The organism is Candidatus Paracaedibacteraceae bacterium (genome assembly GCA_019636055.1).
Taxonomy (GTDB): Bacteria; Pseudomonadota; Alphaproteobacteria; order Paracaedibacterales; family Paracaedibacteraceae; genus Paracaedibacter.
In genome coordinates, this window is the sequence record JAHBYH010000001.1 from 230,686 (window position 1) to 346,028 (window position 115,343).

The window sequence follows — 115,343 nt, forward strand, 5'->3', positions numbered from 1 at the left end:
AACTCTTGTCGCCTATTGATCGCAAAAGTCGATGGTCAATCCTTTCGGGTTATTGACTCCTTTTCACGGGTCGTCCGTCTTGGTGAAGGACTCCATACAACCAATAACCTAACAGAAGCCGCCATCGATCGCACGATCGAAGCGCTACGCATTTGCCAAGAAAAGATCGAATCAAACAAAGTATCACACCTGCGCGCCGTCACAACCGAAGCATGTCGCCGCGCGGAAAACAGTGATATTCTGATTAAACGCGCCTTAAATGAGCTAGGCCTTTCAATCTCAATCATCTCAGCAGAAGAAGAAGCACGCTTAGCCTTATCCGGATGCGCCGGAGTCTTAAACAGCCGTATTCCCTTTGCCCTTGCTTTTGATATTGGCGGCGGGAGTACCGAAGTTATGTGGCTTCGCATTAATGAACCCCGCCGTCTTCATCGTAGACGATTTCCTGTCATCGAAGTTATTGATTGCATGTCCATTCCCTATGGGGTTGTCACCTTATGCGATCAATATCAGAACCAGTCCTATGATTCTCAGATATACAAGGAAATTCGAAATAATGTTTTTGAACTCCTCACGGGTTTTTCAAACAAAAACGATATTCATCAAGCCATGGAACGCAACAAAGTTCAGATGATCGGAACATCAGGAACAGTGACAACACTTGCAGCTATTAGCTTAAATTTAGAACGCTATGACCGTCGCATGATTGACGGTGTATTTCTAAATATCCCTGATATCCACCGTATGAGTTCGGAAATCTTTGAGATGAATCAAGAAGAAAGAGCCAACCACCCTTGTATCGGCGCAGGAAGAACAGATCTGGTCGTTATGGGGACAGGTATCTTAGAGGGCATCTGCGACCTGTGGCCTGTTGACCGATTACGTGTCGCAGACAGAGGTGTACGTGAGGGGTTATTAATGGAATTAATTAAAGATCTTCATCCGTCTAAGGGGCAACACACACGATTCCTTAAGAGATAATGATGTCTAAACCAATCACAATTGAGCAATTACGCCCCCATTATCAGACTGAAGATAGAAACACAGCCTACGATGATAAAAATACAGCGTACTACGATAATGTATTCACCAAGATTCTAGCAGGCAACATTTGGCAAGCGAATTTTGTCAGTGCGTTTTTTCCAGTGCCTTGGATGCTCTATCGGCGCATGTACACTATCGCATTTACCTATAACATAGCTTTATCCATAATATTGAGTGTCCTCCCAAATAATTATGCTCTTGTCATTATTCCGATTAACATCTTGATTATGTTATTTGCAGGTAATCTATTTTATTTCCGCACATTAACCAAAAAAATCAGTCACCCCCCATCAAATCCAACAGATTCACAGACTTGTATTGCCTATTTACTAGCCTCTATTGCAATGATTATCTTTGCACAATACCAAAGTATACTCGTCTATGCTGTCGAAATTGTCTTTTGGACTTGGGTTTACCTATACAGAAGAAAACCAGAGTAACTGTTGTAATTGTAGGCTTGATTTCCTATATTCAAGTTAACGAAACATTTGAACATATTCACCATGACGAATCGATTAAAAGTAAAACTCAAAAGCAACAAGAAGCGCACCAATTCACAACGTGCGTGGTTAGAACGTCAATTAAATGACCCTTATGTTCATCAAGCAAAGGCGGATGGCTATCGCTCTCGCGCAGCTTATAAACTTGTTGAGATTGATCAAAAATATCGAATTCTAAAACCTAGCCAAAAAATTATAGACTTAGGCGCGTGCCCTGGTGGATGGACACAAGTTGCCGTCAACCGATCAAAATCGCAAACCAATGAAAAATCTCGAGTAATCGGCGTTGATTTAACTGAAATGGATGATATCCCCGGAGCCACTGTTTTCCAAGGTGACTTTACCGAAGATGCAATCCAAAACCGGCTGATTGAACTACTTGATGGTAAAGCCAATGTAATCCTGAGTGATATGGCAGCACCTGCCTGTGGCATGACGGATGTAGACCACATTCGGATCATGATGCTGGTGGAGGAAGCCTTTAATTTTGCAGAAAATGTTCTTGCTCCTGGCGGCGCCTTTGTTGCTAAGGTTTTGCGCGGCGGCACAGAAACTCAACTCCTCAACCGCCTAAAAGCAGCCTTTCAAAAAGTGACTCACTTTAAACCACCTGCCAGCCGTAAAGATTCAGCAGAGATGTATGTTGTGGGCATTGGATTTAAAGGATAAGAGCACAACTGTTCCATCAAGTTTATTGTTATGTAGCTAAAAATAACTATACATTGATTATATTTTCTATTGATTTTTACTTAATTTATTAGCAATTATTGGTAAATATAAACGGAGGAAAAATATGGTAAAATTAACGTTAGTTGTTTTAAATTTAACTACAGCCGCATTCAGCCTAGACTCGGATTCAGATGGATCATGTTTCTCTTTACCAGCAGGATATAGAACGCCATTATCTAATGAGGCAACGATAGGGTCCTCTACCAAACAACCTTGCCAAAATATATCTGCACCGACAACGCATAAACGGTCGGCTTCGACGGGGACACCCGTAGCGATTCAACCCAATGATACTCAATTAGAAATAGGCTCAAAGCGCACAGGCAGCATGACCTCAGAACAATTTCAAGCTATGCTTAATAATACTGTCCCACTTAGCAGTAGCACCCATTAATAGGCAACTTATTTACGAGAAGCCTCTTTCTTGTAAAACGAATGAGGCTTTTTTATTATTTCTGGCGGAGTTTCATCACCATATCACGAACACGAGCAGGCACAGCGTTATCAGAACCATGGCCAACAAACACGGCTGTTACTGGAAAAAGACGCATTCCATCAACACCAAACTTCTCAGCAATAAACTCATCCCGCATAGATCCGGACAACCACGTTTTCAAGCCTAGACTTGTTGCTGATAATAAGGCTGTTTGTGAGATATGACCAGCCTCAAGAAAGACATATCCGTAGGCACGAGCAAACGGTGTTTTGTACCAAACCCGATTCATATCAACGGTTATAAAGATTCCGCAGGCAGCCCCTTTGACCCAGAATTGATCAACCATAATATGGGAAATTGCCGCATCGTCACATCCTTGTGATAATAACCCCAGTTTATGCCCCTTAGCGTCATAAAAGTAATATCCTGATTCAATCCCTTTGACATTAACAATCGCCAAAAACGCATCACAAGACTGAACACCACTACCCGAGGGTGAAGATTTACGTTCTGCAACCGTATTCAGGTCATCTTCAGCTAATTCTGCCCACTTTTGACCATGGATATAGCCAAAACTTGTAAACAGAATATCAGATAACTCCTGAGCTGTTATTGCTGTACCATCAAAATCCCTTGATGTTTTACGGTTTTTCAGACTCGAGTAGAGGCTATCCTGTTTAATCTTGGTCAGATCAGCTTCAGGCAAATCAACCCAAGAAATAATTTCAGGCTGAAACCGAGCTAACCCTGCAGGCTTTTCACGGGACATTTCAACAAATTGACGAGCACTTTCTTCTTCGGACAGAGACGGAATCATTGAGGTACGCATTGCAAAATGGCAAATCTCTGATAATTTATCCCCACCCCAAACTGAATCATCGGCAGGCTCCTCTAAAACTAATCCGCCTTCCAGCAAATCTCGATCAATATCATTTAACTTATCGCTGCATTGTCCATTCCAAAATTTAAGACGTGAAAAATAGGCATCTGTTAAATCAAATTCATCTTTGGTAAAAGCATTAATCGCAACAATTCCATCTTCTGATAGATGAAAAACGATACTGGGATTAGGATAAAGTTTGTGTTTCATTATTGAAGGTTCCTGAGTTAGATGTTTTTAACGCTTTCTCTCCCACAAGGGGAGAAGTAGGGGTTTCCCAGAATTCGCCGTAGGACTGTTTCTGATGAACAGCATGACTATACATTGAAGCGGAAATGAAACACATCCCCATCCTTTGCAACATAGTCACGCCCTTCAAGGCGCATTTTACCGGCTGCTTTTGCTCCGGATTCACCGGTACATGTAATATAATCATCGTAAGAAATTGTTTCTGCACAAATGAATCCACGCTCAAAGTCTGTATGGATTTCACCGGCAGCTTGCGGTGCTTTGGCACCTTGATGTGTTGTCCAAGCCCGTGCTTCTTTGGGGCCAATTGTAAAGAATGTCAACAATCCCAACAGATTATAACCTTCGCGAATAACTTGCTTAAGCCCTGTTTCCTTGAGACCCAACGATTGCAAGAACTCTAATTGTTCCTCTTCGGATTCCAAAGATGAAACTTCTGCTTCAATAGCAGCACTAATGACAACCGATTTTGCGCCGTTTGCCTTAGCATACTCTGCAACCTTTGCTGTATGCGTATTACCGGTCGCGGCTTCTTCTTCACTGACGTTACAGACATATAAAATTGGTTTAGACGTCAATAATTGCAATTGGTCAAACAAAGCTTTTTCATCCTTGCTGATCTCAAATTTATTGGCCATCTTCCCTTCTTCAAGGTGTTTTAAAACTTTTTGCATCAACGGCAATAACGCCTTAGCTTCTGCATCACCGCCCTTAATTTTCTTCTCGAGAGCCGGGATACGACGCTCGAGACTTTCCATATCAGACAGCATCAATTCTGTTTCGATGGTAGTCAAGTCGCGCAATGGGTCGACACTACCATCAACGTGCGTAATGTCATCATCTTCAAAGCAACGCAACACATGAATAATCGCGTCAACACTGCGAATATGGCCCAAGAACTGATTACCCAATCCTTCGCCCTTAGATGCCCCGCGGACCAACCCTGCAATATCGACAAACTCTAATTGTGTCGGAATAATTTTTTGGGATTGAGCGATTTTTGCCAACTCAAACAACCGTGGGTCAGGCACACCAACACGCCCCGTGTTCGGCTCGATAGTACAGAATGGATAATTCGCAGCCTCAGCCGCAGCTGTCGCTGTTAGTGCATTAAAAAGAGTTGATTTACCGACATTCGGCAAACCAACGATCCCACAGTTAAATCCCATTGAGTATCCTTTGATTTTATTAAGTTATGGATCTAATATAGCGACATTGTTTTAATTTTGCTACAGGAACGAAGGCGCTCTTTGGCTTCGCTCCTCATCCCCCTGTATAATCAAGGTACAACTGGCTCATTTTCTTAGCCATTTCTCCGGTCGTCCCCTGCCCTACAGGTTGATGATCAAGCATAATAATCGGCGTAACAGCTGAAGTGGATGCTGTCAAAATTATTTCCTGCGCTTGGCGCAACTCGTCTAGCGTAATGAGTGACTCTTCAACTGTAATACCTGCGCTACCAAGCAATTGAATTAATCTCTGACGTGTAATCCCTGCCAAAATATTACCTAAAAGTGGTGACGTCCTTAGTATTCCTTTATCATCAACAATCCAAACGTTTGCTGAGTTTGCTTCTGTCACAACTTTGTCTTTATTATAGAGAATAGATTCATAAGCCCCTGCCTCCACAGCCTGTTGTTTTCCTAATACATTCGGTAACAATGAAATAGATTTTATATCTGGTCGGGCCCAACGGTTATCAGGCATTGTAATAGCAGCAACGCCTTCCCCCCCCTTCTTCACAGCTTGGCCTTGATTAAAATACCGAGCTGTCACAACAATAGATGGCTCTATATGTTTTGGAAAAGCATGATATCGTGGCGCCACACCCCGTGTAATTTGAATATACAACATACCATCTTTAAGTCGATTTAAGCGGATAACTTCACGACAAATGTGCTCTAAAGCAGATCGTTCGAAAACTGCGGGTATCTGCAATTCTGACAACGAATAGTCTAATCGATCCAGATGCTCAAAAAAGTCAATCAATCGTCCTTTTACCAAACAAACCACTTCATAGACACCATCGGCAAACTGATATCCCCGATCTTCGATATGAACCGCTGCCTGCGCATGCGGTACATACGCCCCATTTACATATGCTATACGCATTTATTATCTTTCCGGAAAAATTATATCTTTAAAATACACCACAAACTTTCCTCTTTCAATGTCTGTCTATTTTTCGTTAGAATCAGGATAAGTCATATCACAGACAAGTAATCATTATGCCAATATTAAAATCAAAATTAGCCCCAACCTCTGAAAATCGCCAGACAATGTCAGCCCTAGTCAAAGAACTTCAGGATACTTTAGTCAAAATCTGCCATGGTGGCGGTGAAGTTGCTCGCAAACGCCACACAGATCGCGGAAAACTCTTAGCCCGTGACCGCATTGACTTATTAATTGATGAAGGCAGCCCCTTCCTTGAATTCGGAGCCTTAGCCGGACTCAATACCTATGACGATGAAATCCCTGCAGCAGGCATCATCACGGGTATTGGCCGCATTCACGGCCGCGAGTGTGTCATCGTCGCCAATGATGCCACAGTAAAAGGCGGAACATACTATCCGTTGACAGTTAAAAAGCATCTCCGCGCCCAAGAAATTGCCTTAGAAAACAATCTTCCATGCATTTATATGGTCGATTCCGGCGGCGCATTCTTACCGATGCAAGATCAAGTTTTCCCGGATCGCGATCATTTTGGTCGGATTTTCTATAACCAAGCCCAGCTGTCTTCAAAAGGTATTCCGCAAATCGCTGTAGTCATGGGATCGTGCACAGCCGGTGGCGCCTATGTTCCGGCTATGTGCGACCAATCCATCATCGTCAAGGGGACAGGCACAATCTTTTTGGGTGGCCCCCCCCTTGTCAAAGCAGCGACAGGCGAAGAAGTTACAGCAGAACAACTGGGTGGTGGTGATCTACATGCTAAAACATCTGGTGTTGTTGACCATCTGGCGAATAATGATGAACACGCGATTCAAATCGCCCGTGAGATTGTCGATACATTGCCTCGCTCAACCCCGTGGATGGCTCAGGAAACACCCGAAGAACCATTATATGATGCCGATGAAATCTATGACATTATTCCAACCGATGTACGCCAACCTTATGATGTCCGTGAAATTATCGCCCGTATCGTTGATGGTAGCCGCTTAGACGAATTTAAACCTCTATATGGCACAACCCTTGTCTGCGGCTTTGCCAAAATTTACGGTTATCGTGTTGGAATCATTGCGAACAATGGTATCTTATTCTCTGAGAGCGCTCTTAAAGGAGCTCACTTCATAGAACTCTGTTGCCAGCGTAAAATTCCATTGGTCTTTTTGCAAAATATCAGTGGATTCATGGTCGGCAGCAAATACGAAGCAGGAGGAATTGCCCGCGACGGCGCCAAACTCGTTCACGCAGTCGCCTGTGCCAATGTCCCAAAATTCACAGTCACAATTGGGGGCAGCTTTGGTGCAGGAAACTATGCTATGTGTGGTCGCGCCTATAGCCCACGATTCATGTGGACATGGCCAAACTCACGTATTTCAGTGATGGGTGGCGAACAAGCGGCAACCGTCCTGACTCTGATTCGCCAAGAGGCTCAATCTGCCAAAGGAACAACTTGGCCTGAAAAAGAGGTTGAGGCCTTCAAAGATACGATCCGTACTAAGTATGAAGCTGAAGGATCACCGTACTACGCATCAGCTCGCCTGTGGGATGACGGGATTATAGATCCCAGAGATACTCGGCGTGTTCTAGGGCTATCGATTGCTGCATCGTTAAATAAGCCAATCGATGATATGAAGTTTGGCGTCTTTAGGATGTAGTGATCCTGCTTATTTTTTACAAATCCACCAATTTTTCTTTGACGTGATAGATCAAATACGTTATAACTTATGCAAGAATAGATTTTTTATAGTTATTAAAGGATAAATAATGGCTAACCATCGTAATGCTGAAAAAGCTGCACGCCAAGCAGAAAAGCGCACAATTATTAACCGCGACCGCGTCAGCCGTATTCGCACATTCATTCGCAAAGCAGAAGAAGCAATTGCTGCCGGTTCAAAAGATTCCGCTTTGGAAGCTGTTCGCGTTGCTGAAGGTGAAATCATGCGTGGTGCATCAAAGGGTGCATTGAAAGCAAATACAGCTTCACGCAAAGTCTCTCGCTTGACAAAGCGCGCAAAAGCTATTGCATAAGTCTTTTGCAATACTTACTTATAAAGTAAGCCTTACCGTCAGGTGAGGCTTTTTTTATGAACTCTTTATCTTTATTTGAGGTTCACTATGTCCCATACCACTGATGTTGTTATTATCGGATCCGGCCCTGTCGGTTTGTTTGCTATTTTTGAATGTGGAATGCTGAAATTAGATTGTCACGTCATTGATGCACTTGATGCTATTGGCGGTCAATGTGCAGCTCTTTACCCAGAAAAGCCTATTTACGATATTCCAGCCCATCCACAAGTTACAGGGGCAGAACTAATCCACAACTTAGAACAACAAATCCTTCCCTTCAAACCAACATTCCATCTTGGACAACAAGTAACAACGATTGAGCAGTTGGATGATGAAGGAAAATCTTGGAAAATTATCACATCAAAAGGTACTGAGATACAGTGTAAGAGCATTATCATCGCTGCCGGTGTCGGAGCATTTGGTCCGAATCGCCCACCACTTGATGGTATCGAGACATACGAAGGGACAACTGTTCAATATTACATCAAAAATCGTGAAGCCTATCGCAACAAAAACATCGTTATCGCTGGTGGCGGTGATTCAGCAGTAGATTGGGCAATATCATTAAGTGAAATCGCCAATCGCGTCAGCGTTGTTCACCGACGCCCTAAATTCCGCGCAGCCCCTGAAAGCGAAGCTCGCCTGAATGATTTAGCTCAACAAGGGGTCATTGATCTGATAACGCCGTACCAACTTGATTCATTAAAAGGTGATAGCCGTAACCTTCATGCAGTAACTGTTAAGTCTATGGATGGTGAAGTCAAAGATATCGAAGCCGATTACTTATTGCCGTTCTTTGGTTTGTCTATGAACTTGGGGCCAATTGCTGAATGGGGACTCGGCATGGATAAAAGTCACATTCAGGTTGACCACTTAACCTCAGCGACAAGTCGCCCTGGCATCTATGCTATCGGTGACGTGGCTACCTATCCCCATAAACTTAAGTTAATTCTGACAGGATTTGCCGAAGGTGCACAAGCAGCTCATTCAATCCGTCGTTTCCTCTATCCGGAAGAAGTTATGCACTTTGAATACTCAACCACAAAAGGCGTCCCATCAAAAGCTGCTTAGTCAGCCTTGACGGGATAATCCTTAGGAAAAGAAGCCTTGATTCGACGCTCAACATCGCCTTTCTTCTCTTTCTTCAAAGCCACTCGTCCTGTTAGTGATTTTAGTTCGGCCCCCAATGAATCAATCTGAGATTGTAATTGCGCTATTCTAGTTTCAAGTTGCTTAATCTCAGATTTCATTGCTACGTGCTGGCGCTCAAACATATAAGCAATGATCTTGCCTAAAGATGACGTCGGATCATTAAGCATTGAACGCATACGAGGAGAAATACTTCCATCCGCCTCCATATGATTTAGGGCCTCACTAAGTGCCCCACGAATATTGCGTTCCAAAACATCCATCCTTTGACGCAAGTCAGCTATTTCTTTTGTTTGGTCTTGTGTTATTTTTTTCTCAGGGGCATGGAATGGCATGTTAAACTGCGTGTCAGCAGGAACGTTCGCCCACGAAATATTAATGAGCAAATAGCTGATAAGTGTATTCATAACATCGTTCCTTTCTCAATTCAGAAAATAGTTTAGCATTTTTAGGGGTAATAGCAACTCTAGCAATCTCAAATCATTATCGCATAAATTATATTAAAATAGTGTAAATTGTAATAAAATTATTTATAAATTTAGTAATATTTGCTATTAATTAATTACAACAGCTAGGGAGGGATCATGATTAGAGTATTAGCAACCTTGTGGGGACTAACCGTGTTTTGTCTTGCTCAAGATACCTCATCAAGGTTCGAAGCCTTAGAGCTTCAAATAAAAGAACTTAGCGAAAAAACTCAACTCCAAGCTGCAACAATACAGCGATTAGAAACCCTGCTGACGCACGATCATCGCTCAGCACCCATATACAGAAAAGTATTGCCTGCCGATAAAATCTTAGGGACATCCATTATTTTTGCTCTTATGTGCGCCTACACTGTATTTATGGACACAGGAAGCATCGTCCTGACTTTTGGAACGTTTGCGTCTTATTTATATACATTTTATGGGTTTTTAAAGATTGTTCGAAATAGTGCAACCGTTGCCGGCAATTCATCGATCATAACAAAAGCCACGCGAGATTAATATGGCTGAACCATCAACAGCTCTAACTCTTTTGACCGGTGCAATTCAAAGTTTTAGCATTGCAACAACAGCACTCAAACCACCCCCACCTGGTTTTCGCCCTGAGCCTCTGGTTGTTTATTTAGAAGACTTAAAATTAAACACCCCCGAACTAGAAACTATACCAACAGAAGTTCAAGAAAATTGGCGTGATCATATCTACCATACACGCAATGGTTTGGCTCGAATGATTTCTCCTTCTTCGCTAGCAGGACAGGCAATTTCTTACGCCACTCCTCATGTGCGCCAATTAGAAGAACGGGCCAAAAGCAAAGCTCTTGATTTTTACCAGCAAGGAGTTGATGACACAGATCGAGAAACACTCTCTCAAGTGTGGCGCGTTTCAACATGGGCATGGAGAAGAATTGGGAGTTATATTACCCATAACCTTATGGAGGGGGCATTTCTCGGTTACAATGACCAAATGCGCTTTGATTTAGCGACTCGTTTTTCTTACCTCCGCATGATGCACCATGCAACCAAAGCGGATGCTTATCGTGAACTGGCTTTTCACAAGGACACTCTTTTTTTCGTAAGAAACCGCATTCCTCAGATTACCCAAGCAACGCAACTACAATCATCAAAACAACAGTTATGGCGATACCGATGGTTAACCGCAGAAAAAGTTAGCATCCTTGATGTCAGCCTCACGATGCAACTTAACCTTTATGGTCAAATATTGCAAAATCAGGATGATACAACACCAACAGAATATCGATACCAAGCTATTCTCAATTATCATCGCATCAATATGATGCTGGCTGAAATCCGTGCGTCTTATTTCAATCATATGATTGAAATTAAACCAAAATCGTGGTGGTCGCCCTATATTCAACGAAGCGTTGATTTCTTGACAGACAGCATTTCCCGATTAGACTCTACTGAAACAAAGGAACCAAGACATTTCCTCGATGTCTATAAAGATGCACTTAACTTGAATTGGGAAGTGTACGACCAACTTTTCCCCCACTGCAAAACAACGAAACAACCCGAAAAAACGCTGGAAGATTTTGTAGCAGCCATTTCAGAAGATAATTTTATTCTCGCAAAGTGGATTACCTTAAGCATAGAAACACCCGGCTCTAATTTTAATTGGATGCGTGAAGCCAGTGAATTCGAAAACTACAAACGCGCTGTTGATCGATTAATCCATATTCAAAACCAAATCGACGATATCATCACACACTTGTACAGCATTAATGACGTCCTGTTCAGGCAGTTTTTGAATGAAGACAAAATTAAGTTTGATTACCGTGGGATCAGCCAGCATATCTATCGCCTGTGGGACTTAAGAAATAGGGTCGACGAGCTTAGAATTTATTACAGGACTGCTTATATAAAATCCCTAAAAACGACGGTTAACGAAACCGATAAATCATATTGGGATAGAATTACGCAATCCGCTAAGAACAAAGCTCTTAGAAAAATACTGGAAGGTCAATTCTTTGACGCCTCTGAAACACGAGAGCAAGTCCTTACCCGACTCGAGCAATTCAAACATGAATATGCCGAGGCTCTAAAAGCTATCCAATCATTTTCTCTACCAAAAGGTATATCTTCCATACCAGCATCCCTTCTTAGCCTCGTTGATCGCGGCACAGAATTTTATCCGGTCATTTATACATTTGAAGAATATTATCAAATTTTTGAAAGCAAGCAAACTGTCTCTTCTCTGGATATTCAGTATGCTGTCTATAACTTAAATCGTATTGTTAGAATATCCCCTAATTCATTTTGGAAAGCCCAACAAGACGAAATCACTAAACTTGCTTATGTCGCAAAAGAATTAAAAAAAGCAAGTATGCTTGCTGACATTTATGAGCAACATACGGGCAACACCATATTTAAAAATATTCGAACTGAAATAACTAAAGCAGCACAAACACTAGGACCAAGTTACCTTAAATATATTCGGTCTGAATGGCATAGATTGCATCAACTGAATGTATCACGAGTATTCACAAGTGCTGGCAACAAATTGGGTCGACTCATCACTCAAGGCCATATTACGGATACAACAAAAGAATTCCGAGAAGTATATCCAGAGTTAATTAAGTTTATTGATGACACAACACAGCTTTTACTAAAAAATGCAGGAACGATTGACGCTCCGCAAACGGAAATTAAAATCGGTAATATTACCGTAAAAATCCCTGAGAAAAAACCGTCATCAAGCCAAAAGTCAGCCCGAGATCAAAGAAAAGAGAACCGATCAGCAAGCCTGTTAATCTTAGAATCATCCATCAAAGACGATTATAATCCTGAATCGACAACTTAGCTCTAATCGCATAAAAAATAAAAAATCTGAAAGCTAGCAAAAATTAGTTATGTTCACTTGACTCTACTTAAAAAGGAATTGACGACCACCCTTATATTTGATATAAAAGACTAAAATTGTAACTGTGCTGAATAGGCACTTGATGGAGAATTAACATGGCAAAAGCCGCAACAATCGCAATTAAGATGCTCAGCACAGCTGACACAGGCTATTTTTACGTAGCGAAAAAAAATCCACGTAAAAAGCCGGAAAAATTTGAATTCCGTAAATACGATCCAGTCGTTCGTAAACATGTTTTGTTCAAAGAAACAAAAATTAAATAAAAATTACCCCCGCTTTCGGGGGTTTTTAATATAACCTATTCGAATTAGACTAGGATGATAAAGGACGTCAGATTAAAATGGTCTAGAATTCTCACACTTAGCGAATTTAACCACATCTTCCACATGAGAGAAAAATCAGAGCAATTTTTTTCTCATTCTCAGAAAGTCATGACGCAGCAGAACCATCGCTGCCCCCCCCAACAATAATCCTAGTGTGATTTGTATGGCCGTAATTCCCAATCTAAATGAATCCGGCTCTTATTCAATTTCCTGCCTCAGGACAATAAATATGAATATAGCCCCAAAGTTTTTATGTCCCTATTAATATTTTGTTATCTTTTCTAAAATATATTTTTATATGATAACAATATGAATTATATGAGGTTAGTCATGAAATATATTGCCACATCTCTTCTTTTTTCTATAGCGGCTATTAATGTTAACGCTACAAATCCCTCTTCTCCTATTGAGATAACAGGTTCAGGGATGCAACTTAAGAAAAATATAAACTTAGGCATTAAGGCTCTTAAACAAAAGGCTACCCAAATGGATCAGAATGCTATAGATGCCATTGCTAATTACGGCGAAACAAGAGAGGCAATAGAAGCCTACAATCGAGGCATAGCAGGTCCGCCTCCTCAACAATTCCAACCTCAATCAGGCTCATCTGGTGGCACCTACGGAGAGCCTTTTGCTCGGCCACAAACTTCTTCTTCCGCAGGAGAGTCACTAGGGGATCAATTTAGATTAGCCGAACAATATCTGACTCAACTCAGAGATAAGATGCAAAGAGGAGATCTTCTAAACGAGAATGAGCAAAGGTTCTTAGACCGTTGGGAAGAATTGCAACGACTTAAACAGCACGAAGGGCGTTATCAATATAAGAGAACAAATGAGGATGACATGCCACCGCCTCCGCAGGCTAATGATGTGCCACCGCCTCCGCAGGCTAATGATGTGCCACCGCCTCCGCCACCACCGCAGTCTAATGATGTGCCGCCGCCTCCGCCACCACCGCAGGCTAATGATGTGCCGCCGCCTCCGCCACCACCGCGGGCTAATGATGTGCCGCCGCCTCCGCCACCACCGCGGGCTAATGATGTGCCGCCGCCTCCGCCGCCTCCGCAGGCTAATGATGTGCCGCCCTCTCAGCAGAATAAAGGACCACTACCTTTTTCAGAAGATAATCTGCGAAACCAAAGAGGCAATTTAAAACCACCTTCTAAAAAAACTCAACATGAGAAACCGCAGGACACAGGAAATCCACTGTTTGATACACTTCGAGAAAAATTTAAGAACGCTTATGACGCTGATAGTGACTCAGAAGGAAGCGATTCAGACTCAGATTGGGATTAACATATAGTCACGCCATTTAGATGATTATAATTTGGTGATCATAAGAACAAATATGCCCATGAGCTCTTGATGATAAAGAGTTCATGGGGCTTTATGAGAAAAGCAAGAGAATGCGCTGTAGTCACAAGGTTTAGCAGGGAATTAATTTAGGAAGATTAGGAGCTTAGCAAAATAATAGAAAAAAGGATCTGCAATATATAGTCAAAACAAAATAAAAAGGCTGTAATTTTAGAAAAAGATTTGATAATTTTTCTAAATGACGTATTCAATAGATTTGTGTATAAAAGTATTTGAGGTAAAAGCAAGAGAAGGTTTTACCTACGAGGAAACAGTAAAATATTTTGGGATAGGAAAAACGACATTAGTAAGATAGCATCGAATGCTATCCCCTTTACTGAGTCGTAATAAACCTGCCACAGCTATTAACATGGATCTCTTGAAACAAGATGTGGAGAAGTAACCGGATTCGTACCAATATGAGCGAGCAGAACGATTCAAGGTTAGTCAAATGTGCATTCACTATACCCTTAAACGATTAGGTGTTTCCTATAAAAAAACTCTAAACCACCCAAGGATGAATCCCGAAAAGCAGTCTATGTTTTGCCAAACAATTGAGGAGTTAAGAAAGGATGAACTTCCTTTAGTCTTCATAGATGAAAGCGGTTTTACCCATGATGTGCCTCGTACACATGGCCATTCATCGAAAGGACAGAAATGTTTTTGCCGCCCTATTCCCCAGATCCCAATCCTATCAAGAAAAAATGGGCTCAAGCAAAAAATTAAGACGTACAACAGGACTTTCACTAGAACAACTCTTTTTAACGACTGATTTATAAATGGTTTATTTTTTTTGACTACAAATCAATAAATACAGAGGGCTGAGTAAAAATGAAGTTTACTCATTTTGCTGGGCTCCGGGTCATACCTAGATAAAGTTCCTTGATTCCATGACCTCAAATCAAGGCTGCCAAGCACTCTCCTTTAAAATAAAAATTACAATTATTGTTTTTTCGACTATATTTGAGACATAAGAATGGAGGGACTTATGTCAAAAATTATCGTTGCTAACTGGAAAATGAATGGATCATTTGATTTTATTGATTCTTTTTTCTCAAACTTTACAGCTCCAAGTAAAAATCAACTGATCGTTTGCCCACCCTTTCCATATTTACCTCTTATCAAGAAAAAAAACGTCACTGTCGGTGCCCAAAACTGCAGCCAACATCTATCAGGAGCCTTTACAGGTGAGGTTGCACCCACAATGCTCAAAGATATTGGATGCGACTATGTTATCTTAGGTCATTCTGAACGTCGTCAATATCACCATGAATCAAATGAATTAATCCGCGCAAAATCAAATACAGCACTAGACGCTGGCATTATCCCAATTATTTGTGTTGGTGAATCAAAAGAAATCCGCGAATCCGGTCATCATATTGAGACCGTCCTAAATCAGGCAAAAGAATCTATCCCAACTCAGTCAGAGAATTTTATGCTTGCCTACGAACCTGTCTGGGCAATTGGCACAGGACTCACTGCATCAGAAGACAACATCGCAGAAATGCACACCGCGTTACGTCAACTCTTACCGACCATACCCCTTCTCTACGGAGGATCCGTCAATAAGGAAAACTCACAGTCTATCATGTCAATCCTAAATGTAGATGGTGTCCTGGTTGGCGGAGCAAGCCTAAAACCAGATGATTTGATGGCAATCGCAAATTTCTAATATGATTCTGAAGTTACGCCAAGAGAACAAATATCATTTCGTTTGCGCCTCAGGTAAAGATATGGTATATCTGATTCTATGTATTAATTTCAGAGGTCGAACTATGACTATCTTATTGTTTATTCACGTTGTAATCACGGTCGCATTGATCGGTGTAATTCTGCTACAAAAAAGCGATGGTAGTGGTATGGGCCTTGGTGGCAATCCAACAAGCAGCATGTTTTCTGCTCGTGGCGCAGCAAACCTTTTAACACGTGCAACAGCTGTTCTTGCAACCCTGTTTTTCATAAACGCAATTTTGATGGCTGCAATTTCAAAGCACCAATCACATTCTGTTGATAAAATCTTAGGGGAGGCACCTGCCCAACCTTCGATTCCGACAGACAACTCAAACTAACAAATCAAAGGGGGCAATAGCCCCCTAAAAAATTGGTATCAGAGATTTAAGTATGGCTAAATTTATATTTGTAACGGGTGGCGTCGTCTCGTCATTAGGAAAAGGTCTTGCCGCATCTGCCTTGGCTGCAGTTCTTCAGGCACGTGGGTTTAAAACCCGTCTTCGCAAACTTGACCCCTACCTTAACGTTGACCCAGGAACCATGAGCCCCTATCAGCACGGTGAAGTTTTTGTCACGGATGATGGTACTGAATCCGACTTGGATCTTGGTCATTATGAACGCTTCACAGGCGTTAGCGCTAAAAGAACAGACAGTATTACCACAGGAAAAATTTATTCAGCCGTCTTGGCCAAAGAACGTCGTGGTGACTATCTAGGTGCCACCGTCCAAGTTGTCCCCCACATTATCGACGAGATAAAAACATTCGTCACAAGCGACATTACGGATGAAGATTTTGTAATCTGTGAAATTGGTGGCACTGTTGGGGATATCGAAAGCCTTCCCTTTCTCGAGACAATCCGACAATTAGGAAATGACTTGGGACGCGAGAACTGCATGTACATCCATGTAACGCTACTTCCCTATATTGCTGCAGCTGGTGAAATCAAGACAAAGCCAACACAACATTCCGTGAAAGAATTGTTAAGCGTGGGAATTCAACCAGATTTGCTTCTCTGCCGATCGGACCGCGAAATTCCAGAAGATGCCCGTCGCAAACTAGGCCTATTCTGCAATGTTAAAGCTGAACGCGTCATCGAAGCAAGCGACCTTAAGTCTATTTACGAAGCACCACTTGTCTACCATGCGAATGGTTTAGACACCGAAGTTTGTAAATACTTCAAGATTGACGCAAAAGAACCGGACCTTTCCATCTGGAAAGAGATCGTCCGACGTATCCATAACCCTGAAGGCATGGTGACGATCGCTATCGTTGGAAAATATGTCCAATTACTGGACGCCTATAAATCTCTGATTCAATCATTAACCCACGCCGGAATTGCACACAACGTCAAAGTAAACCTCAAATGGGTTGATTCTGAACTAACGGATCAAGTCTCAGAACAACTCAAAGGCGTACAAGCCATTCTGGTTCCCGGTGGCTTTGGAAACCGTGGTGTAGAAGGTAAACTCGAAGCAGTTCGTTTTGCTCGTGAAAACAAAATCCCTTATTTTGGCATCTGTTTTGGCATGCAACTCGCTGTGCTTGAAACGGTGCGAAACGTCTTGGGCATCAAGACGGCAAACTCAACAGAACTGGATGCAACCACACCAGAACCCGTGATTGGTCTCATGACAGAATGGATGGATGGTGAAACTTTGCAAAAACGTCAAAAAAATAGCAATATGGGCGGAACTATGCGCCTTGGTGCTTATGACTGCACCCTATCACCGACGTCAAGAATAGCTGAACTTTATGGATCCCATAAAATTTCTGAACGCCATCGCCATCGTTATGAAGTCAATACAGCCTACAAGGATCGCATTGAAGCAACAGGACTGAAGTTTGTTGGCATGTCCCCCGAGGGAGACCTTCCTGAAGTTGTGGAACTCCAAGATCACCCGTGGTTCATTGGCGTTCAGTTCCACCCTGAATTTAAATCCAGACCGTTTGCACCTCACCCCCTATTTATGGGGTTTGTGGGTGCAGCTATGAATAATCTAAAACTAAACCTCAACGCATAGAAAGAAAATAAATGACACACCATGTAAAAATTGGAAATATCACATTTGGCAATGATTTGCCGTTTGTTTTGCTCGCAGGACCTTGTGTTTTAGAAAGCCGAGAACATGCGTTAATGATGGCAGGCACCCTTAAGGAAATCACGGATCGCGTCGGAATTCCTTTTATCTATAAGACGTCATTTGATAAAGCAAATCGTACTTCCATCAATGGGATCCGCGGTATGGGATTAGAAGCTGCTCTACCGATTTTCAAAGAAATCAAAGAAACTTTTGGCTGTCCTGTTATAACAGACGTGCACTCTCCTGAACAATGTGCTGCTGTTGCAGAGGCCGTTGATATCTTGCAAATCCCGGCATTCTTATGCCGTCAAACAGACTTACTTCAAGCCGCAGCAGAAACCGGAAAAGTGATCAACGTTAAAAAAGGACAATTCCTTGCCCCATGGGATATGGTCAACGTTGTGAAAAAGATCGAAGGATTTGGCAACACCAATATTCTACAATGTGAACGCGGTGTTTCCTTTGGATATAACACTCTTGTCTCTGACATGCGTTCCCTTGCCATTATGGCGCAGAATAACTATCCCGTTGTTTATGATGCAACTCACTCTGTTCAGCAACCGGGCGGCGCAGGTGCATCATCAGGCGGTGATCGTCAATTCGTTCCTGTCTTAGCCAAGGCAGCTGTTTCTGTTGGCGTGGCTGCTGTCTTCATGGAAACGCACCAAGATCCGGATAACGCACCAAGTGATGGGCCAAACATGGTAAAACTCCATGACATGGAAGCTTTATTGACCAAGCTCAAGAAGTTTGATCAACTCGCAAAGGCAAACTAATAACACCTTCTCCCCTTGAGGAAAGGGTTAAAATCACCTTCATTCAAAAGAGTATTTCAAGCATGGATACAACTCTTGTTGCATCACTCGTAACTTATCTGCAAGGGACAAGCGTTGAGCTTGTCTCTGTTTATTTATTTATTACCAGCATCCTGATCATCTTAGGGTTATTCCGATACCTCGGTCTTCATGGATTGTATGCGTACAACGTGATTGCAACAATTCTTGCCAACATCCAAGTCTTAAAAATATCACAATTTAAACTCTCGCCGGAACCCGTTGCTTTGGGTACCATAACCTTTGCAACCATCTTCTTGGTCAGTGATATGATTACTGAACATTACGGTAAAGAAGCCGCTAAACGTAGCATTTGGCTGAGTTTTTCCGCCCAAATCATCGTCACAGTCTTGATGATCTTAACCCTTGGTCACACGCCTGTTGCGGGAGATGCAGGGCATATTGCCATGGAAACCTTGTTTATGCCGTCTCCGCGACTCGTGATTGCAAGCCTTGTCTCTTTTGTTATCAGTCTGATGATTGACATCCAACTGTACAACGCCATTAACCGATGGACACAACACCGCTTTTTATGGCTAAGAACAAGCGCTTCAACTATTGTCGGCGCCCTTGCCGATAACATCATCTTCAGCACTTTGGCTTGGGTTATTTTATCTCCGACACCTGTATCTATTCAAACTCTTATTTATACTTACATCTTAGGAACCTATATCGCTCGGGTCCTTATCGCTATTGCCTCAACCCCTGTTATGTATCTAAGTTATTGGGTAAAACAAAAATAAATCTTATGACCAAGTTTTGTTCTACTAATGAGACGAATAACTTTTCATTTCCCATCTTAACAAAGGTATGAGATACTCTCACTGACAATTAATTAATATATTACAAATAAATGACTCAGTTTAAATTTACATTTCGCCGCCCTAATCCAAACTCACGTGCGCGTCTTGGGATTCTTGAAACACCACATGGTACTGTTGAAACACCGGCCTTTATTTTCTGCGCGACAAAAGCTGCTATTAAGGGAGTCACGCCAGAGCAAATGAAGGCCGAGGGTACTCAGTTCATTTTGTCGAACACCTATCACCTGATGTTACAACCTGGATCTGAAGTTGTGCAAAAGGCAGGCGGTCTCCATAAATTCATGGGCTGGAATGGCCCCATGTTGACGGACTCTGGCGGATTTCAGATTTTCAGTCTCGGTCATGGTTCTGTTGCCGAAGAAATCAAAGGACGACGCAATTCATCGCGCCCAAAAACAATGCTTAAGATTACTGAAGAGGGCGCAAAATTTAAGTCCTATATTAACGGTCAAACTTATATGCTGACCCCGGAAAAATCCGTCCAAGTTCAACGAGAACTAGGCCCTGACTTTGTTGTAGTTTTAGATGAATGTACCCCCTACCACGTTGACAAGCGCTATACAGCACGCTCTATGCACATGAGTCATCGTTGGGCCGTTCGCAGCATGCAAGAGTTCAATCGTCACGATGATGGCAGTCAAAAACTTTATGGCATTCTGCAAGGTGGTGTTTATGAAGACTTACGCAAGGAAGCTTGCGATTTTGTGAACAGCCACAATTTCTTTGGCCATGCCGTTGGGGGATCCCTTGGCGCCAGTAAAGATCAAATGTATGATGTTGTGGCCATGACCATGGAAAACCTAAGGGATGATCGCCCAGTTCACTTACTTGGAATTGGCGGTGTTCAGGATATTTTCAATGGCGTTCGCCATGGGATCGATACCTTTGATTGTGTTCACCCGACTCGGCTTGCCCGTCATGGCGGTGCTTTGGTACGCCCTGAAAACAACCCCAAGCCAACCCGTGAACATATTGTCTTATCCAATAGTCAATATCGAGAAGACTATACCCCGATTGAACCGGATTGTGCCTGCAATACCTGCCAGAACTACTCAAAAGCCTATATCCACCATTTAATGAAAGCTGGTGAACTCTTAGCTTACCCGTTGATTACCGTTCATAATGTCAACTTTATGAATCGCCTGCTTGCGGCAGTACGTCACGGAATCGAGACAGGAACTTTAGATCAAATTGAAAAAGACTGGGTACCGGTAAAAAAATCTTTCTAATCTTCAAGATTTAAGATTGTTTGAGGCACTCAGCTATATAACGACATATACTAAAAGCATGAAAATTATTATTTCCGAAATCTAGACTATCAATATAATTTTTTAATTTAGCTATAATTGCGCTGGCTTGCTCTGCAGTAATATTATACCTTGCATCATTGACATTGTAATTGGTATTATGACTGAGTGTGAGAGCTTCAAGAATATGCTTAAGCGAAATGCTGTCCCCTAGGGAAACTGGTATTTTTTTAACAATATATAATACCCTCTCGTCAGCGAATCTTTCATGAGGGTAGTTCATCAAGATAGACATTACATCAAACCGATCATATTTCCAAGCAATCGTCTTCATTACCTCGACGAGCAATGAAATGGCGACGGCACTGTTCCCGGTATCAAGCGGTAATCTTCCTAGGATCTTAATCGCATCATGCTTATATTTGGGATCGCTTAGTTCTTGCGGGAGGTTTTGCACGACAAGGCCAAATCGATCATCAAACAATACTTCAGACTTAGCTCTTGAAAAAGCATCTACTTGAACCGCGTGATAAATCTCATGTACATCTTCCGGAATCAGTAAACTCATTCTATTGACAAATTGCCTCCATTGCCGCGGTGATATACGCACTAAAGCCTTAGTTAGTACCCCGACACTCTTTCCCGATGAATTCCTCCTGACTAATGAATTAACAGTAGATTGGAATTCATCCCATTGCTCTGGCTCTATATCATTCAAAGCTTCGATTGCCGAAATTATGCGTGCCGTTAATTGATCATCGTCATAATAGTCGGTACCATTTCGCAACAGGTTATATGAGCGATAAGACTGCTGGAGAAGTAATTTTAGTGTTGGTACAAATCTTGGATCAAATAACTTATTTGGATCCATTTTTGCAAGAACAGAAAATATATGAAATATGCCTAAATACGCAAACCTGAGCGAAAAAACCCCATTAAGTACACCTATTAACCGCGTATCATATAAAATTTTAGGGGAGAAGTTGATCAGATATTTTATAAGATCTACCTTGCTAAACATATTGTTGTAGCAATCGGCTGAAAAACGATTGAGCACATCTCTTTCAAAACGATCATATCCATCAAGAGTAATCTCTGCTATACTCTGAATGGCAGAGCTAGCGTCAAGGACACCCATACACATCCCCATTCTTGGTTCATTTAGTTTTTGCAAAATAGACAAGAATCTTGGATCACAAAGAGTATCAAGACCAATAGAGTTGAATATCTCAGTCCAATTTACGTAATACTCATTACTACCTCTAAGACCGAACAGAAAACTCGCTATTTTTTGAAAAGGTTCCCATTGTTCACGCTGTAGTACCTTTAGTATATTAAAAACAAAAATTCTCTGGCTTTGGCAAGATGTTACATCGAGCAGCGATTGAATAATAGAGATGTATCTGTCATCAGATAAGACCTCAGAATCCAGTTTAATAAGACCGTCAAGTATAATCAGGTTATGCCCCGGTTTGTCGGGTGAGCAAATTCGCGTTGCTGCTAACATAAAATCCGTTACCTTATCGAACGGCAAGGCCCTGAACCTATTAAGAACGTCGGAATACACCTGCGAATTACGGCTTAATGGATCCGTAAACATCCCTGTTAAAAAGTTTTCGGCGCTAACAACGTCATCAGTCGCATGTGCCCCTGTTAGTGAAATAGCCCCTATCAACAATAAATGTTTAAGGCGTAACTTATTTCTCATTTTTACTTCCTAGTTAGGTATTCGATTTGATGTTTAAACAAAATAGTCACAATCGCATGCAATTTCAATGTTTATTATTCACAGTATTACGGCATCCATATATACTCAATCAAAATGAAAATTTGGTATTCTCCCTGCGCAATTTCATTCTGATTAAGTATAGGCTGAATAGTTACGAAAATTCTAACTACACCTGGATAATATGAATCTCAGTCGGCGCCTTTTTACCTATCCAATTATTGGTCACACGACGAATATGAACGCGGATTTCTTCTTTTAGTGTTTCTAAATCTCGATATCCGTTATGGATGCAGTTGCGGACAGCTCTCACAATATCGCGCTCTAGATGCTCTTGTTCTTCCCCCCCAACAGTTATTCCAATCAAGGACAGGCGCGGCTCACACTCTAGATCTCCGGATCGGTCAAGAACAACCGAGACAAACACAGCTCCGTTTGTTGCTAATTTAGCGCGCTCACCCATCATAGGACCAAACAAGGGCACCATCCGAGAACCGTCATACCCTAAACGCCCCGTAGGAACATAATCCATAATCGCAGGGTTTTCAATATCCAAGCGAATCAATGAGCCGTTCTCTGGGATAACAGCCTTTGGAATTCCACAACTCAGGCCCAGTTCAGCTTGTTCTGTCATATGACGCAATTCACCATGGACAGGGATCAAAACTTGGGGTTTCACCCACTCATACATTTGCATCAACTCATCGCGAGCCGGATGGCCTGAAACGTGGATTCCTTCGTCATCATGAGATGTAATAATATGAACCCCTTTTCGCACGAGGTTATTCTGCAGTAAATTAATGGAACGCTCATTCCCCGGAATAACGCGGGATGAAAAGAAAACAACATCCCGATGATCCAGTTTGATAAATGGATGAGAATCACTAGCCATTCGTGCTAAAGCAGCACGGGGTTCACCCTGAGATCCAGTACTTAAGATCAGAACATCATCCGGCGGTAATTTCATCGCTGTTTCTTCATCAATAAATGGAGGGATATCTTTTAAATACCCGGATTTTTGAGCTGCATCGACCATTTTATGCAAAGAGCGCCCAACCAAACAAACTTTGCGTCCACAGGCCTGAGCTGCTAAGATGGCCGTTTCAACACGCGCTAAGTTCGAGGCAAAACAGGCAACAATAACACGCTTACCTTTTTGGGCTGCAACCTGAGCAAAAATCTCAGTTCGAACAGTTTCTTCAGAGCCCGCAACGCCTTTATTAAAGACATTAGTTGAGTCACAAACAAGCGCTAAAATTCCTTGCTCTCCCCAATCCTTTAACCGTTCTGAGTCTGTCACCTCACCGACCATAGGGGCTGGGTCAATCTTCCAATCCCCGGTATGCATTACCGTCCCCAAAGAAGTCGCAATAGCCAAGGCATTCGGTTCGGGAATTGAATGGGTTAATGTAATGTACTCCACCAAGAACTTTCCAACCTTAAGTTCTCCTGACAAGGGAACCTCAATAATTTTGACATCCTTGCCCCATGGAAATTCTTTAACTTTTTGACGAACAATCTCAGCTGTAAACTTAGTTGCGTAAATTGGGCACCGCAACATAGGCCACAGGTAAGGAATTGCTCCGACATGATCCTCATGGGCATGGGTTAACACCAAACCAACCAGACGATCCTTGTTTTGAACGATGAATTCCGGATCAGGCGTAATCACATCAACCCCAAGGCGATCGCCAAAAGTAACCCCCAAATCCACCATCAGCCACTGACCATCATGGCCATATAAGTTCAGGTTCATCCCAATTTCACCAGATCCACCCAGTGGCAAAAACCAAAAATCATTCTTTCCGGGAATATGATTTGTCATAATTTTTTCCATTTCTTTTCTAATAGCAACCCCTCAGGATATGAACCGAATGCTGTATACAGTAGATGGCCATAGACTGAATAGTTGCCTCTAATCAAACTTAAAATAAGGCCAACTACGGCATCATATTAAGATTGATTATGTTATACTAAATCCCATTTTTAACTGATCGAAACGGTTTCATCGGTTCTCGGTCTGCTCACCTATTCATATAGGCTCCGCGGGCCTTGCCCCCCCAAAACCATTTATCTAAGTTAATTCGGGTCTTGATACCATAGTCGTTTAGATTAGGTGTTGAACAAACAATCAAGAGCGAAGTGTACACTAAAGCGTGATGTCCAATAGCGCTAATATGAACGACTATAGATAATATAGACCAATCCGCCATCCAAGGAAAGGGGCGATTATTTTAGATTCGTACATTAATAACCAAGGTTTACAAAGAGCATTCAAGATTTTGTGCAGGATATTGATGGGGGTAACCGTTGTCTTCAACCGGTTCTAACGGGCCTTTACGACCACAAGATGACAAGGCAATCACAAGCGTCAACAAAACGATCAGCACCAAAGAATATCTTGGAAATAAAGCGTACATTGTTGAACTACTCACGTTACACAAAAGGGTAAAATAAAAATGTATTAGGGGAAAATTCTCAGAATATGGTGGGTGATGAAGGGATTGAACCTCCGACCCTCTCGGTGTAAACGAGACGCTCTACCGCTGAGCTAATCACCCATAAACCTTATAAAAGAACCCTAATACATTTCATCGATTCTTTGCAACAAGAATTTTGCTAAATAGCAAAATTATTTTGCAACAGCGTCTTTCAATTGCTTACCAGCACGGAACTTTGGAAGACGTGTAGCAGCGATCTTCAAAGGTTGACCTGTACGTGGGTTGCGACCTGTTGTAGCAGCGCGGTTTGCTACGGCAAATGTACCGAAACCGATCAAGCGCACTTCTTCACCTGTCTTTAGAGAATGGGTGATTGAAGAAAATGTTGCGTCGATTGCGCGTTCTGCATCAGCCTTTGTCAAACCGGAGGCTGTAGCAACTTTGGAAACTAACTCTGATTTATTCACTGTCGTAAATCCTATGTTAAAGTTGAACTATGTCTACACTTAAAATTCTAAGACTCATTTTGAACCGCGGTCAATTCCCTTTATTAAAAAATATTAACTTTTTAGCGGTTTTTTTGACCTTTTTTAACAACAGAAGTAACAAAATGGCAGAAAAGCTTAGTTTTCAGCAATAATCAAAAATATGGATTTTAAATAGATACGTTTAAAAATCGAGACGTTGATGAGAAAAAATTCCCAACCCCAAGCCAATTTTAAAGCCCTGACGCCGCCACCAGCGACAATTCAAAGCACGTTCAACATCCTGAAACCCATTTAAAGTCCGACTGGATGGATAGGTATCAACATAAGGTAAAATTATGCTTAACAACCAATCTCGACGACAAAGAACCGACTGATTTGTCCAAGGCAAAACAGCAGAATCAATAATATAATCTCCCTCGATCTGTCGCTGAACATATCGAAGGTAGTGCGCTTGGGATACATCGTCAAAAACATAAGGCGCAGTCCCAATCAAACGTCGCCGCTTAAAAGGCCTCAATTTTGATTTAACTTTAGCCCAAAATGACCGGGGCAAATGATAATCCCTAAATTTACGAAGCGTATCAAACTTTTCCCCGGGCTGCCATCGATGGCGGAGACGATAGAGATCGACCTCTCCCAAGCGCAAACGATTCAAGGAACGATTCAGCTCAACACTAACCACAGAATGCGGTTCGACTAAAATACAGTCGTTCTCCAACAATAAAACATAGTCGTTCACAGCCGTTTCAGCTAAAAGTTTTATCCCCCCATATATACCAATATTTTGGTCTGTTGATATATATTTCAAGCCGTATTTATCAGCTAAGAGTCGATCCTCAGCGGAAATTTCTTGAAACAGAATAATAACCTCGTCAAAGAAATCAAATAAACTCTCTTTGATATAAGTCTGCAAAGTAGCCTCAAGCGTCTTTGGACTCTTCCAACTCATGATACAACACGTGATGGGCAAGCGATAAGACGATTCAGCGGGTATCAGATGTAAAGACGGCATGATCATAGTTAATTTATAATAAATTATTCAGATGAAAATATCTATCGCAACTTTCAATCAGATCACTTATATGTAAATAAACATAATGACACGATAAAATGACGATAAAATGACTACGCAAAATATAATTGGCCTTTCCCGTGAAGATTTAGAACGCGACTTTACCGATGCTAGTATCCCGAAATTCCGCGTTAAACAAATATGGCATTGGATTTACCACCACGGCGTTCGATCCTTTGATGATATGCCTAACGTTCCTAAAGACCTTCGTTCAAAATTACAAGAACTTTACGGGATTCAACGCCCTGAAATCACAAAGGCCATGACATCAACTGATGGTACCCAAAAGTGGTTGTTAAAGTTTGCCGACGGTGAAGAAGCCGAATGCGTCCATATTCCGGAATCAGTCCGCGGAACATTGTGTATCTCATCACAGGTAGGGTGCACCTTAACCTGTAAATTCTGCCACACAGGAACGCAAAAACTCGTTCGCAATCTAGGTGCAGCCGAGATTGTCGGGCAGATGATGTTGGCTCGAGATGCCTTTAATGAATGGCCAACTCCATTTAGCAACCGCTTGGTGTCGAACATCGTCATGATGGGCATGGGCGAACCTTTGTATAATTTTGACAATGTTGCAAAAGCGTTAAAGATTCTTATGGATCCGGAAGGAATCGCATTATCCCGCAGAAAGATTACTCTATCAACCAGCGGTGTCGTTCCGATGATGGATCGCTGTGGCGAAGAAATTGGCGTTAACCTTGCAGTATCTTTACACGCCGTGCGCGATGATTTACGTAATGTTCTCGTTCCGCTCAATAAAAAATATCCAATTAAAGATCTAATTGACGCCTGCCGTCGTTATCCGGGCGTTAATAATGCGAATAGAATCACATTTGAATATGTCATGCTCAAGGGTGTTAATGACACAAATGCAGATGCAAAAGAATTGGTTCAGTTAATTCGCGGGATACCCGCCAAGATTAACCTCATTCCTTTTAATCCATGGCCAGGAAGTGATTTTGAATGCTCAACCCCCGATCGAATCGAGGCCTTTTCACAAATTGTTCAACGTGCAGGCTATTCATCCCCTGTACGGACCCCCCGTGGCCGTGATATCCTAGCAGCATGTGGCCAGCTTAAATCAGAAAGCGTGCGTCAGTCCAAGAGTCTACTAAAGGCAAGTTAAGTTATGATTAACCCTATCCATTGTCAACGCGAGTTTCAAACAGAAGTTGACTTTGGTCGGTTTAATTGTGATACATATCCGCCAGACTCATTGATTATTGCAGATGCTATTTTGAATCTTGATATCTCTCATCTTGCTATTCATTCCCCAGAATCAATAAAATCATGGCAAGGTGTGGACATCATCATCAACCATTTAATAAATAACCACGCTAATCGAACAACACATCTTATCGCCATTGGTGGCGGCGCACTTCTCGATCTCGTCGGTTTTGTCGCCAGCATCTATATGCGAGGCATTACTTGGTATGCTGTACCAACAACGCTTTTAGCCATGGTGGATGCCAGCATCGGCGGCAAAACAGCAATTAATTATAATAACACCAAAAATCTTTTAGGGAGTTTTTATCCCCCCAAAAGTGTCCTGATCGACACAACGTACATTCAGGATCAAGATCTTGCTAGCGGCAAAGCAGAGGTTATTAAAATGCTATGGACATCATCACCTGAAGTAATGTTACCCGATAAGATCGATGACCTTGTTAAACGAGCAATCAACCTAAAACTTCAAATCATTAATAATGATTGGTTTGAGGCAACAGGAAATCGCACCATCTTAAATGCCGGTCATACCTTTGGGCATGCCTTTGAACGTATTGACTTATCGCTATCCCACGGTCAGGCAGTTGCTTACGGCTTGTTAGCAGAACAAGATCTTGCTGAATTCCTAAGCGGGCAAGATCATCAACGTAACATCCTTACAGACATCCTTTTGCAACAAGGGCTCAAAACAAATTATCACTATTTGTTAACCGATGTTGAATCCCTTATTATCCTGATGACAAAGGACAAAAAATCAACAAATACCCTATTTAAATCCACAGTTGCATGGTCTCCGGGTGATTCCTACACTCTATCGTATACACCGGACGATGTGAGAAGGTTTGTCATGTCCAAAAGTCTGTGATAGAATAATATCAATTATGATAAATAAGTCCTAAGGCAAATTTTACGAAATATCAGCTTTGCGCAGGTAGTAATCTACGCTTACGCAGCCTCATTCGAAAATTCATCCATATTACTTATTTCTGATAATGGTTATAGTTTCAATTGTTAATTGGATTTAAAAATTCATGGAAAGTCGATCGTATATCGTCATCGGTCTTATAGCGTGGGCAAGTATATTCCCATGTAGTGCAAAACACTCTTTACAAGAAAAACAAGACGTCGCTCTTGAACAAGTCATCAAAGCTGATGATGCGAACTTCGTTCATCAGCTTAAAAAAGCAATGCGACTCAATTCAAAGTATATCAAGAAACTAAAAAAACGCCAAAACGCTGATGTCAGCATTCTCTTAGAAAAAGCAATCGCTTATGATGAACAAATCCATAGTAAAAACGCTAGCCGAGACGCTATTATTTCCAGTCTTAAAGAGCAAAATGCAGTACTACGGGTTATCGATCAACGCATAAGACTAGAACCTGTTGAAAAATTCCCGAGTGACGGTACAGATTTAAGTCCAAGTCCTATTTCCGGGAAATTATCCGTGGGACAAACTGATCACAGTCCGGCGAAACAACTAAAACAAACAGATTACTTCGAACCAACGCTGACTATCCCTATGGATGTTGGCAACAGAGTTGGTATTGACAAATTAATTGAGGAAAAATAAATCGTGTTAGCTATCGTATTTCTAGTGCTCTTATGCCTTGTTGTTTTGGCGTCCCTTTTATCCTCTGCGGAAACATCCGTAACAGCTGTCTCTAAAGCAAAATTACACAGCATGGCTAAAAAAGGTGACTCAAAGGCTAAACTCGTTCTTGAATTACAAAAAAATGTTGGCTTGTCTCTTTCAACAATTTTGCTGTTCAATACCCTATGCTTAACAATCGTCAATAACAATATTGGTGATATTACTGCTGATATTTTTGGTAAAGAGGCGATCATTTTTGTTTCAATCATTATGACAGCAATTATAACAGTGTACGCAGAAACTCTCCCTAAAATTATAGCGGTTAATTCTCCTGAAAAAGTCCTAATGCTTTTAATTCGCCCACTATGGCTTGTCTACAGCATATTCCGCCCAGTTACCCTTGCCATTAATAATTTCGCCCGTGCTCACTTGAAACTATTTGGGGTAAAATCCAATGCAGATGATGAATATGCAGCCTTAGAAGAGTTGCGTGGTGCCATCGACATGCACTTTGCCGAGACAACCCACGATGCCGACAACGAACGCGCCATGTTAAAAAGCATCCTTGATTTGCGAGAAGTTAGTGTTGAAGAAATCATGACCCACCGTAAAAACGTGACCATGATTAATATAGATGACAAACCGTCGGAAATTGTTAAGCAAGTTCTAGAAAGCCCGTTTACCCGTGTCCCGCTTTATAAAGATAACCACGACAATATTGTTGGTGTTATCCATGCAAAAGCTCTCCTTCGTGCTGTTAACTCTCATAAAGGTAGCCTTGATAAACTCGATATAAAATCAATTGCCACAGCACCTTGGTTCATTCCAGAAACAGCAGATCTTATTGACCAGCTTCAAGCTTTTAAATCCCGCCGTGAACACTTTGCTGTTGTCGTTGACGAATATGGTGTTTTCAATGGAATCGTAACACTCGAAGACATTTTAGAAGAGATCGTTGGCGATATCACCGACGAACATGATATTGCTGTTAAGGGAATCCGCCCGCAAGACGACGGCTCATATGTAATCGACGGCACTGTCACCATTCGCGACGTCAACCGCCAATTAGACTGGGAACTACCTGATGAAGAAGCAGCAACTATTGCAGGTCTTGTTTTATATGAAGTACGCCTCATCCCGGAAGTCGGTCAGTCTTTTAATATCCATGGCTATCACTTCGAAATTATGCGTCGCCATAGGAACCAAATTACCTTATTAAAAGTAAAAGCAATTTAGTCATAGCTGTAGATGCTATGCGGCAATAGATTCTTCCACAACTTCCCTTCGTAAGAAAGGAGCGGTTGTTTTAAAGCAGATTAATGAGTCTTATTTTTAATTAACGTCAGTTCGCCATAAGAACCATCAGAACGCACACCATCTCCGACGAGCAAAGCTAGGGTTTCGCTAGAAAACCTTAGCTTTGATTGATTCGAGATCTATGTTTGTTTTATGGTTGTCTGGATTTCCGATCAAGAAATTCTTAACGGTTTTCCTTGAAAACCGAGAATTTCTAGCAGGGAATGACGGATTCTATTGCTTGATAGACCTTCTTATATCGAACTCACGTTAATTAGAGTCATCCCGTTTCGCGTCCCGTCGACGCACATAGAGCAGTTTATCTACCTCAGCGATAACAGTCCCATCTTTATCAACAACATTGACGGTAAAAGTTGGTTCGACCTTATAAGAACTATTCGCGGCATCACGAATTTTTTGTAATTTTTCAGCCGGTATTTCAAAATGCGCATAGACTGCCCCTAGACCTGGCTTTTTAAAGCGAATCGTTGCAGCCTTGTCCCAAACAATATAGTCTTTGCCTAAATGTTGCATCAGAATCAACATAAAAAATGGATCTGTCATGGCATACAAAGAACCACCAAATTGCGTTTTAACATAATTACGATTCCACCGTCTGAGTTTCATCTCCACATGAATAGAGGTAATATCGTCAGATATATGTTTAATCCGAATCCCAGCCCCCAAATAGGGCGGCCAAAAATTAATCAATTTCAGCAATGTCGATTTTTTAAACATGACGTTCTTTAACTTGGTGGTGAATAAGTAAAACTTGAATAACAGCAGTCGCGATAAGATACATCAGAATTGGATTAACCTCGCGGTAGCTTAGGCTTGATGTTAGCCCGATAATAACAATCATAAATAAATTCCGCATTAACGAGATATACGACATTGTCAAACCTTTATTTCCAGGATTACCATCAAGGATCATGGTCGATGCTGACGAGATCATAAATGTCGAACCCAATGAAAATATTGAGACAACAGCGATAATTAAATATGGATCATCCGGAATAAAATCAAAAGCCATCAAACCAGCAACAAGAACAAAAAAGATACTTGTCACCATCCCAAACTTTAAACTTTTTATAAGACCAATGCGCTCAACAATAGACTTATAGATATAAGCACCAATAAACTGAGTGGCAACCGGCATGGCTTGAAGATATGAGAATTCGCGCGGTGTCATCATAAAAACATCAATATAGATAAAGGGGCTATTGACGGTGAAAATACCATTGAAACTGATCGGTAAAGAATGGATGGAAACTAATAAGAATATAGGTAAGCTTGTCAACAAGGTTCGCATTCCCGCAACCCCACTTTTATCTGTTTGTTTTTTTTCATGAACCGAGTTGGTTTCAGGAACCCATATATAGAACAAGACAGAGATAAATATCATTCCAAAAGTGATCAATGCAAAAATATAGCGCCAACCGAGTCTTTCCAAAATCTCAGCCCCAATAATCGGCGCCAAAGCAAAAACAACTGGGTAAATACTTGCAAAAATTCCCATATAGCGAGCCAATGTTGCCCCTGTAAAAATATCAGCAAGAATAGCCCCACTTAAAACAGATAAGCCCCCTGTGCCTAACGATTGGATACACCGACCAATAAAAAACATCTCAATACCATTTGCCACCATACATAATCCCGACCCAACGATGTATAGCATCATACCGACAAACAGAAAACGCCGACGCCCAAATCGATCGGAAAAACGACCAAAAGGTATCCCCCCAAAAGACGAAAAAAACGGGCTTGCCAGAAAAGTTAATTTCATAGCAGAATCCGAAACATCAAATACATGGCCTAAATACGGCGCTGCAGGAATATAGATATCAATTGATGAAATCACGACAAGATTCATCAAAAAAATAAGCCAGGCAATGTGTTTAGGAGATATCATTATAAACTCTTCAAAACATCAACAACGTGGTTTGTCACTTTAACCTTTCGCCAGATTTTTTGAACAATCCCATTCTCGTCAATCAGAAAAGTTGAGCGATCAATACCCATATATTTGCGACCATACATTGATTTTTCAACCCAAACGCCATATTTTTCACAAACCTCCCCAGATTCATCAGACAACAGGGGAAAATTCAAATCTTGTTTCGTGCGGAAATTCGCGTGGGATTTTATTGGATCCTTTGAAACGCCTAAAATAACAACATCTTTCTGGTTAAAACTGGTTAGATTATCCCTAAACTCACAAGCTTGTTTAGTACAACCGCTGGTATTGTCTTTGGGATAAAAATAAAGAACAATTTTCTTCCCTTTTAATTTGGACAAAGTAACAATACCATCTGCATCTGAACTTAACGTAAAGTCAGGAGCCTGAGAGCCAACATTAATCATTCTGATATTCCTTTCCTTGATTTTTCATACTAGTATATAAGAAGAAATTTGAAATAACTACGGTTTTACGTTGAAATTTTTGATCGTCCTTTTGTCCGTTGCTAATTTAGCACCATCTCAAGAACAAAATAGCATTATTCCTTGGTGGTATATGGCAGCCCGCCCCGTTGCTATAGCATCAATTCGAACACCAATTGATGCAGTAACACAAAACCAACAGGTTTATAATACATCGCTCTTTCAAACAGTAAAGCAACTATCAAAAAGCGGTTTATCCACCTTTTATCGAGGACTTCTACCACGTTTGATCTCAGAGAGCACAAGAAGTATCTATATGCTTCCCGCTTGGACCTATTCCCAATCCCTATTTCATAATTTTGATCCCGAACTGTCCAAAGAGTTTCCCTATCTACGAAAATTATTTGCCGGTTGTGTTTTTGGTGCTTGCGAAGCTATTATCGTAACGCCCATGAGCCGTGTGTCTGTTCTATTGAACACTCAAAGCAACTCATTTTCTTGGTCAACTCTAAAATATTTTGAGAAAAAAGATTTCTATCGTGGCGCAGGGCTCTCCTTTTTTAATAGTTCCTTTGGTTGCACAGTCTATTTAATGTCTGACCGGATGATTCGTCAAACAATCAAAAACTACCGAGATAATACCCCGTTAAATAGCTACGATTACGTTCTTGCAGGAATATCAACTTCGTTTATATACTCTGGGATAACAGGCCCCCTAGTGACATTAATGACAAGAGTCCAACATACGCTCCCGTCTCAATCACAAAGCACGTGGACTGTTTTTAAAGCAATGATCCGCCAGAACAAAATATCTGTTTTATTTGCCGGATGGCCTTTACGGTTTTTACAATTAACGCTGTTTACAACCATTGAATCTGTTTTTCTAGATCGTATTGATCAAAATTTAGATTAGCCCTCTTGTGTTATGCAACATCTTTGTCCTAATCTAAATATATAGCTATCCCATTTGAACTTGGAAGTTCGTCACATCGTCGCTCGGCCACTCATTGCTTCTTGTCCTTGCTTCCAAACTCAACCTGAACAATTATATGAACTGTTTATGAGGGCTAAACAATGATCACAGCACCGACTTTGAGCTCAATCCCTTTAGATCAATTGCACCGCGATCTTGGCGCAAGAATGGTGCCTTTTGCAGGCTATGACATGCCCGTTCAGTATCCAACAGGGATCATCCAAGAACACCGCCATGTTCGCCAAGCCGCAGGACTATTTGATGTGTCTCATATGGGGGCTATTTTTGTCCCGAACAATCCGGCAATAGAACTTGAAAAGATTTTTCCCACAGACCTGCAAGAATTAGAAATTGGCCATATAAAATATAGTCTTTTACTCAATAATCAGGGGGGAATCGAAGATGACCTCTTGATCTCAAGATTAGAAGACGGTTTTCTTTTAGTCGTCAATGCAGGAAGAAAACACCATAACCTTGACTTTCTAAGGAATGCTCTCCCATCGGTCGATTTTGTCCCTCTGTTTGATAAAGCCATGGTTGCCTTCCAAGGCCCAAAAGCAAGGACGATCCTGTCCACCTTATGCACCGAGGCATCTTCTATGGCTTTTATGACAACGAAAAAGACAACCATTCTGGACTATAACGTTATTCTAAGTTGTAGCGGTTATACCGGTGAAGATGGTTTTGAGTTTATTTGTGGTTCAGACCATGCTTTTCATATTGTCAAAACGCTTCTTGATCACGAGGATGTAAAGCCGATTGGTCTTGGCGCTCGTGATTCCCTAAGACTGGAAGCCGGTTTATGCCTATATGGCCATGAACTTGATTCCAAAACCTCGCCCATTGAAGCTAGTCTTGCCTGGGCCATAGGCAAACGACGTCGTCTTGAGGGAAAGTTTGCCGGTGCACCACGCGTCCTGACTGAACTCAAAGATACGCCCCAACGCAAACGGATTGGCTTGATTCCAGAATCGCGATCCATCCCCCGAGAAGGATGCAGCATTCATGATGCTGCTGGCAACCCTGTTGGCGTTGTGACCAGTGGCGGACAAAGCCCTGTTCTAGGACATCCGATCGCCATGGGGTATATCACGAATAACACGTCGACAAAAGGATTAACGGTCAATATTCGCGATACCCACTACCCTGTTAAAATAGCAAAACTACCCTTTGTACCAACACAGTATAAGAAATAGAGGATTGAATGAAAAAATATAGCGATCAACACGAATGGATTTTAATCGATGGTACCACAGGGACTGTTGGTATTTCGGATTATGCTCAATCCCAACTCGGCGACATTGTCTTCACTGAACTGCCTGCCGTTGGAAAAGATATAAGCAAAGGAGCAGAAGCAGCCGTTGTGGAATCAGTTAAGGCAGCAAGTGAGGTCTATGCCCCCGTATCAGGCAAAATTATCGAGATCAACCCAGATCTGGAAGCAACACCTGATCTCGTGAACAGCTCCCCTGAAACTAAGGGCTGGTTCTTTAAAGTTGAGCTTTCAAATCCTTCTGAACTGGATACGCTTATGGATGAAGCTGCTTACAAAACTTTTATCGGGGCTTAAAACATGCGTTACCTCCCTCATACCGATGCAATTCGTCAAGATATGCTCAAAGCTATTGGCGTGACATCACCTGATGATTTATTTCAAGATATCCCAGAAAATTTGCTCAACCCAGAATTTCCATCGTTAACAAAGCACCAGTCTGAGCTTGAGGTCGATCGTTTCTTTAAAAGGCATGCAGCAAATACAACACAAGCCGGAGATGCTCCATTCTTCCTCGGGGCTGGCTGTTATCGACATCACATTCCTACAGCAGTTGATCATTTGATTCAACGGGGAGAATTCTTAACATCCTATACCCCCTATCAACCGGAAATCTCACAAGGAACTCTTCAATATTTGTTTGAATTTCAAACGCAAGTTTGTTTACTAACAGGCATGGATGTGGCTAATGCGTCCATGTATGACGGTGCCACAGCAACGGCCGAAGCTGTTATGATGGCACAGCGTATCACCAAACGCCGTCAGGCTATTTTATCGAGTAATATCCATCCTCATTATTCGGATGTTATCAAAACATATGGCCATCATTGTGAGTTTGATGTTGACCAAAACCTCCCTATGCCAACGGGTGAATCTGAGCATTTTAATATTACGGAAGATACAGCTTGTATTGTTGTCCAATATCCTGATTTCTTTGGGCACGTGCATGATTTTACTCAGCTTGCTGATACCTGTCATAAAACAGGAACTTTATTGATTGTTTGTTTTAATGAAGTTGTCTCTCTCGGCCTGTTAAAAGCACCAGGCGACATGGGGGCAGATATAGTGTGTGGCGAAGGACAAGCCCTTGGTGTTGGTCTTAACTTCGGGGGCCCCACTGTTGGGTTGTTTGCCACACGGCAAACTTATTTACGACAAATGCCCGGTAGAATTTGTGGGGAAACAGTAGATGCAGATGGGAAAAGAGGTTACACATTAACTTTATCCACCCGTGAACAACATATTCGCCGAGAAAAAGCGACCAGTAATATTTGCACAAACTCGGGGTTATGTGCCTTGGCTTTTACAATTCACCTGACCTTATTAGGCGAGGTTGGCCTACAACGTCTAGCAAAAACGAATCATGCCAAAGCTATCCAACTCAAGGAAAAATTAGACAAAACTGAGCGAATCTCTGTTTTGAATACTTCCTTTTTTAATGAATTTGTTGTGCGCGTTCCCTTTAGCAGCCAAAAATTTATTGATGATGCCGCCAATCAGGGGCTATTGGCAGGCGTTTCTGTCTCAAGACTTCTGGGGAAAGATTATGATAATCTACTGTTGCTATGTTGTACAGAAATGACAACAGATTATGATATAGACAAGCTTTTAACTTTTATCAACGCCTATTAGGACGAATCCATGGCCGGAACACAAATCCCAACAAAAATGAAATTTAATCTTGGTTATTTACGCCGACTATGGCCGCATCTGTGGGCGACTAAATCATCGGTAAAGATTCGTTTCATTTTAGCTTTTGCCCTTCTGTTAATTAGCAAAATATTATTGCTTTATTCCCCCCTCTTTTACAAAAGTGCTGTTGATATTCTAAGTGCAAAATATGGAGAACTTGTTGTCGTTCCGATTTTTATGATTATTGCTTATGGGAGCGCTCGCCTTTTTGGACAGCTCTTTGCTGAACTGAGGGATGCAATTTTTGCGGAAGTCACCCAGTCTGCTATTCAGCAAATTGGACTACTCGTCTTTAAACATATCCACAATCTATCTTTAAAGTTTCATCTCGAACGACAAACGGGTGGCCTAAGCCGCGTGATTGAACGCGGGACAAAAGCCATCGAAACCTTATTAATTTTTTTAACCATCAATATTATCCCCACCATAATTGAAATTATCCTTGTTGCAGGGATTTTTGCTTACTTATATGGACTAAGTTTTTCATTAGTCATCCTCACAACAATTATTGCTTACATTATTTTTACCCTCGCAATCACTGAATGGCGAATTAGCTATGTCCGTAGGATGAATGAAACAGATAACAAAGCAACATCTCGTGCTGTTGACAGTTTACTCAATTACGAAACGGTCAAATACTTTAACAATGAACACCATGAATTGGCTCGTTATGGGAACGCCCTCGAATCCTATAAAATAGCAGCTGTCATCAATCGATTGGGACTCAGTCTCTTAAATTCCGGACAAACTGTAATCATTACGATTGGCCTTGTTTTAATCATGATCATGGCCGGATCTCATGTCCGAGATAACATCCTGACGATCGGCGATTTTGTCGCCTTAAATGCCTTTGTTCTACAAGTTTACATCCCCTTGAATTTTCTTGGTTTTGCTTACCGAGAAATTAAAATAGCTCTTGTCAACATGGAACATATGTTCGAACTCTTGGATGTTCCACAAGACATTCAGGATATTGACAATGCACCAGATATTGAATTCAGATCAGGTCATATTCAATTTGATGATATATCTTTTGCCTATGAAGAACGACGACCGATCCTCAAAGGCGTTTCGTTCACCGTCCCAGCAGGGAAAACAATTGCGATTGTTGGATCAAGTGGGGCCGGTAAATCAACAATCAGTCGCTTATTATTCCGTTTTTATGACCCAACATCTGGGGCTATAAAAATTGACGAGCAAGATATTAAACTGGTAAGACAAGATTCTGTTCGTCAATTGATTGGTATTGTCCCTCAGGATACAGTCTTATTTAACGATACAATTAAGTATAACATTGGTTACGGCAATCCTAGTGCCCATGACGATGAACTCATTGAGGCCGCAAAAGCCGCGCAAATTCATGACTTTATCATATCCCTTCCCGACGGATACAACTCTCTTGTTGGTGAACGCGGATTAAAACTATCCGGCGGAGAAAAACAACGCGTAGCGATTGCACGGACCTTGCTTAAAAAGCCCAAAATATTTTTGTTTGACGAAGCAACATCTGCTTTGGATACACGGACTGAAAAGCAAATCCAAAAGAGCCTAGAGAGCATTTCTAAAAAACATTCAACGATTATTATTGCTCACCGGTTATCAACCATAACCCATGCGGATGAGATTTTAGTCTTAGATAGCGGCACAATTGTTGAGCGTGGATCCCACAAAGTTCTGTTAGCCCAAGACGGGTTATACAAATCCATGTGGGAGCGTCAAAGTTCTAAGGAGCACTAGAAAATTTTAGTGGCGAGAACCAATTTCCTTGTCTTCCTTTGCCCCTTTGATCAAATGAGTTAGCTCATCACACGAGATTATTTTACCATTTTTAAATCCAAAAATAGCAACAACCAAGACCTCGACCACATCCCCATTTTTCTTTACGCCATAAGCTTTATGGCGTGTTGCGACTTTATCTCCCTCGCTCACAATATCGAGGAATTCTATTTTTAATGAGTTCAAGGTTTTATGCAAATCATCCAAATGAGCAACAAATTGCTCGTAGTTTAGTGTTTTCCCATCAACGTTTTGCCTATAGTCTGGTGAATACAAATGCTCAAAGTCACATCGACCTGCCTTCATATTGGTTAGCCCTTTAGCGAACATTTCTTTTAACAGATCAACATTACTTTTTTGTTGGACTGAAACATCTGAGGTTATAATATCTTGTCTGGCTGACTGTATCGAGTGATCTGACGCACATACAGCACCAGCTAACCCGAGCATACCAGTCAATGAATAGACTTTTTTTATATAATTAAAATTCATTTTTCTTCCCTTCAACTTGTCGAACGTTCATTCAATATTCAACAAACTACCTCTAAAATCCAAGCATGTCAATAAAAAAATTGACCGATCGTTCAGTATGTTGTATTTATTATATAAGGAGAGTTAAGATGAGCAACACAAAAAAAAGTAATCCGACACGGCAAAAAATCTTAGAATCTGCAATTCAGATCTTTATCGACAAGGGGTTTGAAGGAACATCCATAAGTGATATCGCAAAACAAGCTGAAACCAATAAAAGTTTGATATACCACCACTTCGAGGACAAGCAGGATCTCTGGAAAAAAGCAAAATCTTACTTACTTGAACAATATTACGATAAAACAATAAGCGATCTTGAAACTCAAAGTAACCGACCATTCCGAGAGTTCTTAGAGACTGTTATAACACAACGTTATATTTTCTATAGAGATAACCCTAAAATTGCAAAACTTATTGCTTGGCAAAATTTAGAAAAAACGGGTCCTTCCTTGAAGGGGGTTGATAACCCTGCTCTGTCTTCATTTTCTAGCCAAATTAGAGATTATCAGGTGAAAGGCGATGTCAGGACAGAGTTAAATCCAGATATGATTAGTTATATGATCATGATGTCTGCTTCGACGCCTTTTATCACCATACCGTCCTTTTTCTTAGATCCAAATCAAAAAGAGAAGAATCAAAAGGACTATCTAAATATGCTCATTGATACCCTTTATCGTTCTTTTTCAACAGAGATATAGTCCTTTAGGTTGATATGATCCGAACTACCAGACAAAAATCTTAAGATCGTAGTAAAAATCACCGCTCTCCTTTTGAGAAAGATAAGAAAACCCCAATAAGAAGATAGCTTAACGTGAGTTCGATATAAGAAAGATCAGACACGCTCGTCATCTCCGACTAGCAAAGCTAGGTTTTCGCTAGAAAACCTTAGCTTTGATTGATTGGAGATCTACGTTTTTTATGGTTATCTGGATCCCCGATCAAGAAATCCTTAGCGTTTTCTTGCGAAAACTTAGAATTTCTAGTCGAGGATGACGGATTCTATTGCTGGATAGACCTTCTTATGTCGAACTGTCGTTAACTTAGTGCTTTAATTAGATTCTCGATCGAGAAATTCTTACAGCTTTCTTCGAAAACCGAAACTTTCTAGCCCGAGAATGCCAGATTTTATAGACCCACAGGTTTTTACGTCAAACTCACGTTATAGTACGTGAGTGGCGCTGCTTTGCATAGCCGTTTTATAAAGAAATTAGCTAGAATTGACTCTGTGTAAACCGATTTCGTCTATTTGCCATCACTTGCATGTGATGGACATTCACAAGTCGTTTGATCGGCGCTTTGGTAAAGAACAAAGGCACCATCGTGTCCAGAAAACAGTCCGGGACCATCTTTCATTGCATTCGGTTCAGGCAGCGTCTCAGGCTTGTAATCACCACAAGCAGACAAGGACAGAGCTAAAAACCCAAAAAAAACCTTAGAATTTAACACGGGTACCCACCAAGATAACAAAAGCGTCTTTAAAGGATGAATACGGCTGTTCAAAATGATATTGACGGGCAACAAAATAAAGCTCAGTTGCGGCAACATCAAAGTTCTGGACAACAGTAAAGGCATAGCTTTTTGCCTTTTCACGATTAGCAAGAAGGAAATTGTTTTCTGCTAATGTATTGGCACGGTTATAGGTGAAATCTAATGCCATCGCTGTGTTACCACAAGCAATAAACTTAGTCTGATAACCAACTTTCACAAACCAGAATTTAGCGTCCTTACGTTTCTGTAACTGTAAGAAATTCTTTAATCGATAGTTTTCCATACCGTATGCAGCGCTAAAACTAAACCCTGCATTATAAATAGCAAAGGATCCATGATATGTATGGCGTCGGCGAGATTGTCCGCCACTGACAGCACGAGGTTGGAATGTATGCGCGATAGCAGCCCCAACTTTTGTCTTACCAAAACTTCCCGCGTACTTAATACTTTGGTCAGATTGTTCCTCATTGGTATGGGTCAAACCGATAACAAATCCTTTTAGAGCCGGCGAATCGTAGCGCAGCCTGTTGGCTCGTTGCAAACCATCCATATTACGAATAGCATCAGAAGCAATTCTCTGTCCAACAGAAGTCCTCGCTGTTTTGTTGTAAAAACGGAATCCACCTAAGTTATTGCCGCCTTCCGATGCGTTGCTTACAGCCGTTGTTCCTGAAAAATCCACTTCAGAAACACCATCGCTGGATGTAGAGCCTTTACCAAGGTAAACTGTTCCGAATTTATCATGCTTAAAGACAGCCTCTAACCGTCGATTTCGTAAAATTGGACTTGCATCACTAAAAGAAGAACCAGCAGGAGCTGAGCCAATATCAGCATCCGATGAAAAGGATTGAACGCCATCTGTTAGTTCTGTTTCGATAACACCTTGAACTTGCAATTTAGGATTAATATTGGTTGTACCTGTTATATTAAACCGCGTTGAACTCGCGGTAGAATCCAAATATTCAATCTGACTGCGTTTTCCGTTATCCCGATGCGCAACCATTCTATTGATCTGACCACCCAACTTAATCGAACTTTTTGGATTAGCAGATGACGCAATCGGTTTAGGGACTTTACCCTCTGCTAAATCTTTTTGCGTTACTTTTAACGTTGTTCCTTCTAGCTTTGACAGCCTTGCCTCTAGCAATGAAACACGCATGGTTGTATCTGGCAACCCCTTATCTTTGACGACAGTTGTTTTTTTATTTTGGGCTCCATGATTCTTTTTTTTATGCTTTCCAGAGGCTGCATTCCCATCAAAAGGCAAACAGATCGCAACAGTTATCATTAAGAAGTGTATAAATTTATTCATTAAACTAAATCACACAGATAGAACTCTATGTCTATAATTTTATTAAAAAACCCTTAATCATGCAAACTTAATTAAAAATTAGTTAATTTAGCCATTCTCTTAAATAATTATACACAGCCAATATGCCCATTGCCTCACCACCTTCGGGACGCCCAGGCATACTCGCTAAATTCCAAGCCATAAGATCAATATGAACCCAAGGACAGTCTTTACCAATAAAATGCTCAAGAAACAAAGCTGCCGTAATTGCGCCTCCATAAGGTGATTTCCCAATATTATTTAAATCTGCAATCTGTGACCTCAAGTGTTTATTATATGGTTTATACAAAGGCATTCGCCATAATTCGTCTTCACAGTCTCGACCATTCCGCAAGATTCTATTAGCCACATCATCATTGTTAGAAAACAGGGCTGGGAGTTCAGTTCCCATAGCAATACGCGCAGCCCCTGTTAAAGTTGCAAAATCAATAATTAAGTCAGGAGCACTTTGACTTGCTTCAAATAAGGCGTCAGATAAAATTAACCGCCCTTCGGCATCTGTATTACCAATCTCAACAGTCGTCCCCTTTCGCGTTTTAATCACATCCATCGGGCGCATTGCATTGCCTGAAATAGCATTCTCAACCGCCGGGATCAGAACACGCAAATCAACAGGTAAGTTCATAGACATAATCATAGAAGCAAGCCCCAGAACATGAGCAGCCCCACCCATATCCTTTTTCATTGTCAGCATCCCTGAGGATGGTTTAATATCAAGCCCACCCGAGTCAAAGCAAACGCCCTTACCAACAAGAACCAATGTCTTTATTGGCCGAGAATGACTCCACTTAAAGTCAATTAACACGGGCTCAGATACCGCAGCCCGCCCAACTCGGTGAATTGCCGGATATTCACGTTCCAGTTCCTCTCCTGATATAATAGTGAGCTTAGCCTGAAATTTTTCTACCAAACCACGCGTAAATTCCGCTAGTTCCGCAGGCCCCAAGTCTTCGGCAGGTGTATTAATCAAATCACGAATCGTCTTAATAGCATCATAAGCAGCAGCGACCCATTCTAGGTTTACATTTTCTGGAACTACGAGTTTGGGGCATGTTTGCGTTGATGTTATTTTATATCGATCAAACCGGTATTGAGATAAGGCCCATGCTAAACATCCTAGTTCCGGATTAACCCCAGACCAATCGTCAATATAATAAACGCCAACCGGTAATTTAGAAGCCAAAGCAGCCATCTGCCATTTAGAATCACCAATCCCCCATAAAACTGTCCCTATCTTCCCTTCTTCATTTGGCAGTAATGCCAACGTTTCCTGTTTTGCCTCAAAATTAAGAGAATCCAACCAACAACAAGAAGAGTCGGACAACCCCTCTTTTAAGCCAGCCAATGAATCTTGTGTACAAAAAATAATTTTTACGGCATCGGCTGATTTATTAACAAACATTGGCAACATGGTTTTAATCCTCTATATAATCCAACATAACATCATACAACGGGTGCTCTAACGGCATCTGAGGGTACCTTGTTGATGAACTAAGCTCACCGTCATACAAAATAATGGGTTCTTCCTCCCCTTGATTCAGGAGAATTTTGACTAAGACAAAGTCAATATTGCCAATAAATGGGTCTTTTTCTCGACGTTCTTGTTGGACATGCACAATAAGATCATGAATAGAAGCAATTTTTTTATCTCGAAGAACTAAGGGGGTTTTCTTTGCTGATATTTTATTCAGAACAGATAAATGAATAACAGATGCATAACCATAAGAACAGAAAAGAAAACAAATAAGACACCGAATAATCATTAGACACGCCCTCTCTCCTATTAGGATAATCCTGTCTAAACAACAACGCAATTTGAAATCTGACTGAATTGAAATAATCTTGCCTTATCAGGACAAAGTTAACCCTAATTTAATAGTCAAAGCCATAAAATAAAGTATCTTAGACGATAGGAACAACCATGGCTGATAAATTTATTCCACAAAACCACCACCTTGCATCACGCGCTATCGCTATGCCTCGCGATGCCAATCCTGATGGCGATATTTTTGGGGGATGGCTTGTTTCACAAATGGACCTTGCTGCCGGCACTGTTGCTGCACTTAAAGCAAACGGCAGGGTTGTTACCGTTGCAATAGATGGTTTTACCTTTCACAAACCGGTCTTTGTTGGCGATGAAGTTTCATGCTATGCAGAACTTGTTAAGGTGGGCAGGACATCCATGACAATTCGCGTTGAAGCTTGGGTTCGTCGCAGACGATCAAATGAAACCCTCAAGGTAACAGAAGGTGTATTTACTTTTGTGGCCATCGATAACCAACATAATCCCAGACCTGTTGAGGATCATTTATGAAAGAAATCCCAACAAAGAAAATATATCTATTATTGGGATTAGCTCTGTTAACTCTAGGTTCAATGGTAGTACTCGGGTGGGTTATTAATAGCAAACACCTCATAACCCTATTTACGAATACTGCCCCACTGGGTTTTTTTAGTGTTTGGTCAATTGTTTTCTCAGCCCTTCTCTTCTTAGCAAAAAGCAGAGAAAGAACCCCGCGCATGGCCAAGATTAAATTAATACTGGCTATACTGATCATCATAAATTCCCTTTTGATTGTCGGGTTTTGTATGACGGGCTTTTCACCCTATATTTACTTATTCCCTACAGGCGAATTTTTTGATTATTTCTCCAAAGCAAGAAATATTTTCCCACACCTAGCTTGGGCCATGGCTGGTTTTCTGATGTGTCACACAACATATAACCCTAATACTAAGTATCTTTCATATCTAGAAACAATCAACTTCATACTTCTCTTCATTGCCATTCAAGGAATAGTCCAATCTTTCCATAAATTTGAGCTTGTTTATACCTGGCTTAATAATTTTGCAATGCCTCTTCCGTATGCGATCGCTCTGACCTTGGTAAACATCGGCATGATTATTATCTGGGGCGATATTCGTTCTTCTTGCAAAATGCACGGCAATGAAGAAGATCGGCAAATCAAGTTCTTCTCAACCTCAATGCTTACTCAAGCAATTATGTCCTCTGTATTCTTTGGCGCTATGATGCTAGCCTCACAAAATGAGCTATTTCTCAGAACATCCCTTGAAAAATACGTTGAACTAAAATCTTTGGTTCTAAATGAAACGATTAATCATGAAGTTTTCGAAGTTCGACGAGCTGTTTCAGCAATTCAAAGTCACATTTCACCTAAGAACAAAGAACTTAAAAAGAAAGATATACCTGATTTATCCATACTCCTCATCTCTCAAGACTATACAGCAGCAAAAATTACATCCAAGAATGGAACTGTTCTGTATAATTCAGGAACTTTTATAATCCACCCCAAAAAAACCCTACCTCTTGAACCCAATCAACTCATTCAACTTATTCGCGACAACGGATGGCATATATCGTTTAAACTCCCCTTAACAGTCAATCATAAAATCGTCGGATATATTGAGATTCAAAAAGCCCTCAGTGGGTTAACTGACATCATCAACAGCAATAACAAATTTTCCCCCAGTGAAATTAAGGTCATTTGCTCCCCATCAGATACGGATCTCAACCATTGTTTAGCGTCAAAAACATCAGAAGATATAACTTGGACTCATAATGCAATCGATACCTTTAATAGCATCACACCGATTGGCAAAGCTTTTACCAATTTTAATCACCCTAAAAATATTTTTGTCGTCGAGAACTTAAAAAATTTAAATCTCAAATTCGCCATTTTAGTTAATGCTGATGAACTTGAAAAAGATTTGCGACACCAAATGTACATTGCTCTTCCCATAATTGGTCTGTTTATCTTATTCTTCATAAAAATGCTAAATTGGCATATATTACCGATCTTTAGACGTTCAATAAATGCTGAAAAAGGGGCAATTGATTCAGCTAGAATGCTTAGTGATAGCGAATCGCGGATACAGGCAATCATTGATAACATCGGTGAATGCGTTATTGTATTTTCTGAAGACGGCAAGATAGATTCAATTAATCAAATAGCACTTTCCGCCTTTAACGTTCCGCCGAGCGCAATAAAAGATGTAAAGCTACACGAACTCTTCAGTGTTCATAAAGAGGAATTTCAAAATTTTTTATATACCTCCTATGGACAATGGCGAGAAAAAAAATGTCAACGACATGATGGGACAGAATTTGATGCCCAACTAAAGTTTAAGGATATTAATGCACGTCAAAAACGTCTTTTTATTGCTATTATTCGTGATATTACCGAACAAAAAATATATGAAAACAAGCTGACGCAAAGCGAAAAAGTATTTAGAAACTCTTTTGATCACGCCCCTATTGGGATGATGGTACTTAATATGAAAAATAAAATTATCAGAGTTAACCAAGCTCTATGTGCCATGCTTGGTTATAACGATACTGAAATCCTTGGTCTTAATATTAAGGCACTCTTACCTGAGCATTTAAGAGACCAAAACTCCCTGCCTTTTCAAAAATTAACAGAAATTGGTATCAAGAATTATACAATTGAAAGCCCTATGTTAACGAAATCAGGTAAAGTTATCTCTACAGTATCAACCATGACACTTTTCCTATCGACCAATGACGAAGATTCATTTTTTGTGGCACAAATCCAAGATGTAACAATGCGACAAAAATATGAAGCAGAACTAAGACAAACCAATGATGAATTGCAAAATAAATTTAAAGAACTTAAAAACCACACCCGCATAACCGAAGAACTCAATAGTATGAACGGCATACTTCAAGCCTGCCTAACAATTGCGGAAGCCCTTACCCCTATTGAAAAATTTGCAGAAAAGCTTTTTGATGATGTTCATGGGGCTGTGTACCTAAGTACTCCGGATACGGGGCACATGGAACTTGCATTACGATGGGGTGAAGCCAATGACAATGTTGACTTGATCAAAAAAGAAGATTGTTGGGCTCTTAGACGCAGTCAACCCTATACAGTAAAGGACCCAAAGGACCAAGTTTCTTGCTATCATTATGATAATGCTGTTATTGAAGGGCAAATCTGCATCCCCCTAACTGCCCAAGGAGAGTTAATCGGACTCATGACCCTCTATTCTGTTGACGGTACATTCAAAGATCATATTGCAGAAATATCTCGACTAGCTCTTAGTTTTGCAGACCATATTGCTCTGTCTTTATCAAACATCCGCTTGCGTGAAAGACTGCAACAACAGTCCATTATCGATTCGTTAACCGGTCTTTATAACCGACGTTATTTTGATGAGAGTATGAAAATTGAATTATCCCGCGCTGAACGAAAAAATCAAAATCTTAGCTTGCTAATTATTGATATCGATCACTTCAAAAAATTCAATGATACATACGGTCATGATGTTGGCGACATCGTCCTTCAAGAAGTCAGTGGCGTCTTAAAGAAAAATGTAAGAGCATCAGATATTGCCTGTCGTATGGGAGGAGAAGAATTCGCAATTATTATGCCCGGAACAACAACAAAAATCGCCCACGAACGCGCTGAAGTGCTCCGCAAGAAAATACAAAGAATCGTCTTGAAAAATGCAGGAAAACAACTCGACCCGATTACGTCATCCATTGGAATTGCAACTTATCCAGATCAAGCAAACACAGCAAAACAACTGATTGAGTCAACCGACATGGCGCTCTATGCCGCAAAAAATCAAGGACGCAACAGATCTATCACCGCTGATTCTTTGACGTCTCATGAGTCTTTAAAAGGGAAACCAGAACACCGCTACAAATCAAAATAAATGTAACACTCAGTGATAAAGCGGGGGCTATCTTTTCCTCTCCCATGCACCAAGCAACGAAAGGTTTCGCCCCGATAAAAATCAAAACCAACGCGAGCGAATACTTCAGATAATAAAAGCGGTGAATAATCGCTGCCATGGCAAAATATAAGGCTCTAAGCCCAAGAATCGCAAAAATGTTACTCGTATAAACAATAAAAGGGTCTCTTGTTATTGTGAAAATAGCAGGAATACTATCGACAGCAAAAACTAAATCAGCTAACTCAATAAGAATAAGAGCCAAAAACAAGGGCGTTGCATACAAACCACCTTCTTTCTTGACAAAAAAATGATGCCCCTCCAACTTTGGCGTAACTTTCAAATGAGATTTTAACCACCCAATCACAGGATTGTTTTCCAAATCTATTTCTTTATCTTGCATAACCAACATCTTAATCCCTGTCACAATCAAGAATCCCGCAAAGACAAAGGATACCCATTCAAATCGCTCGATCAAAGCAGCCCCTAAGGCAATCATTATCCCCCGCAACAGAATGACACCAAGAATCCCCCAAAATAAAACACGATGTTGGTATTTATGAGGAATGCCAAAATAATTAAAAATCAGAGACATAATGAAGATATTATCCAAAGACAAGGTCTTTTCAACAAGATACCCTGTCAGATATTCATTCGTCGCTTGTGGCCCCATATAAAACCAAATCCAAAGGCTATAGGACACGCCAAATACAATATAGAATAAGCTCAACCAAAGGCTTTCTTTGATCTTAATTTCTTGTTGCTTCTTATGAAGAACACCTAAATCAAAAGACATTAATGAGAGAATAATAATAATAAATGCTATCCAAACCCAAACTGGCTTGCCCATCCATATATAAAAAAACATATCCATACGATTAATAACCCAAAGAATAAAAACCTAATTTATCATAATATTTATTTAATTCCGTTGTCGAGGGGCTATAAGTCAAAATCGATAGTCTATCGTTATTTAAATTAACGACAAAACAAGCAAACAGAAGCACAGAGTAATTGTGCTGAAGCGACGAAATCGCGATGCCTGATAACTAAATCAAGCGGTTATATATTTCATCAAAACATATCGACAGTACTTTCTTAGCATTGTATACTGTCACTAAAACACAATTTTTGAAGGTTTATAATAAAATGACAAAAACAGGCTTAATGTCAGGTAAGCGCGGCGTTGTTATGGGCGTTGCAAACGATCATTCTTTGGCTTGGGGAATATCACAAGCTCTTGCTGCACACGGTGCAGAGCTTGCCTTTACCTATCAAGGTGAAGCTCTATTAAAACGTGTTATGCCTCTTGCTCAGGAATTAGGCTCTGATTTTATGGTAGAATGCGATGTTTCTAAAGATGGTGACATTGCCACAGCCTTTGAAACAATTAACAAAAAATGGGGAAAAATTGACTTTGTGGTTCATGCCATTGCTTTTGCTGATAAAAATGAACTCAAAGGTAACTACCGCGATACCAGCCGCAATAACTTTTTAAATTCTATGAACATTTCTTGCTACTCTTTCACAGAAACCTGTAAGGAAGCATCAAAATACATGTCTGAAGGCGGGTCGATTGTTACCCTAACCTATTACGGAGCAGAAAAAGTTGTTCCTCATTATAATGTTATGGGTGTGGCAAAAGCAGCTTTAGAAGCCAGTGTTCGCTACCTTGCGGTTGACCTTGGGGCTGATGGTATCCGTGTTAATGCAATTTCAGCAGGTCCGGTCAAAACCTTAGCTGCAGCCGGCATTGGCGACTTCCGTTACATCCTAAAATGGAACCAATTTAACTCCCCGCTTAAACGCAATACATCTTTGGATGATGTTGGTGGTGCCGGGGTCTATCTCCTCAGTGACTTAGCTTCTGGCGTAACAGGTGAAGTTCATTATGTCGACAGTGGATACAATGTTATTGGCATGAAGGCAATTGATGCTCCGGATATTACGCTAGATTAATATCATGTCAGGCAATAGTATTGGCCATCTTGTGAAACTGACCAGCTGGGGCGAAAGCCATGGAACAGCGATTGGTGGTGTCTTAGATGGCCTCCCTCCGAACATTCCTCTTGATATAAATAAAATTCAACACGCCCTAGATTTACGTCGTCCAGGCGCAGACAAAATTTTGACCTCACCACGCAATGAATCAGATCAGATACAAATTCTCTCTGGCCTATTCGAAGGCAAAACACTAGGCACCCCCCTATCCTTTATTATCCAAAATACAGATCACCGATCGACAGACTATGATCCGTATAAAAACCTGTACCGTCCAGGACATGCTGATTACACCTACCACAAAAAATATGGTCATGTTGATTATCGTGGTGGCGGAAGAGCATCAGCCCGAGAAACCGCAGTTAGAGTTGCTGCGGGCGATATTGCCAAACAAATTTTATCCCATTTTCTTCCTGATTATACGTGCCGAGCTGCGGTGACCCAAGTCGGCGATGAAAAACTGACAACGCCGTGGGATGGTAAGCCCTATCTCGCAAACAAATTATTTTGCCCGCACCCCCATTTAATTTCCAAATGGACAGATTATCTAACCTCAATAAAAGAACAAGGGCGATCCGTTGGCGCCCTTATTGAACTTCATGCCCAAGGCATCCCGGCAGGTCTAGGTGAGCCTGTATACGATAAACTCGACGCCGATATCGCTAAGGCACTTATGAGCATTAATGCAGCAAAAGCAGTCGAGATCGGCGATGGGTTTAGCACTGTCACAGCAAACACTGGCTTTGATGAAATGACAGCTAAGAACCATTTTACAAGCAATCGTGCAGGCGGCATTCTTGGTGGTATTTCATCGGGACAGCCAATTGTTTGTCGCGCAGCATTTAAACCAACCAGTTCAACGCAGCAACCACGCCAAACAATTGATAAAAATGGAAATAATCATACCATATCAATCACCGGACGTCATGATCCTTGCGTTGGAATTAGGGCTGTTCCGATTGTTGAGGCTATGATACATTTAACGTTGCTCGATCATTTATTACGTTGGCATGGCCAATGCGGAGGAACAAACTATGCTAAAGAAAATTCGTAAATTTTTTGGATCCCTTTTTGCTATTATCGGCTTTTTAGTTATTACCGGAGTCATCATCGGTTATTTCAAATTCACCTCCACCCTACAAGGAGACCCGGAATCAGATCCCATGTCAGATAATGTTGTTTTGCAACTTGATGTTGGCGGTTTGAAAATGGTTGACTTCAATCTTCCATCAAGTTTGCTTGCTCAGCTTGAAAAATATCGTCAGCAATCCTTGATTGAACTTATTGACTTGATTACCGAGGTAACTCAAGACAGCCGCGTCAAAGCAATTAACCTAACCCTATCCGGCACTAATTTCTCGACAGCACAAGCCGAAGAGTTACGCAGTGCCCTTGCAAAATTCAAAGAATCCGGAAAAAAAATCTATACTTTTGCTTATGGTTTTGGAGATGGGAGCAACGGAACAGCAGCTTATTATCTTGCATCAATATCCGATAAAATATTTATGCAACCCCATGGCACCGTTAGTATCCTTGGGGCCTCCTTGGAATCTTATTTTCTGAAAGATCTCCTTGACGACTTTAACATTACAGTTCAAGCTGCACGTCGCGAAAACTACAAGGGAGTTATTGATCAAATGACGCGCGCTGATTTTACACCCGAGGTTAAAGAAAATCTATCTCATCTTGTTCAGTCTGTCGTAGAAACAGTTCAGAAAAGTACTGCCAGTTCACGAAAAATAGAGTTAACAACGTTTGTTAGCTTGATGAATACCGCCCCCCACGGCGACCAATCAGCCGTCAAAGAAAAACTACTTGATGAGTTAATTTACCGCGACCAAATCCGAGAGAAAATCGGCGCAGAAATTGAAGGCAAGCCATCTTTTGTCACAGCAAAAGGCTATTCATCAAACATGAAACGCCCCATTGCAAAAAATAAGATTGGCGTCATCTTTCTTGATTCTGATGTTACAACATCAGGCGTTACAGCACTCAATATGAACGATCCCTACTCACCCGATGCACTGGATAAAGCTTTTGAATTTGCAACAAAAGAAGATGGGGTCAAAGTTGTTTTGTTCCGAGTCAATACACCTGGCGGTGCTGTTAGTGGCGCAGAAACAATCTATCGTGCTGTAAAAAGAACCATAGACAAAGGTATTCCTGTTATTATTTCCATGGGAACAGTGGCCGCATCTGCAGGATATTACATGTCAGCACCAGCCACGAAAATTTTTGCCAACAAAACAACGATTACAGGATCCATTGGCGTTGCAATGGCAAAACCAAGCATTGACAAAGCGACAGCCATGTACGGGATTACATGGGATCGGGTTACTGTCGGCGATAATGCCGGGATGTGGTCTATGACAAAGGAATTTAATGAAAATGAGCTAAAATTCATCGACGAAAACATTGACCAATTCTACCATCACTTTGTTTCTACTGTTGCAGATGGACGGAAAATGCCTGTTGATAAAGCCTTATCCATTGCCGGCGGTCGTGTATGGTCAGGACTAGACGCAAAACAAAATGGTTTAGTTGATGAAATTGGTGGTTTTTTCGAAGCTTTTGAAGAAGCTAAAAAAATTGCCGATGTCAAAGAGGGTGAAGACCCAAATGTTGTTATTTTCAACAAGGTTAACCCAGGTATTCCCTTGTTATTTTCACTTTTGGGTGATGAAGTTAAATTCCAACTGAATACCTTGTTCCTAAAACATTTACAAACAGGTTTACAGGCAAAGTTAAACTATAAAATTCAATGAGGACTATATCTTTAGTCTATCGAGCTCACTTATATAGAGAGGAAAACTACCTCTCTATTCCTTTTAGAGTCTGCGTCGTCCAAAGATAAATGAGACAATAAACAAAATAAGGAATACAAAGAAAAGTATTCGAGCAATCTCAATAGCAGCGCCAGAAATGCCAAAGAACCCAAAGAAACCCGCAATCAGTGCTATGATGAAAAAAACAACTGCATAATGTAACATCACTCCTCCTAATTCAAAGAAACAAAAGCCGAATCAGATAAACATCGGGATACCGACAGTCAATAAATTAGCGTACCAATAACAAAAGTAAATTCATCACCACCAAGCCCCCCAACCACTCGATGCTTTTTGTGCTTGAGGTGCAGTAACAACCACGGATAAACTCGATTGAGTTTCCTGTGGTGGATTAGGTGCCCCCCAACTCAAGAGACTTGTGACTGAACTAACACTACTTGCAAACTCTCGTTCAGTACTATCAAAGGATAGAAGCAATTCAGAACGGCGGTCATCAATACTTTTCTTTGTCAAAGAATTATCAAAAACAAATGGAAATAACGTACGAAATGACGTATCAAAACTATCAAATATCTTCTTAGTATTTGAATCCCTTGCCCCCAAAAGCTGTAAACCTTGAGACCACGTTGAACGTTTTGTTTTATACCAAGTTTCTAGGTAATCACATGAATCCAGATAATAGGCGCGCAAGACAGGACTGATGATCTGCTCAATATTTTCCCGCATTGCTTTATTTTTAGATTCATCGATACTCATCGCAACAAATAAACTATAAATGGAACTGATATTCCTTTGGAAGACATCATATTTCATTTGCCATTCTGTATGGGAATCTAGTGGATTAACTTTACACTTATCACCCAATATATGAGCAACACTTCTCACAAAAAAACGAAAACTCAGATTAAGCATATCCTCGCTTGATGAAATTGACAGCTTCAAAGTTTCCCTTATCATTGAAATTGCATCACCATAACGACGTTTAATAAGTTCCGGTTTTAATAAGCTAGGCTGGCTTAACCCGCTTTTTTCGCCGAAAACATGAGTTAAATCATCAATTAATGTTTTTAAATAAATATTAATGAGCCGTTCTAACAGATTAATTTGATCAATAATAGTGCCAGAACTGCGATCCAACTCAACTGGATTAATTTTTAATTCACTGATGATATAATTAACCAATCCCCCCTTATCAAAAGGACGTTGTTCAAGTTTTTCTCGCTGCATTTGTTCTTGCAGAACCAACATACTTTCTTCATAGTCATCCGGTTCAGGCGACTCTTTCCTATCTTGGACGACAAAATCAAGAAACGGACTCTTTTGTCCACCAGACGCATCGTGCAAGGCATACATACTGTGTGATTCAGCCAAATCACCCCCACCGAAAGAGTCTCGGGTTAAATCAGCAAACCGAGATGAAAACTTGTCTAAATCATTAGAGACTGATGATGATAGCACGATCTTAAAAACAAAAAAAGGTAACAATATTTTAAACATAGCCGTTTATCCTTTTCAATTATTCTTCTATCATACCCAGAATAGGTAAAAAAATAATTAAATGGAAGTTATATGTAATATTTTATTAAAAATCATTCTATAGAAATAAATCGTTATTTGTGGTAAGTTATAGTTATTCTATTTAACCTTGGAAGTTCGTCACATTGGTGCTCGTGTACTTAGTGTGTACGTTGCTTCTTATGTTCCTGCATCCAAACTCAACTTGAATAACTATACGATAGAAAACAAAGACACGACCATGCAAACCATTACCGATAAATGGATTCATCATCTATCAATCATAAAAAGGTTTTCCAACCACACAACAAATAGTTATAGCCATGATATTAGCCAGTTCCTATCTTTTATGGCGAACCACCTTAACATAAACATCACAACGGAACTCTTCTCTCAGTTATCCCCTCAAGATATTCGCGCTTGGCTCGCAGATCGTCATCAAAGAAATTATTCCTCGCGATCAACTGCCAGAGCCTTGTCAGCACTCAGAAGTTTCTGCAAGTTTTGCTCTAAATATCATGACATCAACTTAGAATCACTTTCAGCTATTAAGTCACCGCGTGTAAAAAAAACACTGCCACGCCCACTAACCATTGAACAGTCGATTCAACTGGTAAATAACATCGAACTAATGGCTGATGATACCTGGATCGGTCAACGCAACAAAGCTTTTTTCATGCTACTTTACGGAACAGGATTACGAATTAGTGAAGCTTTATCCTTAAAAGGCGATGTCTTACATAATTCAGGACAAATTAACGTTGTCGGCAAAGGGGGAAAAGCAAGAGTGGTCCCGATTCTGGACACCATTACCAAAGAAATTCAAGCATACGTTGAATCTTGCCCGTACAAAATAACCTCAAAAACCTATCTATTCCTAGGTAAACGAGGTGATGTTCTGAGCGCAACTGTTGCCCAGAAAGCCCTGAGAGATTACCGCCGGTCCATGGGTCTACCAGACTCTGTAACACCTCATGCCCTAAGACATACATGCGCGAGCCATCTCATGAATGAAAGCTCTGAATTAAGAGGCATCCAAGAATTATTAGGCCATGCATGCCTTTCATCAACCCAGATTTATACAAACCTTGACCAACAAAAAATCATCGAAACATTTAAAAATGCTCACCCTAGAGGCAAGTCTAATCATCTTTAGTTTAAGCATACTGATAGAATTTATACAAATAAGTCAGCGGCTTCTTCCGAAAAATGTCAATAGCCTATAGCCTTGGTCGTTGTTCCGTGATAGCATCTCGAATATGTAATGAAGAAATTATGTTGGGTTATGAAATCTCTTCGCATTGGCACTCGCGGCAGCCCCCTTGCCCTTAAACAGGCATCGCTAGCCTGCGAAGCCTTAGAAAAAATAGGCATTCATGTCTCTAAGACTATTATTATCTCGACAACAGGCGATCAAATCACTGATCGTTCGCTCTGTGATATTGGCGGAAAGGGGCTATTTGCAAAAGAGTTGCAAACTGCCCTTTTAAAAGGTGAGATTGACGTTGCCGTACATTCACTCAAAGACCTGGAATGGCACTTCCCCAAAGGGTTGCACCTTAAGGCTGTCCTAGAACGTGAAGACCCTCGAGATTGCTTTATCTCAACACGCTATAAACATATCGAAGAACTTCCGCCGAATGCTATGATTGGAACGTGCGCCCCTCGACGCACAGCACAATTGCGACATCGTAACCCATCAATTATTCCGATCCCTTTGCGTGGCAATATACAGACACGCCTTAACAAACTGGAAGAATTAGGTCTCGATGGTATTATCCTTGCCGCAGCAGGCCTCCATCGGCTGAATATGCACCATGTGATCACGCACTATTTGGATCCGGAATATATGATCCCAGCAGCAGGCCAAGGCGCGATTGCTCTTGAATGCCGCCTCAACGATCAAGAAACGAATCATATTCTCAATCTTGTTAATCACCAAGAAACATGGGATTGTATAACCGCAGAAAAAGCAGTTCTTGCCAAAATTAATGGAACCTGCCATACACCAATTGGTGTATATGCAATCAAAGACAATCGTGATATACTGACAGCAACAACATTCTTTGAAGATGATGGGATTGTAAAATATGCCTTAGTTGATGGGCACAACCCCATTGAAATAGCTGATGAAACCGTACGGAGACTCCTCGGATGACATATGTATTGCTAACCCGACCCGAAGAAGATTGCCAAGAAATTCAATCTAAAACAATTGTACCAACCCTAAGTTCGCCACTGCTTAAAGTTCAGCAATCTGTGGATACAGTCAATATTCCCAAGAAAACAACGGACCTTATTGTTACGTCAGCTCGCGTCTTTGAAATGGTCAAAAACCTCAAAGAAATGACTAAAATTCCGGTCTGGTGTGTGGGGGAAGCAACGGCTGTCGCGGCAAAAGAAAGCGGATTTGAAACCATATTCCAAGTCAATCGTTCCGCACAGGAAATTCTGGAACGGATTGTTAACGAATGCCCAAAAGAAACATCACATTTCGTCCATATCTGTGGCTCGGTTGTTCACGTTGATCTGGCAGATGCCTTAACAAAACTAGGATACCATGCTAGCCGAATCGTGATTTATACAACAGAAGCAGCCGACTCTTTAACGCCTGAAGCAGAAGCAATTATGTCAGCGGGACTGGTTCAACAGATGCCTTTTTTCTCTCTGAGAACTGCAGAAGTCTTTATTGATATTGCAAGAAAAAGTGAGTGGGCAGAAAACCTATCAAAAATAACAGCACTAGCCCACAGCGAGGCTATTGCTCGATCATTAAACCAACTCAGTTGGAAACGCGTTATTGTTGTACCGGATTTATCTGCGGAACGCATCCAAGAATACTATATTCGATCAGGGGACTCTACGATGAAAAAAGCGAATACACTCTTGACTTTAGTTTTTATAGCGGGCGTTGCAGGAATAACGTCCGTTGCCGTACAATTGGTTTGGCCAAGTCCCAATCAGAAACCTGACCCCGTAAACCTTGCCCCCCTCCTTGAAAAGATTGAAACCTTAAACGCCACAATTGTATCTGTAAAAACCAAACAAAACGAAATAGATAGCCTCCGAGACAAAATCGCAACGCTTGAGGAAAAAATAACAACTCCCCATCAACAACAAGATACACCAGCGGAAAACCCTCCTAAAGAACAATCTCCCCCCAAAGATCTTACTCAGAATTTAGAGCAACTTCGTCATCAAATTCTCCATGGTCTAGTCAGTCCTGAGACACTAGCAACAGCAAATCAGCTTTTACCCCATGATCAATTATTAGGCCAGTCAATCCTATCCATCCGTGACCTCAAAGATAAATTACAACACCTCCCGGACCTTATGGATGAAGTTGCTGTGGATGCAAAACCGTCCATTGGAGAAAAAGCAACCGAAATACTCGGGCTCAACATACGAAAGACGCAAGAATCCCCACTCAAAAAACAAGCATTAGACGATCTTAACCAAGGAAAATTTTCGTTTATTGTCGATTTAGAAAAGAAAACACTATCACCTGACTGGGTTCAGTGGCTAAATTCTTGTAAAGCAACAGAACAAGCCATCAATACCGTGTCATCCATCCTAGATCAAAAGGAGAATAATTAATGAAACGCGCATGGTTAAGTTTGTTATTCTTGATTTTAAAACTCGCTTTTGCTGCTATTCTTGTCGGAGTTGCCTATTATGCACCAGGGCAAAGCGATACACAGGTAAAATTTGTTGATTACATCGTTGACATAAAAACGGGTGCCCTTGCAGCAGGAGCTGTTGCAGCAATTCTATTGACAGTTTATATCCTTAGATTTTTTGCCTGGGTCAAAAAACTTCCCGCAAAACTAAAACAACAACTCACCGAACGTCGTATCCAACGGGCAAAAGATTGCCTACTGGAATCCTATACAGCCATGTCTTCAGGTGAACTCGATACAGCATTAAGCCAAGCTACCAAAGCAAAATCACTCGATAACACAGGTATCTTCCATGATATTTTTGAAGCACAGGCTCTCTTTATGGCCGGGGACTTAGATCGTGCTGAAATCAAGTTTGGCGCCCTGCGCAGCAAACCAGGCTCTCGTTTCCTGGGGATTCGCGGACTAATTTCTGTTCGAAAGAAACAAAATCGAACAGAAGACCTTCGAATCTTACTCATTGATGCCTTAAAAGATCGCCCTAATTCAAGCTGGGCTCTACAAGAGTTACTTGATTTCAATCTTAAAGCACTAGAATTTGATAAGGCTAAAACTGTTATCGAACAGCTCAGGATTACCGGAGCACTCACAAAAGGACAATCAAATCGTTACTTTGCCCTAACAGCCTATCTTCAAGCATTGCAAAGCAAACAATCTGGCGACAATCCGAGCTGTGAATCCTATCTGAGCCAGGCTCTCAAGTTTGATAAATCCCTCACCGCTGCATCAATTGAGCTGGCAAAACTATACCTAACAATGAATGCCCGATCAAAAGCACTCAAAACACTAGAGCGAGGATATGAATCTAATCCTGACTTTGCGTATATTCCGGTTCTATCTAAATTTCTGCAAGATGAATCTCCCGTGGATCAATATCGTTTAACAGAAGAAATAGTATCATCCCATCCGGATCATCGATGCACTCATATTATTCTCACGCGTTTAGCAATTCAGGCGAAACTATGGGGGCAAGCAAAACTTCACTTATCAATTATTAAAGACAGCCCAACCCAACTAACCCACGAGCTCTTAGCTGACCTTGAAAAGTCAGAACACCCTAATCATTCAAACGAGGTAGAGAAACATCTACACAATGCTGCACATGCAGCGCCAGAAGGCATCTGGTTGTGTCAGAATTGCCACACCCAACATATTTCTTGGTCTGTTTTTTGCCCAAGTTGCCAAGGTTTCGACAAAATAACTTGGGATAACTCAGCAAAACAAAGCCCTATAGCTTTACTGAAAGGCTAAATTATTTTCTCAGCATTAATAAAATTTTAGCAAAATTAACTCTATCCTGACCTTAAGAGTTAGTCGTATTAAGTCAATTAATCAGCATGAAAACCCTGTAATGGACTTAATATTGGATAACGATTTATTCGTAAAATCATTGAGGTCATCATGTCTGAAGAAAATGAAAATTTAACACCAAAAATCCCGACCGAAGCAAAAGACTCAGGGACAGGAAAAATTATAATCATCGGCGTGTTCGTGTTGCTTATTGTCATTGTTGCCGGAATTTTCTTTACACCTCTGGGAACAAGTCTACTGGGACATGGAAACAAAGAAGCAGGAAACCAGAGTGAACAAGCAATCAAAGAACCTCAACCAGAAACACCCGCTGACACTAAAATTAATATAGAAACCGTAAAATTTATTGATATCCCTGAAATATTATTAAACCTCAGGAATGCTTCTGGGAAATCCAGCTTTCTTAAAATATCCATTACCGTACAAGCTCCCAATGAAGAAGTCGGAAAAGTTGTCGAGAAACTCAAGCCGCTTTTAATCGACCAATTCCAAGAATATCTCAGGGGGCTCGATGTTGAAGATTTAGCCGGATCAGCGGGAATTGAACGCGTGAGATCTGAACTTCTTACACGCACAAACAACGTGATCAGCCCCGCAAAGGCATCAAATGTACTGATCCCATCTATGTTGATCCAATAACCGGAGCCCATCTATGTCAGATGAAGAAAAAACAGAACATGAATCAGCATTAGAAACAGTTGATCCCAATATGGACATGGATCCGACAAATGCGCTAACCCCCGGAACAGGTGTGTCATCCTTTGTTAGTGGCAGCGCGGTATACTATGAACGATTACCTATGTTGGAAGTTGTTTTTGACCGCCTTGTTCGACTAATGACAACTTCCATGCGTAACTTCACAGGCGAAAACGTCGAAATCTCTTTAGAGTCAATATCCTCTGTCCGTTTTGGCGACTACATGAATAGCATCCCGGTCCCGGCAATGGTCAATGTGTTCTTAGCCGAAGAATGGGACAACCACGGAATTGTTTTGGTTGACACGGACCTTATATATACCATGATTGATGTTTTGTTGGGTGGGCGTCGTGGTAATGCGCCCATGCGATTTGATAATCGTCAATTCACAACGATTGAAATGAACTTGATTGAACGCTTAGTCGTTGCCTTTTTAACAGATTTAAGTGCTGCTTTTGATCCCTTATGCCCCGTCACATTCCGTTTTGACCGCATGGAATCAAATCCAAAATTTGCATCGATTACACGCCCAACAAACGTTTCTGTCATGATCCGCCTTGGCATTCAAATTGATACACGTGGCGGGTGTATCGAACTCTTAGTTCCCTATGCAACCCTCGAGCCTATACGAGAACTCCTTTTGCAAAACTTTATGGGAGAAAAGTTTGGTCGAGATGCCATATGGGAAACTCACCTTATCAAAGAATTACTCCACACCGATCTTGAGATCGAAGCAATCCTAGGAGAAATCACCGGAACTCTTGACGAGGCTATGAATTGGACAGTTGGGAGTCAAGTTCTTCTAAACACAACCCCAGATACACCAGTAAAAATTAATAGTGGCGATATCCCCCTCTTTATAGGAAAAGTCGGAAAAAAAGCAGGGAACGTTGCCATAAAAATCGAAAATATTATACACGGAGAAGACTAAATGCCTATTCTTGTTGATCTTATTATGATTGGATTACTGATTGGGGTTATTCTCCACTCAGTTAGATTAACCCAATCGCTTAGCAACTTTAAAACGCTTCACGGGGAAATTGTTCCCCTGATGAAGGACTATGCTAAACAAATTATCGATACCCAATCACAACTCCAAGAGCTTAAAAAAGTGTCCTCTGAAGTTGATCACATTATTAACTCAAGGATTCCCCCTGCCCTCGTTGTTAAGAATGATCTTGATTTTATGGTCTCACGCGGGAATGAGTTAGCTGACCACCTAGAGCAACTCATCGCGACAGGACGTACACAAGAATTTGCGACATTAACAGATGACATCAATAAAAAAACTACAAAAACACAAAAACCCAAGAAAAAGAAAGAAGAAATACGAACAGATGATACTGAGATCGAACATACACCTAATGTTGAACGCCAACTTCCAACTAACAAAGTCACAATGGAATCATTCTTTCTGACAAAGACCGCAAAGAAAATTATGAATAAGGGCAAAGGAAATGTTGCATAGCTTAATCAAGTTCAGCCTTAGAATTATTGCTTGGCGTCCCGATTTAAACTTAATTGTGACATTAATGGCGGGTTTGTGTCTCCTCTATAAGGTAGAAGATTTATGGACACATCGAACTCTAATTAATTGGGAAGAGACGTCTCTGGTTTCCCAAGCAATGGCCGAAGCCCCTAAAAAGGAGGAACAAGCAAAAAATGTTCAAAAAGAAAGTGAATCAAAACAGCCTGAAGAAACCTCTTCCAAAAAAGAAGAATTTGATCCTTTAATGTTAGATGAAAATCAAATAAAAATTTTGCAAGCCATGTCTAAAAAAGAAGGCGACACAACGCTTGCAGATGACCGCGCAAAAGTAGTCCAACAAGAAGCCCTTGTTAATATTGCAAAAGAAAAACTAAACAAACAAATTGAGCATTTAGAAGCAATTCAAAAAGATATCAAATCCACAACAAATGATCTCACCAAAAAAGAACAAGAAAACGTTGAGAGAATGGTGAAGATTTATGAAGCCATGAAACCCCTCCAAGCCGCAGAAATCATGAATAAATTAGAATTAACAGCGCTGAGTGAAATCTTTAAAGCTATGACACCTAAAAAGGCTTCGATGATTATGTCATCTATGGATCACCAAAAAGTACGACTTGTAACCCTTGTCATGCTTAAGGATGAAAAAGCACAACTTGCCCTTAAAGCCAAAGAAGATGCAGAACAAAAAGCACAAGAAAAAGCCGGACAAGAAAATCAACAGAACTCATGATTTTTCGTTTGACATCTACCCCGCAAGACCATTAAATTAAAACTTATCCGGAGAGGTGGCCGAGTGGCTTAAGGCAACGGTTTGCTAAACCGTCATACGCCGTAAGGTGTATCGAGGGTTCGAATCCCTCTCTCTCCGCCAGATTTTTTGAAGAGAACTTTTCTCTCGTCTTTTTGTGCTAGCGTCAGCGCCCCTCAAAACCCCAGTATTTGTAAGCTTTATAGCGTTTTGATCTGTTGGAGGATGCGTACCTCACTTTCTCCATTTTTGCTATTTCACCCCCAAAATCTCCATTTTTATGCTCTCCATCTCCGATACATGCGAACACTCCGGTCGAAGGTACGCATGTCATCAAACCCTTGATTTGCCTAGATTTAAGAGGATTTCTGTTTTTTGCTCATGCATTTTTAGAGAACGAAAAGCGGAGTAGCAAGCGAAATTCGAAATAGAGAAAGCACCTTGTATGTTGGTTGACTTTTACAATCCTCGAAGCATAATTAAATTGAATAAGAACTAATAAAAAATTCAATCTGAAGGTATATGAGGGAATACTTTATGACTGCGTTCGAAGATTATTCAAAGGTGATTTTTTGGGACTATAAAAGAAGAGATAATGTTGATTATAATTTTAAAATTATAGAAGTTATGATTGCTAACATTCATGGGACATCTGAGCCTCAATATTATTACAAACCCATTATTTTGATTATAAGCAGTATCATTGAATGCCTCTTATATGACTTTCTTAAAAAGATTCACGAACATCGATATGAAAAGGTTCCAAATCTTGATAAGGACGATATAGAAGCGCTGCAAAACATTGACCTTCCAAATAAATTGACCAATTTTAGTGATATCTGTAAAAAGTATAGCTTATTAGGGAACAATCAAGAAATATACGATCGTATTCAAAACATCGCAAAAATCCGCAATAGAATTCATATCCAAAATCAGAAAAATTTTAGGCCATTGGACGAATCTGAACTTTGGACGAAGGATCAAGTTAAATTGTGTGGAGACTTACTAAAGAACATTTTCATTTTGATGTGTGAGCGATATCCAAGGCCAGAACAAACTACAAATCATTCTAATCCCCCATTGTCCAATTTCCCAGAACCCTGGGCTTTGTTATAGATTAATATCTGCTCCAAATAATTCGCCTTGCTTGTGCCATAGACTCGGGATGTTTTGCATAAGATCAGCAAGTTTCATATGGCGGGGTTGGTGCCCATTGATAATAGCTTCTTTGAGTTTTGGGGCAAGGAAATTAAGCCTTAGGATCAGCTGCACATATTTGGCTGTGACTTTATTGGCATCGCATAAATCCTGCATGGTTTGGTATTTGCCGGATTTCAGCTGGCGTTGCCATAAGTGGGCACGGACCAAGGCTTTGACTAATGTGGTATCAATGCCCGAATGCTGACTAGCCAATGGCGCCTTTCCCTCAGGTACCAGCACCATTTTTCTACCGCCTCGCTTTTTAAGGCGCATGGGCATAAATATTGATAATTCTCCCTTGCTCATAGGCATGCCTCATCTTTTTCCGCAACGGTTTCCATCCCCGCATGGAGCAGTAAACTCTGCAGACCATCCGCATGGATGCGCACATCAATGCCGTCCTCTCGCACCAAAACTGCTTTGATCAGCAAACAAATGATGCGGTATTGCTCAATGGGAAAGAGCGAATCCCAGATCACATCAATCTGCTGCAGCATGGCAAAGGCCTCATCCATTGCGATTTGCCCCTCCAGAGACTTCAGGGTTTTAGCGGTAATTTCAGGGCATTTAAGAATCTCACGCACTTGTTGTACAACAAAGCGTTCAACTTCATTGGATGCAATGGTTTTGTGGTGGGAAGTGCAGCTTTTCCCACGCAAATGATTGCTGCAGGCATAATAGCGATAGCGCTTGTCCTTCTTTTTGGTGTAGGTCGGCGTCATAGAAACATCACAAACCTGACAGCGAATGAGGTTTTTTAAAAGCGCTTGATCTTTAGCAGAAGATTCTCTGCCCCGAATATGCGGGCACTTTTCAAAGACGCTCTGCACTTCATCAAAAAATTCAGGCTCAAAGATACCTTCATGCTCCCCCTCGTAAACAGCATCTTTGTGGGCGACAAATCCTTTATAAATCGGATTAATCAGAGTCCTGCGAAGGTTGGCCTTTGTAAATAACTGCGCACCATATTCTTTGCCGGTTTTGCTGATGATACGTTTGGTGCGATGGCCTTGCTGATTGAGTTCCCGCGCTAGATTGGTAGTTGAACGCAAGATCAAGAAACGGCTAAAGATATGCCGAATCAGCTTTGCTTCTTGCACGTTGATCACTAATTTGCGATCACAAATGTCATAACCAAGTGGTGGGTTGCCACCCATCCACATGCCTTTTTTCTTGGAAGCAGCAAATTTATCGCGGATACGTTCGCCTGTTAGTTCGCGCTCATATTGGGCAAAACTCAAAAGCACATTAAGCATCAATCTGCCCATAGAGCTGGACGTATTGAATGATTGCGTAACAGCAACAAAGGTAACCTGGTGCTTATCAAACAGTTCTACAATCTTCGAAAAATCAATCAGCGACCTGGACAATCTGTCTATCTTATAAACCACAACGCAATCAACCAGGCCATTTTCAATATCTTGAAACAGCTCTTGTAAAGCAGGACGATTTAGGGTGCCACCAGAATAACCCCCATCGTCATAAGATTTGCTTAAAGCCACCCATCCTTCATGTTGTTGGCTGGCGATATAGCTTTCAGCGGCAAGGCGCTGAGCATCGAGGCTGTTAAAAGCTTGCTCTAATCCTTCTTCATGGGATTTGCGTGTATAAATGGCGCAGCGTATCTTTTTGTTCATCAAGCCTCCTTATTACCACGCAAACCAAAGAATGCCGGTCCATTCCATCTGGTGCCTGTGATTTTACGGGCAATAGCCGATAGGGATTTATAGCTTTGCCCTTGGTAGATGAAGCCATTTTCTGAGACCAGTACTTCATGCAAATTGCCTTGGAACTCACGAATGAGCTTGGTACCGGCTAAAAGTTTAGAAGCCATATAGTGATTAGTGAATTTTTTACCTTTTTCCATTTGATCCGCAAGGTTATCCAGTTGCTTTGCGGACTTTTCTGTCATAGGACCGTAAGCAAGCTCTTGTAGACGATAAGCCAGCCTTGGGATGAGATAGGTTTTGGAATGAGGTGGCGCATCCGCATCAAAAATATTGCGCCATAATTCTTTAAGTTCTGCTGTGTTTTTACTTTGTAAAGCTAGAACTTGCTTAATAACAGATTCTTTCATGATCTTGACCATAATGAGTTTTCTCTAACAAACCTGCTCTAGAAGCGCTTCCTTTGGAAGAGAAGTCAAGAGAAAGCTCCTCTGAATGCCTTGGTTTTCCCAGGTTTTTATTAGAGCGCGCACGTATGATTGCGGAAGATATAATATGTGCAACTTCTTTTAGGCGATCATAGTTTTGGGCTTTGGTGAGCGGCATATAGAACCTCATCTGATTGGCATGTGGTTTATGTACAGCTTCCGGAGAGATTTCGTTCACAAGAACTTCATATGTTACAAATAGCTCTTGACCAACCTAACATCTGTTAGGTATGATAAATTTAAGTTAAATTTTAGGATATGAGGTTCAATCACAAAGCAATGGATGCTCCCAAGAAAACCAAACCGGGGCCGGTGAAATCCATAGGACTCACCAAAGCTCAAGAAGATACGTTTGCTGTCATTTGCCGTCTTAAAGAGCAACATGGTGTTGCTCCGAGTGTTAGAGAAGTCGCATCTGAGCGTGGCGTTTCTGCCGTCTCAGCACTGGAAATTATTCAGCAGCTCGAGGCCAAAGGCTATTTGCGTCGGGAGCATGGGAAAGCTCGGGCCATTGAAATCTTGGATCAACCCCTAAAATCAGATCAAATTCCGCATATTGTGCCTATCCAAGTGGTCGGACGTGTGGCGGCAGGATATCCGATTTTGGCGATTCAAGATCATCTAGGTGAGTTTTGTGTAGATGCAAGTCTTGCACGCGGCGAGTGTTTTTCCCTTCAAATTTGCGGGGATAGCATGATCGGTATCGGCATTCATGACAAAGATTATGTCGTGGTTAGGTCTCAACCGACTGCGATGAATGGTGAAGTTGTGGTGGCCCTGATTGATGATGAAGCAACCTGCAAAACCTTTTATCAAACGTTAACTGGCGTGGAGCTTAGGCCTGAAAATCCTGAGCATGAGGTCATCCATGTCAAAAAGGGCCAAGAGTTAAGGATTCTTGGGAAAGTGATTGCAATTAGAAAAACAGTGGAGGTTAAAACGAATGCTGCAAATGGTGTTAAACAATGAAGTGCTGATGGCGAAGATCCATCCGAATCGTGAATTTTGGGAAAGTCATCTGGAAATGCCCCTTGATAGGCTGATTCAGGATTACCAAGATGCTAAGATCCGCAAGAACTGGCTCGATTCCCTATCAGGACGCCAGCTTGGCCTGTTGTTTGACCTATCCATGAAAAAGCCTCCCCATGAACTTTCCGTGCAGCAAATGCGTAAAACCTTAACCGACTTTCCTGAAGAATTGATCAATTATTTTCTGGTGCATCATTTTAATCACGCCAAACTTGAAGCGGCCATCACTGAAATTGCAAAGCCGGTACTTTGCGCTGAAACTATGGCCAAGCTATTGGTTAAAGATGATAAATACGACAAGAAAGGGTTACTGTTTGCGCTTTTTAAGGCTGATCCTGAGTTGCTCAAGCACGTATATCATTTTGATAAAGTGCAAAAGAAAGGGTTTGGCTCCTTTGTGCTGAAAAACCCGCCACGCCAGCCTTTGTCCTCTTTCAAAGAATTTGTGACTGAAGATGTGGTGCGAGCTGCTCTCAAATCTCATGATGAAGAGCAAAATGACAGCTTTGAAACCCATCTTCAGGGTTTGTTTTATCATGAAGATCGTCTGTATCTCTTTATCCGCAGAGCCAGTGATGAAGATTTGCTGTTAAGCTCTAACCGCATTGTCCATGGACATAAGCCGGATTGGATCATCTTGGATTTTGCTGCCAACGCTAATCAAGTGAATCTTTGTGCCAAATGTTCCAATCAAGGATTGAAGATTGCTGACCGTTTGGTGAGTGCTTATTTTGATAAGGATTGCTCCTTCATCAACATGCAAGATTACAACTTTACTGCTCAAGTGAAGACTTTTTTGCGGTCGTGCGCAAGTGAAATTGATAAGAAGCTCAAACTCTTTGAGCTTAAATTCAGATCTGCTCACCTTAAAAACAACACCCATTTGATTTTAACAACGCACCCGACCGACCCCATTGCAGAAGAACTTGAAGCACTGCACCAGGCCGTTGGCGATGTTTTGGATGATATCGCTATGATTGATTCGGTAAGAGTGGAGTTTCAGGGTAAAAAGGTCACCCTCTTTTTCAGAGTGGATGCGGCTGATCCGGGTCATGTGATGATTTGTTATTCAGAATATGTGTTGGATAAAAAGGGGCGCGCAGCTTTTAAAACATGGATGAAGGATTGCTATGGCCTTACGATCTTGCCTAAAGCAAAATGTTGCGCATGAAGATGCATTGCAAGCTTTGCTTGAGTCCAGCAATTCATGGATCAATCCGAATCAGGTTTATTTAGAAGCGGCATATCATCTGGGAGAGCTTGGCTTTATCCAGCTCAAAGAACATTATTTCATCAAGTGCGCAAACCCCTTAGATGCTTTGGATTTTGACAATCTGATTAATCCCGATTGTGAGAATAAAATTGTTATTGCTGATGATTTTGATGAATCCTGCGATGATCTCATGTGCGAGGAATGCGGACGTTACATTTTACCCATCACTCACCAAAAGCAACGTTTTCATGTTGTTTCTTTATCCTTACAAAAGCAGACTATAGTGCAGTGGCTTGAGGCTGAGCTCAAAGAATTTACCTTTAAAAATCAAAGCGCCGGCATTTATCACGTTTTGTTGGACTCTGGCTTTGTAACGATAATCTTGCCTGATTTCATCGATAATCCTTCATATTTAGCTGTAGATCGCCTCAAGGCACAGCCGACGTTGATCGTCACATTACGAAAAACCTTACCTCATTTGCCCCTTAATATAACGACCATCAGGTTATCAGATTTGATGAACGAACGACTGTCTTTACAGCAAGGTTTGTATATGGCGATGGAGCATGGCGTACCCAAAGAAATTCCCAATGTTTCAAGGCAAGTACTACCTTTTGTTTCTTTGCATCGACCAAATATGACGGAAAAACCAACAACCTACAGCATCGCCATTGGTAGTGAAGGTATTTTTGTAGGCGGCGTTCATGTGATCGGTAAACAAGCCCCAAGCCGTATTCAGATTTTCAGAATTTTACTAGAACAATACTGGCGCGATTTTGAAGAAGGCAAACCCAAAGAGATGCACACACCTCTCAATCTTCATCAAATTGCTGAGCGCCTGGAGCCGCATATGGGGTTGATTGATGATTTAGAGCAGCAAATCAGAAGACCGCTTAACAAGATGCAAAAAGCCATAGAAGAGACGCTTGCTAAAGAGCTGGGCGTTAACATCAAACGTGATGACATCATTCAAACCCTTGGCTGGCCGGGTTTTAAAAAGCAGGAATATGGTTATCGGCTAAACCCATTCAATCTGGTTTTCACAAAATAGCTAATCATGATAAAACCAAAGTGAAGGGTTTTCTAAAGGGATGATTGTGCCATCTTCAGCTGACTTGTAATGGGTGGGTAAAATAGGCTGAAAGTGGGTAGTTTCTTCGCCTGTTTCAGAGTCAACTTTTGTCTCCTTCAAATCCATAGCCTCCACACATAAAAAGCCATATTTTGATTTGCGGGCAGCTCTTTTACAGAATTTAATATAGCCTTTGGTAGCAAGCACATCAATGCGATCACGAATAGAATGCTGGCCGCCAAGGCCCGATCTATTTTCAAAGGCTCTACAAAATTGGCTCGCGGTATAAAGCTTGCCCTTGCGTGCTTCATCGTAAATCAGCTGCAGGATAATATCGTGCTTGCGCCGGCGCTCTGCATCCAACTTTTCACCGTAATGCTTATTCACTAGACGCTCTGATTCTTCTTCCAAGATAGACCATTTGCCGCCCATTTTATCGACCCACTTATTATCAATGCGCTCACCGTTACGCAGTTCAAAAATCAATTGCCTAGGCGTTTTGGTTTCATCGGGCCTAAAGAGAATCATGCCGGTGGTGTAGAAACCTCTGAGGGCGCCAGCACCGCTCAAGGACTGGAAAGGATCTTCTTCCAAAAGCTTTTTGGTAATCTTCTTGGTGTGATGGGCAACAATCATCCCGGCATTGGGATTTACCAAATGACGCAGCCGTTCCAGCCTTTCTTGCAAGAAGAACAGCATGGCATTGTTATCATTTTCCGTACCGTGATCACCAGCATCAAATATATTACGCAAAGGGTCAATGACAATGAGGTCCACGGTTTTTGGATCAAAAAAATCATTGATGGTCTGCACAATCTGGGCAATGCCTTCGTCATTCAATAGCATCCTGGTTTGCGGCGTTATCACTAGATTATTGCTCATTTGCTCTAACACATCAGGATCAAGCTCCAATTGCTTAAGACGCTCACGCAAATAATGATAGCCAATCTCTGTTTGCAGATAAAAAATCTTCAAGGGCTTTGCGGGCTTCATCTCTAAAAACGGAATGCCAGCTGCCATATGCACCAGCCAGCTTATAAGAAAATCACTTTTTCCGACTTTGGGCGCACCACCAAAAATCAACAATCCACCAGGCGTTACAATACGCGGGGCAATCACATCAGAGGGCATTGGTGAATCATCCTGAAGTAATTGCCCCAAGGTAAAAGCCGGGACCATCTTATTGATGCTGATTGTCTTTTTCGGGCAAAGTTCAATAAAATCTTCAAGATCAACACCTTCTGCATCACTATCCGCTGCATCATAGCCTTTGGGCTTATTTTCTGGGATCTGAAGGATTTGGATGGATGCCACGCCGAGATTTTTGAGTTTTAATGACACTTTATCGGCATATTGTTGGCCTGGCTCATCATGATCCGGCCAAATGATCACATGTTTGTTTTTCAGCGGCTCCCAATCCGTTTTATCAATGGGGGCATTGGCACCAAACATGGCAGTTGTTGCCGTAATGCCATGTCTCATGAGGCTATCTGCTGATTTTTCCCCTTCAACAAGCACAACCGTTTTGGCTTTTAAGATGCCCGGAATATTGTAAAGCGGCCTTGGATTGGGAGCACGATTGCGACAGGTTTTAACGTCCCATGGCCTATATTGCTTACCTGAATCTGTTTCATAGCGATAAACACAGGCAATCAATTTGTTTGCTTCATCAAAGTAATCCCATCTGGCTGTGGGGGCCCCGAGCAGCTCAGGTCCTTCTTCCTCTTGCGTAGCCTCGTGCTTTTTCTTAATTTCAGAAACCATGGCATACACGCTTTTGGTGCGCTCACCTGACCACTGAGCGATATCGGCTAAAATCTCAGGAAACTGCGAACGTGTGTCTTTACTGGTAACTGCTGCCCATAAACTGATAATGTCGCCCCCTTCACCGGTTGCAAAATCATGCCACATACCGATGCGATTCCCTTCAAGCTCAACCACCAAGCTTTGGCCTGGGTTGCCTTGTACATCACCCACATAAAACTTATTGCGCTGGAAAACACCGCCCGGTAACAAATAGGATAAACAGGATTTAAGGCTGTAGAGTAACCTGGCTTTTAGCTCCGATACTTGTTCTGACGGTTCCCAAGGTGCTGTGCTTTCAAAACAGTTCTGCGGGATTGCTGTGTTGAAGTTAAAGAAATCCTTCATATCAATGACATTGCTCATAAGCCCCCTCCAAAACAGGTTTTATGGTAAGGGCACCATTTGCACTCAAAGTAATTGGGATCTTGGCTTAAACGCGGCAGCAATTCAGAAGCCTCTAAAGCTTGTAAGATTTGTACAGCACGATCAGAGTATTTTTGGGCTATAGCACCATCAAAAGCCACTCTCTCAAAATAAAGCTCCGAGGTGTCTTTATTGAGCGCAACCAACAAGGCTGGTGCTTCTGTTAACTTCATATACGCCATATAAAGCTGGACCTGCACGTAGTAGCCGGGTTTGCTGACTGCAAGCGCGTGCTTTTCAAGATCTTTCCAGGATTTATTATTGAGCGTTTTACACTCAAAAAGAGCCGGATAAAGAAAACCGTCGGGACCTGCTACAATCACGCCGTCAATATGACCGGCGATGCGATCACCTGCGACCGAAAAGCTATATTGCTGGCCGTCTTTGTTGTGAGTCCTGATATCAAACCCGGCATCTTTCATCCATGAAATGACTAATGATTCCAGATGATGACCCATAGCAAACGTTCGCAGCTGCTTACCCGTAAATGGATGATCAGGTTCTGCGCCCATAAACTCATACTGTAATTTACGTGCGCAATTTTCCCCTAAACGAGAAGCACCAAGATAGGACCTTTTTGGTTTTTGCCGGTGTTCTTGTGCAATAGCCGCATCAAGCATGGTTACTAATTTATTTTCCATGATTGACCTCATCGATGATTTGGCACCATTTAATTAAATCAGCCACCGTAAGACTTCCGATAGGCGCTGCCAGATTCCCGTGTTTCGCCAGATAATTGAAAAGGATCTGGGCGTTTCGCATAATATGAATCGGGACGGACGTAACATTCCCTTTGTTCCGGTTGGAATCGTGGGAATCGCTTCCGCCAGCTGCTAAAGGCATCCTGGCACTTTTTGCTGCAAAACCACCAATGTTTTGAATAATGGTTGTGTGAATGAAACCATCCAAAACCGCCGGCTTTACCGTGACAGAATGCGCACCACGGTTCTTGTTGTTTTGACATATCATGACCATCTGATTACCTTTTGAATATGTTGAAAGTTCTTTGTCATGAGCGCTTTGAAGAAGTGATCGCGCACCGCATCGGGATCTAGTTCTGCAAGATCACAGACAAAGCAAAAAGACTGAGTTGATTTTTGAAAAAACCAGCGCAGGGCCTGGTGCCTATAGAGACTGGAATCGGTACATCCAAAAGCATCGCGCGCGGCTCTATCAATCACAGCCCGCCATAGCAGTATTTCTCCTGTGATAGTCATGGCTGCTCTCCTTGCATCACCATGAAGTCTGATTTTAAATAAAGGCTATCTGGCCCTTGTAAAACCAACTTCAGACATTGTTGCGGCGGTAACGGATGCACGGTAAATCCGGTGCGAAGAACATGGCGTTTTTGTACCCTTGGACCAGGGATTTTGCGCCCTACCCGAAGTGGGATATCTTTAAAATCACCATAGATGCAAAAGCGGTAATAGATTTGCCCTTCAACGGTTCTCTCTTTAGGCAGCGCCATCAAACCTAAGCTTCGGGCCACAAATGCAATATCTTGAGCGAGCTGTTTGCTTGAGGTGGTGTACTCAAAGGTTTTGTGAAGCATGTGACCATCCGTATCAAGCAACCCTGCCAAAATCTCTTGCCGTACTTTTTTAGAGGCACGCTTATAGATGTCCGGGATAAACTTTTCCGGCGAGCTTTTGTTGTATAAACCAAGATTCCGCAAAGCCTCAGTCAGTGGATTGGTTTTCCCGCTGATACTGCTAAAATAATAGCCATTGGCTTGATTACCCGGGATTTGATCGATACGTACCGAAAGCCCCATTTGATCGGCCATCGCAAAGCAATAATCCACAATTTCCGGATCGGGTGTGGTGATACTTGGTGAGGTATTCCGAAAACAGCCATCACCAAGCAGAATTCCTAAGAAATATGGATCAAGCGGTAATTTTGGACCATCACTAAAATTCACAGGCATGCGGTATAGCAAATGCACACCTTTAAAATGCGGTGATTGCTTGAGGTATTCCCACATCGGAATGGATTTTAGATCATAGAGTTCAAGGCTTGTGGATCGCACCAACGGCAAAGATTGGCTGGCGCCTAAAACAAACGAGGCTCCCTTAATCGGTCTGATTTCAAAGGCATCTTCTAAAGATGTTCTGATATCAATTACCGTTCGTGGCAGGCTATCTGCACCAATAATCTCATCGCCTATTTCAAGTTCCGTAAGAGGCTTTATCGCACCGCTTGCCATCAAAATATCGATGGGCTGAGGTGATGCTTTTGGAGGATGATGTCGTGTCATGATTTACCTCCTACCTATTAAGCCAACTTGGTTGGGCTGCAGTACTCGGCGTTTCTGTTTCCGCTACATCTAAAGCTTTAGGTTTGCTGCTACTAACACCCATTACTGAAGCATAAGAACTGTAATTTGGGGTGATAATCGAAAGGACCGTATTCTTGGGTTGGTAATTGCCGCTTTTATCCTCCTCAACACCGATTTTGATGCCAAACTCTATGCCCATCAGTTCCAAAAGATCGTTAATAGTTCGACCTTCAATGGCATTTTGAGAGCGATCGTTAGGATGGATATTTCTGGCAGATTCCAAGATGGACCTAATCATCGTTCTGCCATTCATTCCCCAGGTATCTTCGCCCTTAGCGTTGCGCTTAGCGCCTTCAATGCCGATTAAATGGTAAACTTTGCGTTTAGCATAAGGCCCTTCAAGAATGGTCAGCTCAGTGTTGAGGTAGACAGAACCTGTGCGATCACTTTTGGTCAGCCACTGACCAGGACCAAATCCACCGGGACGTAAGGTCATGGTGACTTTAGCGAGTGTTCCAGCCGGAATAAGGGCCAAATCATTTTGTGGCAAAGCGTTATTGAAATCTGTTGAAAATTCGTATGTCATAGTGTTGGTGCTCCTTTGATATTGAGGGTTGCGCTAGCCTCTCCGGTAAAGTCAGAGGCCTGCATCTGGTTCTTTACTGGAGAGGTCTTAATTTTTTTGAGTAATTTGCCAAGATGGGCTTCTTCTACCATCTCAAGCCTGCCGCTGCGATCTTTGGCCGGATATCCCCAAGGATTGAGCGTCTGGCACACAAAAGCTCTTTTATCGGGCGCATCTTCTGCCTTCATGGCCACCATGCTGATGACTTCATCAAGCACGCCTGGTATTTCATTGGCTGTTTTGCTACCCTCACATTGAGGCGCCCAAAGGGGACGATTAAAGTCATCCAGGCGCTGCTCTAAAATGCCGACCAAAATCACATCTTTTTTCGGGATATGCTGGAACTGGTTAAGCCAAGCCATCATCTCAGAAGCCAAGAGTCCATAGGCAGCTCTAGTATCTGACCGGCCGGTTTTATCGGAAAAACTCTCCGGCTGCGATTTAGCCCAAGTCAGACAAAGACGTGAAGCAACCGTGATGCTATCGATGAAAATACATTTGTATTTTTCCATCGCAGTTGGATCGCCATAATGAGCGCAAACATATTCATAATGCTTTTGGCTATAGGGTTGATCTGGCCTGAGTGCCGGATTAGGACCACCAATAAGGCAGGCAATATCCCGTGCTTCATTCCAAGTGCGGATACTAATGGCGTCACCCTGCCAGTCTTGAACTGCAAGTAAACCTGCTTCTAAATCAATGCATAGGGTCGGTTCATCAAGCGTTGTAAGCAGCCGGGTTTTACCGATCCCAAAGCCGCCAAAGATGACCATTTTGACGCCGGTTTGTTTTTTTAAGCGCTGATCGGCGCTGATAATTTTCATGCTCATTGGTCGTTACCTCCATCAATAATTTGAAATTTTGGTTTGCCTAAATGGACGCTGCGTGCCTCATCAAAGAATTTGCGAAGATCATCGGACCAGCTCAGGTATTTGCGCTCATCAATCGCATAGGTAGCTTTGGCATAGTGTTTACGTTCACCGGCTGGGATTTTGTCGATAATGGTTTCAAGTTTTTCTTGATCCCAAACCACCTTTTTAGGCATTTCAGCAACAATGGTGTAAGCGCCATCATCAAAGCGAATGGTGCCGGTATCCCTGCCATCTAGCTTCAACTTGTCTTGAGCCATTTGGCTGAATTTAAGATTTAGGCCATCTTCTAAAAGGGTTTTGCGCTTTTTAAGGCACTCGGCCATCTCAGTTAGTCTTTCCATCAGCGAGCGTAAATCTTCGGAAGAAAGCTGACTGATTTCAGTTGATTTGGCTTCGTCTAGAAACGATAGTGGTATTAAATTTTGCATACAGTTCTCCTTGGTATGGTTGTTATATTCCGCATTGGGGAAAAAATTGTTCGCACCTTCTGATGTAAACAGACGTGGGAAAGAACATGGGCCGCATGAGCTCTAAATCACGGTAAATGGCTGCTCTTGAGCGCCCGCTCATGTGAGATACTTCGGTGATGGTGAAGATTTTTAGCTGCTCACAAAGCGCCTGCAGGCTTTCCGGCAATTGATGAATAGCCCTACTCACATCAATGCGAATGCTGACCTCATCTTCAAAGCAATGATCATCTGCCAAATAATCCATAAGGGTTTGGCCGTTCTCATCTTCCTTGTCCAAAGACAAAGTTTGGGTTTTACCGCCCCGTTTGATGCACATATGTTTGTGAATCAAATTGTTGCTGCGGCGCGAAAGAAGTTTATCGACGAAAGTTGCAAGGCTACTTTTTGAGCGGTCAAACTTGGATAAAGCCGGCCAAATCTCAAGCAGTAAGTCTTGCTCAATGTCTTCGATCTCCTGGGATTCAAAACATTTCATTTGCTTTAAACGCCAGGCATGGTACTTAAGTTGTTTGACGATCTCAGGCTCTAAACCTGAGTAATTGTTACGTGATCTCATATGAAGCCTCCTTGATTGGTTCATGCTTCAAGGATGCGATTTTTGGCGGTTTTTCTGACCGGACGCGCCTAAATCAAATAAGACCGCGGGTAATGCAAAGGCCTGGAAATAAGACGACTCAAAAACAAAGAATCAGACTTCTAGAAAATTAAATAAGACCACCTGAATGAGATGTTGGAATGGGATTGAATTGTGAGGGAATTATCAGGTGGGATTGGTGCTGTGAGCTTTCGATAAAAATAATTTTTCAGCTCATTTGTCACATGGCACTGGTGCTATGAACTTTGAATGAAAGGTGTTTTGAAGAGTGTTTGCCCTATGGCATTGGCAATATGAGTTCTAAATGAGGGGTGATTTTTGTAAATCTAGACCCAGATTTTGTAAATCTAGAATCTGCAGAAATCTAGAAATCCAGGTAAATCAAGGGTTTGAGGGCTGTTTCTAGATTTACAAGAAATCTAGGCGTCATTCTAGGAAATCTAGCGCAAACCCCTGATTTTACTAGGGTTCCAGAAGATTTCTAGATTCGGGAGAAACTCCCTATATATAAATATATAGGGTAAGTGACCCTGACGGGCACTTGCCCCCATATTTATAAAAGGTATTTCGCGCGCGTAAAAGTTCCCCCTTCTAACTTCATATTTTTTGCGAACACAACTTCAAACAAAGCTGAACATAAACACCAGAAAATAAATTTTGCGAATAGCATTTCTTGGATGGTGGATATGAAAAACATCTTAGCTTTAGATTTAGGAACACAAACCGGCTGGGCATTGTTCAATGAAGGCCGAGTTTTTAGTGGAAGTGAAAGCTTTCATACATCACGCTTTAGTGGTGGTGGTATGCGTTTCTTACGCTTTAGACATTTTCTCGATTCGTTAAAACAAAAAGCGGACATTCGAGCGGTGTATTTTGAAGAAGTACGTAGGCATTTAGGTGCTGATGCCGCCCACACCTATGGCGGGTTTTTAGGGCATTTGACGGCTTGGTGTGAAGATCAGGAAATTCCTTATCAAGGTGTAAGCGTTGGCACGATTAAGCGTCACGTAAGCGGCAAAGGCAATGCAAGCAAGGAGGAGGTTATAGCAGCTGTAAAAGCCAAAGGATTTAATCCTGTTGATGATAATGAAGCCGATAGCCTGGCGTTATTGCTATGGGCACAAGACAATATGGAGGTTAAACAATGAATGGCAAACGATTACTGGAGCAATCCATATCAACAATTGAAGAACGACAAAAAATGTATGGCTCGCCCAAAGAGAATTTTGAGCATATTGCTAAACGCTGGTCGCTACTCCTTGGCACAACCATTACGCCCGCTCAAGTCGGCTTGATGATGATGGATTTAAAGATTGCACGGCTACAAAAGAACCCTGGCCATTACGATAGCCTGGTGGACGTTGCGGGATATGCTGCGTGCTTGAGTGAACTCAAATGAAATATTTTTCTTTTTAGTCGGACACATCCATGAAGAACATTGAATATAACATCTATCAGCAATACCAAGGGTTTGATCAGATGCAAAAAATATTTTCAGTTTTGCGGACAGATCATACAGCGTTGCTGAATATAGTAGGCAGAGATAAGTGCAAGGAGATATCCAGTGTTAGAGGGCAAAATGATTCGCAGAAAAAATATTTTTAAAAGCGCGGACGTTTTTAAATTCAGTGCTGAATATAACCTATAACAGTAAGAGAAAGGATTTAGAGCTTATGACTTAAGAAGTGTTCAAGACCTCAAAACACAATTGAATCACTAACGTCTCGGCACAGGGCGTGCACGGGTCCTTCCCCAACCTCAAGCCATGCGGGTGGCAAAGCCCCGGGATCTTACTAGCGTTAGAATTGGCCCAAACCTTGACACTTGACACAAATATTAAGGAACGGGTGCGCTTATGACTGAAGTTCAAATACAACACATCCCCATAGACAATCTTATCGCATACGCCCGCAATCCCCGCAAAAATGATGCGGTGGTTGATAAAATGTGTGCCTCCATCAAAGAATTTGGTTTTCGCATTCCCGTCATTGCTAAAAGTGATGGCAGCGTGGTTGATGGCCATTTACGCTTAAAAGCTGCTAAAAAACTGGGCTTACAATTAATCCCGGTGATTTTAGCCGATGATTTAAGTGATGCTCAAATCAAAGCCTTTAGATTGCTTGCCAATCAATCAGCGAATTGGGCTGACTGGGATGACGATTTACTCAAACTTGAACTGGAAGATTTGCAAGCGCTTAATTTTGATCTGGAATTAACTGGGTTTGATTTTGATGAAATACAAAAGCTCTTAGATGCAACCGATATTGATCTTGACGAACCTGCTGAAGCCGATGCAGTTGATCCCGCAGATAATGCCCCAGTCATTAGTAAGCCTGGTGATTTATGGATTTTAGGTGATCACCGACTGTATTGCGGCGATAGTACGTTGATTGATTCCTACAAAATTGTTTTAGAGGATGAGCAAGCCGATATCACGGTGTGTGATCCGCCCTATAACGTTAATTACGGTGCCAGCATTAAAGATACGCTGCGCAACAAATCCCGCGAAAACAAACACAAAATCTTGAATGATAATCTCGGCGAAGGCTTTGAAAGTTTTCTCTACGATGTCTGTTCTAACATTATCATGAACACCAAAGGCGCTATTTATATGTGCATGGCAGCTTCAGAGCTGGCGGTATTGCAAAAAGTATTTAAACAAGCCGGTGGTCATTGGTCAACATTCCTCATTTGGGCAAAGAATCATTTCTCTTTAGGGCGTGCTGATTATCAAAGGCAATATGAGCCTATTCTTTACGGCTGGCGTGAAGGCGCTGATCGTCATTGGTGCGGCGCTCGTGATCAAGGCGATGTTTGGTTTATTGATAAGCCCAACGCTAACAATTTACATCCAACTATGAAGCCAGTAGCGCTCATGGAGCGTGCTATTACTAACAGCAGTAAGCCTGGCGATATCGTTCTTGATCCCTTTGGTGGCTCTGGTACCACCTTAATGGCCGCAGAACATTCAAAACGTCGCTGTCGCATGATTGAGCTTGATCCTAAATACATCGATACCATAATAAGGCGCTGGCAATCCTACACTAAGCGAAAGGCTGTGCATGCTAAAACCAGCCAAGCTTTTGATGAATTGTGCACATGATAAGCTATGGAACTTATCAAGCAATCGCAGTGGGCAAAGCGACATGGATTTTCAAGACAATATGCGGGACAGCTGGTGCAAAGTGGCGTCATTCAATTGGTCGATGGCCTTGTGGATGTTGAACAAGCAGATGCCGCAATTGCTGCCTTACGTGATCCAAACCAACCACAACGTCGTAAAAATACCTCTGATGTCACTGAGCTTTCAACGCTTCTCCTTAAAACCCGCATCAAAAATGAAATGGAACGGGGCAAGCTTTTGGAAGCCCGCGCCAAAGCAGAAATTGGAGCGCTGGTTTCAGTAGAAGACGTCAAAGTATCAGCCTTCAACAAAGCCAGAATCGTACGCGATAGTTTGATGAACATTCCTGATCGCGTTGCTTCACTTTTAGCATCTATCGATGATCCCCATAAAATTCATGAGGTGTTGCTGCAAGAAATCCGAACCGCATTAGAGGAACTCAGCCGTGATAATTGAAGCCTATCAAACCAGTTTTAATGCAGGACTTCGACCTGATCCACTGCTCAAGGTTTCCGAGTGGGCAGATGGTTTTCGGATGTTATCGCAAACAGCATCTTCTGAACCAGGCAGATGGCGCACCGAACGCACACCTTATTTAAAAGAAATCATGGACGCCTTATCGCCATCATCACCCGTTGAAAAAGTGATTTTTATGAAAGGCGCGCAAATTGGTGGTACCGAAGCGGGCAATAACTGGATCGGTTACATCATTGATCAAGCGCCTGGCCCTATGCTTGTCGTGCAACCCACTGTTGAAATGGGCAAGCGTTGGTCTAAAGGACGCTTAGCCCCACTGATTGATGATACACCGGCCCTTCGAGATAAAGTCAAAGACCCACGATCTCGGGATTCAGGTAATACCGTCCAAAGCAAAGAATTCACCGGCGGTATTGTTGTGGTAACTGGCGCTAATAGCGCTGTGGGTTTGCGCTCTATGCCCGTGCGCTATTTGTTTTTAGATGAAATTGATGCCTATCCAGGGGATGCTGACGGTGAAGGTGATCCCGTCTCCCTTGCTATTCAACGTACTGCCACCTTTGCTAGGCGCAAAATTTTGTTAGTCTCAACGCCTACCATTCAAGGCTTAAGCCGGATTGAAAGCGAATTTGAAGCATCAGATCAACGTTATTATTGGGTACCATGTCCACATTGCCATACCTTTCAAATTCTAAAATGGCCGCAAGTCAAATGGGAGGATGATCCGCTCAATGCCTATTATGTCTGCATATCTTGTGAAGAAAAAATCCACCATCATCAAAAAACTTGGATGTTAGCCAATGGTGAGTGGAGAGCTGCTAATGAGTGCAATGGCAAGATTGCCGGATTTCATCTCTCAAGCCTTTATAGTCCAGTTGGATGGCTAAGCTGGGGACAAGCAGCACAGAACTTCTTACATGCTAAAGATAATGAACAACTGCTAAAAGTTTGGGTTAACACGACTTTAGGCGAGACCTGGGTCGATAAAGGTGAAGCTCCCGATTGGCAGCGCTTGTTTGAACGCAAAGAAAACTATCCGATCGGAGTTGTACCTTTTGGTGGATTGGTTCTAACTGCCGGTGTTGACGTGCAAAAAGATCGTATTGAGGTGGAGATCGTTGCATGGGGTAAAAACCGCGAGAGTTGGTCTGTTGATTATCTTATTTTTGATGGTGACCCCGCTAAAACGAGCACTTGGCAGCATCTCTCTAATTTGATGAGCACTTTATTCCCAAGCGAAGACGGACTAGACCGAGGGATTTCCATGATGGCTGTGGATGCTGGGTATGCCACTCAAGAAGTCTATGGCTGGATTCGAAGTTTACCGCCTGGGCGAGTCATGGCTGTAAAAGGCGTTGATAAAGCCCTTATGCCACTAGGTGCGCCAAGCCGTGTAGATGTAACTGTACTCGGTCAAAAACTCAGACGTGGGGCCAAACTCTGGACGGTGGGTGTCTCTGTTTTAAAGTCAGAGCTTTACCATGCGCTTAAGCTCTCCCAAGGCGAAGAAGGTTTCCCTCCGGGATATTGCCACTTTCCAAGTTATGGGCCTGAGTATTTTAAGCAACTGACATCAGAGCAGCTGGTTACAAAAGTTCATAAAGGTTACCCAAAACGTGAATGGCAAAAGATTCGTGACCGCAACGAAGCTCTTGATTGCCGTATTTATGCTAGGAGCGCAAGTATCGCAATCGGCATCGACCGCTGGCAACCCTCCAAATGGGATAGCTTGATGGGCTATAAAACTCCTGGCCAGCCGACAGAGAAAAAGAAAATGCAGCAAATTCCTTACACGCAAACAAAACCAACAAGACCGCGTGTCATGAGAAGCAGATTTTTGGGATAAAAACTCGCCTGGTACGCTTCTTATTGAGAGGCCGCGCGAGTATTGTTAGGTAAAAAATATGACAATATGTTGATTGGTGCAAGAAAAATTTTTAATAAAAGCTTCTGGATATTTATGATAATACCTATCATAATAACCGCTAAGTGTATTATTTTGGTTTAATGGACATAATAATATCAGTTAAGTTATCCATTTTACGCTAAGACGATTTATGAGTCATGATGAATAGATTCATAAACGTGTGGAAACTTATCAATCATTTTGAGCATCTTGATTGCATCATAAGACATCGCCTCGATTAGCTCATGGCACATGCTATGTGCGTTCAAAATTGAAATCTTACGATTCCATACTGGTTCATGGTGAGCAATGCGATTACGAATTTCTTTAATTTTCAGTATCTTGCCTTCAATGTATGAACGCTTCCTATTTGTGCGTGGTAAATTTGGAAATATAATTTTAAACGTATCTTTGCGATGCCATATTATTGGGTCGTATCTTCTGTGAAAAAATGAGCACCAAAATCCAAATGTCATTTGGGCAACAATATCATCATGGCTAGCATTTCTTTTGTTTTCGCGCTGTACCTTTGCAATGATTTCATTGATTTTTTTCGTATCTTGCTCCGGTATAATGAGATTGTGTGAAGGATTCATTAACCAATTTGGGGTATAATATTTTCTAAGGACTTGATCGATCCTGTTACGCAAGCAAATTTCAAGATAATGAAGGGTTGGAATCATTGCCTCACTTAGCATAATATTTGCATTATATTTTGCTAAAACTTGCTTGGGAGTGTCTCCATTTTTGAGATAAGGTGATATACGCCCTTCAGAAAATGTTGAATTTAGAATCTCAAATGTAACGGTTTCCACAATTTTGGCCTTGACAAATTAGGTTAAAAGGCTATATTCTATATCTAGATACTCCGGTGTTCTTCCCCTGGGCTTGCTCAGTGATCAGATGCCGGAGTTTTTTTATGCCTAAAATCAACACTATCCTAATACTTTCTCCTTTTTCTTTCAAGTAAAATCCCCCGGACACATCCTTCATGTTTCCTGAATAAGACACCTAAAGGGCAACTTTGAGCCAAGCTTATTTAGGGATAATTTTATGTACACAGAAGATGATCTGGTCAAAATTGAGCAAGCCATCACCAAACTACAGATGGGCGAGCGTGTTGTATCTGTTGCTTATGGCGATCATATCGTTAAATATGCGGAAGTGGATTTAAAAGATCTCTTAAATTTACGCAGTCGCATTAAATCAGATTTAAAAAGCAGCACGTCCTCAAAGCGGCGCATTACCTTTGCTACAAATAAGGGGATTTGCTGATGCTACTTAAAACATTCGCACAACTTTTCAAACGCCCCAAAAGTAAAGCCTCTGCTTGGGATGCAGCCGGTTCTGGTAAACGCTTAACTTATTGGCAGCCGGAAAATAGCGCCATCAACAGCCTTCTTGGTAATCATTTAGAAACGCTGCGTAGCCGCGCGCGTGATATGGTGCGTAAAAATCCTTATGCTTCCAATATTATCGAAACACTGGTGAGTAACGCCGTTGGCACCGGTATCAAACCGCAATCAAAAGCTAAAAATGCAGAATTTCGTAAAGCGGTACAGGCATTATGGCTGCGTTGGTCTGATGAAGCGGATAGCCATGGCGTTAATGATTTTTACGGTCTGCAAGCCTCTATTTGTCGCAGCATGATTGAAGGTGGCGAATGTTTTGTGCGCTTTAGAGTACGTCGCCCTGAAGACGGCTTATCCGTTCCCTTACAATTACAGGTGCTTGAATCTGAGCATTTAGATACCTCCGTAAATCGCATTTTAGCCACAGGCAATATGGTTCGAAACGGTATTGAGTTTAATAAACTCGGACAAAGAGAAGCCTATTATCTATTTCGTGAACATCCCGGTGAAAAGCTGCTTGTCTCAAACGGTGAATCAGTACGCATTCCTGCTTCTGAAATCCTGCATATTTACAAATCCTTGCGTCCTGGTCAAATTCGCGGTGAGCCTTGGCTGAGCCGTGTGTTACTGAAACTTTATGAGCTGGATCAGTATGATGATGCCGAGTTGGTGCGCAAGAAAACCGCCGCTATGTTTGCAGGGTTTATTACCCGTCTTGATCCTGAAGCCAACATGATGGGTGAAGGTGCTGCCAATGAACAAGGGATGGCCCTTGCCGGACTTGAGCCTGGCACCATGCAGTTATTGGAACCTGGAGAAGACGTTAAATTTTCTAATCCTTCGGATGTTGGAGCAAATTACGAAGCCTTTATGCGCCAGCAGCTCAGAGCCATTGCGGTTGGTATGGGCATTACCTATGAACAGCTGACAGGAGACTTAACCAACGTCAATTACTCTTCCATTCGTGCTGGCCTCATTGAATTTCGTAGGCGCTGCGCCACCTTACAACATCATGTGATGGTATTCCAATTTTGCAGACCTGTTTGGAATCGCTGGATTGAACTGGCTTTACTCTCCGGTGCCTTACCTTCTCAAGATAAAGATACCTCCATCAAAGATGTCAAATGGATCCCACAAGGTTTTGATTGGGTTGATCCGCTCAAAGATCAGCAAGCACAACAAATGGCAGTACGTAATGGCTTTAAAAGCCGAAGCGAAGTGATTTCAGAACTTGGCTATGACGCTGAAGAAATCGATCAAGAAATTGCCGCAGATAACAACAGAGCTGATGAAGCTGGGTTTGTTTTAGATTCCGACCCAAGGCATACAACACCGCCTAAAAAACGAGGTTTTTGATGAATGACATTTACTTAAAATTTGCTATGAAACCGATGATGATTGAGCGTCGCAGCTTTGAGTGGCTGGCTGCCCACATGGCCTCAAACAAAGCTTTGAAGTTTACAAAACCGTCCTTAGCACATGGTGGTAGCAATAACATCGCCATCATTCCGATTCACGGCATTTTAACCAAACGCTCAGGTGTATTTGACGGCATGTTGGGTATGACTTCTTACGATGAAATACAACAACAAATCAGTGCTGCTTTGTTGGATGATGCCGTACAAACGCTTTTGCTCGACATTGATAGTCCCGGTGGTGAAACCAGCGGCCTGTTTGATTTAGCCGATTTTATTTATCAGGCAAGGAGTCAAAAAACCATTTGGGCCGTATGTAATGATGAAGCCTATTCTGCGGCTTACGGGATTGCATCCAGCGCTGAAAAGGTTTTTATCAATCGCACGTCTGGTGTAGGCAGCATTGGCGTGATTGCCAGTCATATTGATCAAAGTGCCTTTGATGAAAAACAAGGTGTTAAATACACCACGGTTTTTGCCGGTAATCGAAAAAATGATTTAAATCCCCATGAACCTTTAACTTCTGAATCCATGCAAACCCTGCAAAGTGAAGTCAGCAGATTATATGAGATGTTTGTAGAGCTTGTAGCCCGTAATCGAGGTCTTACAATAGAAGCCGTAAAGGCTACAGAAGCTGGGCTCTATTTTGGCCTTGATGCCATTCAAACAGGGCTTGCGGACGAAATTCTCACCTTTCCTGAATGTATTCAAAAAGCAGCCTCTCAATCTTTTATAAGGACCATAGCTATGACTGAAACATTACCGACCATTAATCCAGAAGAATTACTTACCCAAGGAAAAATCCAAGGGCGCAGTGAATATCACACGGAAGCTTTAGAGCTTTTTCGTTTATGCAAACTCTCGAAGATGCCGGAAAAACTGGGTGATTTTCTTGAGCAAAATATCCCGGTTAACGAAGCACGGGAGCAGCTTATGCAGCTACTCGCTGATCGTACCGGCCTTGAGATCTTGAGCACCGTGAGTCTTGAACCAACACCCCAAGAAAATCCGGTGATCCAGGCTGCTAAAGCTCGTAGTCAACAAATGAAATTAACCGCATAAATGGAGGAAACCCTTATGACCGTTGCCATAGAACAAAATAATTTAGGAGATCTTCTCAAGTTTGAAGCTCCTAATCTTTATTCCCGTGAAGAAATAACCGTAGCTCAGGGGCAAAAACTAGCCCTTGGTGCCATCATCGCCCAAGACAGTGAAACCGATTTGATTAAAATCTTAAATCCTGCTGCTACTGATGGTACACAAAACGCCCTTGGCGCTTTGATTGCTGAGGTAGATGCAACAAGCGGTAATACCAAAGCCGTGATTGTGACACGCGATGCGATTCTTGCCGATCACGCTGTTATCTGGCCATCTTCCATCACGCTTGAACAAAAAACCGCTGCAATCAAACAGCTTGAGGCACGCGGCGTTATTATTCGTAAAGGGGTATAATTTATGCAAAATCCATTCTCACATCCGGCATTTAATATGGCAGCTTTAACGGCTTCCATTAATTTATTGCCAAACACCTATGGTCGGACTGAATCACTAGGTTTATTTCCTTCTAAATCGGTACGTTTCAGGCATATCGCCATTGAAGAGCGCAACGGCGTCTTAAGTTTACTTCCAACCGCAAGCCCAGGAGCACCGGGTACTGTTGGTAAACGCGATAAACGAAAAGTCAGAACCTTTACCATTCCTCATATCCCCCATGATGATGTGGTGCTGCCAGAAGAAGTACAGGGTATCCGTGCTTTTGGTACTGAAAATGAGTTGCAAGCCATTGCAAATGTCATTACCGATCACCTGCAATCCATGCGTAACAAACATGCTATTACCTTAGAACACCTTCGCATGGGCGCTTTGAAAGGCATTATTTTAGATGCTGATGGTACGGAGCTTGTGAATCTCTATAACGAATTTGAAATCACGCCAAAAGTCGTGAGCTTTGCTTTAGGGACTGCTGGCACTGATGTCAAACGCAAATGCATTGAAGTTTTGCGTCACATTGAAGATAACCTGCGCGGTGAATTCATGACCGGTGTTCATGCGCTGGTTAGTCCTGAATTTTTCGATGCTTTAACGTCACACTCTAAAGTGAAAGAAGCTTACGAACGCTGGCAAGATGGATCCTCACTACGCAATGATATGCGCTCAGGATTTACTTTTGGTGGGATTACGTTTGAAGAATATCGAGGTCAAGCAACCGATCCTGATGGAAACGTCAGACGCTTTATTGCAGCTGATACAGCACATTGCTTTCCGCTAGGTACTGCTGAGACTTTTTCAACTTATTTTGCACCGGCTGATTTTAACGAAACCGTCAATACCTTGGGGCAACCGCTTTACGCCAAGCAAGAGCCAAGACGCTTTGATCGTGGTACGGATTTGCACACTCAATCTAATCCGCTGCCAATGTGTCATCGTCCGGGAGTACTTGTAAAACTTACGGTATAAGCTATGAGTTTAGGCCGGATGTTTGAGGATTGTTTTACACATTTAGGGAAAGAGGCACTGTATCAGAGTTCTGGTTCTGCCTCTTTTCCTATTCGTGTTTTAATCAAACAACCCGACACGGCTTATGAAATAGGTGATGGACAAGTGATTGGTCATATGGCGATATTTGAAGTGCGCACCCATGAATTAGCATTCCCGAAAGTGGGTGATCAGCTGATTATTGCCAGTACTCGCTATAAAATCTTTGCTGAACCTCTGCGGGATGCCTCGAATACTATTTGGGAAATAACTGCTATGGTGATGGAAGGCTAATATGTCCGTTTTTACATTGGATCTTACAACCTACGGTGATATCGACCGGATTATCAGACAAATGCACGGCACCGAAGCACAAGTTAAATTGGCTTCTATGCGTGCGCTTAATAAAACCGCTCTCTGGCTTAAATCCCAAAGCGTGAAAGAAATCAGCGCACAGAAAAAACTTCAACAAAAAATCATACGAGATCGTCTTAATGTCATCAAGGCAAGCACGAGCTCACTTAAAGCATTGGTAGTGGCTAGCCTTTACGGCATAAAAGCTTCGCTTATTGGTAATATGAGGCAAACTTCAACTGGTGCCAAAGCCGGTAAAATGGAGTTCAAGGGCGCTTTTGTGGCAACAATGCCAACAGGTCACCGAGGTATTTTTAAACGCAAGCGCGCCTCAAGGCTTCCTATCCGAGAAGTTGTGCTACCGCTTGAGCCTGTCGCTTCTAATATCATTAAAGGCTTCGTGGATTCAGGCGCGGCAGATAAATTCATTCAATATTTTCGCCATGAACTGGGCTTTATTTTAAAGGGGAGCCTATGAATTTTTGGGAAGAATTACATGGTGCAATTACCACCGTTTTAAAACGCGAGATACCGGAAATTCAAACATGTGAATCTTATCCGGTGATCAAAACGGCGTTATTAGCACCTGCTGTTTTAGTGGAACTGGCAAGCTTTGAACCGGGCAACGATCCAGGAACCGGTGAAATTTCGCTACGTGCTCGATTTGAAGCAAGAGTTATTGTGGATAGCACAATCCCCAATGCTGCCTTTGCTGTAAGGGCTTTGGCGAGTGAAGTTGCCAGAGTGGTTCATCAAAATTCATGGGGGATGAATGTATCACCTGCTGAATTTTTAGGCGCTAGTCCCGATGGTTTTAAACCTGATCTTGATGCCTACATGGTGTGGATAGTGGAATGGGTGCATGAACTTCACCGCGGGGATTCAGTTTGGACACCAAGCGGCATTCAGCCACATACCATTTATGTGGGTGTTGCTCCCGAAATCGGCGCTGCCCATGAGCCAGATTACATAGAGGTGCAAAATGGAGAGCTTTAGTTTTTCTGAATTGGACAGAAAACTCGCCAACCTTATCCGACTTGGTACGGTGAAGGAGGCTGATTACAAAAAAGCCCGCGTGCGTATTCAGATTGGAAAAATTCTAACCGATTGGCTGCCTTGGGTGACTTCTCGCGCTGGACAAGACAGAAATTGGTCGGCACCCAGTGTTGGTGAACAGGTTGTTTTATTATCACCATCAGGTGAAATGGCCCAAGGTGTTGTGATCCCGGCTATTTATCAAAACAAACATCCCGCACCAAGCGATAAAGAAACCGATGCCACTTTGGTTTTTCAAGATGGTAGCAAGGTTTTGTATGACAAAGAAAAACATCATTTGACTGTCTCAGTTGTGACAGATGGAACCTTAACGCTGAAGATAGGTGCATCAAGCCTTGAGATGACCAAAGACGGCATCAAACTCAAAGCTAAACGAATTGATTTGAATGAATAATATGCCAGGAATCGTAAGACTTAATGATCAATGCACCGGCCACAGCTGCTATCCTCCAAGACCTTGCATTACTGCAAGCGATGATGTGTTTGTTGAGGGTAAGGCCGTCCATCGCGAGCAAGATAAATGGGCCATGCATGCGTGCCCCAATACGCCGCCTCATGATGGCGTGCTCGCTAAAGGTTCAAGTACAGTTTACGCCAATGGCAAAGCCATTGCTCGTATTGGTGATCCCATTTCTTGCGGTTCAAAAACACGTGATGGCAGTCAAACTGTTTTTGCGGGGTAAATCATGCGAGGAATGAATGGAAGAAGCGGCAAAGAACTCACGGGCCTTGAGCATCTTAAGCAGTCGATTGCGGATATTTTGACCACGCCTATTGGAAGCCGCGTGATGCGTAGAGACTATGGCTCAAGACTCTTTGAACTTGTGGATCGCCCAACATCGCCAGGTTTTGCCGTTGAACTGTATGCGGCCACTGCTGAGGCACTGCAAAAATGGGAAAATCGCTTTAAACTCGAGCGCGTACAAGTTGAGTCCATTAAAGAAGGTCATATTACGTTGATTTTAGAGGGGATTTATCTGCCAGATGGCAGGCCCATAACCTTAGATGGAATTGTCGTGTCATGATGCAAGATTTAACGCACCTACAAAATCCCAATGTCATTGAAACGCTCGATTATGAGACGATTTTCACGCATATGAAAGATGAATTACTGCGCCTTGATCCCAGTTTTTCAGCGCTGCTTGAAAGCGATCCAGCTATGAAGATTTTAGAGATTGCTGCTTGGCGTGAACTCCTTTTACGTCAAAGAGTCAATGATGCTGCGCGTGCTAATTTACTCGCCTTCGCCAATACAGCAGATTTGGAACATTTGGCAGCTTTTTATGATGTACAGCGTAAATCAGGGGAAGACGATGAAGCTTTTAGGCGACGTATCCAGGCTAAAATCATGGGCTGGTCGACTGCAGGAAGCCGTGAACATTACCGTTACCATGCGCTATCCGCTGATATCCGCATTAAAGATGCTCGGGCTGAATCACCAAGTCCCGGAATAGTGAAAGTCTCGATTTTATCCCATGAAGGTGATGGCACACCAAGCCAAGAGCTGTTAGAAAAAGCACGATCTGTTATTTTACGTGATGATGTCAGGGTTTTAACCGATACGGTTGAAGTGGTCAGTAGCGGCATTATTCCTGTTAAACTTGAGGCTAAAATCTATCTCTATCCCGAAACACCTGAAGATATTGTTGAGACATCCAAAGCTGCCTTGATTAAAACGCTCAATGAAACAAAAGGTTTGGGATGGAACCTAACGCGCAGCTGGATTATTGCACACCTCTTTGCCCAAGGGGTACAGCGTATTGAACTGCTCAAGCCGGCTGAGGATGTCATCGTTTTAGATCATGAATGCGTTGCGCTTGATTCCATAGAGCTAACGATGGGAGGGCGTGATTGGTGATGATGTTACTTCCCCCAAGTAGTTCGCCTCAAGAACAAGCCCTTGTTGACGCTATAGGCTTTAGAGTTGATCCAGGTAAAATACGAGGATTTAAATTCAATCCTACCGACAGCGTCCTCCCATGGTTGATCCATGAATATGGACTGGGGGAAATTTTGGCCTGGGTTCCTGATCCGAGGCGCGCAATTCAAGACGGCGTGGTATTTCAGCGGATTAGGGGCACACCGGCATCCCTTCGTATGGCCTTAAAATGGGTCAACATCGAAAATATTTACATCGAAGAAGAACCACCGGGCAAGCACTTTGCTGAATTTCAGGTGGGCATTCACGATGTGCCCAATGACTTCTTTGTTGATAATGTGGTGGCGCTTGCAAGGCTTTCAGCACCGGCCAGATCGCGCCTGATGCGAATGTATAACGACCGCTATGATATCAGGAGATTTATGCTGGATAACAGTGAATTTGGATCGCTGCTTTCTGATTATTCAGGAGTAAAACTTTCACCTGATGGGCCTGTTCTATCTTTTGGTCGTTTTAATCCATTTGAGGCTAAATCAGAAGAGGTTTTGCTAAAATTTGCAAGCGCGCGCAGACATCATAACAGCACGTTAAGCGATGATCTCTACCGGTTAGATGTGGCTTTTATAGGTGAGACGGAGCCTCATACCCGTAATTACAACGGCATTTATGAACGCGCGCATATTTGGCAAAACCCTGATCCACTATCGCCTTTCACCCCTGATTTTGAACCGCCACTCCATTTTGCCAAAGCGTTGATTGTTTTATCTGATAGCTGGCGACTTGGTGATATTAACGCCTGCTTTCCCGTGCGCCTTGAGCATGAGGTGGGAGTAACCTTTGTTTTAAGCGCTGATACTTTATCTGAACATGTCTGGAAAATAAGCTTTGAAGAAGTTTTGGAGCGCTTTGCATCAAATTATACGGACGATGTTAACATTGAGATTATTGCAAATGTTAAGCCTTATTTTGCAAAAGAACATTCGGACTGGTTAGCTGAAACGCTCTTATGGCCTTATTTATCGACAGATTCGCTAGGTGAATTGGAGCTTTTGCCTTATCAAAAACGCGACCATTTTGCACCCTCTTTGTATGAAGGATGCTTGTTGTGGCATGAGCATTGTCACTTAAACCGTCCTTGGACGAATCTAGAGCCAATCGTGAATATAACCCTTAACTAGAACTTAGATATGTGCGTCAAAGGGTATTCATATGGCCATTTTAACCAAATCCGGCAGAGCCGCTATTGCTGCAAGCATTAAACAACAACCGATCCACCTTGCTTGGGGAACTGGTGATCCAACTTGGGAAAGCGCTCATACAGTCACCAAAACTTTTGCAAATACTCAAATTGAGCTAGATCATAAGCCGGTTAAAAACGTTTCCATTACTCAAGCTGACACAACCTTTATTGCCGGAACGGATTATAGCGTTGATAGCGTGATGGGTGTGATCACTCGTCTTCCAAACGGTAATTTAGAGAATAATGCTACCGTTACGATTTCCTATACTTACGCCACACCGCCCGAACCCATTACCGCAGATGCCCTTTTAAATGAAGTTGGCCGCAGAACCGCTGATGAAGTTTTGTTTTGTGTGGGCGATGAAAATGGTGATTTGATTACGCCAACAGGAAGATTTAAAGCCTCTAGCACGCCTACAAATAACCTTTTTCTGCGTTTTACCTTTGATTTTGATAATGCCAGCAACCAAATCATCCGTGAGCTTGGTGTGATGGTTGGGACCCTTACAAAACCTGATTTACCTGCTGGGCAGCGTTATTTTTCTCCGACCGATATTGATGAAAGCGGCATTTTACTGGTTCTGGAGCGCACTGTTCCTTTGATTAGAACAGCTGCAACGCGCGAAACTTTCTCTTTTGTGGTGACGTTTTAATGGGGGCAAATGAATACATATTTTAAGACAAATGAGGCAATGTTATGACACTTAACAGTTATTACAACCGCTATGATCCGGCTAAAAAGTACGATCGCACCCTCTTTTTAGCAGGTCGTGGCTTGCAATCGGCTGAACTCAATGAGATGCAAGATTATGCGCTGCATAACCTTAAAGGCATTGGTGATGCGATTTTTAGAGATGGTGATGTGATTAGGGGCGGCACCTGTGTTGTTGACCCTGATACCGGAGAGACAACTTTAGAAGCCGGTTTTATTTATTTACGCGGTGCTGTGCGAGAAATAGGTTCTACAAATTTTACCATTCCCACTAATGCCACGGTTAGAATCGGTGTGTGGTATGTGGAAAGCACCATGACCGAACTTGAAGACCCTGGTCTTCGTGATCCTGCTATTGGTACGCGCAACTATCAAGAACCCGGTGCTGCCCGCTTAAAAGCAGAGATTTCTTGGGATTTTCAGGTTGATGGAATAGCACCTCCTGCCCATGAAGGGGAATTTTATCCCATTTATGGCGTTGAGAACGGCGTGCTTATTCAGCATGCCCCACCACCTCAGTTTGATGCAGTCAATAGCGCTTTAGCAAGATATGACCGTGAATCTAACGGCTCCTATGTGGTAACCGGCATGGACGTTAGGTATCTTGACAAGGATAACGGCGAGCAAGTTTTTGTTATTAATGAAGGTAAAGCCCATGTGGATGGTTTTGAAATTGAATTAGCCCACAGCCTGCGCGTACGCTTTGCCATTGATCCTGATATTCAAGAAATTGATTCTGATCCCTATACCTTTCAGCCAGGTGCCGGAGGCGTGATGGATCTCGTCCTTAATGAAGCACCTGCTAACCAAATATTAAATGTTGATGTGACGGTTCAAAAAACCATTACTATGACTCACGGCTCTTATGCAGGCGCTATGGACCCCATTCCCGATACGGCAGTACTTGAGATCATTCAAATCAAACAAGGAACGACCACTTACGTCAGCGGCACGGATTATAAATTAAAATCCGGTGATGTCGATTGGTCTCTGCCCGGAGCAGAACCGGCGCCCGGTAGCTCTTACCAAATTACCTATCGTTGCCGCAGTAAAATTACGCCGCAAAATGTGACGGAAGATGGCTTTAAAATCTCCGGTGCTGTTGATGGTACATTGGTCCTTGTAGATTACAGCTGGATGATGCCGCGTTATGATTTGATCACCATCGATGCGAAAGGTGTCGTCAGGCGCATTAAAGGACTTGCTCATCCATGGAGACCATCTGTTCCCAAAGCGCCTAGCGGGCAACTCGCTTTAGCTTACGTCTATCAAAATTGGCGCAGCGCTACAAAACCTGATGTTTTTAATAATGCGATTCACGCTATTCCTATGAGTGACATTGAAGCTATGCGATCAAGCATTAATGATCTTTACGATCTGATTGCTCAAGAACGTTTGCGTAACGATGCCAATAGCCGTGAACCTGCTGCTAAAAAAGGCGTGTTTGTTGATCCCTTTTTTGATGATGATATGCGCGATCAAGGCATTAACCAAACCGCTGCCATTGTTGATCGGGAACTGACTTTGCCGATCAATGCCTCTATTTCGGATAGCGGTAAAGGAACAACGCCTTGGCTTTTACCTTACGTTTTAGAACCTGTTTTAGAGCAGCTCCTGCAAACAGTGGATATGCAAATCAACCCGTATCAGGCATTTGCGCCCATTCCGGCGAAAGTTGCTATTAATCTCAATGTGGATCGTTGGACTGAAGTGCAAACCACATGGTCAAGCCCTATCACACAACGGTTTAGCGTGCTTTCAAGCCCGATTACCCGTCAGGTTGTCGTTGGTGGCGGCGTTTTATCTATGGTGTCGTCCAGTACAACACAAAATGTTTCCATCGGCACTCAAATCAGTCAAACCACTGAATTACTTTCAAGTACAAGTCGTGAAGCCGCCTTTATGCGCCAAGCAACACAAGCCTTTGAGTTAGATGGATTTGCGCCTGGTGAACAACTTCGTTTGGTGTTTGACGGTATTAACGTTGAACCGGTTAGTTTATAGGAGGAATTATGCCACTTGTTGCAGATAATAGCGGAAAAATCAAAGGCAAATTTACCGTTCCCGCCAACGTTCCGGCCGGTACGAAGCTTGTGCAGTTTATCGGAAATCAAGGTAGTTATGGTGAAGCTACTTACACCGGGCGCGGCATTATTACCACCGAGGAGCGCAGGCGCGTTACGGTCATTACCGATATCAGACGTAATGAAACCACCGTGGTCCTTACCCGTTTTGATCCACTTGCTCAAACCTTTACCTTAAGTGAAAGCCGCCATATTGGAGGCATTGATCTGTGGTTTAGCAATCGAGGCACCAAAAGAGTTGTTGTGCAAATTCGTGATACCAGCCTTGGTATGCCAACCCAAACAGTGCTTGCTGAAGGTAGCATTATGCCGGCTTCTATTAATTTGAATGGGACCTCTACTCAAATAACTTGGCAGCCTGTTTGGCTTGAGGCTGGTCATGAATATGCCATTGTATTGTTGACCGATGATGGCGATGCTGCAGTGCGTGTTGCAGAGCTAGGCAAATATGATGCAGCCCATGCCAGATGGGTGACAAGCCAGCCCTATCAAGTTGGCGTCTTACTTTCATCAAGTAATGCTAGCACCTGGACGCCCCATCAAAATCGTGATCTCACTTTTAGGTTGCTCGGTGCACGTTTTACAGAAAATAAAAGAACGGTGGATTTAGGTTCTGTGACAGCCACCAGCGTTTCCGATTTGATTACTCTTGCAAATGTGGAACGTGTTGCCTCTGACACCGATGTGCAATTTACCCTAACAGAGCAAGATGGTACGGAACATAAATTATCTGATGATTTACCGATTGCCTTGCGGGCCCGCGTCACCGGTCCTTTGAGCGTTAAAGCTTTGCTCAGCGGTTCAGCACTCAGGAGCCCTGTGCTTTATCCTGGTATTCAAATTGTTCTAGGAAATATGTCTGAAACGGCAGATTACGTTACAAGAGCTATTACTGCAGGTAGTAACAGTAAAATAAGCATCACCTACGAAGCACTGATGACCGGAACCGCTGATGTTAAGGTCTATATCCAAAAGGCAGATGGCACCTGGCAGTCGGTTGATTTAACAACCGGCAAAGCTGTGGGTGATAATTGGGTTGAACGTATCCATATTCTCTCAAGTTTTAGCGCCACTGAAACCAGGGTGAAGTTGGTTCTAAGCGGCAATATTTTGTATCGCCCTAAAGTACGTTCCTTACGCGTTGTGATTACCTGATATGCCAAATGATCTGAGCCAAAGGGGCTATAAGCTGCCCCACCCAAATAACATCGCATCCCAAGATGTGGTTCGCATTCGCGAGACAATTATTGCCGTGGATGCTGACGTTTCATCACGAGAAGCTGAACATAAGAAATTAAAGGAAGCGTTTGACCGCTTCACCTTTGAAACTTTTTTGAATTTGTGGAGCAACCATGACAATAGCTAAAGAAGCTGTATATGCGCTTCATCAGCGCCTCAAGGATTTATCGGTTAATGCGCCGGCTGATCAACTGGCTTATCTTGCCAAAGCTTTGGAATCCATTGCAGGCCAAAGCACAGTTTATGACATCGTCAATATGTCTGATGAAAAATTACAGGAGCTTTTAGAGGCAGCCAATACCCATTTAGCGGATTTAAGTGCCAGTAAAGTAAACTCTCTTTCAGCAATTGATACCGCTAAAACCGGTTCCTTAGATGCTATCAATACGCTCAAGACAAGCTCGTTGAGTTCACTGCAGACAGCAACTACTGGGCATCTGTCGTTACTTGATACCCGTAAAGATACAAATATCGCCGCTATTGAAAGCACAGGCCAAACACAGCTTCAAACACTCACAGGGCTTGTCAGTAACTTTGAATCGATTAATGACGTTCCAAATGGCTCATCGATTATGAATGAAGTTGCTAAGCGTAATATGATTGAACCAGGATCATTACCGTTCCTCTTTGGTATTTTGAGTCGTCAGAATGATTACTGGGGTTATGGTGATTTAACCTCACAGCTTGGCGTTTGGTATAACAATGTCTCTAACGCCGACAACATGCTCCAGCTTCTGGCAGGCACCCATGGACATAGCACTAATTATGCAGGATTTTACAGGCCACCTCAGCTCTATTTTTTACAAGGCACGAACGGGATGTTTATCCATAAGGAAATGTACGTCAAATACAGTGTATCCAGTAATGAATATACTTATCCTTATGCAGCGCTCGGGGTTATTTTTGTAAAAAACACGACCAATGCTGATATTACCAGAACTTTCTATTGTGGTGGATCATCCTATTGGTCCTCAGGGTACGAAGGTTTAGGCGTGTTTGTGTGTACACCAAATAATACCAATGCCAATAAATCTGCTATTAGTGGCGTCACATGGACAAACATTTATAATTATGCTGCCAGCACAGCCAACATTGCTTCGTCTGCCAATGTATTGATTCCTGCAGGCAAAACGGTCGCTATCCTACTTTATAGCTCATCTTATTACTATACCGCTTACTATAACTACTACACCCAATTTATGCATTGGTACATCTACAACTTCAAAAGCAGTTTTCTAACAACGGGGTTAGAAGTGGATGTTGACCGAACACTCAGAGCCTGGCAGTGCCGAGGCTTTCAATACTCCTATGAACTTTGGAAATGAGGTTTATTTATGCCAATTTATTTACGATTTGAAAATGGAATGCAGGTTGAAACAACAACCTTGCCTAAAAAGCCCGAAGGAACCGGTTGGTATAAAGCGCCCACTGAGTTTGACTGGGAAAAACGCTATAAGCTTCTTGAAGACAATACGGTTGCTGAATGTTCTTCTGATGAAATGCAAGGCGATCTTCTGAAAAATGCCAAACTTGCAGCGACTGAGACCGTGCGTTTTATTTTGAATAATCACAGACGCTCTTTTGCCGGCTATTCTCATGAAAAATCACGCTCTTACGATATCCAAGAAAAAACAGCAAAAAGTATTGTTGCCGCTGTTAAAAACAATCAAACACCCGATGAAAAAGATGTTGAACTTATCGCTCCACTCGCGGAGCTTCGCTCTATCTCAGTAGGCGATATGGCCCAACTTATTTTGACCAAATCTAGAAAAGCTGATCGAGCCATTGCACGTTGCGAAAATATTGAAGACCGCGCTCAACGAAAAATAGAAACGTGCACGACCCTTGATGAGCTTAAAACTTTTATGGATGGTTTTGAGAAAGACGTTGAAACCAATTTGAGCAAATTATAGGAGGAATCTATGGCCGAACAATTTTTACATGGTGTTGAAGTTGCTGAAATCTCAAGCGGACCTCGCACGATTCGTACCACCAAATCTTCTGTCATTGGCTTAATTGGTACTGCTCCTGATGCTGATAATACCGTATTTCCACTCAATAAACCTGTGTTAATTGTTGGCTCTCGCAGAGAGGCAGCAAAGCTTGGAGATGCTGGAACTTTACCCATGGCTATTAATAGTATTTTTGATCAAATTGGCGCAATGGTCATTGTGATACGAGTTGAAGAAGGCGCAGATGAAGCGGAAACCATTGCCAATATCATTGGAGGCGTTGATGCGCAAACAGGCGATTACAAAGGCGTGCAAGCATTTTTAAGTGCAGAAAGTATTGTGCATAGCGCTCCTCGTATTTTGATTGCGCCTGGCTTTACGCACCAAAGACCCAATAATCAAGCCAATCCCGTGATCAGTAACATGCTGGCTATTGCAGATAGATTACGTGCCGTCATTATTGCCGATGGACCGAATACTAATGATCAAGATGCCATTACCTGGCGTAAGGATTTTGGTCATGCACGGGTTTATGTGGTTGATCCATGGGTCAAGATTTTTACAGGTCACGAGGAAGTCGTCCCACCCAGCCCTTATATTGCAGGACTTATTGCCCGTAGCGATAATGAAAATGGTTTTTGGTGGTCACCGTCTAACCAAGAAATTTATGGAATCGTTGGCACAGCAAGACCTATTGATTTTACCTTAGGTGACGCCAATTGCCGGGCAAATTTCCTAAACGAGAACGAAGTCACCACGATTATTCGCCAAGAAGGCTATCGACTTTGGGGTAATAGAAGTTGCTCTAGTGATCCAAAATGGGCGTTTTTATCGGTACGCAGAACCGCTGACTTAATTAATGACAGTTTACTGCGTGCTCATCTTTGGGCTGTGGACCGCAATATTACAAGAACTTACTTGGATGATGTAGTTGAAAGCGTCAATGCTTATTTGGCGCACCTTAAAGCTCTTGGCGCTATTTTAGGTGGAGAGTGCTATCCCGATCCTGAGCTCAATACGCCTGCGAACATTGCACAAGGTAAAGTCTACTTTGACTTTGATTTTACGCCACCTTATCCAGCAGAGCGGATCGTCTTTCGTTCCCATTTGATTAACGATTATATTAAGGAGCTGATCTGATGTTGCCAAAAATTCTTAAAAACTTTAATGCCTTTGTTGATGGTCGCGGCTATGCCGGTCGTATTGATGAAATCAGTCTGCCCAAGCTTTCCATTAAAACCGAAGAACACCGCGCTGGTGGCATGGATATTCCCGTTGCCATTGATATGGGTATGGAAAAATTAGAAGCAGAGCTCACCTTTTCAGAATATGACCCTGAGCTTTTTAGGCTCTTTGGGTTGGTAGACGGTAATGCAGTTTCACTAACCCTTCGTGGTGGACTGCAAGGCAGTGGTGATGCCGAAGCTGTTGTGGTGAATTTACGTGGCCAATTTAAGGAGTTGGACCCAGGTAATTGGAAACCTGCTGATAAAGCCACGCTTAAATGCACTGTCTCCATTCGCTATTACAAACTAACCATTGATCGCCGCGAACTCATTGAAATTGATGCTGAAAACATGGTGCGCAAAATCAATGGCGTTGATCAAATGTCATCTCTTCGAACTGCTTTAGGAATTTAATATGCATAAAATCAAACTCAATGAACCGATTAAAATTGATGGGGTGAGCATCTCAGAGCTAACTTTAAGGCGTCCAAAAGTCCGTGATCGCTTGGCGGTTGAAAGACTTGGGACCAATGACGCAGAAAAGGAAGTCGCCCTCATTGCCAATCTTGCAGATATCCCAAAGGATGCTGTGGAAGAATTAGATCTGGCTGATTACGCCAAAATTCAAGAGGCGCTCCAGGGTTTTTTGTTGCCATTAAATCAGACGACTTAAGAAGCAGCGTATTATCTCTGGCTGCTTTTACGGGTGGTGGGATCGGTGAATTTTTAGAGATGGAGATAGAGGAGTTTATCTTATGGCTTAACAGTGCAAGGGAGTTACAAAAAATATGACCGCCATTCATACCTTATCCGTTGTTATAGGCGCTGCCCTAAAGGGAAATTTTGGGGCCACTATGGCTCAGGGCGCATCCCAACTTAATCGTCTTGGTCAAGCCATCAAGCAACTTGAATCTTCAGGTAAAACAGTAGGTAAATTCCAGCAATTACAGCGCGATACCTTACTTGCTAAACGCGCTTGGATGGAAGCAGAAAACCAAGTTAAATCTCTTGCTGTGCAAATGGCAGCTACCACCAATCCAAGCAAAGCTTTGGTCACAGAATTTGAACGATCTAAAATAGCAGCCCTTAAGGCTAAAACGGCCTATCTTCAAAAACGTGAAGCTCTTCATAATCTTGATAATGAGATTCGAAAATCCGGCCAAGATATTCAGAGTCTCATTTCTCAGCAAACAAAATTAGGCGCATCCCTGCAAAAACTTAAAGGTCATTATGTTGCCCTTGATCGGATTATGCAGAAACGTCAAGGCGTATTAGCTCAGCGTGCTAATTTGCGTGGTCAGTTGTTCGATGCAGTTGCACTTGGAGCTGCTCTTGGTGCACCAATTAAAGCTGCAATCGATTTTGAAAGCGCCATGGCCGATGTGCGTAAAGTTGTAAATTTCGATACTCCAGATGGCCTTCAAAAATTAGGCGAAACCCTAAAAATCATGTCACGGGAGATCCCACTATCGGCTGCTGGACTTGCACAGATTGCTGCAAGCGGTGGGCAACTGGGTATCGCTGCTAAAGATTTAGCGGGCTTCACTAATGTTGTGGCGAAGATGGCTACTGCTTTTGATATGTCAGCAGAAGAAGCTGGTGATGCTATGGCAAAATTAGCCAACGTTTATCAAATCCCCATCACCGAGATGACCAAACTGGGTGATGCCATTAATTACCTCTCTGATAACACTGCGGCCAAAGCCAAAGATATGGTGCCAGCGCTCAATCGCATTGGTGGTACGGCACGTCAGTTTGGTTTGACCCCTATACAAGCCAGCGCTCTGGCGGGCTCTTTTATCAGTCTTGGTAAAGCCCCTGAAAAAGCCGGAACCGCCATTAATGCAATGCTGAGTAAACTGCAAACCGCTGGTAAACAGGGAAAAAAATTCCAAGAAGCTTTGAGCCAAATGGGGATAAGCGCCAAACAACTTGAAAAGGATATCGGCCAAGATGCCCAAGGGGCTTTAATTAAGTTCCTTGAAGCCATGGAGAAAATGGATAAACAAACACGCTCAGGCATTTTGTTCGATCTCTTTGGAATGGAGTATCAAGATGACGTGGCCTTGCTGGTGGGAAGCCTCAATGAATACAAAAAAGTGGTGAGCATGATTAACGATGAAACCAAATTTGCAGGCTCCATGCAGCGTGAATTTGCCAATCGTGCCAATACCACAGCCAATAATTTACAGCTCCTTAAAAATGGACTTGCAGAAGTCGGCATGAATCTGGGCTCTGTGATTTTGCCGCCCCTCAATGCCCTGGTCAAGGTGCTGCGCACCGCAACCACTCAAATGGCTGGCTTTGCTGAACAGCATCCCATTTTAACCAAGTTGATTATGGGTGTAACAGCCGCATTGATTGGCGGGAAAATAGCAGCCATTACCCTTGGCTATGCATGGACTTTTATTCAAGGCGGTGCATTGGCACTTGCGACAGCTTGGCGTGCTCTTTTAATTACTATCACGCTTGTTAAAGCGGGGTTTATCGGCATTAATAGTGCTTCTCTAATTACGGCAGTGCGCATGGGAGCTCTTGCTTTTGGTGGCGCGCTTCAAGCCCTTGGTGCTTCATTCATGGCTTTAGCTTCCAGGGTCTTTCCAGCAGTCATTGCAGGTTTTCGTGCTTTAACGGTTGCCATGATGAGTAACCCTGTTGGCGCTATTGTCAGCGGAATAGCCATTGCGGCAACCTTGGTAATTACGAATTGGGAGAGTGTCAAAAGTTTCTTCATGACCATTTGGGAGCCTATTAAGCCTGTATGGGAAGCCTTTGGCAATTGGCTCAATAGCTTTTGGGAGAAAATCAAAAAGCCATTTAAAGCGGTGGGTGGTTTTTGGAAGAAAATGTGGGGCAAAAAAGAAGTACCAGAGATCCCCGTTCCTGCTATGCAACCAGTCAGTGATGCGCTTAAACAACCCCTACCACTTGCACAAAAAACCGTTGAAAACAAAACACAAAATAACAGTTACAACATCAATGTCCAAGCTTCACCCAATCAAAATTCAAAAGAAGTCGCTGATGAAGTGATGCGTCGCTTGAAGGCGCAATCGCGTGGAGCCTTATATGATCCTGTGGGGGCATTACCATGATGCTTGCCCTTGGACCTTATCGGTTCTCATTAAACACCAGTGCCTATCAAAGTTTAAAGCGCAGCAGCGAATATCGTTGGCCTTCTATTGAGCGCATTGGCAAAGAACCTTTGCTTCAAGCGATTGGAGCAGGCTCAGACCGTATTGATTTAGATGGTGTGATTTATCCACATTTTCGCGGAGGCTTGGGGCAAATCAATGCTATGCGTGATTCCGCTCAAAGACAAGAACCCCTTATGTTAATTAATGGCCAAGGAAATGTTCTGGGTCGTTTTGTCATTACTCAAATTGAAGAATCACAAAATACGTTTTTAGCGGACGGCGCTCCTCGAAAAATTGAATTTAGATTGAGTCTTGAACGATATGGTGAAGAATGATGACACGCTACCGCACCAAAGAAAACGATATGCTCGATTGGATCTGCTGGAAGCATTATGGTTTTCAATCTGGTGCTGTTGAAATTGTTTTAACGGCCAATCCAGAACTTGCTGAATGGGGTAGTTTTTTACCTGCGGGTCTTTTGATTAATTTACCCGAAATCCAAAAATCTTCCAAAAAACCAATGATTAAATTATGGGATTAAGATGACGCCAGATTTTAATCTTTGGGTAGAAGGGCAAATGATTACGGGATTGATTAGGAATCGCTTAGTTTCTATTCGCATCACCGATGAAGCCGGTATTACCAGTGACACCGTTGAAATTTGCCTAGATGATCGTGACTCCTTGCTTGAGTTGCCAAGAACGGGCGCAAAACTTCAAGTGTCTATTGGCTATCAGGAAACGGGTTTAGTGTCCATGGGCGTTTATATCGTCGATGAAATCACACTTGAAGGATCGCCTCAAACGATGAAAATCAAGGGGCATGCTGCCGATCTCAAAGCATCCCTTAAATCCCAAAAAATTGATGAATGGCACCAAAAAACAATCGGTGACTTGGTTAATAGCATTGCTTCTAAACATGGTTATCAACCGCGTGTTGCATCACAATTTTCTAGCATAAAACTGCCACATATTGATCAAACGGCAGAAAGTGATATGCACTTACTAACTCGGTTAGCTCAACTACATGGCGCTATTGCCAAACCCGCCAATGGATTTTTGTTATTTGTACCCGAAGGTAAAGCTAAATCCTTCACAGGACAATTAATTGGTGGTGGCACCTTAAGTCTTGATGAAATTTCAAGTTGGCGTGTGACTTTTGCTGAGCGCGATCAACATAACTCAGTTGCTTCCTATTGGCATGATCCTGATAAAGCCGAGCCCGTAGAAGAAAAAGCTGGTGATGGCGATCCCGTTCATACCATGCGCGGCGTCTATCCCAATTCAGGATTAGCCAAGGCTGCGGCAGAAGCAAAACTCGAAAGGCTGACACGTGGAACACAAACTCTGAATATAACCCTTGCTGGTCGTCCGGAGTTAGTAGCCGAATCCAAAATATATTTATCAGGATTTCGGCCAGGGATTCCAAGCGACTGGGTTATAACCCGTGCTGAGCATACATTGGATAGCAGTGGCTACACCACCACCATTGAGGCTTCGCGCGATTTTAAAGGAGAAACGGATGACGAATAACCCAAAAAGCTTTGGCCTTTCAAAATGGCGCGTTGATCGCAAAGTACCTATTGGCATCGTAATAGCGATGATTTTACAAACTTTAACCGCTATTTGGTGGGCAGCCAAACTTGATACACGGGTGGTGATGCAGGAGGAATGGTTTCAAAAAAACCAGCAGCTTGCAGAAAAAGTCTTTCGGCTGGAAGAGCGGATTATCGCCCTTCATGAAGAAATCAATGAATTGGAGGCAAGAATTACCCATGGCAAATAAACCTAAAATACTTACTGATGAACGTTTTGAATATGCCGTTAATTTTGTTTTGTCGCATGAAGGTGGATACAGTGATGATCCCGATGATGATGGTGGCGAAACCAAATTTGGGATTTCAAAACGCAGTTATCCTCATGTTGATGTAGATGCTTTGACAGTCGAGCAAGCAAAAAACATTTACAAACGCGATTTCTGGGATACCCAGCTTTACAAAGATATCAAAGACATCAATCTTGCGACCAAAGTTTTCGATCTGGCTGTAAATATGGGATCAAGCTGGGCACATCGATTGATACAACGTGCGTTAAAATCCACCGGACAAAATATCGCTGAAGATGGTGTGTTAGGCCCAATCACTTTAACTGCCATTAACAAAGCTGATCTAACGGATTTGCTTGCAGCCTTAAAATCAGAAGCCGCCGGATATTACCGAACACTCGCAGCCACTCAACCTAGAAAAGCTAAATTTCTTAAGGGCTGGCTGAAACGAGCTTATGCATAAACTTAAACAGGAGACAAAAAATGAAAGCAGGCATTAAAACCACTGAATTTTGGGCAACACTTCTTGGTACTATCATTGTTGCAGGAACAGCAGAGCTGGGATTAACGCTTAATGAAGCATCCGTAGCCAGTATTGCGGCCATGGTCATTACCTACGTTGTAGGGCGCGTGATGAATAAAAACACGCAGGCCAAAATTGATCAGAAGTCTTGAGCGATGACGCCCCTTTGGCTATCCGCACTGATTGCAGCTATTCGCGAATTCAGCCAAACTTTTTTAGCTTATATGCTTGGCCAGGAACGGTTGAAACGTGAACAAGCAGAGGAAAAATTAACTCTCCATGAAACCTATGAAAAACTGGATGAACAAAATAAACCTTATCATGATCGGGGTAAGTCTGGTCTGCTTGAGCGGCTGCGCAAGCGTAGGGATGCAGAACCAAAGTAGCTGCCCAACTTATCGCCATTATACCAAAGAAGAATGGCAGAAGATCGAGCAGTCCGTGACTGAGTTGCCAGAACAAAGCCCGCTGATCCCAGCGCTGCAAGACTACATAGATTTGCTGGATAAACTTAAAGTTTGTGCAAATCTATAGGAAGGAAATTAATTTATATGCGGCCATGATGCCCATACCAAAATTTTCAAGGACACTGACTGTGCTTAAAGGAACGTTTAATATGGTCCCGAGGCATGCACATTTAATTTTTTGTCCTGATAATATACTTTTTAATACACCTACGCCACTAATCAGCATTATAACTAACGTTATTACGTTAACTACAAAAAGATTAAATTGAGCTAGATAAGCGCCGCCGAGTGAAAATTCAATAAATGGATAGAAGTAACCATATCCTCGAATACGCTTAGTAATGAGATCGTAAGTTGAAAAACCTTCAACAAATCCTTTCAAGTCCAAAAACTTAAACAATGATAAAAAAATGAAGAAATATCCCATAAAATTATACATAAATGTTTGAGCATCAAAAGGACGTAATTGAAAAAGTGGCAGTAAAAAACAAAAAATTACTATGATAATTAAAGGCTTGTAAGTATTGAGAGTATCTAAAAATTTCTGAATAGAAGCATTTTGTTGTGCTTTTTTGCTGTCACGAAATAACTCTTTTTTATGACTATGGTGATCGTGTGAATGTTCCATAAATTACCTTGTTAATTGAATCTTTTAATAATAAGCCTGATTTCTTCTAATGTTTGCTTCTTCTGTTTTTTGTCTTGAGTTTCAAAGGCATGTAAAGCGCAGTGAGAAAGATGATTATCGAATATTAGAATTTCTAAATTTCTAAGTGCCGAACGAGTAGCGTGTAGCTGTGTGAGAATATCAGGACAATAACGCTCTTCTTGTATCATTTTCTTAATACCTTCTATTTGCCCTGCAATTCTATTGAGCCGTTGCAGAAGCTTTTCATAGGAAGGTTTTTTATAATTACTGTTGCCTTGAGTAACCATAATTTTACTTTTAGTTTATAATATGTTATATTAAATAATATACCCCGCAGGGGTATATGTCAACTAAAATAACACACATTTGATTCCTTTGTGAATCGAAATATCTTAGCCAAGCCAAAGAGCGATTGACAAGTATAACTTTATGTTTTTCAATATTAAGGAGGGGTATGTATAATTTGAGATAAGCTTGAATTAAATGCTAGACAGATAGCCTCATATACAAGGAGCAAAAAATGGCAAAAAGCTGGGCGCGTTATATGATCATAGTTCTGAGTATTTTAACTTACTCAGCCTCATGCTATGCAAAGGTAATCGAGTATAAGCTAAATGTAAACGAGAAAAAAGTCAATATTTCTGGCAAAGAAGTTGTAGGTTTATCGTTAAACAATTCAATCCCAGGACCTACACTAAAGGCAAAAGTGGGGGATACATTACGAGTAGAAGTGACAAACAATTTAGATATCGACACTTCAATACATTGGCATGGTGTACTTGTTCCAAATAACATGGACGGCGTTCCTTATGTAAATGGCCCTCCTATTAAAGCAGGAAAAACTTTTACATATGAATTTCCTATTAAACATAGTGGAACATATTGGTATCATGCCCATTCTGCATTGCAAGAGCAGCAAGGTGTTTATGGCTCTCTAGTTTTTTATCCTGAGTATGAGGTAAAAGATTACGATGAAGAACATGTGATTGTTTTATCAGACTGGACTGATGAGCATCCTGACCAAGTTTTGGCTAATCTAAAAAAAGACTCGGACTATTATGCCCTTAAAAAAGATTCCGTTCAATCATGGCTCAAAGTTCTCGAAAATGGCCCTGAAGCAATAAAAATTAGAATAAATAATGCATGGACGCGCATGGGCCCTATGGATATGTCAGACATCGGATATGATGCATTTTTGATTAATGGCAAAAAATCCTCCATTCTCAGTCAAGCTAAGCCAGGCACGCGCGTGAAGCTTAGAATCATTAATGCTGCAGCCTCATCATACTTCATTTTTGAGTATTCAGGCGGCCCAATGAAAGTTATTGAATCTGATGGAGTCAAAGTTGAACCTTTTACTGCTCAGAAAATACGAATAGCTATGGCTGAAACCTATGATGTGATTGTGACCGTTCCAGAAAATAAAACGTACGAATTTAGAGCATCAGCAGAAGATGGGACTGGGTATGCTGTAACTCATATTGGTCATGGAGATTTACTTCCTGCATCTACATATCCAAAACCAAATTTGGTTCTCATGGATATGATGGGAGGGATGGGGCATGGTAGTATGGGTGGTCATGACATGAGTAATATGAAAATGCCTATGACAGCAAATAACACGGATAATAGTTCTGTGGATATGCCAGGTATGCCAAAGATGGATCACTCTGCGCACAATAAAGTCCCGAACCAAGAGAGACCTACTTCTAATAAACAAACTTTGCAACCAAAGACTGAAGTCAAAATGAATGACAAGATGCCAGATCATTCTATGCACCAAGGCATGGATATGTCGGCTTCCGCGACAGCTAATACAGATACGAAAGCTGTTAAGGCTAAGAGCCCTCAGCGTGAAATGAATGATATGGGGGGCATGGATCATTCCTCCATGAAAAGCATGAAAGATTCAGGTCATGATGTCATGAAAATGAAAGGTGAGTCTTTAACCAAAAATGATAAACAATTACCACACGTTGATTATTTGAATAATTACAAGCCTGTGAAATCTCCAAATAAAACCACTTTACCGAAAAATCAACCAGTCCGAATAGTAACCTTAAAACTAACTGGATCAATGGAAAGGTATGTTTGGACGATAAACGACACTCCTATGTATGCAGCAGATGAAATTGTCATTAAAAAGGGAGAGAACGTAAAGTTCATTCTCGTCAATGAAACGATGATGAATCACCCTATACATTTACATGGTCACTTTTTCAGAGTTTTGAACGGTCAAGGAGAATACAGCCCTCTCAAACATACTGTGAACGTATCACCATTTGAAACTGTAGAAATTGAATTTGATGCCAATGAAGAAAAAGATTGGATATTTCACTGTCATAATCTTTACCATATGAAGTTAGGAATGGGCGGAGTGATTCATTACGAAGGAACAAAACATGATCCAGCACTTATGGACCACGCAGGAGATCACTCATCAGAACATGGCAATATATTGTTTAGTGCGACCAGATTAGAGGGATATTCTAATTTTGCTAACGCCACAACAAAACTTATGAGAAATAATGATAACTTTATTGCAGATTTTCGACATAACTACAAACAAGATTATGAAGGAGAGTTAATTTATCAAAGATATGTATCGCAATTCTTAGGTTTTTATACTGGGGGTAAATTTGAACGTGAAGAGGGTAAAATTTCCAACCGAGGTATTTTTGGAGCAACATACACGTTACCCCTATTGATAAAAGCTGATTTGCGAATTAACACAAAAGGCAAGTTACGTTTTGGGTTAAGCAATGAACATCAATTAACAGATCGCATGTCGTTTGATTGGCGATGGAATACAGAAAAAGAATATACACTTGGCCTGAGTTACGCAATAACAAAGCAGGTTTATATTTCAGGTAATTATGATTCAAGAGAACGTTTTGGTCTTGGATTGAACATAAGATTTTAATACAGGGAGAGTATTTATGCTGCCAGAAATAATACCAAATTGGCATCCAATTTTTGTTCATTTTACTATTGCTTTGTTTTCAATAGCGACACTTCTAATCTTTGGCAGTTTGTTTATCAAAAATGATTTTCGAACTAAAATCTTAGAAGCTGGTTATATTAATTTATGGCTAGGGTGCTTATTCACATTTGTAACTGTTGCCGCTGGATTTTATGCTTATAACACCGTGGCTCACGATGAGCCCTCGCACGCAGCCATGACTGATCACAGAAATTGGGCACTCGTTACAGCATCTATTTTCCTTATTTTAACCTTTTGGTCTATCAAATTATATCGTGCTGACAAAAAGCAAAATCGATTGTTTGTATTCTGCTTAGTGTTGGCAACTTCATTGCTATCTATCACGGGGTGGAAAGGTGCTGAAGCCGTTTATCGATATGGCTTAGGGGTGATGTCTTTACCAAATACTGATTCTCATCAGCACCAGGAGGGAGGCGCGATGCCAACTGATCATGACAGCAATATGCAGAATTCTACATCCACTCCTGAATCTCACGAAATGCCAAAAAGTGAAAAGTCTGTCAACGGGCACTCTCATTAATAAAGTAAATAATTTTAACCATTCAAAATTTTGGTTACAATTATGTACCCTGGTAAAGTTGTTAAAATGGATAAAAATAGTGCTGGATAAAATCCAAAACCTTTATTTAAAAGAACATAAAAAATATAAAATAGGGGTAAAGTCGGTATCACATACCATAACGTACTCAACGATAAATCAGCGATAATTTTTGTATCTTGAGTGTCGTAATAAATCCATATAAAACTGATGATCGATATTAATGGCAGTGATTTGATCAAACCACCTAGCTGTGCGTTTAATTTACTTACCTCAGTTATAGCAATAATAAGAAGCGCTGTAATTATCGTCTTGATTAAACAAAACAAAATTGATACCTCACGCGCAATTTGTTTCGCAAGCTTCTTCGCGACCTTGTAATTCTAATTGCAAGGTTACGTGTGCAATAGGAAATTTTTGCTTAATTTGTTGTTCAAGATTTTTTGTAAAAGTGTCAGTAAAGGATTCTGTACTCACTACTAAATGAGCCGATAATGCTGTTTCGGTTGTGCTTATTGGCCAGATATGTAAATCATGCATATCAATTAGCCCCCGGAATTGGAAAATTATTGTTCTTAACTTTTCTATATCAATAGATGTTGGAACAGCAAGAAGAATGAGATTGAGAGACTCTTTGAACAACGCCCATGAGCCAGCCAATATTACTGCTGCAATGATCAAACTTATTATTGGGTCTATCCAAAACCAAGACTTCCAAAGAATAAATAAACCAGCAAAAACAACACCTAAAGAGACCAATGCATCTAAAATCATATGCAGAAAGGCGCCCTGAATATTAATATCCTTGTGACGATCATGAAAAAAGAAGAAAGCTGTTATTCCGTTGATCACCACGCCTATAAATGCCACAGCAATTACGGTAGTTGAAGCTACAGGTTGATCAATTCCTAAACGTTGAATTGCTTCCCATATAATTCCGCCTACTGCCACGAACAATAAGATAGCATTGATAAATGCTGCTATAATTGTTGCATTTTTATAACCATAAGTAAATTTTGAAGGAGCTTTTTTATGGGCAAGCCAATACCCGAACCAAGCTATCAATAAACCAAGGACGTCCCCAGCATTATGAGCCGCATCCGCGATAAGAGCTAATGACTGAGATTGTAATCCATAAAATATTTCACTGATAATGAAAATCGAATTTAAAAATATTCCAATTATAAATTTTTTGTTAATGTTATTGTTGTGAGAATGTTTCATGTTTCAATGCCCCCTACTTATAAGGGTAACTCTTGATCAATATTTAGCAAGCATTATGTTGTTTTATGCTTTGAAAATAGCTTATAAAGAACTGGAATGATGAGCATAGTCAACAAAGTTGATGTAATAAGCCCTCCAATAACAACTGTTGCCAAGGGCTTTTGTACTTCCGCTCCCGTGCCGGTTGCAATTGCCATGGGTACAAATCCGAGAGAGGCCACAAGAGCGGTCATAAGCACAGGTCTAAGCCTTGTCAAAGCACCATCTTTGATGGCAATCTCTAGGCTTTCTTTTTTCAGTTTCTCATTAATAGTTGTAACCATTACTAAACCATTTAAAACTGCTATTCCAGAAAGAGCAATAAATCCTACTGCAGCCGAAATTGAAAACGGAATACCGCGTAGCCATAAGCTTAAAATGCCGCCTGTTAAAGCAAGTGGGACAGCAGTAAAAATAAAAAGCGCTCCTTGAACGGAATTGAGAGCAGCAAATAAAAGCATAAAAATCATAAAGAAACATCCTGGAACCACCCAATAGAGTCTCTCTTTTGCTTCCATAAGATTCTTGAACTGCCCACCCCATTCCAACCAATATCCAGCTGGTATTTGGACAGACTGCTTAATAGATGCTTCAGCATTCTTTACAAAAGTTGCGATGTCAGTGCCACGGACATTTGCTTGAACTACAACGCGCCTTTTTCCATTCTCTCTACTGATTTGATTAGGACCATCTGTTATAATAAGTTCCACTACTTCTTTTAGTGGAATGGAAACAACTTTGTCTTTTAAATTACTAGAGATGGTGTCTGTTTCTGAGAATGGTTTTTTAAGAAAGATTGGAAGGTTTTCAAGAAGGGAAAAATCTTCTCTTAGTTCCCCTGAAAGCTTAACGATAATATCATATTTTCTATCTCCTTCAAAAACAACACCTGCTTCACGACCCCCAATAGCAATGCTAATAACATTTAAAACATCATTCACATTAAGTCCAAGACGGGCCATACGGTCACGATTAAGCTTAAAATCTAGAACAGGTAACCCTGTGGTTTGCTCGACCTTAACATCAGCAGCTCCAGGAATTGTTTTTAAAACGCTAGAGATTTGGTTGGCCGTTTTATTCATAATATCAAAATCATCCCCATAAATTTTTACGGCAACATCACTACGAACACCTGCAATCAATTCGTTGAATCGCATTTGAATGGGTTGCGTGAATTCATAATTATTTCCTGGTATAGAGCCAACTGCCTTCTGAATATTCTCAATTAATTCAGACTTTTTAAGCGCTGAATTTGGCCATTCGGATCGCGATTTAAAAATAATAAAAGTATCAGAGACGTTAGGGGGCATAGGATCCGCAGCCATTTCAGCTGTACCCGTCTTTGAAAAAACAAATGAAACTTCTGGGAAGGATGCCACTGTCTTTTCTATTTCAAACTGCATAGCTTGAGAAGTGGTTAGAGAAGTGCTTGGTATGCGCATAGCATGCATAGCTAAATCTTTCTCATCGAGCGTTGGTACAAATTCTTGGCCCAACTGTGAAAAGATTATGATAGAAAAAACAAATGCAGCAATTGTGGATAGCAAGACATTTTTTGGCTTTTCAAGCGCATAATTAAGGCTTTTTTCATAATATTGAGTTACTCGCATCATGAACGAACCTTGAGTTTCCTCATGCCCCGCTTTTACAAAAAGAGCAGCCATAGCAGGAATAAAAGTGATGGATAGAATAAAAGCGCTAATAAGGGCGATGATGACCGTAATGGCCATGGGTTGAAACATTTTTCCCTCAACACCCGTAAACGTTAAAAGCGGGATATAGACTAAGACTAAAATGGCTTGTCCATATAGGGTAGGACGACTCATCTCTTTTGTCGCATCAACCACTTCTTTTAATCTTTCAGCCAAATTAAGAGGGCGTTTTAATGCATGAGATTTCTCATTTAATCTCCTTAAAAAATTTTCAATGATAATGACCGATCCATCTACCAAAAGGCCAAAATCCAAAGCTCCCAAACTCATTAAATTTGCGCTCGTTCGTGTTCCCAGCATACCCATGGACGTCATCAGCATAGTAATAGGTATGACTGATGCAGTGATAAGCGCTGCTCTGAAGTTTTTGAGCATCAAAAATAAAATAACGATAACAAGTAAAGCTCCTTCACTTAAATTTTTGGCAACAGTTCTAACAGTTGCATCAACGAGTTTTGTTCGATTAAGTACTGTTTGTGCATGAATCCCTGGGGGCAATGTCTTAATAATTTCATTAAATTTTTGATCCACAGCATCAGCCACAATTCGGCTATTTGAACCAATTAGCATAAGTGCTGTTCCTACAACAGCATCTGTTCCATTTTCGCTACCACTTCCTGCGCGAAGCTCTTTACCAATTTCTATAGATGATACATCCTTTAGATACACAGGAATGCCGCTTTTTGATGACACAACAATATTTTGAATTTGTTCAATCGTTTCCGTTCTTCCATCTGCACGAACAGTTAAAGATTCGCCATTCTTTTCAATATAACCAGCTCCAAGGCTAAAGTTATTCTTTTCAACAATTTCTTGGATATCTGTAAAACTTAATCCTAAAGCGATTAATTTATAGGGATTAGGCTGCACATGGTACTGTTTTACATAACCACCTATAGAATCTATGCCTGCAACACCAGGAATCGTTTTGAGCTGAGGTTTAATAATCCAATCCTGAATAGTTCTTAAATATCCAGCTTTCTCATAATCTTTTTTCAGAAGGTGGCCTTCAGGTGTTAAATAGCTACCGTCGGATTGGAATCCCGGCTTTCCATCTGTGATTTTAGCTGTTTTGGGATTTTCATATTGTAAAGTCCACATGTATATTTCGCCAAGGCCTGTTGATATAGCCCCCATTTTAGGATCAACATTTGCAGGCAGATTTTCTTTTGCTTCAGTCAATTTTTCGCTGACTTGCTGTCTTGCAAAGTAGATATTAACATCATCATTAAAAATAGCCGTGACTTGAGAAAAACCATTCCGAGATAATGATCGCGTTGATTGAAGACCTGGTATTCCAGCAAGAGCGTTTTCAATAGGAAAGGTGACTTGCTTTTCCATTTCAAAAGGAGAAAATCCAGAAACGCTCGTATTAACCTGAACTTGATTATTCGTAATATCAGGTACAGCATCAATGGGAAGATACTTAAGGCTAACGGCGCCAAATATAGAGATAATAAAAACCAAAAATACAACAAAATAACGTTTTTTTGTCACCCATTGAACGATTTTTTCAAGCATCATTAACCTCTCTCAATGGGAATGTTCAGCTTCACTTTTTGCAAGCTCAGCTTTAAGAAGAAAAGAATTTTTGATAACTACTTTATCTCCTTCGTTTAATCCATCGATAATTTCTATAAATTCACCTTTTTCAGATCCCTTTATGTTAATTAATTTTGCTTCAAAGGAATGTTCATCAGTTTTTACAAATACTACAAATTTTCCATCAATTCGCTGCATAGCTAGACTGGGCAGACTCAGGAGCGCTGAATTTTCATCTATAACCACTTGGGCTTTTATAAAATCTCCTGGATGTAAGGCATGCTTAGGATTGTCCATTTGAATAACAGCGCGCCCCGTTCGAGTTTCTTCATTAATTACGGGACTAACGTACATAATAAGACCAGAACATATGAGCTCCCCCTGGTGAGCAAATACATCTACCTTTTGATCTTTTTTAATTTTTGGTAGCTCTTCTGCAGGAATTGCGAGATTGATCCAAACCGTATCTAGGTTTGCAATCACAAAGACTTGTTTATCGCTAGAAATAAGCTCCCCAAGAGTGATATGACGTTCAATAATTTTTCCATCAATTGGAGACTCAATTGTGTATATATTGAGAGGAGATTCCTGTGTAGAAAGTTTTTGTATCTGTTCCTCCGTCATACTCAGGGCTAAAAGCTTTTGTTTGGCTTGTTCAAGGTTAATTTTAGCATTTTCGTAATTGTTTCGTGTTTGAATAAACTGGACTTCAGCTTTAATTTTTTGTTTCCACAGTTTTTCCTCTCTTTCGAATAAATCTTTTTGTAACCCTAAGTTTTTATAAGCTGAAATGTAAGATGATTTGGCTTCAGCCATATCTCGACTTTGTAGTGTGGCTAGAGCCTCTCCAGGCTTTGTTACTTCTCCTAACCCCTTAAATATTTCTTTCACAATACCAGGTACAGATGCAACCACGTGAGTGATCTTATTTTCATTCAATTCAATTTGTCCAGGAAAGGTAATACGATACTTAAAATGGCTTTTGCTGAGAGTTATTGTTTGAATATCAAACCGTTTAATTTGTTCATTGTTTAGTACAATCACTTTTTTTTCTTCGTGATTATCTTCTTTCTTAGGACTATCACCATGAGCATGATTTTCACTATTTTCATTGACGTCAGGGATCGAGGTTTTTAAGAATACGCTTACTGCAAAGCTTATTAGTACCAATGCTACAATAATAGCAATGGATACCCTCCTTTTATTCATCATATTCAATCCTCAAAATCCAAGATTTAATTCAAGACACCCTTATATAGATATTAGCCTGCTAATTATTAATAATTTATTAATTATTTGCATAAATAACTCAGTCTGTACAATTTATACCATCAAATATTAAGGGTATGTCACGCTGTCGAATTATCAAGTGCTTTACATCGTCACCGTCCAAATAAATGTGTAAATTTTCTAAATAGTGATATAATAACAAATGTAGCTAGGGAAGAAAACATGACTATACCACCCCAGTTTGGAGTTGGTTAGGTTATAGAAAACTGCTCTCCGCCATCCGTCTTCGCTAATTTTGCTTACAGCAAAATTTAGCTTCGACGAGATTAATCGAGTCGAGGCGTGCGAAACGGAATGCCGCGACGTAACTAAATCATTAAGCCTTGCGCAAATGATTTAGTGTAGGCGGGCTTATGTTTTATGTTTATACGCTAAGAAGCATTCTTTCACCAGACAATTATTATGTAGGCATGACGATTGATCTTGAGAAACGCTTACTAGAACATAATTCAGGAAAATCAATCCATACAAACAAATTTCGTCCTTGGGAAATTGTGACTTACACAGCCTTTAAGGAAAAATCAAAAGCTGAAAAATTTGAGATTTACTTAAAATCATCCTCAGGCAGAGCGTTCTCTAAAAAAAGATTCTAACAAAGATTCTACCCTCGATAAAAACAAGAAGTTTGGGTTCGACGACGAGTCCAACAAAGCTTTTGCGTCAATAAATTATATCTCCCACCTCTGTACCACAATGACTCCTAACTAAAAAGTTCCTAGACCTTTCCTGACAATCCAGATAAACTTAAAGCCAAACATAATGTTATTCTGACGGATGAAAAAATGGATTTAAAAAACACCGTATTTCTACCAAAAACAGACTTCCCGATGAAGGCTGGACTGGCAACTCGTGAACCTGAATTCTTAGCCTATTGGAATGAAATTGACCTGTATCAAAAATTACGAGATCAATCTAAAGGTCGCCCTAAGTTTATTCT

121 protein-coding genes, 2 tRNA genes and 1 pseudogene (2 of these 124 only partly in view) are annotated in these 115,343 nt (G+C 41.7%); 85 read left to right on the plus strand and 39 right to left on the minus strand.

Annotation, left to right across the window (positions count from 1 at the left end; all coding sequences use genetic code 11):
* The 4 genes from KF820_01035 to KF820_01050 all read left to right on the plus strand — a co-directional run.
* Positions 1–981, plus strand: the 3' portion of a protein-coding gene (locus KF820_01035) for a Ppx/GppA family phosphatase (protein ID MBX3456932.1). 84 nt of this gene lie to the left of the window's left edge; only the last 981 of its 1,065 coding nucleotides appear in the window; its start codon lies beyond the left edge, outside the window; its stop codon occupies positions 979–981.
* 2 nt (positions 982–983) lie between these two features.
* Positions 984–1,484 (plus strand): DUF2628 domain-containing protein, encoded by a 501-nt coding sequence (locus KF820_01040; protein MBX3456933.1) that lies wholly within the window; start codon positions 984–986, stop codon positions 1,482–1,484.
* A 63-nt stretch (positions 1,485–1,547) separates the two neighbouring features.
* Positions 1,548–2,213: an RlmE family RNA methyltransferase gene (locus tag KF820_01045; protein ID MBX3456934.1), complete on the plus strand. Its 666-nt coding sequence runs from the start codon at positions 1,548–1,550 to the stop codon at positions 2,211–2,213.
* 124 nt (positions 2,214–2,337) lie between these two features.
* Entirely contained in the window at positions 2,338–2,667 is a 330-nt protein-coding gene (locus tag KF820_01050; protein MBX3456935.1) for a hypothetical protein, read from the plus strand.
* A gap of 55 nt (positions 2,668–2,722) precedes the next feature.
* Here the strand turns inward: KF820_01050 and KF820_01055 are convergent, their stop codons facing one another.
* The 3 genes from KF820_01055 to KF820_01065 form a co-directional block, all read right to left on the minus strand.
* Positions 2,723–3,799, minus strand: a complete 1,077-nt coding sequence (locus tag KF820_01055; protein MBX3456936.1) for a SagB/ThcOx family dehydrogenase — start codon at positions 3,797–3,799, stop codon at positions 2,723–2,725.
* Positions 3,800–3,906: 107 nt separating this feature from the next.
* Positions 3,907–5,007 (minus strand): redox-regulated ATPase YchF, encoded by a 1,101-nt coding sequence (gene ychF / locus KF820_01060; protein ID MBX3456937.1) that lies wholly within the window; start codon positions 5,005–5,007, stop codon positions 3,907–3,909.
* 94 nt (positions 5,008–5,101) lie between these two features.
* Positions 5,102–5,950, minus strand: a complete 849-nt coding sequence (locus KF820_01065) for a D-amino-acid transaminase (protein MBX3456938.1) — start codon at positions 5,948–5,950, stop codon at positions 5,102–5,104.
* A 116-nt stretch (positions 5,951–6,066) separates the two neighbouring features.
* Here KF820_01065 and KF820_01070 point away from each other — a divergent pair, with 116 nt between their 5' ends.
* From KF820_01070 to KF820_01080, 3 genes are all read left to right on the plus strand, one after another.
* Positions 6,067–7,659, plus strand: a complete 1,593-nt coding sequence (locus KF820_01070; GenBank protein ID MBX3456939.1) for a methylcrotonoyl-CoA carboxylase — start codon at positions 6,067–6,069, stop codon at positions 7,657–7,659.
* A gap of 109 nt (positions 7,660–7,768) precedes the next feature.
* Complete coding sequence (gene rpsT / locus KF820_01075) at positions 7,769–8,032, plus strand: 30S ribosomal protein S20 (GenBank protein MBX3456940.1); 264 nt, start codon at positions 7,769–7,771, stop codon at positions 8,030–8,032.
* A gap of 87 nt (positions 8,033–8,119) precedes the next feature.
* Positions 8,120–9,142 (plus strand): NAD(P)/FAD-dependent oxidoreductase, encoded by a 1,023-nt coding sequence (locus tag KF820_01080; protein ID MBX3456941.1) that lies wholly within the window; start codon positions 8,120–8,122, stop codon positions 9,140–9,142.
* Here the strand turns inward: KF820_01080 and KF820_01085 are convergent.
* Positions 9,139–9,627 carry a hypothetical protein gene (locus KF820_01085; protein ID MBX3456942.1) on the minus strand — a complete coding sequence of 163 codons (489 nt, stop codon included), beginning with the start codon at positions 9,625–9,627 and terminating at the stop codon, positions 9,139–9,141. The two genes, KF820_01080 and KF820_01085, sit on opposite strands and share 4 nt — an antisense overlap.
* A 177-nt stretch (positions 9,628–9,804) precedes the next feature.
* Here KF820_01085 and KF820_01090 point away from each other — a divergent pair, with 177 nt between their 5' ends.
* The 11 genes from KF820_01090 to tgt all read left to right on the plus strand — a co-directional run bounded on the left by KF820_01090 (position 9,805) and on the right by tgt (position 20,958).
* The gene (locus KF820_01090) at positions 9,805–10,206 is read left to right on the plus strand and encodes a hypothetical protein (protein ID MBX3456943.1); all 402 of its coding nucleotides are present in this window, start codon (positions 9,805–9,807) and stop codon (positions 10,204–10,206) included.
* Position 10,207: 1 nt separating this feature from the next.
* Positions 10,208–12,523: a hypothetical protein gene (locus tag KF820_01095; GenBank protein MBX3456944.1), complete on the plus strand. Its 2,316-nt coding sequence runs from the start codon at positions 10,208–10,210 to the stop codon at positions 12,521–12,523.
* Positions 12,524–12,678: 155 nt separating this feature from the next.
* Entirely contained in the window at positions 12,679–12,846 is a 168-nt protein-coding gene (gene rpmG, locus KF820_01100; protein MBX3456945.1) for a 50S ribosomal protein L33, read from the plus strand.
* Positions 12,847–13,236: 390 nt separating this feature from the next.
* A complete protein-coding gene (locus KF820_01105) occupies positions 13,237–14,202 on the plus strand; it encodes a hypothetical protein (protein MBX3456946.1) in 966 nt (321 codons plus the stop codon).
* Between the two features lie 671 nt (positions 14,203–14,873).
* Positions 14,874–15,038 carry a hypothetical protein gene (locus KF820_01110; protein ID MBX3456947.1) on the plus strand — a complete coding sequence of 55 codons (165 nt, stop codon included), beginning with the start codon at positions 14,874–14,876 and terminating at the stop codon, positions 15,036–15,038.
* Positions 15,039–15,247: 209 nt separating this feature from the next.
* On the plus strand, positions 15,248–15,931 hold the full coding sequence (gene tpiA / locus KF820_01115; GenBank protein MBX3456948.1) for a triose-phosphate isomerase: 684 nt from the start codon (positions 15,248–15,250) through the stop codon (positions 15,929–15,931).
* A 103-nt stretch (positions 15,932–16,034) separates the two neighbouring features.
* A complete protein-coding gene (secG, locus tag KF820_01120; protein ID MBX3456949.1) occupies positions 16,035–16,328 on the plus strand; it encodes a preprotein translocase subunit SecG in 294 nt (97 codons plus the stop codon).
* A gap of 52 nt (positions 16,329–16,380) precedes the next feature.
* Positions 16,381–18,012 (plus strand): CTP synthase, encoded by a 1,632-nt coding sequence (locus tag KF820_01125; protein MBX3456950.1) that lies wholly within the window; start codon positions 16,381–16,383, stop codon positions 18,010–18,012.
* Between the two features lie 11 nt (positions 18,013–18,023).
* A complete protein-coding gene (gene kdsA / locus KF820_01130) occupies positions 18,024–18,848 on the plus strand; it encodes a 3-deoxy-8-phosphooctulonate synthase (GenBank protein ID MBX3456951.1) in 825 nt (274 codons plus the stop codon).
* A gap of 62 nt (positions 18,849–18,910) precedes the next feature.
* Entirely contained in the window at positions 18,911–19,648 is a 738-nt protein-coding gene (locus tag KF820_01135) for a queuosine precursor transporter (protein ID MBX3456952.1), read from the plus strand.
* A 110-nt stretch (positions 19,649–19,758) separates the two neighbouring features.
* Positions 19,759–20,958: a tRNA guanosine(34) transglycosylase Tgt gene (gene tgt, locus KF820_01140; protein ID MBX3456953.1), complete on the plus strand. Its 1,200-nt coding sequence runs from the start codon at positions 19,759–19,761 to the stop codon at positions 20,956–20,958.
* A gap of 10 nt (positions 20,959–20,968) precedes the next feature.
* On the opposite strand, the gene KF820_01145 is transcribed toward tgt, so the two are convergent.
* From KF820_01145 to KF820_01170, 6 genes are all read right to left on the minus strand, one after another.
* Positions 20,969–22,684, minus strand: coding sequence for a hypothetical protein (locus KF820_01145; GenBank protein MBX3456954.1), 1,716 nt, complete (start codon positions 22,682–22,684; stop codon positions 20,969–20,971).
* 187 nt (positions 22,685–22,871) lie between these two features.
* Positions 22,872–24,527: a ribonuclease J gene (locus tag KF820_01150; GenBank protein MBX3456955.1), complete on the minus strand. Its 1,656-nt coding sequence runs from the start codon at positions 24,525–24,527 to the stop codon at positions 22,872–22,874.
* Positions 24,528–24,963: 436 nt separating this feature from the next.
* On the minus strand, positions 24,964–25,122 hold the full coding sequence (locus tag KF820_01155) for a lipoprotein (GenBank protein ID MBX3456956.1): 159 nt from the start codon (positions 25,120–25,122) through the stop codon (positions 24,964–24,966).
* 66 nt (positions 25,123–25,188) lie between these two features.
* Positions 25,189–25,263: transfer RNA gene (locus KF820_01160), tRNA-Val, on the minus strand.
* Between the two features lie 71 nt (positions 25,264–25,334).
* Positions 25,335–25,610 (minus strand): HU family DNA-binding protein, encoded by a 276-nt coding sequence (locus KF820_01165; GenBank protein ID MBX3456957.1) that lies wholly within the window; start codon positions 25,608–25,610, stop codon positions 25,335–25,337.
* 202 nt (positions 25,611–25,812) lie between these two features.
* Positions 25,813–26,580, minus strand: a complete 768-nt coding sequence (locus KF820_01170; GenBank protein ID MBX3456958.1) for a hypothetical protein — start codon at positions 26,578–26,580, stop codon at positions 25,813–25,815.
* A gap of 172 nt (positions 26,581–26,752) precedes the next feature.
* Between KF820_01170 and rlmN the strand changes: the two genes are divergently transcribed.
* From rlmN to KF820_01190, 4 genes are all read left to right on the plus strand, one after another.
* Positions 26,753–27,832 (plus strand): 23S rRNA (adenine(2503)-C(2))-methyltransferase RlmN, encoded by a 1,080-nt coding sequence (gene rlmN / locus KF820_01175; GenBank protein ID MBX3456959.1) that lies wholly within the window; start codon positions 26,753–26,755, stop codon positions 27,830–27,832.
* Positions 27,833–27,835: 3 nt separating this feature from the next.
* Positions 27,836–28,798, plus strand: coding sequence for a 3-dehydroquinate synthase (locus KF820_01180; GenBank protein MBX3456960.1), 963 nt, complete (start codon positions 27,836–27,838; stop codon positions 28,796–28,798).
* A gap of 166 nt (positions 28,799–28,964) precedes the next feature.
* The gene (locus KF820_01185; GenBank protein MBX3456961.1) at positions 28,965–29,504 is read left to right on the plus strand and encodes a hypothetical protein; all 540 of its coding nucleotides are present in this window, start codon (positions 28,965–28,967) and stop codon (positions 29,502–29,504) included.
* On the plus strand, positions 29,505–30,761 hold the full coding sequence (locus KF820_01190) for a DUF21 domain-containing protein (protein MBX3456962.1): 1,257 nt from the start codon (positions 29,505–29,507) through the stop codon (positions 30,759–30,761).
* Positions 30,762–31,091: 330 nt separating this feature from the next.
* Here KF820_01190 and KF820_01195 read toward each other — a convergent pair whose 3' ends face one another.
* Genes KF820_01195 through bcp form a run of 3 tightly spaced genes read right to left on the minus strand, consistent with a single transcriptional unit; the run spans position 31,092 to position 33,185 of the window.
* Positions 31,092–31,559, minus strand: coding sequence for a YiiD C-terminal domain-containing protein (locus KF820_01195; protein ID MBX3456963.1), 468 nt, complete (start codon positions 31,557–31,559; stop codon positions 31,092–31,094).
* Positions 31,552–32,733 (minus strand): MFS transporter, encoded by a 1,182-nt coding sequence (locus KF820_01200; protein MBX3456964.1) that lies wholly within the window; start codon positions 32,731–32,733, stop codon positions 31,552–31,554. The genes KF820_01195 and KF820_01200 overlap by 8 nt, the downstream gene beginning before the upstream one ends.
* A complete protein-coding gene (bcp, locus tag KF820_01205; GenBank protein MBX3456965.1) occupies positions 32,733–33,185 on the minus strand; it encodes a thioredoxin-dependent thiol peroxidase in 453 nt (150 codons plus the stop codon). The genes KF820_01200 and bcp overlap by 1 nt, the downstream gene beginning before the upstream one ends.
* Positions 33,186–33,255: 70 nt before the next feature.
* Between bcp and KF820_01210 the strand changes: the two genes are divergently transcribed.
* The 5 genes from KF820_01210 to KF820_01230 all read left to right on the plus strand — a co-directional run bounded on the left by KF820_01210 (position 33,256) and on the right by KF820_01230 (position 38,878).
* Positions 33,256–34,116: a hypothetical protein gene (locus KF820_01210; protein ID MBX3456966.1), complete on the plus strand. Its 861-nt coding sequence runs from the start codon at positions 33,256–33,258 to the stop codon at positions 34,114–34,116.
* Positions 34,117–34,277: 161 nt separating this feature from the next.
* Positions 34,278–35,372: a glycine cleavage system aminomethyltransferase GcvT gene (gene gcvT / locus KF820_01215; GenBank protein MBX3456967.1), complete on the plus strand. Its 1,095-nt coding sequence runs from the start codon at positions 34,278–34,280 to the stop codon at positions 35,370–35,372.
* An 8-nt stretch (positions 35,373–35,380) separates the two neighbouring features.
* On the plus strand, positions 35,381–35,746 hold the full coding sequence (gene gcvH, locus KF820_01220) for a glycine cleavage system protein GcvH (GenBank protein ID MBX3456968.1): 366 nt from the start codon (positions 35,381–35,383) through the stop codon (positions 35,744–35,746).
* A 3-nt stretch (positions 35,747–35,749) separates the two neighbouring features.
* Positions 35,750–37,081, plus strand: a complete 1,332-nt coding sequence (gcvPA, locus tag KF820_01225; GenBank protein ID MBX3456969.1) for an aminomethyl-transferring glycine dehydrogenase subunit GcvPA — start codon at positions 35,750–35,752, stop codon at positions 37,079–37,081.
* A 9-nt stretch (positions 37,082–37,090) separates the two neighbouring features.
* Positions 37,091–38,878 (plus strand): ABC transporter ATP-binding protein/permease, encoded by a 1,788-nt coding sequence (locus KF820_01230; protein ID MBX3456970.1) that lies wholly within the window; start codon positions 37,091–37,093, stop codon positions 38,876–38,878.
* A gap of 6 nt (positions 38,879–38,884) precedes the next feature.
* Here the strand turns inward: KF820_01230 and KF820_01235 are convergent, their stop codons facing one another.
* Positions 38,885–39,409 (minus strand): nuclear transport factor 2 family protein, encoded by a 525-nt coding sequence (locus KF820_01235; protein MBX3456971.1) that lies wholly within the window; start codon positions 39,407–39,409, stop codon positions 38,885–38,887.
* Between the two features lie 65 nt (positions 39,410–39,474).
* On the opposite strand from KF820_01235, the gene KF820_01240 reads away from it, so the two are divergent.
* Entirely contained in the window at positions 39,475–40,146 is a 672-nt protein-coding gene (locus KF820_01240) for a TetR/AcrR family transcriptional regulator (GenBank protein ID MBX3456972.1), read from the plus strand.
* A gap of 544 nt (positions 40,147–40,690) precedes the next feature.
* Here KF820_01240 and KF820_01245 read toward each other — a convergent pair.
* The 4 genes from KF820_01245 to KF820_01260 form a co-directional block, all read right to left on the minus strand.
* The gene (locus KF820_01245) at positions 40,691–40,894 is read right to left on the minus strand and encodes a hypothetical protein (GenBank protein ID MBX3456973.1); all 204 of its coding nucleotides are present in this window, start codon (positions 40,892–40,894) and stop codon (positions 40,691–40,693) included.
* Positions 40,881–42,248 (minus strand): hypothetical protein, encoded by a 1,368-nt coding sequence (locus KF820_01250; protein MBX3456974.1) that lies wholly within the window; start codon positions 42,246–42,248, stop codon positions 40,881–40,883. Before KF820_01250 ends, KF820_01245 begins: the two co-directional genes overlap by 14 nt.
* A gap of 82 nt (positions 42,249–42,330) precedes the next feature.
* Entirely contained in the window at positions 42,331–43,698 is a 1,368-nt protein-coding gene (locus KF820_01255) for a leucyl aminopeptidase family protein (GenBank protein ID MBX3456975.1), read from the minus strand.
* A 4-nt stretch (positions 43,699–43,702) separates the two neighbouring features.
* The gene (locus KF820_01260) at positions 43,703–44,050 is read right to left on the minus strand and encodes a hypothetical protein (GenBank protein ID MBX3456976.1); all 348 of its coding nucleotides are present in this window, start codon (positions 44,048–44,050) and stop codon (positions 43,703–43,705) included.
* Between the two features lie 158 nt (positions 44,051–44,208).
* On the opposite strand from KF820_01260, the gene KF820_01265 reads away from it, so the two are divergent.
* Together KF820_01265 and KF820_01270 are read left to right on the plus strand one after the other, a co-directional pair.
* Positions 44,209–44,601, plus strand: coding sequence for an acyl-CoA thioesterase (locus KF820_01265; GenBank protein ID MBX3456977.1), 393 nt, complete (start codon positions 44,209–44,211; stop codon positions 44,599–44,601).
* Positions 44,602–44,876: 275 nt separating this feature from the next.
* Complete coding sequence (locus KF820_01270) at positions 44,877–47,984, plus strand: diguanylate cyclase (GenBank protein ID MBX3456978.1); 3,108 nt, start codon at positions 44,877–44,879, stop codon at positions 47,982–47,984.
* Here the strand turns inward: KF820_01270 and KF820_01275 are convergent.
* Entirely contained in the window at positions 47,914–48,876 is a 963-nt protein-coding gene (locus tag KF820_01275) for a TerC family protein (protein MBX3456979.1), read from the minus strand. The two genes, KF820_01270 and KF820_01275, sit on opposite strands and share 71 nt — an antisense overlap.
* Before the next feature lie 275 nt (positions 48,877–49,151).
* On the opposite strand from KF820_01275, the gene fabI reads away from it, so the two are divergent.
* From fabI to sppA, 3 genes are read left to right on the plus strand one after another with little or no spacing between them, the layout of a single operon-like run.
* Positions 49,152–49,961 (plus strand): enoyl-ACP reductase FabI, encoded by an 810-nt coding sequence (gene fabI / locus KF820_01280; GenBank protein ID MBX3456980.1) that lies wholly within the window; start codon positions 49,152–49,154, stop codon positions 49,959–49,961.
* Positions 49,962–49,965: 4 nt separating this feature from the next.
* Positions 49,966–51,057, plus strand: a complete 1,092-nt coding sequence (gene aroC / locus KF820_01285; GenBank protein ID MBX3456981.1) for a chorismate synthase — start codon at positions 49,966–49,968, stop codon at positions 51,055–51,057.
* Positions 51,038–52,768, plus strand: a complete 1,731-nt coding sequence (gene sppA, locus KF820_01290; protein MBX3456982.1) for a signal peptide peptidase SppA — start codon at positions 51,038–51,040, stop codon at positions 52,766–52,768. The genes aroC and sppA overlap by 20 nt, the downstream gene beginning before the upstream one ends.
* A gap of 63 nt (positions 52,769–52,831) precedes the next feature.
* Here sppA and KF820_01295 read toward each other — a convergent pair whose 3' ends face one another.
* Complete coding sequence (locus tag KF820_01295) at positions 52,832–52,993, minus strand: DUF1328 domain-containing protein (protein MBX3456983.1); 162 nt, start codon at positions 52,991–52,993, stop codon at positions 52,832–52,834.
* 96 nt (positions 52,994–53,089) lie between these two features.
* The gene (locus KF820_01300) at positions 53,090–54,286 is read right to left on the minus strand and encodes a hypothetical protein (protein MBX3456984.1); all 1,197 of its coding nucleotides are present in this window, start codon (positions 54,284–54,286) and stop codon (positions 53,090–53,092) included.
* Positions 54,287–54,545: 259 nt separating this feature from the next.
* On the opposite strand from KF820_01300, the gene KF820_01305 reads away from it, so the two are divergent.
* The 10 genes from KF820_01305 (at position 54,546) to KF820_01350 (ending at position 63,347) form a co-directional block, all read left to right on the plus strand.
* Positions 54,546–55,460, plus strand: a complete 915-nt coding sequence (locus KF820_01305) for a tyrosine recombinase XerC (GenBank protein MBX3456985.1) — start codon at positions 54,546–54,548, stop codon at positions 55,458–55,460.
* Positions 55,461–55,589: 129 nt separating this feature from the next.
* The gene (gene hemC, locus KF820_01310) at positions 55,590–56,462 is read left to right on the plus strand and encodes a hydroxymethylbilane synthase (protein MBX3456986.1); all 873 of its coding nucleotides are present in this window, start codon (positions 55,590–55,592) and stop codon (positions 56,460–56,462) included.
* The gene (locus KF820_01315) at positions 56,459–57,901 is read left to right on the plus strand and encodes a uroporphyrinogen-III synthase (protein MBX3456987.1); all 1,443 of its coding nucleotides are present in this window, start codon (positions 56,459–56,461) and stop codon (positions 57,899–57,901) included. Before hemC ends, KF820_01315 begins: the two co-directional genes overlap by 4 nt.
* Positions 57,901–59,235, plus strand: a complete 1,335-nt coding sequence (locus tag KF820_01320; GenBank protein MBX3456988.1) for a hypothetical protein — start codon at positions 57,901–57,903, stop codon at positions 59,233–59,235. The genes KF820_01315 and KF820_01320 overlap by 1 nt, the downstream gene beginning before the upstream one ends.
* A gap of 150 nt (positions 59,236–59,385) precedes the next feature.
* Entirely contained in the window at positions 59,386–59,934 is a 549-nt protein-coding gene (locus tag KF820_01325) for a flagellar basal body-associated FliL family protein (GenBank protein MBX3456989.1), read from the plus strand.
* A gap of 13 nt (positions 59,935–59,947) precedes the next feature.
* Positions 59,948–60,922, plus strand: coding sequence for a flagellar motor switch protein FliM (gene fliM / locus KF820_01330; protein MBX3456990.1), 975 nt, complete (start codon positions 59,948–59,950; stop codon positions 60,920–60,922).
* Positions 60,923–61,459, plus strand: coding sequence for a hypothetical protein (locus KF820_01335; protein ID MBX3456991.1), 537 nt, complete (start codon positions 60,923–60,925; stop codon positions 61,457–61,459).
* On the plus strand, positions 61,449–62,213 hold the full coding sequence (locus KF820_01340) for a hypothetical protein (protein ID MBX3456992.1): 765 nt from the start codon (positions 61,449–61,451) through the stop codon (positions 62,211–62,213). Before KF820_01335 ends, KF820_01340 begins: the two co-directional genes overlap by 11 nt.
* A 49-nt stretch (positions 62,214–62,262) precedes the next feature.
* A tRNA-Ser gene (locus tag KF820_01345) sits at positions 62,263–62,354 on the plus strand.
* A 414-nt stretch (positions 62,355–62,768) separates the two neighbouring features.
* On the plus strand, positions 62,769–63,347 hold the full coding sequence (locus tag KF820_01350; GenBank protein ID MBX3456993.1) for a hypothetical protein: 579 nt from the start codon (positions 62,769–62,771) through the stop codon (positions 63,345–63,347).
* Here the strand turns inward: KF820_01350 and KF820_01355 are convergent.
* The 3 genes from KF820_01355 to KF820_01365 are packed head-to-tail and all read right to left on the minus strand — an operon-like array spanning position 63,342 to position 65,520.
* Positions 63,342–63,737, minus strand: a complete 396-nt coding sequence (locus KF820_01355) for a hypothetical protein (GenBank protein ID MBX3456994.1) — start codon at positions 63,735–63,737, stop codon at positions 63,342–63,344. The genes KF820_01350 and KF820_01355 overlap by 6 nt on opposite strands.
* A complete protein-coding gene (locus tag KF820_01360) occupies positions 63,734–65,068 on the minus strand; it encodes a recombinase family protein (GenBank protein ID MBX3456995.1) in 1,335 nt (444 codons plus the stop codon). The genes KF820_01355 and KF820_01360 overlap by 4 nt, the downstream gene beginning before the upstream one ends.
* The gene (locus KF820_01365) at positions 65,068–65,520 is read right to left on the minus strand and encodes a DUF2924 domain-containing protein (GenBank protein ID MBX3456996.1); all 453 of its coding nucleotides are present in this window, start codon (positions 65,518–65,520) and stop codon (positions 65,068–65,070) included. Before KF820_01365 ends, KF820_01360 begins: the two co-directional genes overlap by 1 nt.
* 324 nt (positions 65,521–65,844) lie before the next feature.
* Between KF820_01365 and lexA the strand changes: the two genes are divergently transcribed.
* From lexA to KF820_01380, 3 genes are read left to right on the plus strand one after another with little or no spacing between them, the layout of a single operon-like run.
* On the plus strand, positions 65,845–66,555 hold the full coding sequence (lexA, locus tag KF820_01370) for a transcriptional repressor LexA (protein MBX3456997.1): 711 nt from the start codon (positions 65,845–65,847) through the stop codon (positions 66,553–66,555).
* Positions 66,539–67,786: a hypothetical protein gene (locus KF820_01375; protein MBX3456998.1), complete on the plus strand. Its 1,248-nt coding sequence runs from the start codon at positions 66,539–66,541 to the stop codon at positions 67,784–67,786. The genes lexA and KF820_01375 overlap by 17 nt, the downstream gene beginning before the upstream one ends.
* The gene (locus KF820_01380) at positions 67,746–68,879 is read left to right on the plus strand and encodes a hypothetical protein (protein MBX3456999.1); all 1,134 of its coding nucleotides are present in this window, start codon (positions 67,746–67,748) and stop codon (positions 68,877–68,879) included. The genes KF820_01375 and KF820_01380 overlap by 41 nt, the downstream gene beginning before the upstream one ends.
* On the opposite strand, the gene KF820_01385 is transcribed toward KF820_01380, so the two are convergent.
* Genes KF820_01385 through KF820_01425 form a run of 9 tightly spaced genes read right to left on the minus strand, consistent with a single transcriptional unit; the run spans position 68,880 to position 75,930 of the window.
* Complete coding sequence (locus tag KF820_01385) at positions 68,880–71,069, minus strand: AAA family ATPase (GenBank protein ID MBX3457000.1); 2,190 nt, start codon at positions 71,067–71,069, stop codon at positions 68,880–68,882.
* Positions 71,066–71,770, minus strand: coding sequence for a PD-(D/E)XK nuclease family protein (locus KF820_01390; protein MBX3457001.1), 705 nt, complete (start codon positions 71,768–71,770; stop codon positions 71,066–71,068). The genes KF820_01385 and KF820_01390 overlap by 4 nt, the downstream gene beginning before the upstream one ends.
* Complete coding sequence (locus KF820_01395; protein ID MBX3457002.1) at positions 71,760–72,104, minus strand: hypothetical protein; 345 nt, start codon at positions 72,102–72,104, stop codon at positions 71,760–71,762. Before KF820_01395 ends, KF820_01390 begins: the two co-directional genes overlap by 11 nt.
* Positions 72,095–72,346, minus strand: a complete 252-nt coding sequence (locus KF820_01400) for a hypothetical protein (GenBank protein ID MBX3457003.1) — start codon at positions 72,344–72,346, stop codon at positions 72,095–72,097. The genes KF820_01395 and KF820_01400 overlap by 10 nt, the downstream gene beginning before the upstream one ends.
* Positions 72,343–73,386 carry a hypothetical protein gene (locus KF820_01405; protein ID MBX3457004.1) on the minus strand — a complete coding sequence of 348 codons (1,044 nt, stop codon included), beginning with the start codon at positions 73,384–73,386 and terminating at the stop codon, positions 72,343–72,345. The genes KF820_01400 and KF820_01405 overlap by 4 nt, the downstream gene beginning before the upstream one ends.
* Before the next feature lie 10 nt (positions 73,387–73,396).
* Positions 73,397–73,993: a hypothetical protein gene (locus KF820_01410; GenBank protein MBX3457005.1), complete on the minus strand. Its 597-nt coding sequence runs from the start codon at positions 73,991–73,993 to the stop codon at positions 73,397–73,399.
* A complete protein-coding gene (locus KF820_01415; GenBank protein ID MBX3457006.1) occupies positions 73,990–74,862 on the minus strand; it encodes an ATP-binding protein in 873 nt (290 codons plus the stop codon). Before KF820_01415 ends, KF820_01410 begins: the two co-directional genes overlap by 4 nt.
* The gene (locus KF820_01420; GenBank protein ID MBX3457007.1) at positions 74,859–75,332 is read right to left on the minus strand and encodes a hypothetical protein; all 474 of its coding nucleotides are present in this window, start codon (positions 75,330–75,332) and stop codon (positions 74,859–74,861) included. Before KF820_01420 ends, KF820_01415 begins: the two co-directional genes overlap by 4 nt.
* Positions 75,333–75,354: 22 nt before the next feature.
* Positions 75,355–75,930: a hypothetical protein gene (locus KF820_01425; GenBank protein ID MBX3457008.1), complete on the minus strand. Its 576-nt coding sequence runs from the start codon at positions 75,928–75,930 to the stop codon at positions 75,355–75,357.
* A gap of 725 nt (positions 75,931–76,655) precedes the next feature.
* On the opposite strand from KF820_01425, the gene KF820_01430 reads away from it, so the two are divergent.
* The 5 genes and pseudogenes from KF820_01430 to KF820_01450 all read left to right on the plus strand — a co-directional run bounded on the left by KF820_01430 (position 76,656) and on the right by KF820_01450 (position 80,729).
* Entirely contained in the window at positions 76,656–77,117 is a 462-nt protein-coding gene (locus KF820_01430) for a hypothetical protein (protein ID MBX3457009.1), read from the plus strand.
* Positions 77,114–77,368, plus strand: coding sequence for a hypothetical protein (locus KF820_01435; GenBank protein MBX3457010.1), 255 nt, complete (start codon positions 77,114–77,116; stop codon positions 77,366–77,368). Before KF820_01430 ends, KF820_01435 begins: the two co-directional genes overlap by 4 nt.
* 456 nt (positions 77,369–77,824) lie before the next feature.
* On the plus strand, positions 77,825–79,072 hold the full coding sequence (locus KF820_01440) for a DNA modification methylase (protein ID MBX3457011.1): 1,248 nt from the start codon (positions 77,825–77,827) through the stop codon (positions 79,070–79,072).
* 6 nt (positions 79,073–79,078) lie between these two features.
* The gene (locus KF820_01445) at positions 79,079–79,549 is read left to right on the plus strand and encodes a hypothetical protein (protein ID MBX3457012.1); all 471 of its coding nucleotides are present in this window, start codon (positions 79,079–79,081) and stop codon (positions 79,547–79,549) included.
* A pseudogene (locus tag KF820_01450) lies at positions 79,545–80,729 on the plus strand (phage terminase large subunit family protein). Before KF820_01445 ends, KF820_01450 begins: the two are co-directional and overlap by 5 nt.
* Positions 80,730–81,625: 896 nt before the next feature.
* On the opposite strand, the gene KF820_01455 reads toward KF820_01450, so the two are convergent.
* Entirely contained in the window at positions 81,626–82,291 is a 666-nt protein-coding gene (locus KF820_01455) for an Abi family protein (protein MBX3457013.1), read from the minus strand.
* 238 nt (positions 82,292–82,529) lie between these two features.
* Here KF820_01455 and KF820_01460 point away from each other — a divergent pair, with 238 nt between their 5' ends.
* The 30 genes from KF820_01460 to KF820_01605 all read left to right on the plus strand — a co-directional run bounded on the left by KF820_01460 (position 82,530) and on the right by KF820_01605 (position 104,327).
* Positions 82,530–82,751, plus strand: coding sequence for a hypothetical protein (locus KF820_01460; protein ID MBX3457014.1), 222 nt, complete (start codon positions 82,530–82,532; stop codon positions 82,749–82,751).
* A complete protein-coding gene (locus tag KF820_01465) occupies positions 82,751–84,184 on the plus strand; it encodes a phage portal protein (GenBank protein ID MBX3457015.1) in 1,434 nt (477 codons plus the stop codon). Before KF820_01460 ends, KF820_01465 begins: the two co-directional genes overlap by 1 nt.
* Positions 84,184–85,305 (plus strand): S49 family peptidase, encoded by a 1,122-nt coding sequence (locus tag KF820_01470; protein ID MBX3457016.1) that lies wholly within the window; start codon positions 84,184–84,186, stop codon positions 85,303–85,305. Before KF820_01465 ends, KF820_01470 begins: the two co-directional genes overlap by 1 nt.
* The gene (locus tag KF820_01475; protein ID MBX3457017.1) at positions 85,306–85,695 is read left to right on the plus strand and encodes a head decoration protein; all 390 of its coding nucleotides are present in this window, start codon (positions 85,306–85,308) and stop codon (positions 85,693–85,695) included.
* 3 nt (positions 85,696–85,698) lie between these two features.
* On the plus strand, positions 85,699–86,700 hold the full coding sequence (locus tag KF820_01480) for a major capsid protein (protein MBX3457018.1): 1,002 nt from the start codon (positions 85,699–85,701) through the stop codon (positions 86,698–86,700).
* Between the two features lie 18 nt (positions 86,701–86,718).
* A complete protein-coding gene (locus KF820_01485; GenBank protein MBX3457019.1) occupies positions 86,719–87,012 on the plus strand; it encodes a hypothetical protein in 294 nt (97 codons plus the stop codon).
* 1 nt (position 87,013) lies between these two features.
* The gene (locus KF820_01490; GenBank protein MBX3457020.1) at positions 87,014–87,550 is read left to right on the plus strand and encodes a phage tail protein; all 537 of its coding nucleotides are present in this window, start codon (positions 87,014–87,016) and stop codon (positions 87,548–87,550) included.
* A complete protein-coding gene (locus KF820_01495; protein MBX3457021.1) occupies positions 87,547–88,068 on the plus strand; it encodes a hypothetical protein in 522 nt (173 codons plus the stop codon). The genes KF820_01490 and KF820_01495 overlap by 4 nt, the downstream gene beginning before the upstream one ends.
* A complete protein-coding gene (locus KF820_01500; GenBank protein ID MBX3457022.1) occupies positions 88,055–88,522 on the plus strand; it encodes a phage baseplate assembly protein V in 468 nt (155 codons plus the stop codon). The genes KF820_01495 and KF820_01500 overlap by 14 nt, the downstream gene beginning before the upstream one ends.
* Positions 88,515–88,811, plus strand: a complete 297-nt coding sequence (locus tag KF820_01505) for a PAAR domain-containing protein (protein ID MBX3457023.1) — start codon at positions 88,515–88,517, stop codon at positions 88,809–88,811. Before KF820_01500 ends, KF820_01505 begins: the two co-directional genes overlap by 8 nt.
* Positions 88,812–88,814: 3 nt before the next feature.
* Positions 88,815–89,153 (plus strand): GPW/gp25 family protein, encoded by a 339-nt coding sequence (locus KF820_01510; protein ID MBX3457024.1) that lies wholly within the window; start codon positions 88,815–88,817, stop codon positions 89,151–89,153.
* Positions 89,150–89,986 carry a baseplate J/gp47 family protein gene (locus KF820_01515; protein MBX3457025.1) on the plus strand — a complete coding sequence of 279 codons (837 nt, stop codon included), beginning with the start codon at positions 89,150–89,152 and terminating at the stop codon, positions 89,984–89,986. The genes KF820_01510 and KF820_01515 overlap by 4 nt, the downstream gene beginning before the upstream one ends.
* Positions 89,986–91,185: a phage tail protein gene (locus KF820_01520; GenBank protein MBX3457026.1), complete on the plus strand. Its 1,200-nt coding sequence runs from the start codon at positions 89,986–89,988 to the stop codon at positions 91,183–91,185. The genes KF820_01515 and KF820_01520 overlap by 1 nt, the downstream gene beginning before the upstream one ends.
* Before the next feature lie 31 nt (positions 91,186–91,216).
* A complete protein-coding gene (locus KF820_01525) occupies positions 91,217–91,900 on the plus strand; it encodes a hypothetical protein (protein ID MBX3457027.1) in 684 nt (227 codons plus the stop codon).
* A 44-nt stretch (positions 91,901–91,944) separates the two neighbouring features.
* Positions 91,945–93,963 (plus strand): DUF4815 domain-containing protein, encoded by a 2,019-nt coding sequence (locus KF820_01530; GenBank protein MBX3457028.1) that lies wholly within the window; start codon positions 91,945–91,947, stop codon positions 93,961–93,963.
* A gap of 8 nt (positions 93,964–93,971) precedes the next feature.
* Positions 93,972–95,198 carry a hypothetical protein gene (locus KF820_01535; protein MBX3457029.1) on the plus strand — a complete coding sequence of 409 codons (1,227 nt, stop codon included), beginning with the start codon at positions 93,972–93,974 and terminating at the stop codon, positions 95,196–95,198.
* A 1-nt stretch (position 95,199) separates the two neighbouring features.
* Positions 95,200–95,409: a hypothetical protein gene (locus tag KF820_01540; GenBank protein ID MBX3457030.1), complete on the plus strand. Its 210-nt coding sequence runs from the start codon at positions 95,200–95,202 to the stop codon at positions 95,407–95,409.
* The gene (locus KF820_01545) at positions 95,396–96,607 is read left to right on the plus strand and encodes a hypothetical protein (protein ID MBX3457031.1); all 1,212 of its coding nucleotides are present in this window, start codon (positions 95,396–95,398) and stop codon (positions 96,605–96,607) included. Before KF820_01540 ends, KF820_01545 begins: the two co-directional genes overlap by 14 nt.
* 9 nt (positions 96,608–96,616) lie before the next feature.
* Entirely contained in the window at positions 96,617–97,195 is a 579-nt protein-coding gene (locus tag KF820_01550) for a hypothetical protein (protein MBX3457032.1), read from the plus strand.
* Positions 97,196–97,204: 9 nt separating this feature from the next.
* Positions 97,205–98,374 carry a phage tail sheath subtilisin-like domain-containing protein gene (locus tag KF820_01555; protein ID MBX3457033.1) on the plus strand — a complete coding sequence of 390 codons (1,170 nt, stop codon included), beginning with the start codon at positions 97,205–97,207 and terminating at the stop codon, positions 98,372–98,374.
* Positions 98,374–98,874: a phage major tail tube protein gene (locus KF820_01560; protein MBX3457034.1), complete on the plus strand. Its 501-nt coding sequence runs from the start codon at positions 98,374–98,376 to the stop codon at positions 98,872–98,874. Before KF820_01555 ends, KF820_01560 begins: the two co-directional genes overlap by 1 nt.
* Before the next feature lies 1 nt (position 98,875).
* Positions 98,876–99,133, plus strand: coding sequence for a phage tail assembly protein (locus KF820_01565; protein MBX3457035.1), 258 nt, complete (start codon positions 98,876–98,878; stop codon positions 99,131–99,133).
* A 115-nt stretch (positions 99,134–99,248) separates the two neighbouring features.
* Entirely contained in the window at positions 99,249–101,552 is a 2,304-nt protein-coding gene (locus KF820_01570) for a phage tail tape measure protein (GenBank protein MBX3457036.1), read from the plus strand.
* The gene (locus KF820_01575; protein MBX3457037.1) at positions 101,549–101,929 is read left to right on the plus strand and encodes a phage tail protein; all 381 of its coding nucleotides are present in this window, start codon (positions 101,549–101,551) and stop codon (positions 101,927–101,929) included. The genes KF820_01570 and KF820_01575 overlap by 4 nt, the downstream gene beginning before the upstream one ends.
* Positions 101,929–102,135, plus strand: a complete 207-nt coding sequence (locus tag KF820_01580; protein MBX3457038.1) for a tail protein X — start codon at positions 101,929–101,931, stop codon at positions 102,133–102,135. The genes KF820_01575 and KF820_01580 overlap by 1 nt, the downstream gene beginning before the upstream one ends.
* A gap of 1 nt (position 102,136) precedes the next feature.
* Positions 102,137–103,126 carry a hypothetical protein gene (locus KF820_01585; protein MBX3457039.1) on the plus strand — a complete coding sequence of 330 codons (990 nt, stop codon included), beginning with the start codon at positions 102,137–102,139 and terminating at the stop codon, positions 103,124–103,126.
* On the plus strand, positions 103,116–103,379 hold the full coding sequence (locus KF820_01590) for a hypothetical protein (GenBank protein ID MBX3457040.1): 264 nt from the start codon (positions 103,116–103,118) through the stop codon (positions 103,377–103,379). The genes KF820_01585 and KF820_01590 overlap by 11 nt, the downstream gene beginning before the upstream one ends.
* Positions 103,369–103,881: a hypothetical protein gene (locus KF820_01595; GenBank protein ID MBX3457041.1), complete on the plus strand. Its 513-nt coding sequence runs from the start codon at positions 103,369–103,371 to the stop codon at positions 103,879–103,881. The genes KF820_01590 and KF820_01595 overlap by 11 nt, the downstream gene beginning before the upstream one ends.
* Before the next feature lie 20 nt (positions 103,882–103,901).
* Positions 103,902–104,093 carry a hypothetical protein gene (locus KF820_01600; GenBank protein MBX3457042.1) on the plus strand — a complete coding sequence of 64 codons (192 nt, stop codon included), beginning with the start codon at positions 103,902–103,904 and terminating at the stop codon, positions 104,091–104,093.
* A 3-nt stretch (positions 104,094–104,096) separates the two neighbouring features.
* Complete coding sequence (locus tag KF820_01605; protein MBX3457043.1) at positions 104,097–104,327, plus strand: hypothetical protein; 231 nt, start codon at positions 104,097–104,099, stop codon at positions 104,325–104,327.
* 142 nt (positions 104,328–104,469) lie between these two features.
* Here KF820_01605 and KF820_01610 read toward each other — a convergent pair whose 3' ends face one another.
* Both KF820_01610 and KF820_01615 read right to left on the minus strand, forming a co-directional pair.
* Positions 104,470–105,036 (minus strand): hypothetical protein, encoded by a 567-nt coding sequence (locus KF820_01610; protein ID MBX3457044.1) that lies wholly within the window; start codon positions 105,034–105,036, stop codon positions 104,470–104,472.
* 11 nt (positions 105,037–105,047) lie between these two features.
* Positions 105,048–105,344, minus strand: a complete 297-nt coding sequence (locus KF820_01615; protein MBX3457045.1) for a metal-sensitive transcriptional regulator — start codon at positions 105,342–105,344, stop codon at positions 105,048–105,050.
* A gap of 233 nt (positions 105,345–105,577) precedes the next feature.
* Between KF820_01615 and KF820_01620 the strand changes: the two genes are divergently transcribed.
* Positions 105,578–107,980 (plus strand): multicopper oxidase domain-containing protein, encoded by a 2,403-nt coding sequence (locus tag KF820_01620; GenBank protein ID MBX3457046.1) that lies wholly within the window; start codon positions 105,578–105,580, stop codon positions 107,978–107,980.
* Between the two features lie 16 nt (positions 107,981–107,996).
* Positions 107,997–108,581 carry a DUF2231 domain-containing protein gene (locus KF820_01625; protein MBX3457047.1) on the plus strand — a complete coding sequence of 195 codons (585 nt, stop codon included), beginning with the start codon at positions 107,997–107,999 and terminating at the stop codon, positions 108,579–108,581.
* 357 nt (positions 108,582–108,938) lie between these two features.
* Here the strand turns inward: KF820_01625 and KF820_01630 are convergent, their stop codons facing one another.
* The 3 genes from KF820_01630 to KF820_01640 are packed head-to-tail and all read right to left on the minus strand — an operon-like array spanning position 108,939 to position 114,328.
* A complete protein-coding gene (locus KF820_01630) occupies positions 108,939–109,823 on the minus strand; it encodes a cation transporter (GenBank protein MBX3457048.1) in 885 nt (294 codons plus the stop codon).
* 53 nt (positions 109,824–109,876) lie between these two features.
* The gene (locus tag KF820_01635; protein ID MBX3457049.1) at positions 109,877–113,095 is read right to left on the minus strand and encodes a CusA/CzcA family heavy metal efflux RND transporter; all 3,219 of its coding nucleotides are present in this window, start codon (positions 113,093–113,095) and stop codon (positions 109,877–109,879) included.
* A gap of 12 nt (positions 113,096–113,107) precedes the next feature.
* Positions 113,108–114,328, minus strand: coding sequence for an efflux RND transporter periplasmic adaptor subunit (locus KF820_01640; GenBank protein MBX3457050.1), 1,221 nt, complete (start codon positions 114,326–114,328; stop codon positions 113,108–113,110).
* 431 nt (positions 114,329–114,759) lie between these two features.
* On the opposite strand from KF820_01640, the gene KF820_01645 reads away from it, so the two are divergent.
* Together KF820_01645 and ileS are read left to right on the plus strand one after the other, a co-directional pair.
* Positions 114,760–114,999, plus strand: coding sequence for a GIY-YIG nuclease family protein (locus KF820_01645; GenBank protein ID MBX3457051.1), 240 nt, complete (start codon positions 114,760–114,762; stop codon positions 114,997–114,999).
* 189 nt (positions 115,000–115,188) lie between these two features.
* Positions 115,189–115,343: the beginning of an isoleucine--tRNA ligase gene (gene ileS, locus KF820_01650; GenBank protein ID MBX3457052.1), read on the plus strand. It continues 2,599 nt past the right edge of the window; 155 of the gene's 2,754 nt are visible here — the first part of the coding sequence; it begins with the start codon at positions 115,189–115,191; its stop codon lies beyond the right edge, outside the window.

Coding starts and splice junctions, on each gene's coding strand:
- KF820_01040 (MBX3456933.1), top strand. CDS start 984: ATGTCTAAACCAATCACAATTGAGCAATTACGCCCCCATTATCAGACT.
- KF820_01045 (MBX3456934.1), top strand. CDS start 1,548: ATGACGAATCGATTAAAAGTAAAACTCAAAAGCAACAAGAAGCGCACC.
- KF820_01050 (MBX3456935.1), top strand. CDS start 2,338: ATGGTAAAATTAACGTTAGTTGTTTTAAATTTAACTACAGCCGCATTC.
- KF820_01055 (MBX3456936.1), bottom strand. CDS start 3,799: ATGAAACACAAACTTTATCCTAATCCCAGTATCGTTTTTCATCTATCA.
- ychF (MBX3456937.1), bottom strand. CDS start 5,007: ATGGGATTTAACTGTGGGATCGTTGGTTTGCCGAATGTCGGTAAATCA.
- KF820_01065 (MBX3456938.1), bottom strand. CDS start 5,950: ATGCGTATAGCATATGTAAATGGGGCGTATGTACCGCATGCGCAGGCA.
- KF820_01070 (MBX3456939.1), top strand. CDS start 6,067: ATGCCAATATTAAAATCAAAATTAGCCCCAACCTCTGAAAATCGCCAG.
- rpsT (MBX3456940.1), top strand. CDS start 7,769: ATGGCTAACCATCGTAATGCTGAAAAAGCTGCACGCCAAGCAGAAAAG.
- KF820_01080 (MBX3456941.1), top strand. CDS start 8,120: ATGTCCCATACCACTGATGTTGTTATTATCGGATCCGGCCCTGTCGGT.
- KF820_01085 (MBX3456942.1), bottom strand. CDS start 9,627: ATGAATACACTTATCAGCTATTTGCTCATTAATATTTCGTGGGCGAAC.
- KF820_01090 (MBX3456943.1), top strand. CDS start 9,805: ATGATTAGAGTATTAGCAACCTTGTGGGGACTAACCGTGTTTTGTCTT.
- KF820_01095 (MBX3456944.1), top strand. CDS start 10,208: ATGGCTGAACCATCAACAGCTCTAACTCTTTTGACCGGTGCAATTCAA.
- rpmG (MBX3456945.1), top strand. CDS start 12,679: ATGGCAAAAGCCGCAACAATCGCAATTAAGATGCTCAGCACAGCTGAC.
- KF820_01105 (MBX3456946.1), top strand. CDS start 13,237: ATGAAATATATTGCCACATCTCTTCTTTTTTCTATAGCGGCTATTAAT.
- KF820_01110 (MBX3456947.1), top strand. CDS start 14,874: ATGATGTGCCTCGTACACATGGCCATTCATCGAAAGGACAGAAATGTT.
- tpiA (MBX3456948.1), top strand. CDS start 15,248: ATGTCAAAAATTATCGTTGCTAACTGGAAAATGAATGGATCATTTGAT.
- secG (MBX3456949.1), top strand. CDS start 16,035: ATGACTATCTTATTGTTTATTCACGTTGTAATCACGGTCGCATTGATC.
- KF820_01125 (MBX3456950.1), top strand. CDS start 16,381: ATGGCTAAATTTATATTTGTAACGGGTGGCGTCGTCTCGTCATTAGGA.
- kdsA (MBX3456951.1), top strand. CDS start 18,024: ATGACACACCATGTAAAAATTGGAAATATCACATTTGGCAATGATTTG.
- KF820_01135 (MBX3456952.1), top strand. CDS start 18,911: ATGGATACAACTCTTGTTGCATCACTCGTAACTTATCTGCAAGGGACA.
- tgt (MBX3456953.1), top strand. CDS start 19,759: ATGACTCAGTTTAAATTTACATTTCGCCGCCCTAATCCAAACTCACGT.
- KF820_01145 (MBX3456954.1), bottom strand. CDS start 22,684: ATGAGAAATAAGTTACGCCTTAAACATTTATTGTTGATAGGGGCTATT.
- KF820_01150 (MBX3456955.1), bottom strand. CDS start 24,527: ATGACAAATCATATTCCCGGAAAGAATGATTTTTGGTTTTTGCCACTG.
- KF820_01155 (MBX3456956.1), bottom strand. CDS start 25,122: ATGTACGCTTTATTTCCAAGATATTCTTTGGTGCTGATCGTTTTGTTG.
- KF820_01170 (MBX3456958.1), bottom strand. CDS start 26,580: ATGAGTTGGAAGAGTCCAAAGACGCTTGAGGCTACTTTGCAGACTTAT.
- rlmN (MBX3456959.1), top strand. CDS start 26,753: ATGACTACGCAAAATATAATTGGCCTTTCCCGTGAAGATTTAGAACGC.
- KF820_01180 (MBX3456960.1), top strand. CDS start 27,836: ATGATTAACCCTATCCATTGTCAACGCGAGTTTCAAACAGAAGTTGAC.
- KF820_01185 (MBX3456961.1), top strand. CDS start 28,965: ATGGAAAGTCGATCGTATATCGTCATCGGTCTTATAGCGTGGGCAAGT.
- KF820_01195 (MBX3456963.1), bottom strand. CDS start 31,559: ATGTTTAAAAAATCGACATTGCTGAAATTGATTAATTTTTGGCCGCCC.
- KF820_01200 (MBX3456964.1), bottom strand. CDS start 32,733: ATGATATCTCCTAAACACATTGCCTGGCTTATTTTTTTGATGAATCTT.
- bcp (MBX3456965.1), bottom strand. CDS start 33,185: ATGATTAATGTTGGCTCTCAGGCTCCTGACTTTACGTTAAGTTCAGAT.
- gcvT (MBX3456967.1), top strand. CDS start 34,278: ATGATCACAGCACCGACTTTGAGCTCAATCCCTTTAGATCAATTGCAC.
- gcvH (MBX3456968.1), top strand. CDS start 35,381: ATGAAAAAATATAGCGATCAACACGAATGGATTTTAATCGATGGTACC.
- gcvPA (MBX3456969.1), top strand. CDS start 35,750: ATGCGTTACCTCCCTCATACCGATGCAATTCGTCAAGATATGCTCAAA.
- KF820_01230 (MBX3456970.1), top strand. CDS start 37,091: ATGGCCGGAACACAAATCCCAACAAAAATGAAATTTAATCTTGGTTAT.
- KF820_01235 (MBX3456971.1), bottom strand. CDS start 39,409: ATGAATTTTAATTATATAAAAAAAGTCTATTCATTGACTGGTATGCTC.
- KF820_01240 (MBX3456972.1), top strand. CDS start 39,475: ATGTCAATAAAAAAATTGACCGATCGTTCAGTATGTTGTATTTATTAT.
- KF820_01250 (MBX3456974.1), bottom strand. CDS start 42,248: ATGAATAAATTTATACACTTCTTAATGATAACTGTTGCGATCTGTTTG.
- KF820_01255 (MBX3456975.1), bottom strand. CDS start 43,698: ATGTTGCCAATGTTTGTTAATAAATCAGCCGATGCCGTAAAAATTATT.
- KF820_01260 (MBX3456976.1), bottom strand. CDS start 44,050: ATGATTATTCGGTGTCTTATTTGTTTTCTTTTCTGTTCTTATGGTTAT.
- KF820_01265 (MBX3456977.1), top strand. CDS start 44,209: ATGGCTGATAAATTTATTCCACAAAACCACCACCTTGCATCACGCGCT.
- KF820_01270 (MBX3456978.1), top strand. CDS start 44,877: ATGACGGGCTTTTCACCCTATATTTACTTATTCCCTACAGGCGAATTT.
- KF820_01275 (MBX3456979.1), bottom strand. CDS start 48,876: ATGGATATGTTTTTTTATATATGGATGGGCAAGCCAGTTTGGGTTTGG.
- fabI (MBX3456980.1), top strand. CDS start 49,152: ATGACAAAAACAGGCTTAATGTCAGGTAAGCGCGGCGTTGTTATGGGC.
- aroC (MBX3456981.1), top strand. CDS start 49,966: ATGTCAGGCAATAGTATTGGCCATCTTGTGAAACTGACCAGCTGGGGC.
- sppA (MBX3456982.1), top strand. CDS start 51,038: ATGCTAAAGAAAATTCGTAAATTTTTTGGATCCCTTTTTGCTATTATC.
- KF820_01295 (MBX3456983.1), bottom strand. CDS start 52,993: ATGTTACATTATGCAGTTGTTTTTTTCATCATAGCACTGATTGCGGGT.
- KF820_01300 (MBX3456984.1), bottom strand. CDS start 54,286: ATGTTTAAAATATTGTTACCTTTTTTTGTTTTTAAGATCGTGCTATCA.
- KF820_01305 (MBX3456985.1), top strand. CDS start 54,546: ATGCAAACCATTACCGATAAATGGATTCATCATCTATCAATCATAAAA.
- hemC (MBX3456986.1), top strand. CDS start 55,590: ATGAAATCTCTTCGCATTGGCACTCGCGGCAGCCCCCTTGCCCTTAAA.
- KF820_01315 (MBX3456987.1), top strand. CDS start 56,459: ATGACATATGTATTGCTAACCCGACCCGAAGAAGATTGCCAAGAAATT.
- KF820_01320 (MBX3456988.1), top strand. CDS start 57,901: ATGAAACGCGCATGGTTAAGTTTGTTATTCTTGATTTTAAAACTCGCT.
- KF820_01325 (MBX3456989.1), top strand. CDS start 59,386: ATGTCTGAAGAAAATGAAAATTTAACACCAAAAATCCCGACCGAAGCA.
- fliM (MBX3456990.1), top strand. CDS start 59,948: ATGTCAGATGAAGAAAAAACAGAACATGAATCAGCATTAGAAACAGTT.
- KF820_01335 (MBX3456991.1), top strand. CDS start 60,923: ATGCCTATTCTTGTTGATCTTATTATGATTGGATTACTGATTGGGGTT.
- KF820_01340 (MBX3456992.1), top strand. CDS start 61,449: ATGTTGCATAGCTTAATCAAGTTCAGCCTTAGAATTATTGCTTGGCGT.
- KF820_01350 (MBX3456993.1), top strand. CDS start 62,769: ATGACTGCGTTCGAAGATTATTCAAAGGTGATTTTTTGGGACTATAAA.
- KF820_01355 (MBX3456994.1), bottom strand. CDS start 63,737: ATGAGCAAGGGAGAATTATCAATATTTATGCCCATGCGCCTTAAAAAG.
- KF820_01360 (MBX3456995.1), bottom strand. CDS start 65,068: ATGAACAAAAAGATACGCTGCGCCATTTATACACGCAAATCCCATGAA.
- KF820_01365 (MBX3456996.1), bottom strand. CDS start 65,520: ATGGTCAAGATCATGAAAGAATCTGTTATTAAGCAAGTTCTAGCTTTA.
- lexA (MBX3456997.1), top strand. CDS start 65,845: ATGAGGTTCAATCACAAAGCAATGGATGCTCCCAAGAAAACCAAACCG.
- KF820_01375 (MBX3456998.1), top strand. CDS start 66,539: ATGGTGTTAAACAATGAAGTGCTGATGGCGAAGATCCATCCGAATCGT.
- KF820_01380 (MBX3456999.1), top strand. CDS start 67,746: ATGGCCTTACGATCTTGCCTAAAGCAAAATGTTGCGCATGAAGATGCA.
- KF820_01385 (MBX3457000.1), bottom strand. CDS start 71,069: ATGAGCAATGTCATTGATATGAAGGATTTCTTTAACTTCAACACAGCA.
- KF820_01390 (MBX3457001.1), bottom strand. CDS start 71,770: ATGGAAAATAAATTAGTAACCATGCTTGATGCGGCTATTGCACAAGAA.
- KF820_01395 (MBX3457002.1), bottom strand. CDS start 72,104: ATGGTCATGATATGTCAAAACAACAAGAACCGTGGTGCGCATTCTGTC.
- KF820_01400 (MBX3457003.1), bottom strand. CDS start 72,346: ATGACTATCACAGGAGAAATACTGCTATGGCGGGCTGTGATTGATAGA.
- KF820_01405 (MBX3457004.1), bottom strand. CDS start 73,386: ATGACACGACATCATCCTCCAAAAGCATCACCTCAGCCCATCGATATT.
- KF820_01410 (MBX3457005.1), bottom strand. CDS start 73,993: ATGACATACGAATTTTCAACAGATTTCAATAACGCTTTGCCACAAAAT.
- KF820_01415 (MBX3457006.1), bottom strand. CDS start 74,862: ATGAGCATGAAAATTATCAGCGCCGATCAGCGCTTAAAAAAACAAACC.
- KF820_01420 (MBX3457007.1), bottom strand. CDS start 75,332: ATGCAAAATTTAATACCACTATCGTTTCTAGACGAAGCCAAATCAACT.
- KF820_01425 (MBX3457008.1), bottom strand. CDS start 75,930: ATGAGATCACGTAACAATTACTCAGGTTTAGAGCCTGAGATCGTCAAA.
- KF820_01430 (MBX3457009.1), top strand. CDS start 76,656: ATGAAAAACATCTTAGCTTTAGATTTAGGAACACAAACCGGCTGGGCA.
- KF820_01435 (MBX3457010.1), top strand. CDS start 77,114: ATGAATGGCAAACGATTACTGGAGCAATCCATATCAACAATTGAAGAA.
- KF820_01440 (MBX3457011.1), top strand. CDS start 77,825: ATGACTGAAGTTCAAATACAACACATCCCCATAGACAATCTTATCGCA.
- KF820_01445 (MBX3457012.1), top strand. CDS start 79,079: ATGGAACTTATCAAGCAATCGCAGTGGGCAAAGCGACATGGATTTTCA.
- KF820_01460 (MBX3457014.1), top strand. CDS start 82,530: ATGTACACAGAAGATGATCTGGTCAAAATTGAGCAAGCCATCACCAAA.
- KF820_01465 (MBX3457015.1), top strand. CDS start 82,751: ATGCTACTTAAAACATTCGCACAACTTTTCAAACGCCCCAAAAGTAAA.
- KF820_01470 (MBX3457016.1), top strand. CDS start 84,184: ATGAATGACATTTACTTAAAATTTGCTATGAAACCGATGATGATTGAG.
- KF820_01475 (MBX3457017.1), top strand. CDS start 85,306: ATGGAGGAAACCCTTATGACCGTTGCCATAGAACAAAATAATTTAGGA.
- KF820_01480 (MBX3457018.1), top strand. CDS start 85,699: ATGCAAAATCCATTCTCACATCCGGCATTTAATATGGCAGCTTTAACG.
- KF820_01485 (MBX3457019.1), top strand. CDS start 86,719: ATGTTTGAGGATTGTTTTACACATTTAGGGAAAGAGGCACTGTATCAG.
- KF820_01490 (MBX3457020.1), top strand. CDS start 87,014: ATGTCCGTTTTTACATTGGATCTTACAACCTACGGTGATATCGACCGG.
- KF820_01495 (MBX3457021.1), top strand. CDS start 87,547: ATGAATTTTTGGGAAGAATTACATGGTGCAATTACCACCGTTTTAAAA.
- KF820_01500 (MBX3457022.1), top strand. CDS start 88,055: ATGGAGAGCTTTAGTTTTTCTGAATTGGACAGAAAACTCGCCAACCTT.
- KF820_01505 (MBX3457023.1), top strand. CDS start 88,515: ATGAATAATATGCCAGGAATCGTAAGACTTAATGATCAATGCACCGGC.
- KF820_01510 (MBX3457024.1), top strand. CDS start 88,815: ATGCGAGGAATGAATGGAAGAAGCGGCAAAGAACTCACGGGCCTTGAG.
- KF820_01515 (MBX3457025.1), top strand. CDS start 89,150: ATGATGCAAGATTTAACGCACCTACAAAATCCCAATGTCATTGAAACG.
- KF820_01520 (MBX3457026.1), top strand. CDS start 89,986: ATGATGTTACTTCCCCCAAGTAGTTCGCCTCAAGAACAAGCCCTTGTT.
- KF820_01525 (MBX3457027.1), top strand. CDS start 91,217: ATGGCCATTTTAACCAAATCCGGCAGAGCCGCTATTGCTGCAAGCATT.
- KF820_01530 (MBX3457028.1), top strand. CDS start 91,945: ATGACACTTAACAGTTATTACAACCGCTATGATCCGGCTAAAAAGTAC.
- KF820_01535 (MBX3457029.1), top strand. CDS start 93,972: ATGCCACTTGTTGCAGATAATAGCGGAAAAATCAAAGGCAAATTTACC.
- KF820_01540 (MBX3457030.1), top strand. CDS start 95,200: ATGCCAAATGATCTGAGCCAAAGGGGCTATAAGCTGCCCCACCCAAAT.
- KF820_01545 (MBX3457031.1), top strand. CDS start 95,396: ATGACAATAGCTAAAGAAGCTGTATATGCGCTTCATCAGCGCCTCAAG.
- KF820_01550 (MBX3457032.1), top strand. CDS start 96,617: ATGCCAATTTATTTACGATTTGAAAATGGAATGCAGGTTGAAACAACA.
- KF820_01555 (MBX3457033.1), top strand. CDS start 97,205: ATGGCCGAACAATTTTTACATGGTGTTGAAGTTGCTGAAATCTCAAGC.
- KF820_01560 (MBX3457034.1), top strand. CDS start 98,374: ATGTTGCCAAAAATTCTTAAAAACTTTAATGCCTTTGTTGATGGTCGC.
- KF820_01565 (MBX3457035.1), top strand. CDS start 98,876: ATGCATAAAATCAAACTCAATGAACCGATTAAAATTGATGGGGTGAGC.
- KF820_01570 (MBX3457036.1), top strand. CDS start 99,249: ATGACCGCCATTCATACCTTATCCGTTGTTATAGGCGCTGCCCTAAAG.
- KF820_01575 (MBX3457037.1), top strand. CDS start 101,549: ATGATGCTTGCCCTTGGACCTTATCGGTTCTCATTAAACACCAGTGCC.
- KF820_01580 (MBX3457038.1), top strand. CDS start 101,929: ATGACACGCTACCGCACCAAAGAAAACGATATGCTCGATTGGATCTGC.
- KF820_01585 (MBX3457039.1), top strand. CDS start 102,137: ATGACGCCAGATTTTAATCTTTGGGTAGAAGGGCAAATGATTACGGGA.
- KF820_01590 (MBX3457040.1), top strand. CDS start 103,116: ATGACGAATAACCCAAAAAGCTTTGGCCTTTCAAAATGGCGCGTTGAT.
- KF820_01595 (MBX3457041.1), top strand. CDS start 103,369: ATGGCAAATAAACCTAAAATACTTACTGATGAACGTTTTGAATATGCC.
- KF820_01600 (MBX3457042.1), top strand. CDS start 103,902: ATGAAAGCAGGCATTAAAACCACTGAATTTTGGGCAACACTTCTTGGT.
- KF820_01605 (MBX3457043.1), top strand. CDS start 104,097: ATGACGCCCCTTTGGCTATCCGCACTGATTGCAGCTATTCGCGAATTC.
- KF820_01610 (MBX3457044.1), bottom strand. CDS start 105,036: ATGGAACATTCACACGATCACCATAGTCATAAAAAAGAGTTATTTCGT.
- KF820_01615 (MBX3457045.1), bottom strand. CDS start 105,344: ATGGTTACTCAAGGCAACAGTAATTATAAAAAACCTTCCTATGAAAAG.
- KF820_01620 (MBX3457046.1), top strand. CDS start 105,578: ATGGCAAAAAGCTGGGCGCGTTATATGATCATAGTTCTGAGTATTTTA.
- KF820_01625 (MBX3457047.1), top strand. CDS start 107,997: ATGCTGCCAGAAATAATACCAAATTGGCATCCAATTTTTGTTCATTTT.
- KF820_01630 (MBX3457048.1), bottom strand. CDS start 109,823: ATGAAACATTCTCACAACAATAACATTAACAAAAAATTTATAATTGGA.
- KF820_01635 (MBX3457049.1), bottom strand. CDS start 113,095: ATGCTTGAAAAAATCGTTCAATGGGTGACAAAAAAACGTTATTTTGTT.
- KF820_01640 (MBX3457050.1), bottom strand. CDS start 114,328: ATGATGAATAAAAGGAGGGTATCCATTGCTATTATTGTAGCATTGGTA.
- KF820_01645 (MBX3457051.1), top strand. CDS start 114,760: ATGTTTTATGTTTATACGCTAAGAAGCATTCTTTCACCAGACAATTAT.